We start from the raw sequence: 101,731 nt of genomic DNA, 5'->3' as shown, positions 1-101,731 counted from the left end.
CGGCGTCGGCTGGGCCGGCGGGTACGGCCAGCATGCCCGCGACCAGCGCGAGGACGCACAACCGGGACTTCCACAGGTTCATCGGGTGGCTCCTGGGGGGTGAGCGGCTTTTCATCGTGTTCCCACAGGGAGTCACACCCGTCAACAGGTTATCGATCTTGGAACGATCCAAGTTTAGGAAACTTTCCTAACTCGGACCTCCGGAGACATCGGAGGTGCGACCGGCTGTGGACAGACATCTGCCGGAGATGTATGCCTGGAGAAGGTGTGAGGTCGGACCTGTGATCGTCGCCGTTCGGCGGGAGGTTGAGATCGTGCCGCTCAGAAACCGACATCAGCGGTCGCCGCCCGCCGCCGCTGGACAGGCGGCCGACGGGCGCGACCGGGTCAAGGCGATCACCTCGCCGGTCAACAGCGCGTCCGTCGCCTTCCACGCCACGACGGGCTTCACCGTCACCGGGCCCGTCCCGGACCACGACGGTCCCGGCGTGGACCGCGTCGTCTTCGAGCTCCGGCTACCGCCCCGATGACCCGCCGTTCATGAGATCGCGCATGCGAAGGCCGATGGCGGGGCAGGAGGGACGGTCTCCCCGACCGGAGAGGACCGGATGCGCGACACAGCGGCGGAATGCGAGCGGGTGGCCAGGAAGGCGCTCGGCCTGACCGACCTGCGGCCCGGCCAGCTACGAGCGATGACGGCCCTGGCCGAGGGCCGGGACACACTGGTGGTGATGCCGACCGGAAGCGGCAAGTCGGCCGTCTACCAGGTGCCGGCGCTGCTCCTGAGCGGCCCGACCCTGGTGGTCTCGCCGCTCGTCGCCCTGCAACGCGACCAGGTCGAGGCCCTGCGCGACCGCGACGAGGAGGCCGTCAGTCTCAACGCGGGGACGCGCGCGAGCGAGCGGTCGGAGCTGTTCCAGGCGCTGCGGGCAGGGGAGACGGAGTTCCTGTTCTGCGCGCCGGAGCAGCTCGCCCGTCCCGACGTCCTGAGCGAGCTGGCCGCCGCCGCCCCTTCGCTCATGGTGGTGGACGAGGCCCACTGCGTCTCGGCCTGGGGGCACGACTTCCGCCCCGACTATCTGCGGCTCGGCTCGGTGGCCGACGCGCTCGGCCGTCCGGTCGTCGCGGCCCTGACGGCGACCGCCGCGCCGCCGGTACGGGCGGAGATCGCCGAGCGGCTGGGCATGCGCGCGCCGGTGGAGATCGTCCAGGGGTTCGACCGGCCCGGCATCTCGCTGGAGGTGCGCCGGGCGCTGGACGACCCGGCGGACGACATCGTCGCGACCGTCGTGGCGGCGCAGAAGCCCGGCATCGTCTACACGACCTCGCGCAGGCAGACCGGCCGCCTGAGCGGGCTGCTGGCCGAGGCCGGCGTCCGGGCCGCCGCCTACCACGCCGGCCTGCGCAGGGCCGAGCGGGACGAGGTGCACGGCCGGTTCATGGCCGGTGACCTGGACGTCGTGGTCGCGACCAACGCCTTCGGCATGGGCATCGACAAACCGGACGTACGTTTCGTCCTGCACGCCGAGATCCCCGGCTCGCCGGACGCGTACTACCAGGAGATCGGCCGGGCGGGCAGGGACGGCGAGCCGGCCGCGGCCGTGCTCTTCTACCGGCCCGAGGACCTGGGGGTGCAGCGGTTCTTCACCGGCGGCGTGCCCGACGAGGAGAAGCTGGCGCGGGTCGCCGAGGCGGTCGCGGAGTCCGGCCCCGGCAGTGAACGCAAGGCGCTGGCGGAACGCGCCGGGCTGTCGGCGCGCCGCCTGACGGCCCTGCTGGACCTGCTGGAGAGAGCGGGCGCGGTACGGCTCGGCACCCGCAGGGTCGATCCCGTGCCCGGCCTCGACCCGCGGGCGGCGGCGAGCCGCGCCAGGGAACTGGCCGAGCGCCGCCGGGACGTCGACCGCAGCCGCCTGGAGATGATGCGCCGCTACGCCGAGACCACCGACTGCCGCCGGCGTTTCCTGCTCGGCTACTTCGGCGAGGAGCTCGCCGAGAACTGCGGCAACTGCGACAACTGCCGCGCCGGGACCGCCGGGCAGGCGCCCCAGGAGACCGGCCCCTTCCCGCTGCACGCCCGGGTGGAACACCGCGCGTGGGGGCCGGGCCAGGTCATCCAGCGCGGCGAGGACCGCCTGACGGTCCTGTTCGAGGACGCCGGATACCGGGAACTCCAGCTCGACCTGGTCCTCGAAGAGGGCCTCCTGACGGACTCCCCGCCGACGAAGGGACGCTGAGGCCATCCCCCGGCGCCCCGGACCGCCGGGTCAGCGGTGCGGCGCGGGCCCCCGGTCGCCCGGCTCCGGGCGGACGGGCCGGGGGAAACGCTGGATCCAGCGGCGCTGCCACGGGGTCTCCACCGCCCGGGGGTGGTGGTGCTCGCGCGTCCAGGCGACGGCGTCGGCCGGATCGATGCCGGCCAGGACGGCGAGGCAGGCGACGACCGTGCCGGTGCGGCCCACGCCGCCCCCGCACGCCACCTCCACCGCCGTGCCCTCCCGCGCCCGCCGGTGCAGGCCGCGGATCGCCTCCACGGCGGCGTCCCGGTCGCGGGGCAGGAGGAAGTCGGGCCACTCGATCCACGCGTGCGGCCAGCGCAGCCCGTCCTCATGACGGCGGGCCAGCCGCGCCGACCCGAGGTAGAGGCCGAAGCCGGGCGCCGGGCCCTCGGGCAGCGGGTGGCGCAGGCCCCGGCCGCGGACCCAGGAGCCGTCCGGGAGCCGGAAGGAGCCCAGGAGCGGCGGCTCGCCGGCCACGCTCTCCGTCGGACCTGCCAAGGGAACCTCCTCGTGATCTCGGGGGCCGCCCTGATCTCAGCCCGCGGTCCCGCAGAATACCTTGACGGCCATGCCCATGATCTCCTCCGTGGACGGGTTCCTGGTCGAGGGGTTGAGCGACAGGGTCAGCGACTTGCCCGAGTCCGAGCGGAACGCGAACGTCAGGTACCCGATCAGCTCCCCGCTGTGCCCCCACACCGTGCCGCACGGCAGCGCGTACGCCTGGAGCCCGAGCCCGTAGCCGAACCCGGCGCCCGTCTCGACGGTCGTGCGCATGGCCTTCAGCGACGCGGCGCTGGTCAACTTGCCGCCCAGCAGGGCGGACATGAACCGCTCCAGGTCCGCGGCGGTCGAGATCATCTCTCCCGCGGCCCAGTCCAGCGAGGGGTTCATGCGGGTGGCGTCCACGAGGGCGGGCATCGGCTCGTACCCCTTGGCGTGCGGGGACGGCACCCCCGCCCGGTCGCCGGGGACCAGCGTGTGGCGCAGCCCCAGCGGGCGCAGGATCCGGCGGGTGACCTCCTCGCCGTACGGGCGGCCGGTCAGCTTCTCCACCAGCAGGCCGAGCACCACGTAGTTGGTGTTGGAGTAGTGCCACTTGCCGTCGTCGGGGAGCTTCTTGGCGAAGGCCACCTTGAGCAGCTCGGCCGGCCGGTAGGAGCGGAAGCGGGCCTCGCCGCGCCAGCGGTTGGTGGAGTAGCCGGGCTCGCTCATGTAGTCGTACAGGTGGCTGGTGTGGTCGAGGAGGCTGCGGACCGTGATCCGGCCGCCGCCGGGGACCAGGCCGGGCAGGTGGGCGTCGATCGGGTCGTCCAGCTTCAGCTTGCCCTCGTCCACGAGCTGGAGCACCACCGTGGCGACGAAGGTCTTGGTCACGCTGCCGATCCGGAAGTAGCCGTTGGGCGAGGGGCGTCCGCCGCGCTCGACGTCGCGGACGCCCGCCGAGCCCGACCAGGTGCGGCCGCCGTCGGTGACCCGCGCCAGGGCGGCCGTCGCGCCCTGTCCCGTCACGATCCTCTCCAGCTCGGGGCCCACTCCGGCGCCCTGGCTCCCCGCCGCCATCGTCGCCGCCACCAGCACGTTCATCATCGTCTGCATCATGCGGTCAACGTTAGGAAGATCGGCTCCACGGCGGAATGCGGTGCTCCGCCCAGTCCCCCTGCGGAAAACCACAGCCCCGCGCCGCGCAGGGGGTTGTCCCTACCACCGGTTGGCGTGCTGGCGTACTGACCCGGCCGGATTCTTCGCAGATAGCGTCATTTCATACGAATCGCCCACTGAAATGGATATATCTGTTGTTCGGTAATAAATCCCTGCGTCGTGTCGTGACCCGTTCCGCTGTCGTCGTCGTGGCGGGCGCCGCCTGTCTCGCCGCCACCGCCGGCAGCGCCGGAGCGATCATCAACGGGACGAAGGCCACGGAGGCGTACCCGTTCATGGCCTCGATCCCGATCTCGGCCCCGGCCATGGGGCTCACGGACGGCGTGTGCGGAGCGGCGCTGATCGCCCCGCAGTGGGTGGTGACCGCGGCCCACTGCCTGGACATGGAGATCGGGTCGATCCCGAAGGGGACCGTCCGCGTCGGGAGCGACCGGCGGACGTCCGGCGGAGAGGTGCGCGGGATCGCCCAGGCCGTGCTCCACCCCCGCTACTCCCAGCACACGCCCAACAGGAACGACATCGCCCTGGTCCGCCTGGACCGCCCGGTCGGCCGGCGGCCCGTCCCGATCGCCGCGCAGCCGGGACGGCCCGGCACCCCGACCCGGATCATCGGCTTCGGTGTCACCGTGGCCGAGCGCGATCCGGCCCGCTGGAAGATGTCCCCGCGGCTCAACGAGCTGGACACGCGCAGGGGCGCGAAGTCCGAGTGCGGGCCCGGGTTCGCGGGCGGCACCCGGTTGTGCACGGTAAGCCGGGTGCCCAAGGCCATGGCGTGCAACGGCGACTCCGGCTCCCCGCAGCTGCGCCGGGGCCGGGGAGACCGGTGGGAGCTCATCGGCGTCACCTCGGGCCCCGGCGCCAAGAGCCCGTCCTGCGCGGAAGGTCCTGGTCTGTACACCAACGTGCCGGCGTACGCGGAGTGGATCAGCAGGACGATGCGCACGTACAGCTGACGCGACGGGTTCGCCCGGCGGTTGAGGGTTGCCCGCCCGCCCGTCCAGCGTCGTCCGCGGCGCTCGGGCGAAAGCTTCCGGGAACGGTTCAACGACAGCCTTGAAGTCATGAGTGCTGACCACGACGAACAGCCCGGCGGCCGCCGGCCCGCCACCGCCCCTCCGACAGGGCACGTCGCCGCCGGCTGGGGGGAGTTGCTGGGACGGGAGCATCTGGGGGCCGCGGTCGTGCTGGCCGGGGGCGTGCTCGCCGGGGCGATCAACATCTACCTGGCGGCGAGCCTGCTGCCGACCGCGGTGGCCGAGCTCGGCGGGGCGAGCTTCTACGCCTGGAACATGACGGTCTACCTGGTCGCCATGGTAATCGCGACGATGCTCACCGCCCGGTCGCTGTCGACGTGGGGGAACGTCGGCTCCTACCTCGCCGGGTTCGCCACGTTCACCGTGGGCTCGCTGGCCTGCGCGGTGAGCCCGGCGATGGCGGTGCTGCTGGTGTCCAGGGGGGTCCAGGGGCTCGGCGCCGGGCTGCTGTCGGGGCTCGGGTTCGCCGTCATCCGGTCGGCGCTGCCGTCCCGGCTCTGGACGCGCGGCACCGCCCTCATGTCGGCGATGTACGGCGTCGGCAACTTCGCCGGCCCGGCGCTCGGCGGGCTGTTCGCCCAGTTCGGGGCGTGGCGGCCGGCGTTCGCGGCGATGGCGGTGATCGGGGTCGGCTGCGGCGCGATCGTCCCCCGCGCCCTGCCGCGCGACGGGCGCGGGGAGCGCGGCGAGCGCGGGGCGCCGGGTGCGGTGCCGGTGGCGTCGTTGGTGCTGGTGACGGCGGCCGCCGGGGCGGTCAGCGTGGCGGCGGTCGTGGCCGGGACGCCCGCCAAGGCCGCCGTCCTCGCCCTGGCGCTGCTGTTCGCGGGCGGGTTCGTCGTCCATGAGCGGCGCAGCGGGCGCCGGGTCTTCCCGGAGGCGACGTACCGGCGGGGATCGTCGCTGAAGTGGGCCTACCTGACGATCGGGGTGCTGACCTTCGGGGTCGCGGTCGAGTCGTTCCTGCCGCTGTTCGGGCAGCGGCTGGCCGGGCTGCCGCCGCTGGTGGCCGGGTTCTTCGCCGCGGCCGTCTCGCTCGGCTGGTCGACGACCCAGATCGGCAGCTCGTCCGTGACCGGGCGGCGCGCCGTGCGGCGGCTGCGGGTGCTCGGCCCGATGCTGCTCGCGGCCGGACTCCTCGTCCAGGGGCTGGTGCAGCGTGCGGACACGCCGGGATGGCTGGTGCTGGTCTGGGTGCCGGTGCTGTTCGCCGCCGGGGCTGGGATCGGCCTCGCCTACCCGCACCTGTCCGTGGCCGTGATGACCAGCACGCGGGATCCGGAGGAGGGCGGGCGGGCCGCCGCGGCGATCGCCACCGTGACCAGCCTGTCGATCGCGTTCGGCACGGCGGTCGCCGGGATCCTGGTCAACCTCGGCGGCGCCTCGATGCTCGACTCCGCCCGGTACGTGCTGTTCGGCTTCGCGGCCGTCTGCGCCACCGGCGCCCTCACCGCCCGCGCGGCCGGCCGTACGGACCGGGCGCAGCCGTAGGACGGGGCCACGCGGCCGGGACGGTGGACTCTCCCCCCGTGGGAGGCGTCATGCTGCTCGCGGGGCACGGACCGGCCGGCGGCCCCGCGCACGCTGATCGACCCGGCCATCGAGGAGAGCGACGCATGACCATCGTGGAAGGCATCGAGGCTCGCGGCCTGGAGCACTGCGAGACGACGGCACTGGGAGTGCTGCTGCGGCACCAGGGGCTCGACCTGTCCGAGCCCATGCTGTTCGGGCTCGGCTCGGGCCTGTCCTTCGTCTACTGGGACGCCAAGGGCATGGACTTCCCGTTCATGGGCGGCCGGGTCAAGCCGTTCGAGCTCACCAGGAACCTGGCCGGCAGGCTCGGGCTGACCCTGCGCGTGGAGGAGACCGGCTCGGCCCGCAAGGCATGGGAGAACGTGGCCGCCCGCATCGACGACGGCCTGCCGGTCGGCCTCCAGCTCGACTGCCACCACCTGGAGTACTTCGGTACGAAGGTGCACTTCGGCGGCCACGTCGTCGCCATGTACGGCTACGACGAGCGGCAGGCGTACCTGGTGGACACCGCGCAGCAGGGCGGCGCCGTGCGTACGAGCCGGGACAGCCTGGCGGCGGCGCGGTCCGAACGCGGCCCGATGACCGCCAGGAACCGTTCCTTCACCCTCGCCCTGCCGGACGGCCCGCCCGCCTGGCGGGAGCGGGCCGTCCCGGCGATCAGGACGTGCGCCGAGGCGTTCCTCGCCGCGCCCATCGCCAACCTGGGCCACCGCGGCATCGACAAGGCCGCCCGCCTGGTGCCCACCTGGCTGTCCCGCGCCGGCGAGCCCGCGCGGGACCTGCCGCAGGCCGCGCTCCTCATGGAGAAGGGCGGCACCGGCGGCGGCCTGTTCCGCGCCCTGTACCGGGACTTCCTCGCCGAGTGCGCCACGTTCGTCGACGACGACCGCCTGCGCGCCGGCCACCGCCTGTACGCCGAGGCCGCCGCCCTGTGGACGGACGTGTCCGCCCTGGTCGCCAAGGCCGGGGAGGGGCGCGACGCGGCGTACCTGGAGCAGGCCGGGGCCGTCCTGCGCGACCTCGCGCGCATCGAGCGGGACGCCATGCTGGCACTGCGCGAGCTGTGACCCCGGGCCGCTAGAGCGTCGCGCGATCGACGGCGGTGAAACGGTCGGCGCCCAGCGACAGATCCAGGGACGCGAGGTCGGTGAGCACGGCGTCGGCCGCGCGCCGGCCGGAGACCAGCGCCCCCTGGAGGGAGCCGGTGTCGCGGTGGTCGCCGCACACGTACAGCCCGGCGCGCAGCCGTACCGGCTTGCGCAGCGGGTACGGCGGCCGCATCGCCGGCAGCGCCGCAGGCACCTGGTACGTCGCCACGTGCTCCCAGCCGGAGGTGTCGCCGTAGATCTCGGTCAGGCGCCGGCGCACCGGACGTTCGTCGTCGGCCACCCCCAGGACCGACGTGGACACCAGCGCCCGCCCGTCCGCGGAGTACCCGGGGGCCGCGTCCGTGAGGACCAGGGTGTCGGCGACGGCCCCGGTGGCGTCGATGACCTGGATCGGCTCGCGCATGGGGGAGCGGGGCGCGGCGTGGTAGAAGGTGGTCACCGCACGCATCTCCGGCGTGTCGATCTCCCTCAGCAGGCGGCCCGCGGCCGGCGGGTCGGCGGCCACCACCACCGCGCGGCCCCCGACCGTGGAGCCGTCCGCGAGCCGCACGCCGCCGGAGGTGACCTCGGTGACGCGCGCGCCGAACGTGACGGCGCCCGGCGGCAGCCGGAGGGCGAGCTGGCGCGGGATCTGCCCCATGCCGAGGGCGGGCAGCGCGATGGTCCCGCGCGCGAACGACCGCCAGAACAGGTGGAAGATCCGGCTGGAGGTCTCCAGATCGCGTTCCAGGAGCACCCCGGCCAGGAAGGGACGCATCAGGCAGTCGATCATCCGCTCGGACATGCCCCAGGCACGCAGCTCGTCGTCGGTACGCCGGTCCGGCCCGCCGCGCAGCCTGGACGCCGGCAGGACCAGGTCGCGGGCCGTGATCGCGGCGAGCACGGCGTCGTCGCGCGGCGTGCCGAGGCCGGTCAGCAGCCCGCTCAGCGCGTGCAGCGGGTGCCGCCACGGCAGCATCACCCTGGCCCGCGCCCTCGTCCCCTGGACGATCAGGCCTGAGGCGAACGGGCGCAGGTCGAGCGCGTCCAGGTCGAGCACCTGGCGGGCCTCGGGATAGGCGGTGTTGAACACCTGGAAGCCGCGGTCCAGCCGGAAGCCGTCCACGACGTCGGTGCGCACCCGGCCGCCCACCCCGTCGGACGCCTCCAGCACCCGTACCGGCACGCCCGCCTCGTGCAGCCGCACCGCGCAGGCCAGCCCTGCCATCCCGGCCCCCACGACGATGACGGCCCCCGACGTTCCCCGTTCGTTGTCCATGTCAGGACCCCTACCCACGACTCCGCAGGTCAGACGACCGGCCGCCGGTCAGGGCGGGGAAGGCCCTACGCCCAGCCGTAGACCGACCTGACGGCCGCGGCGACCTCGTTGACCAGCGCCGTGTCGTTGCCGTTGGACAGGACGGCGTAGCCCGCGCCCAGCTCCGGATAGCCCTTGAAGACCGACTTGAAGCCGTAGTTCGAGCCGTCGTGGGTGTAGGAGAAGTTCTGGGTGCCGGAGCCGGCGATGAACAGCCCGCGTCCCATCCCGGGCTGCGGGCCCTGGGTGAGCAGCGTACGCACGGACGCGCGGCTGAGCGGGCCGGCGATGTCGCCGGTGGCGGTCCAGGCCCGGTTGAGGTACGACATCAGGCGGCACAGGTCGAGCACGTTCGTGTACAGGCCGGCGGCGGCCGACTCGGGGTAGCGGTTGTGGCCGCCCGGGATCACCGTCCCGGTGGAGGTGTGGCCGGAGGCGAGCTCGAAGGCGGGGGAGAGCGCGTACGAGCTGCCCGCCATCCCCAGCGGGGCGAACACCTCCTGGCTCATGTAGTCGGCCAGCGACGTGCCGGTCAGCTCCTCCACCATGCGCTGCAGCAGCACGTACCCGGCTCCGGAGTAGTGGTACTCGGCGCCCGGTTCCGTGGACAGCTCGATCTTGGGGGAGTTGCCCTCGCCGTTCATGACCTGGAGCAGCGACGGGACCGTGGCGGAGGCGCCGTACCCGGCGAAGCCGCCGCCGGAGGAGTCGAAGCCGGAGCAGGCCCCGGCGGGCGAGGTGGAGCCGCGCCCGACGATCCCGGCCCGGTGCGTCAGGAGCTGCTCGACGGTCGGCTCCGCCGTCGGCGAGACGCAGGAGCGGGCCGGCAGCGTCCAGCCGAGATGCGGGCGGACGTCGGCGGTCAGCGCGATCTTGCGGACCTGGAGCAGCCGCAGCACGCCCACCGCGGTCACGGCCTTGCTGATGGAGGCGGCCTGGAACGCGCTCTCCGGATGCGCGGCCGCGGCGCCGCCGGCCGCGAGCCGCCCGTAGCCGGCGGACCAGGCGATCTTGTTGCCGACGACCACCGCGACCGCCAGGCCCGGCGTCTTGTACGCGCTCATCCGCTGCCAGACGGTCGAGCCGCCGACCGCGTTCTCGAACTGCCGCACCCGGTCGGCGGGCAGCGCGGGCGCCTTGCCCCGGGAGCACAGCGCCCATCCGCCGCCGGGCGCGAAGGCCAGGTTGTGCAGCTGCCAGCCGCCGCCGGCCACGGTCTTCATCTGCTTGAAGCAGGCGTCGGGGATGCTGCGGGCGTAGAACTCGTCCTGCGCGACCAGGGCCCAGCCGCCCGCCTTCGGGAAGGCGACGCGGGTCAGCCGGCGGCCGCCCTGGGTCAGGTTGCGCATCATCTGGTAGCACTCGTCGTCGACGCCGTTGGCCTGGAAGGCGTTCGCGGCGACGACCACCCAGCGGTCGCCGCCGGCGGGCGGGAAGGCCACGTCCACGACCTGCTGCCCGGCGGTGTAGAACGCCTTGATCCGGCTGAGGCAGGCCGCGGGCAGGCCGCGCGCCGACACGCCCTTGTCGGTGGTGATCACCCAGCGGTCGCCGCCCTCCGGGGGGAAGGCGACGGCGTTGACCTTCCGGCCCGCCTTGAGCAGCGCCCCCAGCTCCGTGAAGCAGGCGTCGGGGATGCCGCGGGCGAAGTACCGCCCGTCCTGCGTGACCATGACCCACCCGCCGGACGGGGTGAAGGCGAGCGCCGTGACGCCGTAGGGAGCCAGCTCGGCCAGCTTGGCGTGCGCCTCGGCGGTCAGGCCCGCGTCCGCGGACGGGTAGGCCGCCGCCAGGGCGGGCGTGGCCGGCACCGCGACCGGCACTGTGGCGGCCGCCAGTCCGGCGACACCGGTCAGGGTGAGAAAACGTCTCCTGTCCACAGGGCTCCTCGGTCAAGGCGGGGGAATCACGGCGATCTTGGCAGAGATGACCGGCCAGGGCCAACCGCGACCGGTCCTGGCGCGGGCCGGGGGTGTATCCAGGTCCACCCCGGCTCGGGGGCCAGATGCAGTGAACGGGTTCGTGCCGGGCGACATCGTGGTCCCGTATCTACCGATTCGACGAAAATGTGAGCACACATGCTGAGGACAGAACGCGGGACGGCCCGTGGCATCGCGGCGCCGGCCGGGGTGTTCGCCGCGGTCGCCTTCGTGGCGGCGGGTCTGCTGGGCGCGGCGCAGGCGGGCACGCCGATCCCGCCCGAGGTCATCCAGCTGACCCAGTTCGGCCCGGCCCTGGCCGTGGCGGTCGTCGCCCTGCTGTGGCCGCGCACCGCCCGTGAGACCCTGGCCGGGGCCGTGGGCTGGGTCGACCGGACGGCCCTGTCCGGGGCGCAGGGCACGTCCGGGGCCGCCGGGCGCGGCGGGTGGGGTGCTGCCACCGGGGTGGCGTTGCTGGTCACGGCGCCGCTGATCATCGCGGCGGCCGTCGGCGCGCACGGCCTGCTGACCGGCGACCCGCGGTTCACCGCTCCTGGGGCGCTGAACAACCCGTTCGCGCTGATCGTGGTCGCGCAGCTCGTCGGGGCGTGCGCCGAGGAGATCGGCTGGCGGTGCCTGCTGCAGCCGCTGCTGCGCCGCCGGACCGGCCCGCTGACGGCGTCGGTCGTGGTGGGCCTGTTGTGGGGGGCGTGGCACGTCCCGGTGTTCGGCCAGGCGCCGGCGTACGCGGCCGCGTTCCTGGTGGCGACGGTGGCGATGTCGGTCGTGATGGGGCTGGCCGTCGAGCGGGTGCGCGCCCACCGGCTGCTGCTGACCGGCGGCTTCCACACGCTGATCAACCTCGGCCTGCTGCTGTTCATGGACGAGGAGGCGGGCGCGGTCACGCCGATCAGGTTGTTCGCCGCGTCGTGCCTGCTGGCGGCGGTGCTCTGGGTGTGGAGGGCACCGGCTAGAATCCACGTCCGATGAGGGCGAAGGAGAGGCTGGTCGCCGTGGCGCGCTGCCAGCTCGCGGGGCTGCTCGCCGTGGCGGGGTCGGCGGTGGGGTCGCTCGTCGTCCTGGCCCTCCTTCTGCTGCCGGTCGGCGTCGGCTTCTGGCTGCTCGTCCCCGGGGCGACGACGCTGCGGTCGCTGTCGGACCGCTCGCGCGAGCGCGCCACCCGGTGGACGGGCACCCGCATCACCCCGCCCGAGCCCTACTCCGGCGACCACTCATGGAGCAGGCGCAGGCGGGCGGGGGCGATCCTGGCCGCCGAGGGTTTCTGGCGGGACCTGGCCTGGGCCTGGCTGGAGCCGTGGGTCGGCGGCTTCCTCGTCGGCGTCCCGCTGGGCTTCCTCTGGTACGGCGGGTTCGGCGCGCTGGTGCAGCCGTTCGTGTGGCCGCTGCTCGGCCCCGACAACTGGTACGCGTTCGTCCCGGTGGAGGACACGCCGACCATGCTGGCGGCCCTCGTGCTGGGGGTCGTCTTCATGGCCGCCGGGCTGCTGCTGGCCCCGCCGATCCTGCGCCTGCACGGCCGCTGGACCCGGCGGCTGCTGTCGGTGCCCCGCCGTACGGAGATGGTCCGGCGGATCGCCCACCTGACCGACACCCGGGCCGAGGTGCTCGACGTGCAGGCGGCCGAGCTGCGCCGCATCGAGCGCGACCTGCACGACGGCGCCCAGGCCCGGCTGGTGTCCCTCGGCCTGACCCTCGACAGCGCCACCCGGCTCCTCGACAGCGACCCGGCCGCCGCCCGCAAGCTGCTGCTGGAGGTGGCCGAGACCTCCGCCCGCGCCCTGGAGGACCTGCGCAACCTGGTGCACGGCATCCACCCGCCGGTCCTCGCCGACCGGGGGCTCGGCGACGCCGTCAGGTCGCTGGCGCTGGACAGCTTCCTCGACGTCGGCGTGGACGTCCGGCTGAGCGGCCGGCTGCCCTCGCCGGTGGAGTCGGCGGCCTACTTCGCGGTCGGCGAACTGCTCGCCAACGCGGCCAAGCACGCCGCCGCGCGGGAGGTCGCCATCGTCCTCGACCACGACGGCGGGCGCCTGCGCGTCACCGTCACCGACGACGGCCGGGGCGGCGCCGACCCCGCGAAGGGCACCGGGTTGCGCGGGCTCCGCCGCCGTCTGGAATCCTTCGACGGCGTCCTCACCCTGCACAGCCCGCCCGGCGGGCCGACCACTGCCACCCTGGAGATCCCGTGCGCGTTGTCCTCGCCGAAGACCTCTTCCTGCTGAGGGACGGGCTGACCAGGACTCTGCGCGAACACGGCTGCGATGTGGTGGCGTCGGTCGACAACGGCCCGTCCCTGCTGCGGGCGCTGCTGGAGGACGAGCCGGACGTCGCCGTGGTGGACGTACGGCTCCCGCCCACCTACACCGACGAGGGCCTGCAGGCCGCCCTGGAGGCGCGCCGCCGGCGTCCCGGCCTGCCCGTCCTGGTCCTGTCCCAGTACGTCGACCAGCTCTACGCCAACGAGCTGCTGGCGACCGGCGACGGCGCCGTGGGCTACCTGCTCAAGGACCGGGTCACCGACACCGCCCAGTTCGTCGACGCGGTCCGCCGGGTCGCGGCGGGCGGGACGGTGATGGACCCGCAGGTCATCACCAAGCTGCTGACCCGCAGCCAGGCGCGCGGCATGATCGACAGCCTGACCCCGCGCGAGCTGGACGTGCTGGAGATGATGGCCGAGGGCCGGTCCAACGTCGCCATCGCCGCGACCCTGCACTTCAGCGAGAGCGCGGTCGCCAAGCACACCGCGAACATCTTCGCCAAGCTCCGCATCGCCCCCTCGGCCGACGACAACCGCCGCGTCCTGGCCGTCCTCGCCTACCTCAAACGCTGACTTTGACTTCGAGCGCGCTCGAATTCCTAGCGTCGCGTCCATGACGACGACACTGATCACAGGGGCCAACAAGGGGCTCGGGTTCGAGACCGCCCGGCGGCTCGTCGCGGCGGGGCACACCGTCTACGTCGCGAGCCGGGACGCCGGACGCGGACGGACGGCCGCCGAACGGCTGGGCGCGCGGGCGGTGCCGCTGGACGTCACCGACGACGCGTCCGTGACGGCGGCGGCACGGGCCGTCGAGGCGGACGGCGGGCTGGACGTGCTGGTCAACAACGCCGGCATCCAGGTGGAGATGGAGGACGGCCACGTGGTGGCCGGCGCGGCGGAGCTGACCGCCGAGATGATGCGGCGCACGTTCGAGACGAACGTCTTCGGCATGGTCCGGGTGCTGCACGCGTTCCTGCCGTTGTTGCGGCGATCCGGCGCGCCGGTCGTCGTCAACGTCAGCAGCGGCCTGGCCTCCCTGTCCCGGATGGCCGACCCCGGCAGGGTCGGCCACGACTACCGGGGCGTGGCGTACCCGGCGTCGAAGGCGGCCGTCAACATGATCACCGTTCAGTACGCGAAGGCGTTCCCCGAGATGCGGATCAACGCGGTCGAACCCGGCTTCACCCGGACCGACCTGAACGGCAACAGCGGCCACCAGACCGTCGGGCAGGGCGCCGAGATCATCGTCCGCATGGCCCAGGTGGGACCCGACGGCCCCACCGGCGGCTACTTCGACGCCGAGGGCCCCCTCACCTGGTGACCGACGCCCTCCGCGCCTCGGGGGGTGATCCCGGCAGGCGCGGAGGGGACGGCGGTCAGTCCTTGATGACCGCGTCGCGGGGGCCGCCGTAGTAGGGGTTCTTGTCCAGGCGCTCCTCCGTCACGAGCAGCTGGATCACCCCCTTGGCGTTCTGCTCCGCCTCCCAGACGACCCAGTGGTCGCCGACGGGCGTGCTCTGGGTGTGGTCGATGGCGAACCCTCCCGGGTTGCCGGGCGGGACGGTGATGACCGCGAAGATCACCTTCCGGCCGAGCTTCCTCAGCTCGGGCAGCACCTCGCCGACGGTCTTCTCGTCCACCCGCAGACCGCCCAGCTCGCGGGTGCTCACGCCGCGGAACTCCGGCTCCTCCTGCTTCACCGTGGGGAGGGGCACGGGCTCGCAGGGCGCGACCGGGCCCTCCATCAGATACGTGCTGGTCAGGCCGCCCTTTCCGCTGAGGGTCCAGACGAACGTCTGCCCCGGGCCGAACAGCTTGGTGTTGATGCGCATCTGCACGCCCTCGGACTCGCCCGGGATGTTCTCCGGCAGGCTGTAGATGCCGCGCGGGATGTTCTCCACGTCCTTGCCGCGCGGCCGGCGGCACGTCATGCCCTTGGGCACGTAGTCCACCAGCGCGGGCACGCCCAGCTCCCTCAGCCGCTTCTCCAGCCCGGGAGCGTCGTCGAAGTCGCGGATCTGGATCGTCACCATCCCCTCGTCCAGGTTGACGGCCCACGAGCTGGGCGCGCCGTCCTCCAGCACGATCGGGACCGTCACCACACCCGCGGCCAGCGCGACCGCGGCGACCAGCCCGAACGCCAAGCGCCCGGGCCGGCCGCCGCGCCGCGCCCGCCGGGCCGAGCCCGGCGCTGTTCCCGGTGCCGTTCCTGGTGCTGTGCCCGGCTCTTCGGCGGTGATCGCGGCCAGCAGCGCCCGCGCCCCCGCGCCGGACGGCTCGCCTCCCCGCTCACCGGGCGCGACCCGGGCCAGCCTCCCGATCGCCTCGATCCCGTCCAGGTTCCGCTCGGTGTTCTCAGCGTTCTCGGCGTTTTTCACAGCGCTCCTCCCAACGGCCTCTCCGCCGGGACCAGCCGGCTCTCTGCGGTGACGTGCACGCCCGCCGACGCCAGGGCGCGCGACAGGCGCTTGCGGGCGCGGTGCAGCCTGATGCGTACGGCGTTGCGCGACAGGCCCAGCGCCTTCGCGATCTCTTCGCGCTCCAGCCCCTCCCACGCGACCAGGGACAACAACTCCCGGTCGTCGTCGGACAGGCTCCTGAACGCCCGGCCGATCGCGTCCAGCTCGACCTGGCTGTCGGGCGAGTGGCCGTACAGGTCGGCCAGTTCGGCGTCGAGCTCGGCCGTGCGCTCCCTGCGGCGGTTGTCGCCCCGGAAATGGTTGGCCAGGACCTTGCGCGCCACGCCGTACAGCCAGAGGGTGGCCTCAGGGCCCTCGGGCAGCTCGTCCACCCGGCGCCAGGCGACGGTGAAGGTCTCCGCCACCACGTCGGCGGCGTCCTGAGGCGAGTCGCACCGGCGTACGGCGTAGGCGGTGATCTGGCCGTAGGCCCGGTTGTAGGCGGCCTCGAACTTGGCCGGCCGCTCGTCATCCACGGGCGGTTCCCATGGCGAATCTCCTCATCGAATCATTTGCTCGGACACCTCTGCCTATGTGCGCGCATGCGCCATCATTTCGCCCTGAAACGCGGCGAACTTCGAGGGTCCCGAGCAAGGAGACGTGAGGTCAGTCGCCGGTCACCGGGTTCTTCGGCACGCGCTTCTCGGACACCAGCAGCCGTACCGCGCCCTGCCGGTACGGCTCGGCGGCCCAGACCACCCAGTGGCCGCCCACCTTCGCCGACTGCCCGCGCGGGTCCACCGAGAAGCCGTCCCCGCCGGGAGCGGGTTCGATGATCTGGAACGTCACCTCCAGGCCCCGCCTGCGCGTCTCGGCCAGCACCTCGGCGACCGGGCGGCCGTCCACGACGTAACCCTCCAGGGCCTCGCCCTTCCGGCCGGCGTCCGCGTTGTTCTGGTACAGCTCGCCGGGCCTGGCGGGGCGGCCCAGGTAGAGCACGCCCTTGCCGCCGAAGTCCTTGGAGACGGTGACGGTGAGCGCGCAGCCGGGCCGTCCGGGGGTGCAGCCCTCCGGGCGCAGGGTGCCGCCGATGCGGTCGCTCTCGGTCGTGCCGCTGAAGCCGAGCCGGAAGACCTCGCCGACCGCCGTGGGGGAGGCGGGCCGCAGGTCGAGGGCGACGTCCAGGCCCATCGCCCGGAACGCCTCGCTGTAGAGGGCGTGGTCGGCGAACGGGTCCTTGATCGTGGCCACGTACTCGTCGCCGCGCAGTTCGATGCCGATGGCGGAGTTGGCGTACGCGGTGGGGCGGGCGCCGGGGCCGGCCAGCACCGGACCCAGGACGGCCGCGGCGGCGAGCGCGGCGGCGGCGAGCAGCCCGCCGAACAGGAGCCGCCCCCGACGCCCGCGCCGGGAAGCGGGGAAGGCGCCGTGACGGCGGTCCTCCTGCTCGGCCGGCGTGGCCGGCGTGGCCGGCGCGGCCAGCGCGGCCAGGAAGCGGTCCTCCTGCGCGGCCAGGGCCTCCGCGGTGGGCGCGGGCACCTCCGAGCGGAGGCGTCCGAGCTCGGTCATCTCATTCATGGACGGGCTCCTCGCTGACGACGGCCATCGGGTTGACTCCTCCGAGCTCTCCGCGCAACTTCTCCCTGGCCCGGTTGATGCGAGAACGCACGGTTCCGACCCGTACGTGCAGCGCCTCGGCGACCTCGGGGTACGTCAGCCCGGCCCACGCCACCAGCAGCAGCGCGTCACGGTGACCTCCGGGCAGCGTCGCCAGCGCCCCGGCCAGGCGGCGGCGGGCCGCCTCGGCGCTCACCCGGTCGTCGCTGCGGTCGGTGAAGGAGGCCGTCACCGGGTCCGTGCCGGTGCGTTCGAGCACGCGCAACTGGTGCACTTCGGTACGCACATGGCGGCTCATCAGATTGGTGGCGATCCCGTACAACCAGGGACGGGCGTGCGGACGGGACAGGTCGTAGCGGCCACGCTGCCTGAACGCCGTCAGGAACGTCTCCGCCACCACGTCGTCCGCGGCGTCCGCCCCCAGCCTTCTGGTGACGTACCGGGTGATGCCGGAGGCGTGCCGGCGGAACAGCTCCGCGAAGGCCTCCGGCTCGTGCAGGGAGCGTTGGACATGGGAGGCGTCATCACCTTCCGGATGGTTCGGGGCGCTCACTTTGTGGCCTTTCGGCGATGAATCAGGACAACAGTTGTTGCCTGGCCGGCCGCGAGCGGTTCCCGGCGACCGCGTACGGAACGCCCCTCATCCTCCCGGGAGGCGGTCAGCCGCCGTCGAGGGCCTGGTGGTCGACCTTGCCGTTGGGCAGGCGCGGCAGGGAGTCCAGCCGCTGGAACACCGTCGGGACGGCCACGATCGGCAACCGGTCCAGCAGGTGCGCGCGCAGCGCCCGGCGGTCGATCCGGTCCTGGTCGGTGACGAGGTAGCCCTTGAGCCGCACGGGGTCGGAGCCGGTCCGCGCGACCCCGACGGCGGCGGCCAGCACGCCGGGGAAGCCCGCCATGGCGTGCTCGATCTCCGCGCGTTCCACCCGCGCGCCGCCCAGCTTGAGCTGGTGGTCGGCGCGGCCGTGGAACAGCAGCTCCCCGTCCGGACGCCGGGAGACCAGGTCGCCGGTGCGGTAGGCGTCCCCGAGGCCCTCGGCCAGGCCGGGGCCGGAGATCAGCAGCTCGCCGACGCCGTCCGGGCCGGGGGCGGCGATGGTCACGCGCGCCCCCGGGACCGGGCGGCCGATCGGCACCCGGGCCGCCTGCGCGTCCTCGGGGACGCAGCGGTGGACCGTGCTCCAGACCGTGCACTCGGTGGGGCCGTACTCGTTGTGCAGGGCCGTGCCGGGCAGCGCGGCGTAGTGCTCCCCGACCAGCGCGGGCGGGCACGTCTCGCCCGCGACGATCACCGTGCCGAGCGACCCGAACGCGTCTGCCAGGCCGTTGCGGAGCGCCAGCCCGTAGAACGACGGCACCATGAGCAGGTGCGACGGCCGGTGCTCGACGGCGAAGCGCGCGGCGGCGGCCAGGTCGGACGGGCGCTGGCTCGGGATGACCAGCCTGCCGCCGCAGGCCAGCGTCCAGTAGATCCCGGCGACCGAGCTGTCGAACGAGATGGACGAGCAGAGCAGGAACCCGGTGACCGGCGACGCGTAGTGGGCCAGCCGGGCCGAGGTCGACCAGGCCAAGGCGGCGCGCGAGACGGTGACGGGCTTCGGCGTGCCCGTCGAGCCGCTGGTGAAGCAGGTGTAGGCGAGCCGCGCCGAGGTGGCGGGCACCGGCCCGTCCGGCAGGTCCGTACGGGCCATCTCGACGCGGAGGGCCGGGCCGGTCAGCGGGACGATCATGTCCGGCTCGATGAGCGCGATCCGCGCCCCGCACGCCTGCGCGACGTCCTGCTGCCGCTGGAAGGGGAAGGCGGCGTCGATGGCCACGTAACGGCCGCCGGCCCGCAGGACGGCGAGCATGCCGATGACCGCCCACCGGGACAGGTGCGCATGGATCACCACCGGCTCGTCGGGCCGCAGGCCCGCCTCCAGCAGCACCCGCGCGAGCCCGGCGCTGCGCCGGTCCAGGTCCCGGTAGGACAGCTCGCCCTCGCGGTCGGCGATCGCGGTGTGCTCGCGGCCCAGGTGGGGTTCGATGAGCTCAAGCATCGGCCAGCCGCTCCAGCACGCGCAGGAACCCGGCGACCTTCTCCTCCACCCAGTCCAGGCCGAACATCCCGGCCTCGTAGGCGACGACGCCGACCACCTCCTCGTCCACCCGCATCGACCACAGCAGGTGCACGGGCATCACGGGAGCGGGCTGCCGCTCCTCCGGCACCGGCGTCAGCAGCAGCGCCGGGTCCTCGGCGGTGGGGGCGAACGGCGTCCTCGGGATGAGCTGGAACACCGGGAAGGTGCGCTCGACGACCTCCGACGGGTCGAACACCACGGCCGCCAGCTCCGGCGCCTCGGGCAGCACCCGCAGCAGCGGCACGTCGTGCCGGTAGGCCGCCCGGCACGCCTCGTCGGCCCGGCGGCTCAGCTCGTCCAGGTCGGCGGGGTCGTCGGTGGTGATCCGCAGCCACAACAGGTTGAGCATGAACCCGGCCGTGTACCACTCCGACGGCTTGCGCCCGGCGGTGATGACCGGCACGACGGCGTCGCCGTGCCCCGCCCAGACCGACGCGGTGAACGCCGTCAGCAGGAGGGTGAACGGCGTGGTCCGGCGGCGGCGGGCCGCCCGGCCCAGGCGCAGCCACAGCGGGCCGGGCACGGTGAAGCGGCACGTCCGCTGGTCGCCGCGCCTGCCGGGCGTCGGCACCGGCATGGCGAGCTCCGCCACGCCGTCCAGCCGGTCCCTCCAGTACGGCAGCGCGTCGGCGATCGTCCTCTCCCAGGACGGCGAGAAATCGTCGGCGGCGACCTCGGCGTACCCCAGGACCCCGGAACCCGGCGGCGGGCCGCCGCGCAGGCGGGCGGTGTAGGCGTCGGACAGGTCGCGCGCCAGCAGCGGCAGCGACCAGGCGTCGGAGGTGAGGTGGTGGGCGACGATCACCAGCAGGCTCGTGCCGTCCTCGCACCGGCCCAGGTGCACCCACAGCAACGGCGGCTCCTCCGGCGGGTACGCCGAGCCGGTGGCCATCGCGAGGAAGGCGTCCTCGTCGTCCACGTCGTGCACCAGCAGGCGCCCCGGGACGCTTTCGTGCACCCGCGCCCGGACGCCGCCGTCCGGATCGCGCGACACGGTTGTGCGCAGGGCGTCGTGCCTGGCCACGACGTCGTCCACGGCCCGGCGCAGCACATCGGCGTCCACCTCGTGCGCCACGCGGTAGGCCGCCCGGACGATGAACGTCGAGTTGACCACGCTCCCCGGCACGGCCTCCTCCAGCCCGAGCAGCAACCGCTGGGCGTAGGTGAACGGGATCTCTGTCGTCATTGGCCTCTCCTGGGCGTCCCCGAGATGATCAGCTTCTTGAAGCCGGTGAGGAAGGTCGATCGCACCCGGACCGGTTCGCCGACCACCTCGACGTCGGCGAAGGTCGCGAACAGCGTCGCGAAGAACAGCCGCAGCGTCAGCCGGGCCAGGTGGGATCCGATGCAGTAGTGATGTCCGCTGCCGAAGGCGAGGTGGCGGTTGGGCGTACGGGCCGGGTCGAAGGTGTCCGGGTCGGCGAAGACGGCGGGGTCGCGGTTGGCCGAGCCGATCCAGGCGACCACGGGCTCGCCCGCCGGGAGGTCCACGCCGGACAGCCGCACCGGCCGGGTCGTGTGCCGCATGAAGTGGCTGCCGGGCGACGCCCAGCGCAGCGCCTCCTCGACCCCGTCGCGCAGCAGCTCAGGACGGCCGGCCCAGGCGCGGTAGCCGCCGCCGCGGGCCAGCTCGAACACCGTGGAGCTGACCACGTTCGGCAGGGTGACGCTCGCCCCGAGCAGCAGGCTGTAGCAGTTGGAGACGGCCGTGCCGGGGTTCATCCGGCCGCCGTCCGGCGACAACATCAGGCTGATCAGGTCCTCGCCGGGGGTGCGGGCGCGTTCCCGTACCAGGTGCAGGAAGTAGGCGAACAGCTCGCGGTGCGCCCGGCGCAGCGTCCCGGACGCGTCGCCGGCGACCTGGTAGTCGGGGTCGTCCTCGGCGCTGGCCGCCATGACCAGGGTGAGCAGGCGTGGCCGGTCCTCGTCCGGCAGCCCCAGCAGCGGCCCGGCCAGCGCCAGCGGCAGTCCCCGGACGGCGGCGGCCAGGTCGAACTCCGGCCCGTCCAGGCCGGGCGCGAGCAGCCCGGTGATCGCGGTGATGACGGACGGCTCGTAGGCCGCGGCCGAGCGCAGGTCCATGACCTTCCGCAGCGGGGCGCGCATCCGGTCGTGCTCGGGCGGGTCGGTGGCGGCGAGCTGCCGTCCGGCCGCCGGGTCGTCGCGGCCCAGCAGGTTGAGCAGGGTGCCGCGCTCGCTGGTGAAGCACGTGTGGTCGCGCAGGACGCGGTCCACGTCGGCGTACCGGGTGACCGACCAGAAGCCCCGGTCGTGCCGGTGCACCGGGTCGTTCTCGCGCAACCACCGCCAGGTCCGGTGCTGCCCGCCCGCCTCGAACAGGGCGGGGTCGGCGAGGTCACGCATGGTCGAGGGGGGCCGGCGAGCCGATCACCTCGGCGAGCTCGGCGATGGTCGGCGACAGGAACAGCGTCCAGGCGGGCACCTCGAACCCGAACTCGCGGTCGATCGCGAACTGCACGTCGGCCGCCAGCAGGGAGTCGCCGCCCAGCTCGAAGAAGTCGTCCTCGATGCCGACGGGCGCGACGCGCAGTTTGGCCGACCACAGGCCGGCCAGCCGCCGTTCGATGTCGGTGCGCGGAGCCTCGTACGCCGATTCCAGTTCGAGGTCGTCCCGTGACGTGACAGTGGTCATCCCAACTCCGTGGTGAGGTGAACGCGAGGGCCCGGCCAGCCTGCCCCGCCGCTGTTGAGTCCTCGTTGAGGATGTGTTGATCACCCTCGCCCAGGTTCGGGAGATCGGCCGGACGGTGCGGCGACGGGCCGAATCTCCTCCTGATGAGGTCGCCGACGTGGAAGCAGGCGTCCCTCACCCTCGGCTCCCTGTGGAGCGCCGGCACCCACCAGATGCAGGCGGACGCCTACGCCGGTCGGCCGCGGGCCGGCGCGCTCGTGGTGGCGCGCCTGTGTGAAACGGCGTGAGCGGCACGCGATTGACGCAACCTGCGGAACTTGACGGCGCCCGCAATTTCGTTTCATAGTGAGCCGGTCACCTATTTACGTATTCCCGGAGGTTCGCAGCGGCAATAATGTTAGCGATAACAGAGCAACTTCCTTTCCGTCCCTGACGGTTCGTCGCAGGTCAATGGGCATAGGGCTGTGCGCGTCCGCGCAGCGGCCGATCGCCTGTTTCCGTGCGTCGAATTACCTCGGCACCCCCTGAAAGGCAGCGGTTCATTGATGATGTCCCGGTCCGGATCAAGCATTCTCAAAAAGGCGGGAGCGGCCGTCGCGCTCGTCGCCGGGCTGCTCGCCGTCGCCCCCGCGGCGTCGCAGGCCGCCACCCAGCAGTCGTGCGACATCTACGCCGCCGGCGGCACCCCCTGCGTCGCGGCGCACAGCACCACCCGCGCCCTGTACGCCGCCTACAACGGCCCCCTCTACCAGGTGCGCCGCTCCTCCGACAACGCCACCCGCGACGTCGGCCTCCTCGGCGCGGGCGGCTACGCCGACGCCGCCGCCCAGGACGCCTTCTGCGCCGGCACGACCTGCCTCATCACCGTCCTCTACGACCAGTCCGGACGGGGCAACCACCTCACCCAGGCGCCCCCCGGCGGGTTCCCCGGCCCGGCGCCCGGCGGGTACGACAACCTCGCGATCGCCACCGCCGCCCCGACCATGATCAACGGCCACAAGGCGTACGGCGTCCGGGTCACCCCCGGCACCGGCTACCGGAACAACACCACCAACGGCGTCGCCAAGGGCGACCAGCCCGAAGGCATGTACGCCGTCTTCGACGGCACCCACCACAACGGCGGCTGCTGCTTCGACTACGGCAACGCCGAGACCAACAGCCGCGACAACGGCAACGGCACGATGGAGGCCATCTACTTCGGCGACATCAAGGTCTGGGGCTACGGCACCGGCAACGGCCCCTGGGTCATGGCCGACCTGGAGAACGGCCTGTTCTCCGGCGTGAACCCGGGCTACAACGCGAACGACCCCAGCGTCAGCCACCGCTACCTGACCGCCGTCGTCAAGGGCGAGCCGAACCACTGGGCGATCCGCGCCGGGAACGCCCAGTCCGGCGGCCTGTCCACCTACTACGACGGCCCGCGCCCCAACGCCCCCGGCTACAACCCCATGAAGAAGGAGGGCGCGATCATCCTCGGCATCGGCGGCGACAACAGCAACGGCTCCGCCGGCACCTTCTACGAGGGCGTGATGACCTCCGGCTACCCCTCGAACGCCACCGAGAACGCCGTGCAGGCGGCCATCGTCGCCGCCGGTTACACCACGACGGGCGGCGGCGCGGACGGGACGCTCACCCCCGGCGCGTCCGTCTCGCTGCGCGCGACCACGGCCTGCTGCACCACCCGCTACCTGCGCCACCAGAACGACCAGGTCGTCACGTCGGTGATCGGCTCCGGCAGCTCGTCGCTGGACAGGAGCGACGCCACGTGGATCGTCCGCGCCGGGCTGGCCGGGAGCTCGTGCCTGTCGTTCGAGTCGCGCAACTACCCGGGCGACTACCTGCGGCACCAGAACTACCAGCTCCACCGGCAGCACAACGACGGCAGCGCGCTGTTCGCCGCCGACGCCACCTTCTGCCCGCAGGCGGGGAAGAGCGGCCAGGGCACGTCGTTCGCCTCCGCCAACTTCCCCGACCGGTTCCTGCGCCACTACGACAACACCGTCTACATCGCGAGCAACGGCGGCTCGCACGCCTTCGACAGCGCCACCTCCTGGGCGGCCGACGTGAGCTGGGCCGTCAGCCCGCCCTGGGCGTGACGGGCCCCGAGCCGTCCCCGGCCCGCGACCGGGGGCGGCTCACCGCATGTCGGCCGGCCGGGCCCGCCCGTCGAAGGGGAAACGGGCGCGGAAGTCGATCTCGGCCTCGGCCATCGACATGAACGTGACGCCCTTGTGCCCGCGCATGTGCGCGATGAGCCGCTCCAGCATCAGCAGCACCTGGGGACGCCCGCTGACGTCGGGGTGCAGCGTGATGGGGAAGACCGCGTAGTCCAGCTCGCGATAGACCCAGTCGAACTGGTCGCGCCACTGCTGTTCGAGGTCGCGCGGGTTGACGAAGCCGTGGCTGTTCGGCGAGCTCTTGATGAACATCATCGGCGGCAGGTCGTCCAGGTACCAGTTCGCCGAGAACTCCACCAGGTCCACCTCCTCGCCGGGCACCAGCGGCTTCATCCAGGTCGAGGCGGCCTGCTCGTAGTCGATGCGCGTCCAGCGCTCGCCCTTGCGGGCGTAGAAGGGCTGGAAGTCGCGGTAGGACTGCGAGTGGTCGTAGCCGAAGCCGTAGCGCAGCAGCAACTCGGCGGTCCGCGCGGACATCTCCCACCACGGCGCCACATAGCCGCGGGGCCGGACGCCGAGCACCTGGTCCAGCACCTCTAGGCTGCGCGCCAGGACGTCCTCCTCCTGCTGGGCGGACATCGAGACCGGGTTCTCGTGCATGTAGCCGTGCGCGCCGACGTCGTGCCCGGCCTCGACGATCCGCCGCATCTGGTCGGGGAACGACTCCGCCGAATGTCCAGGGACGAACCAGCTCGTCCGGATTCCCTCGCGGGCGAACAGGCGCAGCAGCCTCGGGGTCCCGACCTCGGCGGCGAACACGCCCCGCTGGATGTCGTTCGGTGAGTCCTGGCCGCCGTACGAGCCGATCCAGCCCGCCACGGCGTCCACGTCCACGCCGAAGCACACGTTGATGGCTTTCTTCATGGACCAGGACGTACCCCCGGCGTGACGGCCGGGCAACCGGGTTCGTCGGATCTTGGGTAGATCCTTCATAGGTGCCCTGACCTGGTCTGGTTCGCCTACAGTTACGGCGTGAACATCTGCGTCTTCTGCTCCGCCGCCGACCTCGACGAGCGTTACACCCGTCCCGCCCGCGAGTTCGCCGAGCTCATCGGCAAGGGCGGCCACACCCTGGTGTGGGGCGGCTCCGACACCGGCCTGATGAAGGTCATGGCCGACGGCGTGCAGGAGGCCGGCGGTCGCCTGGTGGGCGTCTCGGTCGAGTTCCTGGCGCACAAGGCCCGGCCGGGCGCCGACGAGATGCTGGTCACCCGCGACCTGGCCGAGCGCAAGGCGCAACTGCTGTCCCGCGCCGACGGCTTCGTGATCATGGTGGGCGGCAGCGGGACGCTCGACGAGGCCACCGAGATCCTGGAGCTGCGCAAGCACGGCCTGCACGCCAAGCCGGTCGTGTTGCTGAACACCGCGGGCTTCTACGACGGGCTGAAGCAGCAGTTCCAGCGCATGGAGGCGGAGGGCTTCCTGCCGCTGCCCCTCACCGAGCTGGTGTTCTTCGCCGAGGAGGGCGTCGGGGCCATCGCCTACCTGGAGGAACAGTCGGGCCTGATCCCGCCGGGCGACCGGGGCTGACCGGCCCGGCGGGGGGCGTTCAGGGACGATCGCGCGCGGGTAGGGGGGGAGGAGGCTGTGGCCGTCGGGGGAGGTCACGATGGGGGCTGACGGCGAGCCCGCAGGCAGCGGGCTGGCGTTCGAAGTGCTGGACCCGGCGCCGGTGGGCGTGGCGGTCGCGCGCGGCCCCGACCACCGCCTGGTCTACACCAACGCCGCCTACCGCTCCCTGTTCGCCGACAGCCGCACTGGGATGCCGATCGAGGAGGCGTTCGCGGAGTTCGTCGAGGTGCACTTCCGCGCCCAGTTCGACCGGGTCTACGCCACCGGCGAGCCGTTCGTCACCACGGCCGAGCCGGAGTACGTCGTCGGCGGGCTGGAAGGCACCGAGAAGCGGTTCTTCACCTCCAGCCTGTCGCGCGTCGTCTTCGGCCCCGGCGACTACGGTGTGCTGGAAGTGGTGATGGAGGTGACCGACCAGGTCACCGCCGCGCGGCGGATCGAGGCCATCGCCGAGGAACGCCGCCGCATCCTGCGCCGCTACGAGAGCCTGATGAAGGTCAGCGCGCAGATCATCTGGGTGACCACCCGCGACGGCTACGTGCACGAGCCCAGCCCGACCTGGGAGCGGGTCACCGGGCAGCCGTGGGAGGAGCACCGCGGCCAGGGTTGGCTCAAGATGGTCCATCCCGACGACCGCCAGGACACGATCAGGTCGTGGGTCCGGGCGGTCAGCAGGGCCATCGACACCTGGGAGCACGTCTACCGGCTGCACACCGCCGACGGCTCCTACCGGCACTTCCAGATGCGCGCCGTGCCCATCTGCGAGAACGGCCAGATCGTGGAGTGGGTGGGGTCGTGCACCGACATCGAGGAGCAGTGGCAGGAGCAGCGCCGGCAGCGCCTGCTCGACAACGCCGCGGCGGCCACGGCCCAGGCCACCAGCCTGGAGGAGATGCTCGGCGCGCTGTCCGACGTCATCGTGCCCGAGCTGGCCGACGGCTGCGGCGTCTACCTCGTCACCGACCTCACCGGCGAGCGGCACGGCGGGGCGCCGTTCGTCGTCGAGCGGCTGGTCACCGCGGTCCGTCGCGGCCTGGTGCCGCTGTCGCCGTACAGCGAGGAGCAGCTCGACGACGACAACGCCTTCGTGACGGCCGTACGCCGGCGGCGGCCCATGCTGCAGACGTTCCCGGCCGGGTCGCCGCCGCCCGGCCTGGCCCCCGCGAGCACGCGCGAGTGGCTGGCGGCCAGCGACGCCAACAGCCTGCTGATCCTGCCGGTCGTGGTCGACGGCACGGTCCCCGCCGTGGTCGGGGTGGTGACGTGCGGCGAACGCGCCGCGATCAGCCGGGCCGACATCTCGCTGCTGACCAACATGTTCGGCCACGCCCACGACGCCCTGAGCCGGGCCATCCGCTTCCAGCGCACCCAGCAGGTCGCGCTGGCCCTGCAGTACAGCCTGCTCGCCGAGCCGCCGCGGCTGCCGGGCCTGCGGATCGTGGCCCGCTACCGGGCCAGCCCGAGCGCCGCCGAGGTGGGCGGCGACTGGTACGACTGCTTCGTCCTGCCCGACGGCGTCCCGGCGCTGGTCATCGGCGACGTGGCGGGGCACGACCTGTCGGCGGCCGTCCTGATGAGCCAGTTGCGCAACATGCTGCGGGCGCTGGCGATGGACCGCTGCGAGCCGCCCGGCGAGATCCTGACCCGGCTCAACGTCGCGATGGAGTCGTTGTCCTCCGACGTCACGGCCACGTGCGTGTTCGCCCGCGTGGAGGAGTGCGAGGGCGGCCACCGGCTGCGGTTCGCGGTGGCCGGCCATCCGCCGCCCCTGCTGGTCACCGCCCAGGGCCACGGACGCTTCCTGGAGGGCGCGGTCAGCCCGCTGCTCGGCTTCCCCGACGACGAGACCCGCGCCTCCCAGACGGAACCGCTCCCGCCGGGCGGCACGGTGCTGTTCTACACCGACGGCCTCATCGAGCGGTCGGGCGAGCATCTCGACCTCGGCCTGGAGCGGCTGCGCCGGGTGGCGGAGTCGCTCGCCGCCGAACCGCTGGACAGCTTCTGCGACCAGGTGCTCAGCGGCCTGCCCAGCACCGGGCTCGACGACATCGCCATCATCGCCCTCCGGCTCCCGCCCGCCTCGCAGGAGTGATCAGCCGGGCAGCAGGCCCGTGACCGTGCACAGGCTGCGCAGCGCGGCGTGGGTGTTGAGGGCCCGCCCGTAGTCCCCGGCCAGCAGGGCGGCGGCGGCCTCGCGTCCCATGGCCTGGACGGCGGGGTCGCGCGCGGCCACGGCATACCGGGCGCTCCGGGCCACGCCGACGACGATGCCGGTGGAGTCCAGGACGCGGAACACCGGCTCGGCGCCGGCCCGGTCGGCGGCCGCGCAGGCGCGTACGGGCGGCACCGGACCCTCGGAGGCCACGCTCAGCTCGCGGACCACGGCCGCCCGGTCGACCGGCAGTGGCTTGTCGCCGGCGGTGGACAACGCGGTGATGGCCAGCTGGCCGAACAGCAGCGCGCCGAGCACGGTGGGGACGAGCGAGAGCACGGCGCCGACCGGCCGCCCGGCGGCGCCGTTCCACGGACGCGCACCCCAGGGACGTGCCTTCCGGGGAAGGGGACCCGCGTCGGACAGCGCCTGCACGCCGCCGCGCAGCACACTGCCCAGCCACGCCACGGCGGGGCCCACCAGCATCAGCACGGCGAACCCGATCGTGAAGAACGGCCCGTTCCGGGACAGTAGACGCGGCAGCGGGGCCATGCAGGACGAGAGCTGCCCGGGACCGCACGCCGCGATGACCAGGTGGACCAGGACCAGCGGTACGAGGCCGAGCACGATCAGCAGCATGAGGACCCCGGCGCCCGCCACGACCGGCGCCGTGCCGCCGCGCCCTCCGGCGGCCACGCCGAAGCAGAACGACCCGGCCAGGACCACGGCCGTCGCCACGATGAGCAGCGGGGCGAAGAGAGCCGCCGCGCTCGCCATGGGCACGTCCCCGGTGAGCGGCACGCCGCCGAAGGTCGAGCGCAGCCGGCCGTAGAAGGGGACCATCACCCCCGAGTACGCCAGGACGATCGCCAGCGCGGTGACGTTGACCGCAGGCAGCGGCATGCGCGGCGCCGCCAGGCGGCTGGGCGGCGCGTCCCGCCAGACGGCCGCGAGAGGCCTGGGCGGCAGCCCGCGGCGCGCCGCCCAGCCGGTCACCGCGACGGCGCAGGCCAGCACGACGCAGAGCTGCAACGTCGGGTTGACCGCGGTGGTGAACAGGCTGAACCAGAGGATGTTCCAGTCGGCCGAGCTGCCGGTCATCCACGTGATGACGTCGAACCAGAAGCTCAACCACGTCCCGAAGATCAACGCCGACAGCGCCGAGCCGGCCAACGCGGCCGTGCGGACCCGCCGGGCCAGCGGCAGCCACACGGACGCGCACAGCAGCGCCCACCTGAGCATGAGCTGGAACAGGACGGCGAGCAGCAATGCCAGCACGGCCGCGATCACGGGCGACCTGGCGAGGATCGCGGCCCACGAGCCGTGGCCGGTCGCCAGCGGCGGCGCGACGAGCTGGCCGGCCAGCACCCCCGCCGTCAGGGCCGTCGCGGCGAGCAGCGTGGACGGCGGCCGCGTGTGCGTGGCCTGCGCCAGCAGCCCGGCCCGCCACACGGTGCCCGCGACCGCGCCGGTGGCCAGCGCCCCGAACAGCACCCCGACCGCCAGGCGCTCCGGAGTGAACAGGGAGACCCCGGACGCCGGGAACAGCAGGCTCATCAGGTGGACGCACGGCGTGTAGCCGAGCCCGAGCAGCACGCCGACGGCCGCCGACTCCACCACGCCGACCCGGAAGAGCAGCGGCGCGCCGCGGATGACGCCCGCCCGCTCGTCGTCGCCGGGATGGAACGACAACGGCTCCCACCGGCGCCGCCCGCTCGTCGGCCGCGACGGGCGCAGCGTGTCCAGGAGCAGCCGCTCGCCGCCCGGCGTGGCGCTGCCGCGCAGGTCGGCGTAGTACTCCCTGGTCCTGAGCACCGCGGTGCGGGTGAACCACAGAAGAGCGAGCACCGCCGCCACCCGCCACGGCAGGACGGCGCGCAGGCCGGGCTCGACGGCCGAGAGCAGCAGCAGGGGCAGGGCGACGACCAGCACGTACGCCCACCAGATCGCGAAGGCGAACGTGGTCAGGCCGACGTCCTTGTTGCGCAGATGGGCCAGCTCGTGGGCGAGGACGGCGTCGAGCTGCCCGGAGTCGGCGTCGGCCGCGCGCAGCAGCCCGAGGTCGAGGATGATCCGGTACCGGGGGCGACGGCCGAAGGCCCGGCCGCTCGCGCTCGCGCGCAGGGTCGCCACGTACACCTCGGTCCCCGGGGCCAGGGCCCGTACGGTGTCCTCGACGCGGCGCACCACGGCGGCCATGCCCTCGTCCACGGCGAGCCGGGCCAGCGGCCGTGGGCGGGAGCGCATGACCAGGCGCGGGTGGAGGAGGTGGATCACGACGGTCACGGCGAGCAGCACGGCCACCATGCCGATCACCGTCCACCCGGCACGGACCGACTCGTGCTGGAGGCACCCGAGGTAGTCCCGGACCAGGTCGCCGTCCGGCACGCGTCCCGCGCCGGAGTTCGCGGCCAGGGCGCAGGCGCGCGGGCCGAGGTCGGTCCTGGCGGTGACGTACCGGTCGAGCAGCACCAGGTACAGGTGGACGGCGCTGGTGACGGCGACCACGATCATGAGCAGGAAACGCGCCGTGGTCGCCGCGGGGAGCGCGAACGGGTCCAGTCTCGGCGGCGACGGCGGCACCGGCGGACCGGCCGGCGCCGCGCCGCCCTGGCGCGGCCCGCTGGTGGTGGGCACGGTCAGGGCCGCGGGTCGATGAGGGCCGCGGCGAGCAGCGTGCTCACCCGCTGGGCGGCCTCCTCGGACATCCCCGCCGCCCGGACGATCTCCGCCGCCTGGGCGCCGATGGCCGCCGCGTCCACCGCGCTGACCCTGGGCAACGGCGTGCGCTCGGCCTGCGGGGCGACGGCCGAGGTCAGAGCCCTGCGTCGGCGGCGCTCCCGCCACCGGCCGCGCAGCCGGTCGACCCGCTCGGTCGCCATGCCCGTCAGCACCTCGCAGGCCACGCCGTTGAGCAGGGTCAGGACCACGCCGAGGACGAGTTGCATGCCCTCGCCCGCGTCGAAGCCGGTTGGCTGGTCGCGTTCGCGTCCTCGCAGCACGGCGCGGACCGCGCGTCTGCGCGCGATCGGGTTGCCGAAGAAGTCCGCGCAGGCCAGAGGCAGGAACCGCGCGTCCTCGGGGGCCACGTCGAGCAGGATCGTCCGGGCGGCCTCCTCGATGGTCGGCGCTGTGGGACCTGAGCCGCCGGTTTCCAGGGGGCCGGTTTCTGGGGAGCCTGGTTCGGGCATGTCTCCTCGCCTGACTTGAACTGAGTCCCCGAATCACCCCTATGAGAGCATGTCCGCCGCTCTGCTGATACCTGACTGCGGAATGCGATCGACCTCTTTCGCAGAGGCGTCTCATCGCGGCCGCCGGGGGCCTTTTGCGCTGCGAGTGAAGGGCGGGGGCCCGGCCGGGGCGGGTGCGCCAGGATGGTGGGCATGCGGACACTTGTTCTGGGTGGCACGAGATTTCTGTCCAGGGAGATCGCGCGACAGGCACGCGATCGCGGGCACGAGGTGGTGTGCGCGGCGCGCGGCCTGGCCGGTGATCCGCCGCCGGGGGTGGAGTTCGTCCGGGTCGACCGGGCCGAGGACGGCGGGCTCGCGCCCGTGAAGGGCGCGTTCGACCTGGTCGTCGACGTCGCCAGGCATCCGAGCCAGGTCCGGCGCGCGGTCACGGAGCTGGCGGGCCGGGCCGGTCACTGGACGTTCGTGTCGACGTGCAGCGTCTACGCCGACGCGACCCGGGTCACCCAGGTCCTCCACCACCCGCTGCCCGGCGACGCCGACGAGGGCGACCCGGAGAACTACGGCCCGGCCAAGGTGGCGTGCGAGCAGATCGTCGGTGCCGACGCGCTGCACGTGCGGGCCGGGCTGATCGTCGGCCCCGAGGACCTGTCCGACCGGTTCACCTACTGGGTCGAGCGGCTGGCGCGCGGCGGGCCCGTGCTGGCCCCCGGCTCGCCCGGCGACCTGGTCCAGTTCGTCGACGTGCGCGATCTCGCCGCCTGGACGCTCGACGCGGCCCAGGCCGGGCTCACCGGGCCGTACGACGGGATCTCCATGCCGTTCGGCAGGGGGGAGATGCTGGCGCGGATCGCCGAGGGGCTGGAGGTCGAGCCGGAGCTCGTCTGGGCCGGTCAGGAGTTCCTCACCGAGCACAAGGTCGAGCCGTGGATGGGGCCGCGTTCGCTGCCGCTGTGGTTGCCGCTGCCGGAGTACGCCGGGTTCATGACCCGGGACACCTCCGCCACGGTGGCCGCCGGGCTGCGCATCCGTCCGGTGGCCGACACGGCCCGCGACACGCTCGCCTGGCTGCGCGACTCCGGCCACACGGTGACCCGCTCCGGCCTCACGGCCGAGGAGGAGGCCGGCCTGCTCCGCCTGCTCGCCTGAGCCCATCCGTCCCCGCCGCCCGCCCGGACGTCGGGGACGGGGCGTCAGACGGTGGCCTCCTGGTGGTAGACCGAGTGCCAGACCTCGTTCCTGATGCGGGCGAACTCCGGCGACAGCCGGATCTCCTCCGTGCGCGGATAGGGCAGATCCACCTCGATGACGCGGTGGATCCGGCCCGGCCGGGCGGCCATGACGACGACCTTGTTGGCGAGGTAGACCGCCTCGTCCACGTCGTGGGTGATGAACATGACCGTGCGCCGTTCCCTGCTCCAGGTGTCGAGGAGCTGGTCCTGCAACTGCACCCGGGTGAGGGCGTCGAGCGCGCCGAACGGCTCGTCCATGAGCAGGACCTGCGGGCCCACCGCGTACGCGCGGGCGATGGCGCAGCGCTGCTTCATGCCGCCGGACAACGTCTTGGGCAGGGCGTCGGCGAAGTCCGTCAGGCCCACCAGCTCGATGGCGTGCTCGGCCCGCCGCCTGCGCTCGTCGGCGGGCAGGCCGGCCAGCTTCAGGCCGAACTCGACGTTCTTGCGCACGGTCAGCCACGGGAACAGCGCGTACTGCTGGAAGATCACGCCGCGCTCGGGGCCGGGGCCGGTCACCGGGACGCCGTCGAGCAGGATGCGCCCGGCGCCCGGCTCGGTCAGGCCCGCGGCCATGCTCATCAGCGTGCTCTTGCCGCATCCCGACGGGCCCACGACGGTGACGAACTCGCGGTCGGCGATGTCGAGGTCGACCCGGTCGAGGGCGACGAACTCGGTGTCCTTGAGCGGGAAGGTCTTCGAGACGGCCTCGAAGGAGATCTTGGGGGTCATCGGCGCTCCTGCCATCCGGTCAAACGGCGCTCGGCGAGCAGCAGCAGCCGGTCCATGACCAGGCCGAGCACGCCGATGCTGATCAGCCCGACGAAGATCGTGGGCAGGTCGTAGTAGAGCTGCGCCTGCTGCATGCGGTAGCCCAGGCCCTCCTGGGCGGCGATCAGCTCGGCGGCGACCAGGGTGCCCCAGGCCGCGCCCAGCCCGATCCGCATGCCGACGATGATGAACGGCGTGGACGCCGGGACGATCACCTTCAGGAAGATCGTCCGGTCGCCCGCGCCCAGCACCCTGGCCGCGTTGATCAGGGTGCGGTCGACGTCCAGGACGCCCTGGAAGGTGGAGACCACGCTCGACAGGAACGCCGCCAGGAAGATCACGAAGATCTTCGGCGTCTCGCCGATGCCCATCAGCACGATGGCCAGCGGGATGATCGCCAGCGGCGGGATCGTCCGGAAGAACTGCACGTACGGTTCGATCAGCGCGCGGGCGGTGGCGTACCAGCCCATGAGGAAGCCGATCGGGACGGCCAGCGCCGTGCCGAGCGCGAAGCCGGTGAACACGCGGCGCAGGCTGGCCAGCAGGTCGGTGGGGAGAGTGCCGTCGGAGACGAGCTCGGCGGCGCGGGCCGCCACGTCGGCCGGGCTGGACAGGCCCTGGATGCCGGCCAGCGACAGCCCGCTCCAGACGGCCAGGCCCGCCACGACGGCGGCCGCGTTGAGCACGAGCGTGCGACGGGGTCGCGCCAGGCGCCGCCTGCGGGCCGGGGGAGGATCGGTCACGGTCACGGCGGTCATGGTTCGGGGCTCGTCATCGTCGGGGGTCCTTCCGGGTGGTGCATGCGTGTCTGCGGCTTCCGTGGAAAAGCAGGTGCGGGCGGGGTGAAGGGGCGGGTGAGGTGAGCGGCGGGTGGGGTGAGGTGGGGTGACGGTCAGGGGGCCAGGGGGCGGAGGTGGGCGGGGATCGAGGGTTCCTCGTGGACGAGGAGGGCGATCGCTCCCATGGCGGAGGCGTTCACCCCCAGGTCCGCCTGCGCGACCGCGATCTCCCGAGGGGCGCGCGGCAGCGCCAGCCGCGAGACCGCGTCCCGGATCGGGTCGAGGACGAGGCTGCCCAGCCCGGCCAGCTCACCCCCCACCACGATCAGCGCGGGGTCGAGCTGGGCGACGGTGCCGGCCAGCACGCGGCCCAGGTCGGCCGCCGCCGAGACGATGACCTCGCACACCGCCGGCACGCGGTCCTGGGCGGCCGCGACCAGCGCGTCCAGGCCGGACAGCCGCACCCCGCGGGCGGCGCACGCCCTGAGCAGGCCCTGCCCGCCGATACCGCCCTCCAGGCAGCCGCGGCTGCCGCAGTGGCAGGGCTCGCCGCCGGGGTCGAGGGAGACGTGGCCGATCTCGCCGCTGGCCCCGTGCGCGCCGCGCAGCAGCCGGCCGGCGACGATGAATCCGCCGCCGACGCCGACCGACCAGCGTACGTAGACCATGTCGCGCACCGAGCGGCCGACGCCCCACGTGGCCTCGGCCAGCGCGGCGAGCCTGGCGTTGTTGTCCACGGCCACCCGCACGCCGAACTCCTCGGCGACCCGCCGGGCCACCGGCAGGTAGGAGGCCGGGAGCGTCGGCGGGATGCCCGGGACGTCGACCGGCGCCGGCGCGGGGCTCTCGTCCACGACGCCGACCAGGCCGAGGCCGACGGCCTCCAGCGCGCCCAGGCCGATGCCGCGCTCGGCGGCGATCTCCCGGGTCAGCCGGATCGCCGCCTCGGCCTCCTCCAGCGGGGCCGCGTCCTCCGGCAGGGACGCGGAGGCGGTGGCCACCACCTGGTGGGCGGCGTTGGCCACGGCCAGCCGGACCCGTCCGCGGCCGAGGTCGAGGCCGAGGAGCAGGCCGGCGGCCGGGTTGAGCGAGACGAAGGCGGCGGGCCTGCCGCGTCCGCGCGGCTCGGCGGGCACCGAGTCCGTCTCGATCACCGCACCGCGGTCCATCAGGTCGGAGATGATCGCGAACAGCGTGCTGCGGGACAGGCCGGTGCGCTCGGTGAGCTGGGCCCGGCTCAGCGCGCCCGCCGCGCGCAGCGTGGCGAGCACGGCGTCCTCGTGCACCAGCCGCAGCCGCTGCAGCGCGTCAGTGGGTGACGACATGGGACCATGATGGTGGGCAAGGCATTGCGGTCAACTCTCCGTCCGGATCATCCGGCGGCGGCCGACGCGTACAGGTCGGCGGTGAAGTACGTGGACGGTTCGGGCGACTCGGTCAGCTTGCCCATGGTGACGAACAGGTCGGCCAGGCCCTTGTACCAGCCGGCCGCGGTGCCGTCCTTGGCCAGCTTGACCAGTTCGGCGGTCGGCAGGATCTTCGTCACCGCCGAGGCGCCCTTGAACTGCTGCGGCGGCGCCTTGAGGAAGGCGGCGGTCAGCGTCTCGGCCTCGGCCGCGTGCCCGGCGACCCAGTCGTTGGCCTCCTGGAGCACCTTCAGCACCTTGGTGACGGTGGCCGCGTCGCCGGAGACCAGCTCGTTGCGGGCGACGAACGAGCTGGGGAAGCTCAGCTTGGGGTAGAAGTCCTCGCTCTTGGTCAGCTCGACCAGCTCCGGCACGTTCTTCTTGATGGTGTCGATCAGCGGGTACCAGATGGCCGCCGCGTCGATCTGCTTGGCGCTGAACGCGGTCACGACCGTGCTCGGGTCCATGTTGACCTTCTGCACGTCCTTGCCGGACAGGCCGGCCTCCTTCAGGGCCAGCTCAAGGATCATGTCGCCGGACGTGCCCTCGGGCACGCCCACCTTCTTGCCCATCAGGTCCTTGACGGAGGTGATGCCCGACTCCGGGTAGGTGATCACCCGGTCGGCCATGCCGAGCATGTTCGGCGCGATGATCTTGGCCTTGCCGCTGGCCGGGAGCCAGGTCGCGCCGGAGCCGATGTAGCCGAAGTCGATGTCGCCGGAGCCGAGCGCCTGGATCTGCAGCGGGCCGTTGGTGAACACCTTCAGGTCGGGCTCCAGCCCCTGCTTGGCCCACAGGCCCTGCTTGTCGGCCGCGGCGAGCGCGGCGGCGCCGGAGAAGTCGGCGATGTAGCCGAAGCGCACGCTCTTGGCTTCGGGGCCGTCGCCGGAGGAGGAGCCGCAGGCGGCGGCGGGGAGGAGGACGGCCAGCGCCGCGAGGGCGCTGACCAGGGTGCGAGGACGCCTCATCGGGGGGTCCTTTCTCGTCTCACGGAGGGATCGGGGGGTGACGGCGGCCTCATGCGACCTCGTCGGCGACGCCGTCCACGTCGGGGGCGCGGCCCTCGCCGATGTCGGCCATGTAGCTCATCCAGGTGTAGGCCGGGTCGCCGCGGCGCAGCAGTTCCCGGTACAGGCGTACGGTCAGCTCGCGCCGGACCGCCGCGTAGGCGGGCGCGGGGTAGACGTTGTGCAGTTCGTGCGGGTCGGCGTCCAGGTCGTAGAGCTCGTGCACGCCTTCCGGGTTGAAGACCAGCTTGTGGCGGCGGTCCCGGATCATGCGCTGGGAGTAGGGGAAGTGGTGGCCGTGGAACTCGGCGACCACCGAGTCCCGGCCCTCGGCGGGCTCGCCGCGCAGCAGCGGGAGCAGGCTCTCGCCGTCGCAGGGCTCCTGCGGCGGCAGCCCGGCCAGGTCCAGGATGGTGGGGTTGAGGTCGATCAGGGTGGCGAACGCGTCCACGGTCTTCGCGGGCGCGCCGGGCACCCGGACGATGCCGGGGATGCGGTAGATGTCCTCGTACATGGCCGGGCCCTTGTCGTTCAGCCGGTGGGCGCCGGTGAACTCGCCGTGGTCGGCGGTGAAGACGACCGCGGTGTCGTCCCAGAGGGACAGCTCGCGCAGCGCCGTCAGGAGCCGGCCGATCTGGTCGTCGATCATCGTCACGTAGCCCCAGTAGACGGCGATCAGCTTGCGCCAGGCGTCGGCGTCGAAGCTGTCGGCCGACCAGTACTCGGAGTAGCGTCGCTGCACCTCGGGCTTGCCGGCGAAGGTCTCGGCCATGGAGGCGGGCAGCGGCACGAGGTCCGGGTCGTACATGTCGTAGTAGCGGTCGGGGATGAGGTACGGCAGGTGGGGGCCGTACCAGTGGCAGGACAGCAGGAACGGGCGGCCGGTGCGGCGGAAGTCCGCGGCGTAGCGTTCCAGCAGCTCCAGAGTGCGGTCGGCGAGGAACGCCTCGATCGTGGCCTCGGCCGGCTGCCGGAGCCTGCCGGCGATGAGATGGCCGCGGCCGGTGCCGTTGGGGGCCTTGCCGAAGATCGGGCTGTCCACCGCGAAGGGGGGATGGCCGTGCTCCTTCAGCCAGCTTTCGTAGGAGGGGTGGTCGAAGGGGTTCAGCGCCCCGGGCAGGTGCTCGCCGTCCATGCCGTGGAACTCGGGCCCGCGTTCGCGGCCGATGTGCCACTTGCCGACGTGGCCCAGGTTGTAGCCGGCGGCCCGCAGCGGCGCGGCGAGGGTCGGCTGGTCGTCGGCGACCTCGTCCCGGCCGCCGCCGTTGCGCTCGGGGTTGACCAGCAGGCCGTGCCGGAACGGGTGCAGCCCCGTGAACAGCGACGCGCGGGCCGGGGTGCAGATCGCGGTCGGCGTGTAGAACCGGTCGAAGCGCGTGCCCTCCGCCGCCAGGCCGTCGAGCGCGGGGGTGCGGACGACGGGGTTGCCGTAGCAGCCGAGCGTGTCCACCCGATGCTGGTCGGTCATCAGGAACAGGACGTTGCGGGGACTGGTCACTCGCTCTCCGATCGCTAATTTTTCTTGAGGGTTTACGTTAAAGAAGGATCATGAGCTTCGCAAGGGGGTGATAGGGGAGAGATGTCGGTTTTTATTTCCGGTCTCTTGACGTAAATCGGTGAGGGTGATCACACTTTGCGATATCCCCCGCCTCCCGAAGGAGTCCGATGCGTCGACATCTCCTGACCGCCGCGCTCGCGGCAGCGCTCGTGGTCCCGGCTCTTGGGCCCGCTCCGAGCGCCTACGCCGCCGACGAGCCCGTCAACCTGGCCCTCGCGGGCACCGCTACCGCCTCCAGCGTCGAACTGGACCGCGCCGACTTCGCCGCCGCGCACGTCAACGACGGCGACACCGCCACCCGCTGGTCCTCCAAGTACGCCGACGACAACTGGGTCCAGGTACGCCTGGACGCGCCGGCCAAGGTCGACCACGTGACGTTGCGCTGGCCGAACGCCTGTGCCCGCGACTTCGTCCTGCAGACCTCCGCCGACGGCGTGACCTGGACCGACGTGGCCTCGCTGCAACGCGACACCTGTCCGCGCACCGACGTCATCGACGTGGCCTCGCAGACCCCGGTGTCCTATGTCCGGATGCAGGGCAGGAAGCGCTGGGCCGCCTTCGGCTACTCGATCTCGGAGTTCGAGATCTGGGACCGGCCGCCCGCGCCGCCCCGGCCCGTCCTGGGCCTGCTGCCGAAGCCGGTGGCGCTCCAGGAGCAGGGCGGGACGCCGTACACGCTGCACAGGAACACCAGGGTCGTCGCGGCCGGGCAGGACGCGCGGGCGCCCGCCGAATACCTGGCCAGGGCGCTGCGCCCGGCCACCGGCTACCGCCTGCCGGTCGTCGCCGCAGGGGACGGCCCCGCGCCGATCGTCGTCGAGGTCGGCCCCGGCAAGGGCCCGGCCGGGCACGAGGACGAGGGCTACCGGCTCACCGTCGCCCCCGGCCGGATCGCCCTGACCGCGAGCACGGCCGCCGGCGCGCTCAACGGCGTCCAGACGCTGCGCCAGCTCTTCCCGCAGTGGGTCGAGTCCGACTCCGTCGTGCCCGCCTCGTGGACGGCGCCCGCGGTGACGATCACCGACTACCCGCGCTTCGCGCACCGGGGCATGATGCTCGACGTCGCGCGCAGCTTCTACCCGGTGGCGGAGGTGAAGTCCGCGATCGACGCCGCCGCCCAGTTCAAGATCAACCGGCTGCACCTGCACCTCACCGACGACCAGGGGTGGCGCATCGCCGTCGGCGACCCGGCCACCAACCCCTCGGGCATCGACTACGGCCTGCTCACCCGGGTCGGCGGCGCCACCGCGATGACCGACCGGGGCACCGAACCGGGCATCACCGGCTTCTACACCAAGGCCGACTACACCGAGATCGTGCGGTACGCGGGCGAGAACGGCATGACCGTCATCCCCGAGATCGACCTGCCCGGTCACGTCAACTCGGCGCTGCACTCCGTCCCGCAGCTCAACACGGCGGGCGCGCAGCCGCGGCTCCAGCCGGGGGAGACCACCGTCCCGCACAACGGCACCGGCGCGGTCGGCTACTCCTCGCTGGACGCCGCCGCCCCCGTCACCTACGAGTTCGCCCGGCACGTGCTCGCCGAGATCGCCGCGATGACGCCGGGCCCGTACCTGCACATCGGCGGGGACGAGGCGCACGTCACCCCGCACGCCGACTACGTCAAGATGGTGGACGCGTTCACCGCCGCGGTGAAGGGCCTCGGCAAGACCGTCGTCGGCTGGAACGAGTACGCCGGAACCGCCCTGCCCCAGGGCGATGCCGTCGTGCAGTTCTGGAACGGCAACCTGGCCGCCGTCGCCAAGGCGGTCAACGAGCGCGGGGCCAAGGCGATCCTGTCCCCGGCGGCCAACACGTACGTCCCGCAGAAGCAGGACCCCCGTCAGCCGCAGGGCGGCACGTGGGCGTGCGGCGGGGTCTGCGGGCTGGACCGCCACTACAACTGGGACCCCGGCACGTACGTGCCCGGCGTCGCCGAGTCGTCCGTGCTGGGCGTGGAGTCGGCGATGTGGGGCGAGTTCATCAGGCGGCTCGGCCAGGCGCAGTACTACTCCTTCCCGCGCCTGATCGCGACGGCCGAGGTCGGCTGGACCCCGCAGGACCAGCGTGACTACGCCGGATTCAGCACCAGGTTGTCGGCGGTCGGCGGCCGGCTGACGGTCGCGGGGACCAACTTCTTCCCCACCGCCGACGTCCCGTGGCGGCTGCAGGTCCTCGGCCGGCCCGTCACCGTCCGTGCCGGACGTCCGGCGGGGGCCACCTGGACGGTCACCGCGCCGGGCCACGCCGCGGACGGGCTCAAGGCGTCGATCGCCTGGAGCGACGGGGTGACGGAGGAGGTCGCGCTGACCACGCCACGGGTGGCGAGCATCCCGGACATGCGGGTCAACGACGCCTTCACGGCCCGGTCGGACCGGTCGTTCGCCGGGCCCGGCACGTACAGCGGCACCTTGACCGTGCGCCCGAGCGGTCTCGCGCCGGTGCAGGGTGCTCTGACGGTCACCGTGAAGGACTGACCCGCGCCCTGGTCGATCGGCTCCCGTCCGGCCTTCAGCGGGACGGGAGCCGGCGGCCGGTGAAGGCCAGGAGGCGGCGGTGGTCGGGGTCGCCGGGGTCGGCCGGGACTTCGGGGCCGAACATGCCGGGCCGCCGGAAGGCGCCGAAATCCATGGCGAGCATGACCGTGAGCAGTTCGCCGCACGCGTCGTCGTCCACGAGCGTCTCCTGACCGGTGGCCAGGGCAAGGTCGGCGCCGTGGACGAGCACTTCGGTGAGGTGCACGAGCGCGGCCATCCGCGCGGGCAGCTCGCCGAAGCCCAGGCGGACCGTCCCGTCCAGGGCGCCGGGGCGGTGCCAGGCGTCGCGGTCGAGGCGGGCGGCGAGGGCGAAGGCCGCCCGCGGGTCGCCGCCGAGCCAGTCGTCCTCGTGTGCCGCGCCGGCGTCGGTGCCGGTGAGCTCGGCGGCGAAGATGCGCATGCCGCCGACCAGGTGGTTCAGCTCGGTCCGCACGTCCCAGGCCGGGCAGAGGGCGGGGGCGGCGAGCCGGTCGCCGGTGAGGCCCGCGACGATGACGCCGGTCATGTCGAGGGCGCGGTCGATCTGCTCGATCACGGAGGTCATCGTGCTCTCCTTCAGGTGCCTCGTCCCACTGCTAAAGCAGGATGTGGCTGCGTTTACGGCGAGGACTCTAGGGCGCGAGAAGCCGCAAACGCAAGTCATGGCTGCGTTAAGGTGAGGGCATGGAAGAGCGACAGCCCGCCAGGCGTCCCGGCGGGCGCAGCGCCCGGGTCCGCGCCGCGGTGCACCAGGCCGTCACCGACCTGATCGCCGAACGCGGCTACGGCAACTACACCGTCGGCGACGTCGCGGCGCGCGCGGGCGTGGCCGACACCAGCGTCTACCGGCGCTGGGGCACGATCGAGGCCCTGACCATCGACGTCGCGATCACCTGGCTCACCACCACCTCGCCCGTCCCCGACACCGGCAGCCTGGACGGCGACCTGCGCGCCTACGCGGCCAACGTGGCCAGGGACGTCACCGGCCCCGACGGCCTGGCCCTGCTGCGCCTGGTCATCGCCCTGTCGTCGGCGGGCGACGACGGCCTGCGGGCCCGCGCGGCGTTCCTCGCCGAGCGTTCCCGCCAGCTCCAGGTCATGCTCGACCGGGCCCGCGACCGGGGCGAGCACCCTCCGGAGGTCCTCGACGTGGTCGACCACATCCTGGCCCCGATGTACCTCCGCGTCCTGTTCGGAGCCGCCCCGCTGACCCCCGAGTACGTCGACGGCCTGGCCGATCGCCTGCTCGCACGCACGGCGTACGGTCCTTGACCGTGTCGACGAGGCCGAGCACGGCACCGCGCGGTGGAGGCACTGCTTCCCCCGGCCGGCGGCGACCGGCGAGGGCGAGGCGGTCGTGGGCGCGGTGCACCGACGGGCCTCGGACTTGTGGCGGGGGTGTGAAGGTCGGGGGCGGGTACCGTGCAGACCGCCCTACGGGAGGGGGAACCCGCCTAACGTCCCGAAATATGAGGACAGTGGATGTTCTGGTGGTGGGTGCCGGGCTTGCCGGGTTGAGCACGGCCCGGCTGCTCGCCCTGCGAGGGCTGGACGTCATGGTCGTCGACCGCCGCAGGTCGCTGTCGGCCGGCATCCGCACCACCGGGATCTTCGTCCGCCGCACGCTCGACGACTTCGACCTGCCGGACCACCTCCTCGGGCCCGGCGTCCGGGACGTGCTGCTGCACCCGCCGTCGCGGCGCTCGCCGATCCACCTCACCAGCGACAGGGACGAGTTCCGGGTGGCCGACATGGCGGCCGTCCACGAGCACGCCCGCCGCGCGGCCGAGTCGGCCGGGGCACGGGTCCTGCTGGGCACGCGGTACGCGGGCACGTCGGCGGGCCTCGTCCGCCTGGAAGCCTCGGGGCAGGGGGTGCGCGAGGTGAGGGCCAGGTTCGTGGTGGGGGCGGACGGTGCGCGGTCGCGGGTGGCCCGTGATCTCGGCCTGGACGTCAACCGGCGCTTCCTCGTCGGCGCGGAGATCGTCCATCCGGTCGCGCCGGGCCCGGCGGTCCCGGTGTTCCACTGCGTGCTGGACCCCCGGGTGGCTCCGGGTTACCTCGGATGGGTGGTGGACGACGGGCGGCACGCGCACGTGGGCGTCGCCGGGGAACCGGGGGCGATGCGGGCCGGCGTCCGGCGTCTGCTGGACGCCTTCGCCGCCGGCGCGCCCGGCCGCGACGCGCCGCCCACCGGGCCGGTCGAGCGGCGGGGCGGCCCGATCCCGGTCGGAGGCGTGCTGCGGCGGCTGGCCTGCCCGGCCGGGCTGCTGGTCGGGGACGCGGCGGGCGCGGTGTCGCCGCTGACGGCCGGCGGGCTGGACCCCTGCCTGCGGATGTCCGAGCCGGCCGCGGCGGTGATCGCCGAGTATCTGCGCACCGGCGATCAAGGGGTGCTCAGGCAGTACGACGGGGCCGCGCTGCGGGCCCGGTTCCGTGGGCGGTTGCTGCTGCGGCGGGTGTTCGCGGGCATCCGGTCGCCGCTCGCGGCGGAGGCGGCGGTGGCCGCCCTGCGCAGCCGCGCCGGCCGCGCGCTGGCGGCGCGGATCCTGTTCGGCGACGGGTCCTTCCCCGAGATCGAGCCCCGGTTCACGGCGAGAACGGCCGCGCGCGAGTGACCGCGAAGTGGCGCGCCGGGAGCGGGAACGGGAGCGGCAACGGGGGCGGGAACGGGGGGCGACCCCGTGCGGAGGCACGGGGTCGCGGAGATCGAACGGCTACGGCTTGGTGTAGCCGCCCGTGTAGGCGCCGGATCCGCTGTACGCGTACACGCGGACGCGGTAGGTGCCCGCCGTCCCGTTGTAGGTCAGGGTCTCGTCGGGCCCGCTGCTGGTGCTGCTGGCCACCGTGGTCCAGCCGAGGATGCCCTGCTTCTGCAGGTACAGGTCGAAGTCCACGCCGGCGGGCCCGTCGAGGCACGCGCGCTGCGTCCCGGCGGCGGCCGTGTACCCGGAGCTGTTCGGGTAGTACACGTTCTGCCCGCTGGTCAGGTTGCCGGAGAACGGCGTCTGGTAGCCGGTGCAGTTCCCGGGCGTGGTCCCGACCGTGATGCTCTTGCTGGTGGCGTTCGTGGCCCCGCCGTTGTCGGTCACGGTGAGGGTCACGTTGTACGTGCCCGCGGCGGCGTAGGTGTGCGACACGGTCGCGCCGCTGCCGGTGGCGCCGTCGCCGAAGCTCCACGCGTAGGAGGCGACGGTCCCGTCCGGGTCGCTGGAGCCGGAGCCGTTGAACGAGCACGCCCGCGTGGTGTTGTCGCACGACTGGGTGAAGCTCGCCACCGGAGGCTGGTTGCCACCGGTCGTCGGCGGGTACTGGCTGGAGTCGTGCACGTCGAGCAGGGGCTCCTTGACCCCGTCGGTGGCGTCGTCGGTCCAGTTCAGGTTGCCGGTGTTCTTGAGCTTGTCCCGTACGGCCAGCGCCCCGGCCCGGGTGGTGGGCTTGTTCGCGCCGCTGGTCAGCACGGCCGCCGCGCCCGCGACGTGCGGGCTGGCCATGGAGGTGCCGCTGATGGTGTTGTAGCCGCCGTTCATCCACGTGGAGTAGATGCAGGTGCCCGGGGCCGCGACCTCGACGGTGGTGCCGTAGTTGGAGTACCAGGCGAGCGTGTCGTCGGTGTCGGTGGCGCCGTCGGTGCGGCACGGCACGGTGATCGTCCCGACGAGGCCGCCGGGCTGGCCGTCGAAGTCGGTCACGGCCGAGACGGTGACGACGTCGGGGTGGTTGGCCGGGAAGAAGCCGGAGGCGTCGGCCGTGCTGTTGCCCGCGGCCACGACGACGACGATGCCCGCGTTGGTGGCGTTCGTGATCGCGTTGCTGATCGCGGAGCTGCTGCAGCCCTGGCAGCCGAGGCTCAGGTTGATGACCTCGATCGTGCTCGCCCTGGCCACGACCCAGTCGAGGCCCGCGGCGATGCCGGCCAGCGTGCCGGAGCCCGCCGAGTTGAGCACCTTGACGGCGTGGATGCGGGCGCCGGGGGCGACGCCGACCGCGCCGATCGCGTTGTCGATGGCGCCGATCGTGCCGGCCACGTGGCTGCCGTGCCCGTTGTCGTCGTCGCCGGTGCCCGAGCAGACGCCGCTGGTGCAGTTGGTGCTGGCCACCACGTTCAGGTCGGGGTGGTCGAGGTCGACGCCGGTGTCCACGACCGCCGCGTCCACGTCCACGCGGGCGTCGTCGGTGCCGTCGATGTCGAGGTTGATGTTCTGGTCGGCGTAGATGCGCTTGATGCCGCTGGGTACGGTCTGCGCGAAGGCGTGCACCTCCTGGTCGGGCTCGACGGTGAGCACGCCGGGCTCGCTCTTCAGCTTGGCGGCCTCGTCGGGGGTGAGAAGGGCCGTGTAGCCGTGGAAGGCGTACCGGTAGGTTCCCACCAGTACGCCCTTGTGCGCCGTGACCTGCTGCTGCGCCTCGTTCGCCACCTGCGCGCGCGACACGCCCGAGAGCTGGACGATGTAGCGCTGCTGGTCGGCGGCGGCCGGGGAGTTGGCCTCGGCGGCGGTGGCCCAGCCGGACAGTGCCAGGCAGACGCCGGAGGCCAGGGCTAACAGGGTTGAGATTCGACGCATGGAAAACGCCTTTCTCCGGGGGTGACATGAGCTGTGCTCATGCGGCTTGTGAGCGGAACATCGCATATGACAGTGAGTCAGGCAATACTGAAATATCTGTCATAGATCACATCGGTCTGGGTCGTTCCGACGAAGAATCGGGCCAGGCATAGTGGCAGTGGACGAACCGGGTTGTTCCCGTCGGCTCTAGGGTCGGGCGGAGTCGAGCCAGGGGGGACACCGGTGCCGGAGCTGGAGGAGATCGGTGCGTGGCTGCGTCACCGGCTGGCGGGGCTGCTCGCCGAGAACGAGGTGCCCGGGGCCGCCGTGGCGGTCGCCGCGGACGGGGAGACGGTCGAGGTCGCGGCCGGGACGCTGAGCACGGCCACGGGCGTCGAGGCCACCACCGGCTCCCTGTTCCAGATCGGCTCGATCACCAAGGTGCTGACCGCGACGCTGGCCATGCAACTGGCCGACGAGGGGCGGCTCGACCTCGACGCGCCCGTGCGCGCCCACCTCCCGGAGTTCCGGATCGGCGACGAGCGGGCCGCGCGGCGGATCACCACCCGGCAGCTCATGTGCCACGTCTCCGGCTTCGAGGGGGACGTCTTCACCGACACCGGCAAGGGCGACGACTGCGTCGAACGCTTCCTGGACGCCCTGCACGAGGTGCCGCAGCTGTTCGAGCCCGGCGAGATGTTCTCCTACAACAACGCCGGCTACTGCGTGCTGGGCCGGATCATCGAGGTCGTCCGGGGCAAGCCGTTCGACGCGTGCCTGCGGGACCACCTGTTCACGCCCCTCGGCATGACCCACGCCGCCAACGACCCCTACGAGGCGATCGTCCACCGTACGGCGGTGGGACACGTCCAGCGCACGCCGGACGGCCCGTACGAGCCGACCCCGGTGTGGGCGCTGGCCCGCTCGAACGCGCCCGCCGGGTCGATGCTGGCGATGCGCCCGCGCGACCTGCTGGCCTTCGCCCGCATGCACCTGGCCGGCGGCACCGGCCCGGACGGCGTCCGCCTGCTGAGCGCGGAGAGCGTCAGGGCGATGCGCCGGCCGCAGGTCACGCTGCCCGACATCGGCCAGGGCACGGCCTGGGGCCTGGGGTGGGAGCTGTTCGATCTGCCCGGCGGCACGGTCTTCGGCCATGACGGCAGCACCGTCGGCCAGTCGGCGTGCCTGCGCGTCGTGCCGGGCCGCGACGTCGCCGTGGTGATCGTCGCCAACGGCGGCCGGTCGCGGCCGGTGTTCGCCGAGATCGCCGGGCGCGTGCTGGACGAGCTGGGCGGGGTCGGGCTGCCCGCGCCCCCGGCGCCCCGCGCGGTCTCCGTGCCGCCCGCCGACGCCGCCCGCTATGTCGGCACGTACACGTCGAGCACCTGCGAGACCGAGGTGAGCCTCGACGAGACCGGGCGGCTGTGGCTGCGGCGGACGCCCGTCGGGATCACCGCCGAGCTGGACGAGGTGCCGTACCGCACCGAGCTGGCCGCCTGGCGCGGGGACGTCGTGCTCCCGCTCGAACCCGAGCGCGGCGTGCACGCGCCGATCGCCTTCCTCGGCGACGACGGCACCGGCCGCGCCCTGTACCTGCACGACGGCCGCGCCGACCGCCGCGCGTCCGCCTGAACCACCCGAACCGGAAGGGCCTGCCCGCGCCACCCGCGCCGGGCGGGCCCTTCCCATGCCCGCCACCCGCCGATCAGTTGGTACGCCCGGACGAACCCGGTCCCCAACGTTCGATGACCGCGACGAACACCGCCGGGGGCGCGGGTCCCACTATCGTCGGATGGATTTGGAGAGCGATCGCGTGCTGGCGATCCGGGACCTGTCGGTCGAGATCCGGCGCGGCGACAGGGTCGTCCGCCCGGTCTCGGACGTCAGTCTGGCGCTGAACCGCGGCGAGACCCTGGGGATCGTCGGCGAGACCGGGTCCGGCAAGTCCATGACCGGTCTCGCGATCATGGGCATGCTGCCGGCCGGCGGCCGGGTGACCGGCGGCTCGATCGACTTCGGCGGCGAGGAGCTGGTCGGCCTGCCCGCCGCGCGCTACCGGGCGCTGCGCGGCAACGAGATCGCGATGGTGTTCCAGGACTCGCTGACCGCGCTGAACCCGACCCGGCGCGTCGGCGAACAGGTCGCCGAGCCGGTACGGCTGCACCAGGGCGCCTCCAGGCGGGCCGCCCGCGAACGCGCCGCCGAGGTGCTCGCCCTGGTCGGCCTGCCCCGCCCGGCCGAGCGCATGGACGACTACCCGCACCAGCTCTCGGGCGGCATGCGGCAGCGCGTGATGATCGCGATGGCGCTGGCGTGCGAGCCGCGGGTCGTCATCGCCGACGAGCCGACCACGGCCCTGGACGTCACCATCCAGGCCGAGATCCTCGACCTCCTGGACGACCTGCGCTCCCGGCTCGGCATGTCGATGATCCTCATCACCCACGACATGGGCGTCATCGCCCGGCACGCCGACCGCGTCGGCGTCATGTACGCCGGCCGCCTGGCCGAGACCGCCCCCACCCCCGTGCTCTTCGGCCGGACCCGGCACCGCTACACGCACGCGCTGCTGTCCTCGATCCCCTCGCTCACCCACGACAGGGACGAGCGGCTGTTCAGCATCCCCGGCGCGCCGCCCGACCTGACCGCGGCCGGGCCCGGCTGCCCGTTCGCGCCGCGCTGCGACGCCGCCACCGACCGGTGCCGCGAGGAGCGTCCGGCCCCCTCGGCGGAGGACGGCGGGCACGTCCACGCCTGCCACCACCCGGCCTCCGGACCGGCCGAGCGGGTCCAGGCCCGGTTCGTCACCCGCCCGGCGGGGTCGCAGGGGCGGGCGGAGGACCCGCGGTTGCGCGTCGTCGACCTCAGGCGCGAGTACCCGGTCGGCGGCAGGGGCCTGTTCGGCGGGCGCCGCACCCTGAAGGCGGTCTCGGGCGTCAGCTTCGAGGTGGCGGCGGGGGAGACGTTCGGGCTGGTCGGCGAGTCGGGCTGCGGGAAGTCCACCCTCGGCAGGATGCTCGTCGCCCTCGACCGGCCCACCTCCGGCGAAGTGATCTTCGACGGCGAGCCGGTCAGCCGGATGAGCGCGCGGGCGCTCGGGCCGCGCCGCGGCCGGCTGCAGATGATGTTCCAGGACTCCGGCGCCGCCCTCGACCCCCGCATGCGCATCGGCACGATCCTGCGCGAGCCGATGGCGATCCAGGGCTCGGGCGACCGCGCCCACCGCACGGCCCGCGCCCGCGAGCTGCTGCGGGACGTCGGGCTGCCCGGCAGCGTCATGGACCGCTACCCCCACGAGCTGTCCGGCGGGCAGCGGCAGCGGGTGAACCTGGCCCGCGCCCTGGCCCTCGACCCGGCGGTGCTGGTCGCCGACGAGCCGGTCAGCGCCCTCGACGTCTCCATCCGCTCCCAGGTGCTCAACCTCATGCGCGGCATCCAGATCGAGCGCGGCCTCAGCAGCGTGGTGATCTCGCACGACCTGGCCGTCGTGCGCTACCTGGCCGACCGGGTCGGCGTCATGTACCTGGGCAAACTGGTCGAGACCGGTACCACCGAAGAGGTGTACGGCGCTCCCGCCCACCCCTACACCGCCGGCCTGCTCGCCGCCGTCCCCGACGCGGACCCCGAGGCCCCGCAGCCGCGCGGCGCCCGCGTACGCGGCGAGCTGCCGAGCCCGATCGACCCGCCCAGCGGCTGCCGCTTCCGCACCCGCTGCGCCCTGGCCGACGACGTGTGCGCGCAGGCCGAACCCCTCCCACGGCAGGTCACCGGCACCCACCAGGTCGCCTGCCACCACCCGCTCCAGCCGCTCGAACCCGCGGCCACCTCGCTGAAGGGAGCCTCCCGGTCATGACCTGGTACGTCGTCCGGCGGCTGGCGATCTCGGTCGTCGTCCTGCTCGGGATCTCCGCGGTGGTCTTCCTGCTGCTGCACCTCGTCTCCGACAGCCCCGGCCGGGTCGTCCTCGGGCAGCGCGCCTCGCCCGAGGCGGTCGTCGACTTCAACCGGCAGCACGGGTTCGACCGCCCGGTCCTCGCCCAGTACGTCAGTTACCTGGGCCAGCTGGCCCACGGCGACCTGGGCAGGTCGTACAAGCTGAACGAGAACGTGGCGACCCTGCTCGGGCAGAACGCCGGCCGCAGCGCGATGCTGTCGGCGGCCGGGCTGGCGCTGGCGCTGGTGATCGCCGTGCCGCTCGGCGTGCTCCAGGCGGTCAGGCGCAACAGCGTCGCCGACCGGCTCCTCACGGCCGCCTCGTACGTGCTCTACGCGACGCCGTCGTTCCTGCTCGGGCTGATCCTGATCGCCGTGTTCAGCCAGGCGCTCCCGTTCTTCCCGGCCGAGGCGTCCCAGTCGCACTCGCCGTGGGTCGTCTTCACCGATCCGCGGGCCATGGCGCTGCCGGTCATCACGCTCGCCGCGGCCAGCGTGGCGGTGTTCGCGCAGTACCAGCGCTCCTCGGCGCTGGACCAGCTCGGTCTGGACTACATCAGGGTGGCGCGCGCCAAGGGCCTGCCGGAGCGGCTGGTCCTGCTCCGCCACCTGCTGCGCAACGCCTGCCTGCCGCTGGTCACGCTGGTCGGCACGCTGATCCCCACGCTGCTGGCGGGCAACCTGATCGTCGAGTCGCTGTTCAACTATCCCGGCCTCGGCCTGCTGTTCCTCAACAGCCTGCAACGCGAGGACTATCCGGTGCTGCTCGCCTACACCCTCGTCGGCGGCGTCCTGACCGTGGCCGGCAACTTCGTCGCCGACCTCGTGGTCGCCGCCGCCGACCGCCGAATCGAGCTGAGCAAATGACCACCCAGAACGTGGACGCGCGGCCCGAGGCCGAGACACCCTCCGCGCGGCGCCGGCTCCCGGTGCTGCGCGGGCTCCGGCGCAGCCCGCTCGGCCTGGCCGGCGGCCTGCTCCTGCTGCTGATCGCCGGGTTCTGCTTCCTGGGCCCGCTGATCTACCGCACCAACCAGATCGACGTGGACCTGGTCAACGCCGCCCTGCCCCCCGGCCCCGGGCATCCGCTCGGCACGGACGCCAACGGCTTCGACGTGCTCGGCCGGCTGATGGCCGGCGGCCGCCTGTCGCTCCAGATCGGCCTGCTCGCCGCCCTGTTCGCCACCGCGATCGGCACCCTGTACGGCGCGGTCGCCGGGCTGGCCGGAGGCGTGGTGGACGGCTTCCTGATGCGGCTGGTCGACGTCATGCTGTCGGTGCCGTTCCTGTTCTTCGTGCTGATCCTGTCGGCCCGCTTCCACGCCGACGCCCTGTCGCTGAGCCTGGTCATCGGCGGGTTCTCCTGGCTGGTCTCCGCCCGGCTGGTCCGCGGCGAGGTGCTGACGCTGCGGGTGCGGGAGTTCGTGCTGGCCGCGCGGGTGATGGGCGCCTCCCGCCGGCGGCTCATCCTCACCCACCTGATCCCGAACGCGCTCGGCGTGATCATCGTCAACATCACGTTCCAGGTCGCCGACGCGATCCTCGTCGTGGCGGCGCTGGGCTTCCTTGGGTTCGGCCTGACGTACCCGACCGAGGACTGGGGCAGCCAGCTCGCCGGCGGCGTCGCCTACATCTCGGCCGACTACTGGTGGCTGATCTACCCGGTCGGGGGCTGCATCATCCTGACCGTGCTGGCGCTCAACCTGCTCGCCGACGCCCTGCGCGACGCCGTCGGGCGGCGGGCCGACTGATGCGTTTCGTCCCCCGCGAGGCCGCGGCCCCTACGGCCCCTTCGCTCTTCTCCACCCCCACATGTAGGAGCCCGCAATGACGCACGTGTCCGGAAAGCCGCGAGCACGCCTGGCGGTGGCGCTCGCCGCCGCGGTGGCGGTGCTGGCCACAGCGTGCACCGGCGGCGGAGGCGCCGCCAAGGACGCCGCCGCCGGCTACGCCAGCCAGCCGGCGCAGTCGGGCAAGCCCAAGGACGGCGGCACGGTCACGGTCGCGCTGACCCCCGGCCTCAGCCCGAACTACATCTACCCCTACCCGCCGGCCGCCGCCAACGGGACCGTCATCGCCCGCGGCCTGATGTGGCGCTCCCTCTACCGGCCCAGCGGCGAGGGCGACCAGGTGGCCGACGCCGAGCTGAGCCTGGCCGAGCCGCCCGACTACAGCCCCGACCGCAAGACCGTGACCATCAGGATGAAGGACTACAAGTGGTCCGACGGCACCCCGGTCACCGCCGATGACGTCGTGTTCTCCCTGACGCTGCTCAAGGCGGCGCTCGCGGAGAGCCCGGCCAACTGGAGCTTCTACACCCCGGGCCAGTTCCCCGACGGGGTCACCGCCAAGGCCGCCGCGCCCGGCACACTGACCCTCGACCTGGAGACGGCCTACAACCCGTCGTACCTGATGTCGATGCTGACGCTGCTGTACGTGATGCCGTCCAAGGCGTGGGACATCGACCGCGCCGGCGGACCGCACCTCGACTACACCGAGCCGAAGAACGCCAAGGCGATCTACAAGTACCTGACGAAGGAGTCGGAGTCGCAGTCCACGTTCGCCACGAACCCGCTGTGGCAGGTGGTCAACGGCCCGTTCCGGCTCAAGAGCTTCGACCCGACGACCGGCTCGTTCTCGCTGGCGCCGAACGAGTCCTACAGCGGGCCGGGTGAGTCGCGGCTGGACCAGGTCGACTTCAAGGCCTTCACCTCGGCCGCCGCGGTGCTCAACCAGTTCAAGGCGGGCAACCTGACCGTCGGCACGCTGGACTCCAGCTTCATCACCCAGATCGGCGCGCTGAAGGCCAAGGGGTTCAACGTCTACGGCGCGCCCGCGCCCGCCCGGTTCGACTCGCTGACCATCAACTTCGGCAACACGGCGAACGGCTTCGACAAGATCATCGCCCAGCCGTACGTCCGGCAGGCGTTCCAGCGCCTGATCGACCAGCCGGGCTACATCGCCGGCCGGGGCATCTACAACGGCGCCGGCTCGCCCAACTACAGCACGGCGGGCAGCGGCTCGCCGTACCCGCCGGCGTTCGGGGACGCGCCGCCGTACCCGCACGACCCGGCGGCGGCGGCCAAGCTGCTCACCGACAACGGCTGGCAGGTGGTCCCGAACGGCTCCACCACCTGCGTGCGGCCCGGCACCGGGACGGGCGAGTGCGGCGCCGGCATCCCGCGCGGCCAGAAGATCAGCTTCACCCTGGCCTCGGCGAACACCCCCGCCTACGTCGGCGCCCGGGACGTCGCCTTCGCCTCGGCGGCCAAGAAGCTCGGCATCGAGGTCAAGATCGTCACCAAGTCCCTCACCTACATGTACGCCAACTACGGCAACACCTTCGCCCCCGCCACCAAGAACGAATGGGCGATGCAGGACTACGGTCCGCTCTACCTGGCGGCCGGCTACCCCAGCAGCAACACGGTGTTCAACGCCAAGGGCAGCTTCAACCTGGGCAGCTACCGCGACGACGAGGTGGACCGGCTCATCGACGCCTCGACCTTCGGGGCCGACGCCAAGGCCCTGTCGGCCGAGGTGACCAGGATCGCCGAGGAGCTTCCCGTGCTGTTCTTCCCGACCCCGCACACCCTGGTGGTGTGGAAGGACACGCTGTCCGGCCCGCAGTCGTCGTTCCGCGCCCTGCTCAGCTACCTGTACACGCCCGAGCTCTGGTACTACCACGCATGATCCAGGACGCCTTCGCCCGGCCGCTGCGCCACCTCGACCCGGCCGCCGCCTCCCTCGCGGACGACCGTACGCTGCGCGAGCTGGTCGGCGACGCCAGGGTGGTGGCCGTCGGCGAGGGGGCGCACAACGTCACCGAGTTCCACCGACTCAAGGACCGGCTGTTCCGCGTCCTCGTGCGCGAGCTGGGGTTCTCGGCGTTCGTGATGGAGTCCGGCTTCGCCGAGGGCCTGACCGTGGACGCCTGGGTCCACGGCGGGCCGGGGGAGGCCGCGGCGGTCGCCCGCGACGGCATCACCTACCGGTTCGGCGAGTGCGAGCCGGTGCGCCGGCACCTGCGCTGGATGCGGCGCCGCAACTCCGGCGGCCCGGCGAAGGTCTCCTTCTACGGCATGGACCTGCCCGGCTCGTCCACCTCGCCCGGCCCGGCGGTGCGCGTGTGCCTGGACCGCATGCCGGCCGGGCCGGGCGACGAGGAGCTGCTGCTCCTGAGCGACCTGGGCGGCCGTACCGAGGCGGCGGTCCGGTACGCGGCCATGCCCGCCGCCGGTCGCGCCCGGCTCCTGGCGGGGCTGCGCGAGCTGGCCGGGCGCGCGCTCCTGCTGGACGACCCGGTGCTGCGCCGGTGCGCGGCCTCCCTCCAGGCGTTCGCCGACGAGGCCGAGGGCGACGTGCGGCCGGACGCGCCCTGGCCCCGGGACCGGTTCATGGCCGAGACCGTGGAATGGGTGCTCGAACGGGAGGAGCGGATCGTCGTCAGCGCGCACAACTCCCACGTCCGGCGCTCGCCCTTCCACGGCCGGCCGACGCTGGGCGGCCTGCTCGCCGAGTCCCTGGGAACCGGCCTGGTCGTCGTCGGCGCCACCTACGGCCGCGGCCCGGAGGTCCGTTTCACGCAGCGCTCCGCGCGCCCGTTCGACTGCGACGTCTCGCTGCAGACCCGGACGACTCTGCCGCCGAACTGCGTCGAGGCGTCGCTGGACCGTCTCGGGCCGCCGGTGACCGTGGTCGACCTGCGCCGCGCGCCGGCCGAGCTGTTCGACGGGATCGACGGCACGCTCGCGAGCGGCGGCCTCGACCCCGTGGACGACTTCCCGGCCGCCTACGACGCCCTCGTCCACGTCCGCCGGGTCACCCGGGTCCCCGGCGCGTTCGAACGGCTCCGGGCCGAGTTCGCCGCCGCCCCGCCGGCCGCCGCGCCCGCTCCTCCGGAACAGCCCGCCTCTCCACCACAGCAGCCCGTCCGTTCCCGACCGTCGGAGGCACCGTGACTCTTCCCTACCCGCCCGCGCGCACCGTCGAGGTCGTCGAGGACGTCGCGGGCGTCCGCGTGCCCGATCCGTACCGGTGGCTGGAGGAGGAGACGCCCGAGGTGCGGCGGTGGCAGCGGCGGCAGGCCGACCTGGCCGCCGCCGTCGCCCACGACGGCCAGGACCCGGCCGCCGTCCGGGACCTGATCCGGGCCTACGACAGCGGCTCCCGTCCCATCCTGCCCAGGTACGCGGCCGGCCGCTGGTTCCGCCCGGTCACCCCGCCGGGTGGGACGGCGTCCGCCGTGGTCGTCGCCGACCGGCCCTACGGCCCCGGGCGGACGGTGGCCGACCTGGCCGGGTTCGGCGGCCAGGAGGGCCCGGCGGTGCTGTCCTGGCTGGCGCCCTCCCCGGACGGCCGCGTCCTGGCCCTCGGCGTGTGCGTCGACGGCAGCGAGCACAACACCGTCCGGCTCGTCGAGGTGGACACCGGCCGGCTGCTCGACGCGCCCGGTCAGCTCCTGCACAGCGCCTGGGCCGGCGGCGTCTCCTGGACGCCCGACAGCGGCGGCTTCACCTTCTTCGCGCTCACCGGCCCGCCCGAGGAGTTCCGGCAGGCGGTCTTCTCCCACCGGCTCGGGACGCCGGGGGAGACCGTCGTGGAGCCGGTCCCGGTCCCGGCGGGCTCGCGCGAGTACACGCTCGTCCAGTACTCGCCGGACGGCAGGTGGGCGGTGGCCGCGCACCGGGTGGGCAGTCCGATCCCGTGCGCGGTCCGCGACCTGTCCGAGCCCGGCGCGGCCTGGCGTCCCTTCGTCACCCGCTGCGCCGGCACGGTCGCCGGCCACATCGTCGGCGACCGCTACGTGGCCGTCACCGACGTCGGCGCGCCGCGCGGACGGGTCGTCGCCATCCCGCTCGACGCCGCCGACCCGGACGACCCCTCGGGATGGGCCGAGCTGGTCCCCGAGGGCGACACCGTGCTGCGCTCCCTCACACCGGTCGGCGAGCACCTGTACCTCAGCGAGTTCGACCGGACGTTCGCCCGCGTCCGGATCATCGACCGCGCGGGCCGCGTCGCCGGGGAGGTGCCCCTGCCCGGCCGGGGCGCGCTCGCCGCCCCCTTCTTCGCGCTGACCGCCCTGGCCACCGGCGTCCCCGCGGCCGACTTCGTCTTCGCCTTCTCCACCCTGACCAGCTCCTGGGGCGTCTACCGGCACCGCCCCGGCGAGAGCGCGCCGGAGACCCTGTCGGCCCCGGCGGTCGTCCTCGACGCCGAGGTGACGGCCGGGCAGGCGGTGGCGGCCGACGGGGTCGCGGTGCCGTACCACGTGGTTCGCCCGGCGGGCCTGGACCCGGCGCGGCCCGCGCCGACGCTCGTCTCGGCGTACGGGGCGGCCAACGTGCCCCTGCTTCCCCAGTACCAGCCCGACCTGGCCGCGTTCGTCGCCGCCGGGGGCGTGCTGGTGCAGGCGTACCTGCGCGGGGGCGGCGAGTTCGGCGGGGACTGGTACCTGGCCGCGCACCGGGAACGGCGGCACGTCCGCGACTCCGACCTCGTGGCGGTCGCCGAGCACCTGATCGCGGACGGGGTGAGCGCCGCCGACCGGCTCGCGCTGACCGGTGGCTCCGACGGCGGGCTCATGTGCGGGATCGCCGTCACCACCCGGCCCGAGCTGTGGCGGGCCGTCCTGCCGCGGGCGCCGTTGCTGGACCTGATCGGCGGCGTCCGCGACCCGTACCTCGACTTCGTCATCCGCAAGGCGTGGGCCGACCCGGACGACCCCGAGCAGGTCCGGCGGCTGCTGCGGATGTCGCCGTACGAGCTGGTGCGCCCCGGCGTCTTCCCCGCGGTCTACATCCAGGCGGGGGCGGCCGACCCGCGCTGCCGGCCCTGGCACGCGCGCAAGTTCGCCGCCCGCCTCCAGGCGGCCCAGCAGGGGGACGAGCCGATCCTGCTGCACGTCTTCGACGACGCCGGGCACGGCGCGGCCACCCCTCACGACGTTGCGGTCGCGCAGGACGCCGAGTGGCTGGCCTTCCTCATCGGGACGCTCGGCCTGCGCGGCGGCGGGGTCAGTCGTCCGGGGCCGACCTGATCGACATCAGGCGCAGTTGCAGCATGGCCGACAGGCGCGCGTCCGGGGAGCTGAGGTCGAGGCGGCCGACCTCGGCGGCGCGCCGCAGCCGGTAGCGGAACGTGTTGGGATGCACGAACATCGCGGCGGCGGCCACCGAGACGTCGCCGAAGGCGTCGAGCCAGGCGCCCAGCGTCTCGACCAGGCTCGTCTGGTGCTCCTTGTCGTAGGCGACGATCCGGGCGATCGCCCCGCTGGGCACGTCGCCGCGCGGCACGAGGTCGGCCAGCTCCAGCAGCAGCGCGTCCACGTGCACGTCGTCCAGGCGGGCCGCCTGCCGGCCGCCGACGCCCGACCGCAGCACGCGCAGCGCCCGGTCCGCGCCCGAACGTGAGCGGGCCAGCGCCGAGCCGTCCCCGGCCAGCCGCCCGACGCCGACCAGCGGGCGCAGGCGGGAGCCGACCCGGGCCAGGAACTCGGTGGCCACCAGGACCGCGCGCTCCTCGGCGTCCTGCCGGTTCTGCGGCAGCGGCAGGATGCCGTAGGCGACGTCGCCGACCAGCGCGGCGGCGGCCCGCGGGTGTACGGCGGACAGGTGCATGGCGAAGGCGTCGGCCAGCCGCCTGCGCTCGGCGGCGAGCTGCGCGGGCAGCGGGCTCTCGCCCGCCGGGCCCACGACGGTGAGCGCCAGGACGACCGCCGGCTCGTCCTTCAGGCCGAGGCGGCGCGCGGCCTCCAGGGAGCCGGGCCCGCTCTCCAGCGCGGTGCCCAGCAGCTCGGCCCGCAGCCGCCGTTCCATGTCGGCGTCGGCGCGCTGCCACACCATGTGCATCGCGACCAGCTTGGACGCCTCGTAGAGCGCCTGGCTGCGCTCCTCACCCAGCGGCCCGGGGACGATGACCCAGATCGTGCCGAGGATCTCGTCGCCGGCGCGCACCGCGATCGCCGTCCGGGGCAGCGCGGGCGGTTGGAGCGTTCCGCCGGGGTCGGGCAGGGGGGCCACGAAGACGGGCCGGTCGCTGCGGTAGATCGCCTGGAACACGCCGCGTTCCTCCAGGATGCGGGTGTACTGCTCGGGGACCTGGCGGCCCAGGATCGTGCGCACGCGGGAGGTGTCGGTGTCCTCCTGGCGGCTGGAGAAGGCCAGCAGCCGCGAGTTGCGGTCCTCGATGGTGACCGGCGCGTCGAGCAGCGCGGCGATGGCGTTGGCGACGGCGAACAGGTCGCCGGACCGGATCGGTCCCGAGGCGTGCGCGTCGGGGTCGAGCCGGCCCCCCTCGGACGTCAGCTCGCGCAGCATGCCCGCCAGATGCGTCCAGGACGCGCCGCGGGCGAAGGCCAGCACGGTCACGCCCGCCCGGGCCGCCGCCGCGACGAGCCGTTCGTCGGCGACGACGGGCGCGCGGACCACCAGCGCGGCGGCGCCGTGCCGGCCGAGCCGGGTCACGACCCGCTCGACGTCGGCCGGGTCGTGCAGGCCGACGCCGAGGACCAGGGCGTTTGCGGGCAGCTCGGGTTCGTCGAGCGGGTCGTGGATGACGACGCCGCCGATGTCCTGGCCGAGCGCGGCGTCGCCGCAGACGACGTGGAGCAGGGTGGTACCGAGTTCCTCCAGGACGCGGCCCAGGCTGGCACGCGGGAGGCCGGTCATGGGGACGAGCACGCTCCCGAAGCTAGCGCCGCCCCGGTGGCACGTCGTTCGTCCGGCATGACGAAATGCTACCGGCTGATCCGTCGAAACGGACGAACCGGTCAGGACGGCATCGGCACCCAGGTCTTCGCGACGGTGACCTCCTCCAGGACCTCCGGGATGGGGGCGACGCCGATCCCCGGGCCGGTCGGCACCGCGAGGTGCCCGTCCACCAGGCGGAACGGCGGCGTCAGGTCGGTCCGGTAGTAGCGGTCGGACGCCGAGGTGTCGCCCGGCAGCAGGAACCCGGGCAGCGCGGCGAGCGCCACGTTGGCGGCCCGCCCCACGCCGGTCTCCAGCATGCCGCCGCACCACACCGGGACGTCGTGCGCGGCGCAGACGTCGTGGATCCGCCTGGCCTCCAGATGGCCGCCGACCCGGCCCGGCTTGATGTTCACCACCTGGCAGGCCCCGAGCGCGATCGCGTCGGCGGCGGCGCGGGCCGAGACGATCGACTCGTCCAGGCAGATCGGCGTCGTGATGCGCTCGGCCAGCCGGGCGTGCCCGATCAGGTCGTCCTGCGCGAACGGCTGCTCGATCAGCAGCAGGCCGAACGGGTCCAGCCCGGCCAGGTGCCGCAGGTCGCCGCGCCCGTACGCGGTGTTGGCGTCCACCTGGAGCGGGACGTCGCCGAACCGCTCGCGCACGGCCCGGACCGGCTCGACGTCCCAGCCCGGTTCGATCTTCAGCTTGATCCGCAGGTAGCCCGCGTCCAGGTATTCGGCGACGGCGTCGAGCAGCGCCGGGATCGACCCGGTGATGCCCACCGACACCCCGCACGGCACGCTGTCGCGCACCGCCCCGAGCGCGTGGGCCAGCGGGACGCCGCGGGCGCGCAGGTCGGCGTCGAGGACGGCGGTCTCCAGCGCGGCCTTGGCCATCCGGTGCCCCTTGAACGCGGCCAGCGCCGGGGCGACTTTGTGCGCGTCCAGGTCCGCCACGCCGCCCAGCGCCGGGACCAGGAAGCGGGTCAGCACGTCGGCCGCGGCGTGGGTGTACTCCGAGGAGTACAGGGGGGCCGTGCCCGCGCCGCACTCGCCCCAGCCCTCGGCCTCGTCGGTGACGACGCGCACCAGCACCGCCTGCCGTACCGTCTCGGTGCCGAACGACGTGCGGAACGGCGTCACGAGCGGCATCTCCACCGTGCGGACCTCGACTGCGGTGATCTTCATTCCGTCTCCTGCCTGTCCACGATGTACCAGCCTGTACGGTCGAAGCCGCGCACCCGGGCGCCCCCGTCGAGCAGCTCGCCCAGCACGTCCCGCAGCGCCCTGCGCCAGTCGGCGGCGCGGGCCGGGTCGCTCTCGCGCATCGCCTCGACGTCGCCGGGCACGCCGACCAGGACGGTGGGCGTGCCGGCGTACCGGGTCAGCGGCCCGCCCGCCGCGGACGCCTCCAGCGCCACGGCCGCGCCCGCCGTCCGGGCCGCCGCCGCGTCCGTCCGGGCCGGACGGCCCGCGCAGGCCGCCTCGACGGCGGGCGTCTCCAGTCGCCAGCTGACCAGGACGCGGTCGGTGTCGTCGGCGCGGTTGATGTCGTCGTCCATGGGGCCGTAGAAGTTCGGCAGGTACTCGGACGGGGTGGCGCCCAGCTTGGCCAGGTTGAAGTAGGCGTTGCGGCGTACCAGGGGGTCGTAGGTCCAGCAGATCTCGCCGACGCCGCGCCGCATCGCCCAGGCGCGCTGGTGCAGCTTCAGCGCGAAGCCGACGTTGCGGCCCTGCATGCCCGCCAGCACGCCGGCGATGTGACTGTGCAGGGCGGCGCGGGCCGGCGGGGAGAAGAAGCCGAAGCAGGCGCCCACCAGCCGGCCGCCGTCGAACGCGCCGCTCACGTAGCTGCCCGCCTTCGACATCGCGCGCAGCAGGTCGGCCGTCACCGGCGGGTTGTTCTCGCCGGTGCGCCAGATGTGCTCGTACAGGCGGCGGACGGCTTCCAGCTCGCCGACGCTGTCCAGGGGGCGGATGTCGATGCCCGCGCCGTCGGCGGCGGCCTGCGCCGCGGCGCACGCGGCCTCGACGGGCCGGGAGTCGCGACGGTCGCGGATGAGATCAGTCACGCCGGTCATGGTCGCAGCCGCTCTCGTCCCGTAGCTGGTCGGCGAGCACCGGGCGGCGGCGCCGGATTCGTCCGGCCGGACAAGGGGGGGTCACCGCTACGCGGTCAGCAGATCGGCGACCAGGGCGGTCAGCAGGCGGGTGCGGCCCGGCAGTTCGGCGACCAGCACGTGTTCGTCGTCGGCGTGGGCGCCGCCGCCGACCGCGCCCAGGCCGTCCAGGGTGGGTGTGCCGGCCCCGGCGGTGAAGTTGCCGTCGGAGGCCCCGCCGACGGCGACCGAGGCCGGCGGCCCGATCCCGAGGGCCTCGGCGAGCCGGCACGCCCGCTCGAACAGGTCCTTCGACGCCGACGCCGGGAGCGGCGGCCGGTTCGGCCCGCCGCCGACCGTGACGCCCGCGCCGGGCAGCACCGGCCGCAGCCCCCGCATCGCCGCGTCCACCCGGTCCTGCTCGGCGGCGTCCCTGACCCGTACGTCCACGTCGAACCGGGCCCGCGCCGGCACGGTGTTCACCGTGGTGCCCGACTCCAGGCGGGTCGGGGTGACGGTCGTGCCCAGCGCGGGATCGGCCAGCGCCGCCACGGCCGTGATCTGGTGGGTCACCTCGACCGTCGCGTTCACGCCGCGTTCGGGATCCAGCCCGGCGTGCGCGGCCCGGCCCCGCACCAGCACCTCGTACCGGGAGACGCCCTTGCGCTCGGTCTTCAGCGCCCCGCCCGGCCCGGCGGCCTCCAGCACCAGCGCCGCCGCGCACCCGCGCGCCTCCTCCTCGACCAGCTCCCGCGAGGTGGGGGAGCCGGGCTCCTCGTCGCCGGTGACGAGCAGGGTCACGCCGTCCAGGTCGTCCAGCGCGGCCAGCGCGTGGAAGGCCATCACCAGCCCCGCCTTCATGTCGAAGCACCCCGGCCCGCGCAGCACGCCGTCGCGCACCTCGAACGGGTGCCGCTCCAGCGAGCCGACCGGCCACACCGTGTCGTGGTGGCCGAGCAGCAGCACCCGCGGCTCGCCGCCGAACCGCCAGCGCAGGTGGGTGCGCCCGCCGATGACGACGCGCTCGGCCGCGGCCCCCAGGCGGGCGGCGCCGACGTCGGCGACGGTCGTGGCGCTGCGGGCGACCGCGGCCAGGTCGCCCGACGGGGACTCGCAGCGTACGAGCCGCTCGATGTCGTCGATCATCGCGGCCTCGCGGGCCCGGTCGGACGTGGTACGGCGTGGTGTCATGATGGCAGCCTCCGGTCGGACGGACCGCCCATCATCGTGAACCACGACGCGGACGGGCCTGTCGCACCGGCCAACATCGGCCCGCCCCGTTGGGCCCCGCCGACGACCGCCCCCCGACGACCGCCCGGCTACGTGAGGTCGGCGAAGCGCTCGACGTCCTCCGTACGGCCGGAGACGATGATCACGTCGCCGTAGCCCAGCTCGGTGTCGGAACCGGCGTAGGTGAACTCCTCCTCCGCGCTCTTGACCGCCACCACGGTGACGCCGTGCTTGCGGCGCAGGTTGGAACGGCCGAGCGGCACCCCGATGTACTCCTTGGGCGGCCGGGTCTTGGCCATCGCGAAGTTCTCGTCCACCTGCATGAAGTCCAGCATGCGGCCGGTCACCATGTGGGCCACCCGCTCGCCCATGTCGTGCTCGGGGAAGACGACGTGATGGGCGCCGATCCGCGCCAGGATCCGGCCGTGCTGGCGGCTGACGGCCTTGGCCCAGATGTCGTCGATCTCCAGCTCGATCAGCAGCGACGTGGTCAGGACGCTGGCCTCCAGGTCGCTGCCGATGGCCACGACCGCCCGGTAGAAGTCGGGCACGCCGAGCTGGCGCAACGTCTCCAGGTCGGTGGAGTCGGCGGTGGCGATGTGGGTGATCTGCCCGGCCAGGCTCTGGGCGACCTTGGGCCGGTTGTCGATGGCCAGGACCTCGGTGCCGCGCCGGGTGAGCTCCAGGGCGAGCGAGGTGCCGAACCGGCCCAGGCCGATGACCACGACGGGGTCTGTCTTCTTGTCAGCCAACGATGACACGTTCCTCGGGTAGTTCGTACCGACGGGTGCGCTCCTTCAGGGCGAGCGCGGAACCCAGTGTGAGCGGGCCGATGCGCCCGATGAACATCAGCGCGACCAGCAGCACCTGTCCGGCCGGCGTGGCCTGGGAGGTGATGCCGGTGGACAGCCCGTTCGTGCCGAACGCCGAGACGACCTCGAACAGCACCTGGTCCAGGCTGTGGGGAGTGATGGCGAGCAGCAGGTAGGTCGAGACGGCGACCAGGACGACGCCGATCATCGTGATCGAGATGACCTGACGCTGCGCGGACTCGGCCAGGCGCCGGTGGCCGATGTTCACCCGAGGCTCTCCCCGCAGTTCGGCCCAGATGATGAACACCAGCAGCCCGAACGTGGTGACCTTGATGCCGCCCGCCGTGCCGGCGCTGCCGCCGCCGATGAACATCAGCAGGTCGGTGGCGAGCAGGCTGCTCGGGTAGAGCTGGCCGATGTCCAGGCTGTTGAACCCGCCCGAACGCGGCATGACCCCGGTGAAGAACGCGGCCAGCAGCTTGCCGGAGTCGTCGAGCCCGCCGAGCGTCCTGGGGTTGCGCCACTCGGTCACCAGGAAGATCAGTGTGCCCACCGCGAGCAGGACGAGCGTCACCCCGACGGTCACCCGGGTGAGCACCGACCAGCGGCTGGGCCGGCGCCAGGCGCGGGCCAGCTCGAACACCACCGGGAAGCCCAGCCCTCCCACGATCACCGCCAGCGCGATCGGCAGGCAGATCCACGCGTCGCTGACGAAGCGCATCATGTTGTCCGGCCACAGCGCGAACCCGGCGTTGTTGAACGCCGACACCGCGTGGAACCAGCCCAGGTACATGGCGCGGCCCAGCGGCTCGCCGTAGCCCGTGACGAAGCGCGCGGTGAGCAGCGCGGCGACGATCAGCTCGGACACGAGGCTGAAGATGACCACGTTGCGCACCACGCGCCGCACGTCGGACATGCTCAGCGTCTTCGTCTCGGCCTGGGCGAACATGCGGGCGCGCAGCCCCAGCCGGCCCGCCACCAGGACGGTGAACAGCGTGGCCATCGTCATGATGCCCAGGCCGCCCACCTGGACCAGCCCGGCGATCACCACCTCCCCGGCCACCGACCAGTGCGTGGCGGTGTCCACCACGACCAGGCCCGTCACGCAGACCGCGGACGTCGCGGTGAACAGCGCGGTCAGCCAGCCGGCCGGTTCGCCGTCGGCCGTGGCCATCGGCGAGGTCAGCAGGGCCGTGCCGGTCAGGATGAAGGCGGCGAACCCGGTGGCGATGACCTGTGCCGGGTGGTGGAACCGGGACAGGAAGACGCCCGTCAGCCGCTGATGTCTCATGACGCGTTCCCTCCGGCCGCGGCCGCGCGGGGGGCATGATGTGAGGCGAGCACGATCAGACCGTAGACCACCCGGCCACTGCTGCCGCAAACGCGTCCGGAGCCGGGACGGGAATCGTGTCGCGCCGGGGCGCTGCGGCTAAAAATGCGACAAAAACGATTCGGCATCGGGAAAGCCGTGCAGGTCACGTCAGTAGAGTGACAGTCACGTAGGTGATCACGAACGGGGCGCGATCGGCATGCTGGGGGAGGACACGCCGTACCCGATGCTGGTCGCCGACGCCTCGGGCGCCGTCGAGCGGGCGAACGCCGCCGCCCGGTCGCTGCTGGGCGGCGCGGCGCGGATCGGGCCGGAATGGCTCGCCCGCGCCCACCACGAACTCTGCGCCCGCCTGGCCGCCCCGCCCGGCACCGGAAGCACGCCCGACGCCGAGGGCGAGCCCCGGCCCGTCCGGGGGCCGGTCGGGGAGCGGGTGTTCGAAGCTCATCCCGTGCACGCCGGCCGCGACCGCGTCACCTGGTGGCTGGTCGACGTCACCGAACGGGAGCACGCCATGGAGGTGCTGCGGGCCGAGCAGGACTCGGCCGCGTCCATGGTGGCGGCCGCCACCGAGCTGCTGTCCTCGCTCAACCTCGACCGCTGCCTGGAGGCGGTCGCCCGCCTGGCCGTGACGCACCTCGCCGAGGCCGCCCGGGTCGTCGTGCCGCTGGGCCGCCGGTACGAGGTCGCCTACCACGACGCCGGCGGCGAGGCCGTGCGCAGGAACCTGGACCTCGATCCGCGGGACCTGCCGGGCCTGGCCGAGGCGCTGCGGGCCTTCCCGCCGGTGCCCGCCCGCTGGGTCGACCCCGAGCGGGCGCCCGGCTGGGTGCTGGGCGAGGGGCACGACGGGATCCGTTCGGTGGTGGTGATCTCGCTGCCCGGCTACGGCCTGCCCGCCGGCGCGCTGATCCTGCTGCGCGGCTCGACCGGCTTCTCCCCGGCCGAGGAGGTGTTCGCGCGGCTGTTCGTGGCCCGCGCCGGCACGGCGATCTCCATCGCCCGCGTGTACGCCGAGCAGGGGGCCGTCACCGAGACGCTGATGGCCGACCTGCTGCCGCCGATGACGCCGTACCTGGACGTCGCCGACGTGGCGGCCCGCTACCGGGCGGCGGGCCACGGCGCGCTGGTCGGCGGCGACTTCTACGACGTGCACCCGGTCGCCGGTTCCGGCGGGACGGCGCTGGTGGTCCTCGGCGACGTCTCCGGCAAGGGGCTGGAGGCCGCCGTGCTCACCGGCAAGATCCGCAACACGCTGCGCGCCCTGCTGCCGCTGGCCGACGACCACCAGCGCGTGCTGGAACGGCTCAACGAGGTGCTGCTCGCCGAGTCCAGCCCGCGGTACGTCACGCTCGTGCTGGCCGGGGTCGGGCGCCGCGGCCCGCGGCTGGAGCTGCGGCTGACCAGCGCCGGGCATCCGCCGCCGATGATCGTGCGCAACGACGGCCGGGTCGAGGACGCCCTCACCCGCGGCACCCTGATCGGCCTGCTGGAGGAGATCACCAGCGTGACCGAGACGGTGCTCCTGGACCCCGGCGAGACCTGCCTGCTCTACAGCGACGGCGTCATCGAGGCCAGGGGCGGCCCGCTGGGCGACGAGCTGTTCGGCGACGACCGGCTGCGGGAGGAGCTGCGGCAGTGCGCCGGCATGCCGGCCGCGGCCCTGGCCGAACGCGTCCAGATGCTCGCCTCGCAGTGGGCCGGCGAGCGGGAGCGCGACGACATCGCCATCGTCGCCATCGGCGCGCCGCGCGAGGCGCCCGACGGCCCGCCCGACGGCCAGGACGGCGGTCCTCCGGCGTGAAGAACGAGATCGAGCGCTGCGTCGAGACGCTGCGGGCGGCGGCGACGGCCGGCGACGAGTACGCCGCGATCGACGCCGCGCGGGCCGCCCTCGACGCCGGCGTGCCCCTGGAGACCCTGCTCATCGACGTCGTCGCCGTCGCGCAGGCCCGCGTGGGCCTGGACTGGGCGGCCAACCGGCTCACCGTCGCCCAGGAGCACACGGCGACCGCGGTCCACGAGCGGGTGCTCGCCGTGCTGGCCCACGAGCCGGCCGTGCGCGGCCACCGTTCCGGGCCGGACAAGGGGCGGTTGAGCGTGGCGTGCGTGGACGGCGAGTGGCACACCTTCCCGGCCCGGCTGCTGGCCGAGGTGCTGCGGCTGCGCGGCTGGCAGGTGGACTACCTGGGCGCGCACGTCCCCACCGCGCACCTGGTCGTGCACGTGCACAGGACCGCGCCGGTCGCGGTCGCGCTGTCGGGCTCGATCGCCACCCGGCTGCCCGCCGCGCACGCCACCATCAGCGCCTGCCAGGCGGCGGGCACGCCCGTGCTCGCCGGTGGCGCCGCCTTCGGGCCCGACGGCCGCTACGCCCGCCTGCTCGGGGCCGACGCCTGGGCGCCGGACGCGCGGGCCGCCGCCGACCTGCTCGACGCCGGGCCGCCGCCGCGCCGGGCCATGACGGGGCTGGGCGCCGGACGGCGGCCGCACCTGGCCGGCCCCGAGTACACCGCGCTCACCGAACGGGCGCAGGAGCTGGTCAGAGGCGTCATGGACGAGCTGGACGAGCACGCGCCCGTCGCCGAGGGCCAGGAACCGACCGGGCACACCGCCGAGGACGTCGCGTACGTCGTCGACTACCTCAAGGCCGCCGCGTACGTCAACGACCCCGGCCTGTTCACGTCCTTCACCGGCTGGATGGCGCACGTGCTGACCGCGCGCGGCGTGCCGGTGCGCGTCCTGGCCGTCACCCTGGACGCGCTGGACGTCCGTCTGAGGGACCTGCCGCTCACCCGCGAGCTCATCGTCCGGGCCCGCGCCGCGCTGCCGGACGGGCCCCGCTGACCGTTCCCGCCGGTCAGTCGCGCTCCTGCCACGTGCACAGGCAGGCGTGGTTGCCCTCGGGGTCGGCCAGCACCCAGAACTGCGGCGCCTCCTCCTCGTGGACCAGCCGGCCGCCCGCCGCCACCGCCGCGTCGATCCGGGGACGGACCTGCGCGGGTTCCACCCACACGTCGAGGTGCCAGCGCTGACGGGGCTCCTCGTCACCGGACTGCTGGAACCACACGGTGGGCAGCGCGCCGGCCGGGTCGCGCAGGCCGCCCCCCGCGTCGGGCTCCATCGCCAGCACCGCCGCCCAGAACGGCCGGATCGAGTCCCGGGCGGGGGTGTCGAGGCCGAGGTCGAGCACGGAGACGGCCGCGGAGTCCAGGCCGACCCCCGCCTCGGCCGCCAGGGCCGAGACCGCGCGCGCCAGCCGCACGTCGCGGCCGGTGACCCCGCCCGTGTCGTGGCTGGTCAGCCGGACGTCGACATGGGTGTACCGCAGGTCGAGGTCGGGATGGTGGTCCATCTCCTCGGCCACCGCCCCGATGGCGTCGACGAGCGCGAGCCCGGCCGCGAACGTCCCGGTGCGGAGGCGGGTGTGCAGGGCGCCGAGCAGGTACGCCCACCCGGCCAGCCCCTCCTGTGCGATCTGCGGTCCGGTCAGCTTGGTCATGAGGTCATCTTCGCAGGCGCCGGCGAAGGCTTTCCGCGTCCCGTTCCGCGAGGACGGCAGGCGGCGCGACCGTCTCCGTCAAGCGACAGACAGCCCGCGCACGCTCGGCTACCGTCCGGAGTATGGCGAACGACGGCGAGCAGGAAGAGCTCCCGATCTGCGGCACCTGCATGGGCGCGGGCGGCGAGTGGATCGACCGGAACGGCGAGTCGGAGCAGCAGTCCACCTGGAGGTCGTGCAGGTCGTGCAGCGGGACGGGCCGTAGGTGACGGACCCGATCACCTGCCCCGAATGCGAGGGCACCCGCGGCATACTGCTCGGGGACCTGTTCCTCACCTGCACGTTCTGCGGCGGCCTCGGCCGGGTGGGCGGCGCCGACGAGCCCGCCGAGCGCGGCGGCAGGCCCCCCGGCGGGCCGCCGCCGGCCTGGGAGCACAGGGTGTGGTCCGACCCCTGGATCGCCGAGCAGCTCGGCTGCCGCTTCTGCCTCGGCTCGAAGACGGTGACCCACATCAAGGCGGGCATGCTGGTGACCCTGCCGTGCAGGTGCGCCGACGACTGACCCCACCTCGTCCCACGAGGACGAGCGGCGGCGCTAGTCGAGGCAGAACTCGTTGCCCTCGGGGTCGGTCATCACGATGTGACCGCCGCCGAACGGGGGCTCCGGCTCGTGCCGCCGCACCCGCGTCGCGCCCAGCCCGACCAGCCGCTCGCACTCTGCCTCCAGCGCCGCCATGCGCTCCTCGCCGCGCAGCCCGGGAGCCGCCCGGACGTCGAGGTGCACGCGGTTCTTGGCGGCCTTGCCCTCCGGCACCCGCTGGAAGAACACCCGGGGGCCGTGCCCGTCGGGGTCCTCGATGGCCGACCTGGTGTCACGCTCCTCCTCGGGGACGCCGACCCGGGCGAGGAAGTCGTCCCACGCGGCCAGCGGGTCGGCGCCCTCGGGCAGCTCGACCCCGGGCGGGCCGGGATGGACGTAGCCCAGCGCGTCGCGCCAGAACGTGGACAGCGCCTTGGGATCGTGGGCGTCGAAGGTGACCTGGATGTGGCGGCTCATGTGACATCACTCCGTTCGGTGCGGCAAGCTTTTCCGGGAACACTGTGCCAGCACCGGCCGACAGAACCGGTCCGCTGTCAGCCCAGCGTCGCGGCCTCTTCGCGCAGCCACTCGACCAGGGTCGGCACCAGCGGGTGGTCGCGCCGCCGGGCGGTGGCGACCCCGATGTAGCGCACGGGACGCGGCGGGTTCAGCGGCACGACGGCCAGGCCGGGCGTCCCGCGCGCCAGGCAGATGGACGGCACCAGGCTGACGCCGAGCCCGGCCGCCGTGAGCGCCTGCGCCAGGTGGTAGTCGCTGGTGGAGCCGCTGACCCGCAGCTCGAACCCGGCCGCCGCCGCGTAGCCGCGCAGGAACGCCTCCGTCTTGGAGCAGCCGATCACCCACGGCTGCTCGGCCAGCTCGGTCAGGTCCAGCGACGCCCGCCCGGCCAGCGGGTGGGCGGTCGGCAGCGCGACCGACAGCGGGTCCTCGGCCAGCGGCGTCCAGCTCAGGCCCGTACGGTCGCCGGGCAGCACCGGCAGCGGCCCGGCGAAGTGGTAGGCGACGGCCAGGTCCGCCTCGCCCCGCCGGACCAGCGGCAGGCTGTCCTCCGGCTCCCGCTCGACCACGTTCGTCTCGACCTGCGGATGGGCGGCGACGAACCGCGCCAGCACGCCGGGCAGCAGCGCGCGGCCCCCGCTGGTGAACGTGGCCACGGTCAGCCGTCCGCGCCCGGAGGCCAGCTCGTCGATCCGCTCCCGGGCGTGCCGCAGCTCGGCCGCGATCGTCTCGGCCGTATCCACCAGCAGCCGGCCCGGCTCGGTGAGGGCCACGCCACGGGTGCTGCGGGTGACGACGGCGGTGCCGAGCTGCCGTTCCAGCGCGGCGATCTGCTGCGAGACGGCGGACGGCGTGAGCAGCAGCGCGGCCGCCGCCCGGTTGAAGCTGCCGTGCGCGGCCACCTCCCGCAGCACCCTGAGCCGATGGGCGTCGATCAACAGTTCTCCTTAACACGAGGCCAGCAAGTCACCACTACCACTGCTGACCCCGTCCGGGCCAGTCTTGGCGGCATGCGACAGATCTGCGTCATCGGCGGCAACCGCTACTTCGGCCGCCGCCTGATCCGCCTGCTGCTCGACGGCGGCGACCACGTGACCGTGGTCAACCGGGGCTCGGCCGCGCCGCCGTCCGGCGCCGAGCACGTCGTCGCCGACCGGGCGGACGCGGCGGCCCTCGCCCGCGCCCTGGCCGGGCGGACCTTCGACGCCGTCGTGGACCAGGTCTGCTACACGCCGCTGCACGCCGACGTCGCCCGCCACGTGTTCGCCGGGCGCGCCGCCCGGTACGTGATGACCTCCACCATGGAGGTCTACGACCCGGCCACCTCGCCGTCCCTCCGGTCGCCGGCCGTGGCGCCGGTCGTCGAGGAGGTCGTCGAGGCCGCGTCCTGGCCGGTGGACCCGGGCCTGCCGTGGGGGTCGCCGGACGAGCTGTCCCGGCTGCTCGGCGAGGCGGGCGCGTACGCGGAGGGCAAGCGGCAGGCCGAGGCGGTGTTCGCCCGGGACCCGGCCTTCCCGTTCGTCGCCGTGCGCAGCGCCCACGTCCTGGGCGGCGGGGACGCCGACTTCACCGGGCGCCTGCGCCACTACGTGGACCGCGTACGCGCCGGGCTGCCGGTCGCCGTGCACCGCGACCCGGCGCCGACGTCGTTCGTCCACCACGCGGAGATCGCCGCGTTCCTGCACTGGACGGCCACGGGGACCGACGTCACCGGCGCGCTCAACGCCGCCTCCCACGGTTCGCCGACCGTCACCGGCCTGTGCGCGGAGATCGCCGCCGTCACCGGCTCGCCGGTCCCCGCCTACCGCGTCGTGGACGGCGGCGAACCGGCCTCGCCGTTCTCCTTCGACCGCTCCTACGCCCTCGACAACGGCCGGGCCGCCGCGCTCGGCTTCCCGTTCACCGACGTCACGACGTGGCTGCCGGAAGCCGTCACCGCCCTCCTCCCGCTACCGCCCTCCTCCTGAAGCCGCCCTCCTCCCGGAAAGCCGAACAACCATGATCACCCGCCGCATCGGAACCGCCGAGGTCAGCGCCGTCGGCCTCGGCGCCATGCCACTGTCCATCGAGGACCGCCCCGACCGCGCCCGCGCGATCGCCACCGTGCACGCCGCCCTGGACGCGGGCGTCACCCTGATCGACACGGCCGACTCCTACCACTGGCACGCCGGCGAACGCGGCCACAACGAGGAGCTCATCGCCGAGGCCCTGGCCGCCCGGCCCGGCGACGCCTCCGGCGTGCTGGTCGCCACCAAGGGCGGGCGCGGCCGTCCCGGCGACGGCGCCTGGACGGTCGACGGCCGTCCCGACCACCTCAGGGCCGCCTGCGAGGGCTCCCTGCGCCGCCTGGGCGTCGAGGCGATCGGCCTCTACCAGCTGCACAAGCCGGACCCGGCCGTCCCGTGGACGGAGTCGGTGGGCGCGCTGCGCGACCTCCTCGACGCGGGGCTCATCCGCGCGGCCGGCGTCTCCAACGTGACCTGCGAGCAGATCCACGAGGCCAGGGCCGTCCTCGGCGACTCCCTCGTCTCGGTCCAGAACCGCTACAGCCCCCGGCACCGCGACAGCCTGCCCGAACTGCGGCTGTGCGACCGCCTCGGCATCGCCTTCCTGCCGTGGAGCCCCCTCGGCGGCATCGCCCGCAGCTCCCTGGACGGCCCCGGCGCCGCCCCGCCGCGCACCCCCTTCCACGAGGTGGCCGAGGAACGCGGCGTCACCCCGCAACAGGTCTGCCTGGCCTGGCACCTGGCCCACTCCGAGCACGTCGTCCCCATTCCGGGCGCCAGCCGTCCGGAGTCGGTCCGGGCGTCGGCGCGGGCGGCGGCCCTGACCCTGACGCGGGACGAGCTGCGACGGCTCGGACCGGCCGGCGATGCGGCGGATGCGTAGCCGCCTGACTACCCTGCGCTTGCATGGCGGCGCCGTGGTGTGCTGACCTGGCCGCGTGAGCTCATGCCAGGACCGCGTGGTCCACGAGGTGCGCACCCTGATGGACCGTGGCATCGCCGCCGAGCACCTCGGCGCCGCCGTGTCCGCCGCCATCGCCCCGCTGCTCCGGCACGACGCGCTGCGCCTGGTCGGCACCAGCCCGGCGACCGGGCTCGGACAGGGCTCGTTCAGCTTCTGGCATCAGTACGAACGCGAGCTCGCCGTCTCCCTGCTCGCCCACCGCCGCGCCCACGGCGACCCCTGCCGGCCCGCGTCCCTGGCCCGGCTGCGGGTGCCGGTCGCGGTGGCAGGGGCCGAGGAGGGGGCGCGGCGGGCGTTCGCGGCCTGCGGCGCCTCCTGCGAGCTGCGGCTGCTGTTGCGTGACGCGCGCGGCGGCGTCTGGGGCCTGCTCGGGCTGGTACGCGCCTGCGACGCCCCGCCGTTCACCGAGGACGACCTGCGCCGGGCGACGCTGCTCGCCCCCGCCCTGATGACCGTGCTGCGCGGGTACGTCACCGCCGCCCCGCTCGCCCCCACCGTGCCCGCCCTGCCCGCCGGGGTGATCGTCGTCGGCCCCGACCGCGAGATCCGCGCCGTGACGCCGCAGGCCCAGGTGTGGCTCGACCGGCTGCGCCGCCCCGACCGGCACGGCGTGCACGCGTGGCTCGCCGACACGTTCGTCACCGCCCTGGCCGCCGACGCCGCCGAGCACGCGCGCGGCGCGGACGCCGCCCGGCCGATCATCTGCGCCCCCGCCGCCCGCTACGGCCGCTGGCTCGCGGTCGAGGCCCAGGCCCTGGACGCGGAGGGCACGGGCGACGTGGCCGTGGTGATCCAGTCGGCCGTGGGCGGGTTGATGCTGCCCTCGTTCTGCGACTGGTACGCCCTCACCCCACGCGAGCGCGGCGTCCTGGACCTGCTGTGCGGGGGAGCGGCGCCGAAGCAGATCGCCCGGCTGCTCGACCTGTCCGGACACACCGTGCACGACCACCTCAAAGCGGTCTTCCGCAAGACCGGTGCGAGCGGCCGCGACGAGCTCATGGCCGCCTTCACCACCTGAACGCCATCCCCAACACTGGGGGGCTGTCCGGGCCGCCGCCCCACCCGACCATGAAGGAGTACGCAGCACTATCAGGGGAGGCACCCGTGACCCAGATCTCAACCCCCGCCCGCCGCCAGGTCGAGCGCTTCCTGGAGTTCTCCGACCACGTCGGAGGCCTGGAGGAGGCCGACGTGCTGGCGCTCCTCCGCGACCACGGCATCACCACGCTGGAGGCGCTCGTCGCCAAGGCGGTCAGGGCGCCGCGCTCGGCCCAGCCCGTGCCGATGGACCCGGCCCGGGCGCTGACCCGGCCCAAGCCCGCGCCCGCGCGGCCGGTCACCCACCCCGCGCCCGCCATGGCGGTGGTCGTGGACGGCGTCGAACATGACCCGGCCGACCTGACGCGCTTCGACGGCCGCCCGCTGACCTACCTCTACCACCCCGAGCGCCTGACCGCGCTCACCGACGACACCGCGCTCAACGGCGCCCTGTGGGCCTCGGCGCAGCTGCGGGACCCGCGCCCGGCCACGCAGGGCGAGGTGCAGATGTTCGAGCACGTGGAGTACGCCGGCGACTGGCTCTGGTGCCCCGCCCGCCGGGGCCTGAACGACCTGACCGACGTCTACCACGGCCCGCTGCACCTGCACGACTGGAACGACGTCATCAGCTCCATGGGCGGCACGAACTGCACGGTCCGCTACTACGAGCACATCAACTTCGGCGGCAGCTCCATCCTCGTCGCCCCCTTCTCCGACATCCCGACCCTCGTCCCCAGCGGCTGGAACGACCGGATCTCCTCGGTCTGGAACCACGGCTGACCTCTTCCTCCACCGGTTCGTCCACCGGCCCTCCCCGGTGGACGGTGACGCCGCGCACCCGTCTCGTCGGCGGGTGCGCGGCGCCGTCGCGGGTCAGGCGGCCCGGGTGCGGTGCGAGCGGAGCGCGGCCAGGACGCCGGCGGGGTTGACGATGCCGTAGCCGTAGTCATGGTCGAAGCCGACCGTGCTGCGGTCCTCGGCGGTGCGGTTGAGCAGCGTGCGAAGCTGCGCGGGCGAGATCTTGGTCGACGGGTGGCGGGTGCGCAGGGCGGCGATGACGCCGGCGACGACGGGACAGGAGGTGGACGTGCCGGTGTCGGGGGTGCCGGGCCCACTGGCCTCGGAGCCGGTGTAGTGGGTGTAGGCGGCCAGGTCGGGCTTGTGGTCGCCGAGCCGGGCAGGCCCCTGTGAGGAGTAGCCGACGCGCTCGCCGTGGGTGTCGACCCCGGCCACCGTGACCACCTTCGGATGGCCGTTGCCGCCCACGATGTCGGTGTACCCGCAGCTCGCCGCCGGGCAGTCGCGTCCGCAGTTGCCCGCCGCGAACACGATGTCGGCCCCGGCGTGCTCCAGGCTGGAGATCATGACGTTGAACGGGTGCGACGGGTTGTCGGAGTAGTTGCCGGGGTGGCCGGGCGGGAAGTCCTGCTCCGGGTTGTACAGGCCCCAGCTGTTGCTGACGACCAGCGAGCGCGACTCGGCCGGCATCGCCTCCAGGAGCCCGCGCAGATGGGCGTAGGCGGCCACGGCGTCGGACAGCATGCCCTCGACCGTGCCCTTCCTGCTCTGCAGGACGGCGACGTCGAGCAGCGTCGAGCGCGGGGCGGCGATCTGGGTGTTGAACGCGCACAGGCTGCCGTGCTCCACCGGGTAGCGCCCCGGCGTGGGCGTGACGCCCGGCGGGGCCCAGCTGCGCCCGGCGTCGAGGGTGACCTGACGGCCGAGCTTGGTGCTCACGTGGTCGGCGTTGACGCCGCCGTCCACGACCGCCAGGGTGACGCCGTGGCCGTCGTAGCCGGCCGCGCGCAGGTCGGAGGCGTGCAGCAGCCGTTCGACGTCGTGCCAGTCGCCGACCGGGCCGGTGTCGGCGCAGGTGAGGTTGGGGTGGATGGCGGGGTCGGCGAACACGCCGACGATCTCACGTACGGACGACGACAGCAGCGCCAGCCTGGACGTGAGGTCGTCGTCGGAGAGCTCGCCGCGCACGAGCACGCTGGCGTGCTCGGCCGACAGGGAGAAGCCCAGCGGCCGGCTGAGCGACGTCAGGCCGCCTGAGGGCGAGGCGGGCAGCGGACGCGGCAGGGCCAGCGGGGCGAACGCCTGGTCCAGGACGATTCCCGGCAGGTCACCTGCCACGTCGGCGACCGTGGCGGTGACGCCGGGGTCGAGGACGGCTTCGACGGTTTCACGGGCGGGGCGGAGCTGGATCAGGACACGCAACGCTCCACCTCCTCTCCGGGGACGGGGATGGGATACTCGTTGCTTCCCCTTGTAAATACCCGCTGTAGTGAATTAACTACTTACAGTAGTGTCAGCACTTCATTGCCCCGGAGGTCACCTCTTTGTCGCCGTCCTGGGCCGTCGTCGGGGTCCGGCGGGTCGCGGTCTGGGCGAGGAGCGCGCCGGACAGCACGATCGCGCCGCCGGCGATCTGGAAGCCGTCCAGGCCCTCGCCGAGCAGCCCCCAGGCCGCCACCGCCCCGCCGATGACCTCCAGCGACGCCACCGTGGCGCCCACCGCGGCCGACAGCCGCCGCACCGCGTTCACCCCCAGGATGTAGGCGACCACGCTGGCGACCACCACCATCCACAGGAAGGCCAGCGGGACGGGCAGCGTCAGGGCCCCGGGCGCGGGCGTGGCCGACTCCGTGAACGCCGCCCATCGCAGCTCCCACGGGCGGGCGACCGGGACGAGCACCAGGGCCGCGCCCGCCATGCCCCAGGCGACGAGCCCGAGCGGATCGACGTCGTCCCCGAAGCTGTCGTTCATCAGGAAATATCCGGCGGAGCACGCCGCGGCCAGCAGGCCCAGGGCCAGGCCGAGCGCGTCCAGCCGGAGGTCGTGCCACACCTCGGCGACGATCCCGAGGCCGGCCAGGGCGACGAGCGCCCCGGCGTAGGCCGCCCGTGGGAGCCGGATCTTGCGTACCAGCCGCACCCAGGCCGCCACCATCACCGGGGCCACGTAGACCAGCAGCAGGGCGACCCCCACCGGCAGACGGGTGATCGCGGCGAAGTACAGCGACTGCACCCCGGCCACCGCCATGACCGCGTACAGGGCGAAGAACGGCCACCTGGACCGCGGGATGCGCAACGCGCCCGGCCTGACCACGGCCAGCACGGCCAGCAGCAGGAGCCCCGCCGCCGTCATCCGCGCCCACACGGCCTCGATCGGCGTCAGCCCCGCCGCGACGAGGTACCTGGCCATCGGCCCCGAGAACGCGAAACACGCCGAGGACCCGAACGCGAGGGCCGGCCCCGCATACCTCATGCCGCACCACCAAGATCGTCACGACCGCCAGGAAGTCACGACCCTGACACGTCCCGCGGCGCGGGGGCAACGCGATTACCCGCCCCCCGGACGCCCTCTAGCATTCCCCTGTGACCACCTACGACGACCACGACGCGTTCGAGTACCTGAACTTCTCGGCCCTGCCGCAACGCCAGCAGCGCATCCTGGCCACGATCCGCGACTGGGTGGTCAGGCACGGATACCCGCCGAGCACCCGCGAGCTCGGCCAGGCGGTCGGGCTGCGCTCGCCCTCGTCGGTCTCCAGACACCTGAGGAGCCTGGAGGAGAAGGGCTTCCTCAGCCGCGGCACGACGATGACCCGCCCGATCGACGTGCGGCTGTTCCTGCGGCCGCCGTCGCCGGAGCCGTCCGGCGAGCTGGTGAGCGTCCCCGTGGTCGGCGACATCGCCGCGGGCGCCCCCATCCTCGCCGACGAGCACCTCGACGACACCCTGACCCTGCCCCGCGACCTCACCGGCCGCGGCACCGTGTTCGGCCTGCGGGTGCGGGGCGACTCGATGGTCGACGCGGCCATCTGCGACGGCGACATCGTCGTGGTCCGGCAGCAGCCCGAGGCGCACTCCGGGCAGATCGTCGCCGCGATGATCGACGGCGAGGCCACCGTGAAGGTCTACCGGCGGCGCGGCGGGCACGTCCGGCTCGAACCGCGCAACCCCCGCTACGACGTCATCGACGGCGACCGGGCCGTGGTGCTGGGGATCGTGGTCTCGGTGATCCGCAGCGTGTGACCCCCGCCTCGGGCGTCAGGGTCTGGGGGCCCAGAAACGCTCGTGGTTGGCGGTGGTGGAGATCGTGCGGGTGTCGGCGCGGTCGAGGTAGAGGGCGCCGTTCAGGTGGTCGGTCTCGTGCTGGGCGATGCGCGCCGGCCAGCCGGACAGCTCCGTCTCGTACGGGCGGCCGTCCCCGTCCAGGGCCGACAGCCGCACCCGCGCGTGCCGGGGGACGACGGCGGTCAGCCCCTCCACGCTGAGGCACCCCTCGTGGAACGCCCGGTAACCGGATCCGACGGGCGTGACGACCGGGTTGACCAGCTCCAGAGGCGGCTGCGGGGCACGCTCGCGCTCGGCGGCGAGGTCGGGCGGCAGCTCGGCGGGGTCCTCGATGACCGCCAGCGCGAGCGGGATGCCGACCTGCGGCGCGGCCAGGCCCACGCCGACGCCCGGCAGGTGCCGGAACATCGCGTCCAGCAGCTCGCGCAGGAGGGCGTCGGAGAGCTGGCCGTCGTACGGCTCGGCCGTCCGGCGCAGCACGGGGTCGCCGACCTGGGTGACCGACCAGGGCCTGGGGGCGGCGAGGAGGGCGTGCACCCGCTCGGTCAGCTCCTCGGTGCCCACGCCGTTCAGGTGTCTCATAGGGGTCCTTCCGCTCGACGGTCGTTCGCTCAGCAGACGGTAGAGCATGGGCGGTGACCCGGTTTCGGCGGGTAAAGAGGGCTAGAAGCAATCATAGAGTAGTTGATCCACTGCTATGGGTAATGATCGTTGCGGATGATCACGTAACGTCGCCGGGAGGCACCCATGTGCATGAGAACGATCGCCGTCTTCGGCCTGACCACGGTGGGGCTGCTGACAGCGGTGGCACCGGCGACGGCCGAGGACGGCAGCGCCGCCGCCGCGCCGTGCGTCGCCGCCCGGATCGAGGTCGCCAGTGGCTCCCCGGCCGGGGCGAGCGCCCTGCTCGACACCTCGGCGGTGCGGACGTTCCTGCAAGGGCTCGTCCGTCCGGCGGACCGGCCGGGGGCGCAGCCGCTCCCGGAGGACACGTCGTTCGCCGCGGCCGCCGAGTTCCCGGGCCTCCTCGACGCGCTCCTGCTGGACGTGGATGACTACGTGTTCCTGCTGGACGCGCAGGAGGACGTCCAACCGGCCAGGACGGGCGGCGACCCGGGCGACGTCGGCCCGGCGGGGACGGGCGGCGACCCGGGCGACGTCGCGCCGGCCACGAGCGGCGCGGACAGTGACGCGCTGGCCAGGCGGATCCTGGAGGCGCTCGTCGCCGACGCCCTGAGATGCACCCCGCCCGCCGCCCCACCGGCCACCGACCCCGCAGCCACCTCCGCAGCCACTTCCTCGGTCGCCACCTCCTCTGCCGCAGACTCCGCCGACGCCGGCTCGTCGGACATCGGCTTCTCGGACGTCGGCTGGTCGGCCGATCCGGAGGCGACGTCCCTCCTGGACTCCGAGGGAGCCACGGCGGTGCTCGAAGCGCTGATGAACCGGCCCGAGTCCTGCGTCACCGACGGCACCTCGACCATCCGCTCCTCCGACACCGGCAGGTCGATCGCGGCCGACTCGTCCCAGGTGTCGCTGCTCGACGCGCTCGGCGTCCGAAGGATGCTGGACGTCCTGGTGGGCAGGCCGTCGGCGTGCGCCACCGAGGACGTGCCCCTGTCTGCGGCGACCACCGAGCAGGACCGGCCGAAGTCGCTCCTGGACGGCTTCGGCCTCGGCGCCCTGTTCTCCAAACTCCTCGGCTGACAGTCCCCTGAGGGCTGACCCACCACTGCGGCGGGCCGGTCCTCGGGTGGGCGTGTCGGTGACGTCCCGGGATTTTCCGGTTGTTCGCGGGAGGGGCCGGGCGGGTGATCGCGTGGTAGGTTGCGGGCGAGCCTTGATCCTTTGGGGAGAAGGGGGCTGCGGCCGTGACAGGCACCAGCGACGAGACCGTCCGACCGACGGCGTGGGAAGCGGCGTGGGAGGTGCTGGCCCCCGTCACGGACATGGTCACCCCGATGGCCGTACGCGTCGCGGCCACCCTGCGCCTGACCGATCTGATGGGCGGCGACGAGCTGCCCGTCGAGGAGCTGGCCCGCCGTACCGGCACCGACGCCGACGCGCTGGGGCGGCTGCTGCGCCACCTCGCCTGCCGCGGCGTCTACGCCGAACGAGAACCCGGCGTGTTCGCGGTCAACGAGCCCGCCGCGCTGCTGGCCTCCGGCCACCCCTCCATGATGCGGGACCGGCTCGACCTGGACGGCTTCGGCGGGCAGATGGACGTCGCGTTCACCGGCCTGCTGCACACCGTCCGCACCGGGGAACCGGCGTGGGAGACCGTGTTCGGCGTCCCGATCTGGAACCATCTCGCCGCCCATCGGGAGGTGGGCGAGTCGTTCGACGCCCTCATGGCTGCCGGGGCCGGCGACCTCACCGACGTGGCCGAGGGGTACGACTGGTCCGGCGTACGGCACGTCATCGACGTCGGCGGCGGCACCGGTGCCCTGATCGCCGAGCTCCTGAAGGCCCACTCCGGGCTCCGGGCCACGCTCGTCGACCTGCCGGACACGCTGGAACGCGGCCGGCGGTCCCTGACCGGGCTCGGGCTGGACGAGCGGTGCGCGTTCGCCCCGCAGAGCTTCTTCGAGCCGCTGCCCGAGGGCGGCGACGTCTACGTGCTCAGGCGCGTGATCCACGACTGGAGCGACGACGAGGCCGTACGCGTCCTGCGGCGCTGCGCCGACGCGGCCGGGCCGCACGGGCGGATCGTGGTGATCGAGTCCCGGGGCGGCTCCGGCGACGATCCGGCCATGTTCGCCGAGATGAACCTGCGCATGCTGGTCCTCAGCGGCGGCCGGGAACGAACGGTCGACGACTACGCCGCGCTCGCCGAGAGGGCGGGGCTCGACGTGGCGGAGGTGCGTCACACCCCGCTCGGCAACGTCATCCTCGACTGCGTCCCCGGGCCCGGCTGACCGGGCGCACCCACCTGGGCTCTCCGTCACCTCCGGCGCGATGGGACACTTGATCATCTGTATGCGAAGGAGACCGCAGTGACCACCATCGAATGGGCCGAGCTGTCCGCCGCGCACCTGCCGGCGATCACCGCCCTGGCCGGCAGGTGCGCGGCGCGCGACGGTGGGCTCCCGGCGACCGCGTCGCCGTCCTTCCTGGAACGCAGGTACACCGGGGGCCCGGCGGTGGGCGCGTTCGCGGAAGGCGAGCTGGTGGCCTGCGGGGCGGTGCGGCCGGTGGGCGAGACGACGGCGGCGACCGGCCTGGTCGACCCCGGCCACCGCGGCCGCGGGCTCGGGTCCGGCCTGCTCGACCGGCTGGCCGTGAAACCGGGGGCCGGGCGGCTGGAGACCGAGTCGCTGACCCCGCAGGCGCACGCGCTGTTCCTGGCGCGCGGGTTCCGTCAGGCGTTCGCCGAGGACGTCTGCCGGCGCGACCTGACCGTGCCGTTGCCGTCCGTGCCGATGCCGCCGGAGGTGGCGGTCGAGGAGTGGTCCCCGGACAGCGAAGGGGCCTTCTACCAGGCGTACGCGGCGTCCTTCGCGGATCGTCCCGGTTTTCCCGGGTGGTCGCGGGTGCAGTGGGTCGACTGGCTGGTGGACGACGGGTTCCTGCCGGGATGCTCGCTGGTGGCGCGTGAAGCGGGCGTCGCCGTCGGCTTCGTGACGTGCGCGGACGAGTTCCTGGTCCAGGTGGGCGCCGTGCCCGGGTGGCGGCGGCGCGGGCTGGCGCGGGCACTGGCCGTCGCGGCGCTTGGCCGTATGCGTGACGGCGGGGCCGTCCAGGTCTTCCTGGACGTCAACGTCAACAACCCGGCCTCTGCCGCCCTCTTCCAAGGTCTCGGGTTCGAGAAGATCGCTCGCCGCGCCCGCTACGAGTAGGCCCCCCTCAGCCGGGCGTGGCGGTCGTGAGGCTCCGATGCGGGCCTTAACCGGACGTTAGGGTTCTCGCAGTTCGTCGCTATCGTGCCGGCGGCCACTGTGGGAGGCGTCAGGACGACGACCACGCAACGGAGGGTTTTCCGCATGCGCAAGCCTATGATCATCGCTGGACTGGCCACGGCCACCGTGCTCGCCGCGGGCGCCGGCACGGCCTTCGCCACCGCCTCCACCCCCACATCCGGCCCCACATCCGGCCCCACGTCCGCCGCCACGTCGGCCCCGGCTCCGGCGGTCCCCCAGGAGCAGGCCGAGAAGACGGCGCTGGAGAAGGTGCCGGGCGGCAAGGTCACCTCGGCCGAGCTGGAGAACGAGGACGAGGGCCAGGTCTGGGAGATCGACATCGACGCCGCCGACGGCATCGAGCACGAGATCACGGTGGACGCCACCAAGGGCACCGTCCTCGCCGAGGAAACGGACGACGACGCCGACGACCACGCCGACGATCGCACGGACGCCCAGCAGGGCGACCAGAAGAACGCCCAGACCGCCGACAGCGACGACGAGGCCGAGGACGACCAGGCGGACGACCAGGCGGAGGACCAGGCGGGCGACCAGAACGACGACCACGGCGGCGACAAGGCCGGCGCCAAGAGCGACGACCAGGGCGACGACCAGGGCAGCGACCAGGGCGACGACCACGGCGACGACGACTGAGGGACACCCGCCTGGCGGTAGCCCCCGACCGGGGTGCCGTCAGGGGGCGCGCGAGTCTGGAGGCGGCATCGACACCGGTGCCGCCTCCAGGCGCGTCGGGGGCCGGTCAGATGGTGGCGCTGACGCCGATGTCGTGAAAGCGGCCCAGGCGGCCCGCACCAGCGAGCGCGGCGGCCATCACACCGGCGAACACGGGCTCTCCGGGGGGCGACGGGCTGAGCGGGGCAAGGTCTCGGGCGACGGCCCGGGTGCGAGGCGAGGGTCAGGTGCGAGGGGCGTACATGATGACGAGGACGCCGACCAGGCAGATCAGGGCGCCGATGACGTCCCAGCGGTCGGGACGGAAGCCGTCGGCGACCATGCCCCACACCAGGGACCCGGCGACGAAGACGCCGCCGTACGCGGCCAGGATGCGGCCGAAGTTGGCGTCCGGCTGGAGGGTGGCGACGAAGCCGTAGAGGCCGAGGGCGACGACGCCGCCGCCGATCCACAGCAGGCCGCGTTGCTCGCGCAAACCCTGCCAGATCAGCCACGCGCCGCCGATCTCGGCGAGCGCGGCCAAGGCGAACAGCAGCAGTGAGCGGATCATCGTCATGACGGTCAGTACATCGTATCCGCGAGGGCGGCGGCGGGGAGGGGGCAGTCGGGGCAGGTGCAGCCGGTCAGGCTGTCGCAGCCGGCGGCGACCACCTGGGTCAGCGACTCCCGGACGGTGGTCAGGTCCGCGATCTTCGCGTCGATCTCGTCGATCTTTGCCTGGGCCTGGGCGCGCAGGTCGGGCGTGGGGTGGCGGCGGCCGGTGTCGATCAGGGCGGCGACCTCGTCCAGGGTGAAGCCGAGCCGCTGGGCGGCCTTGATCACGGTGAGCAGGGCGACGGTCCCGGGCGGGTACGCGCGGTGCCCGCCCGGGCTGCGCCGCGGCTCGGCGAGCAGGCCGCGGCGCTCGTAGTACCGCAGGGTCTGGATGTTGACCCCGGCCTGCTCGGCGACCTGCCCGCTGCGCAGGTACGGCTCCTCCGGCTCGGGGCTCACGCGTGCCGCCCGGCGGCTCTGGGCTGGAGAGCGTCCAGGACGTCGGTGTGCCGCGTGCATGTGGACGGCGTCCGGTCCTGGGAACCCTGGTGAAGGGGGAGGCCTGTGGTCATGTCGTGACGGTAACCCCGTACCTGGGTACCGGATTCAAGGGGCGGCGGGAACTTGTAAGGTGGTAGGGGGATAGGGCCGGACAAATGGGAGGCAAGGGTGCGCGAGTTCCGCTCCTGCCTTCACCTCGCCCGCGAGTGGCACGCCCGCCCGCTGCGTCCGCTGGAGTTCCGTCCGGTCGGCACGAACGGCTATGTCAGCACGTGGGGCGTGATCCCGGGCATCCGCCCGCCGCAGGCCCACTGAGAGCCCTCCGCCAGGCGGCGGCCCGCACAGCCGGAGACCGCTGAAAGCCGCGCACCACGCAAAGGCCTGCGCGGCGCCCTGCAAGCCCTCCATCAAGCGAAACGCCGCACAGCGGCCGGAAGTGCTGCGCCGTGCGGAGGCTTCGCCGTGCGGCTGAAGGTTGTGTGAAGGTTCCGCATGGCTGGGGGCGGTGTAGTCGTTGGCCCGAATTGTTCTTATTGTTCTGGAGTTCTTCCTTCATGTCGCGGATCATCACCGCCCTCCGCTCCGACGCGGTCGGCGGCGTGCTGCTCATCGTCGCCGCCCTGGCCGCGCTGGCCTGGGCCAACTCGCCTCTCGCTGACTCCTACGAGGCCCTGCGCACGTGGTCGTTCGGCCCGTCCGGGCTGGACCTGCGGCTGAGCGCGCAGGCGTGGGCCGCCGACGGGCTGCTGGCGGTGTTCTTCTTCATTGTCGGCAACGAGCTCAAGCAGGAGCTCGTGCACGGCGAGCTGCGCGACCCGCGCCGCGCCGCGCTGCCCGTCGTGGCCGCGCTCGGCGGTGTGGTGATCCCCGCGCTGTTGTTCCTGGCGGTGAACGTCGCCGCGCCGGGAGAGGCGGTCAACGGCTGGGGGGTGCCGATGGCCACCGACATCGCCTTCGCGCTCGCCGTCCTGGCCGTCGTGGGCCGCGGCCTGCCCACGCCGCTGCGGACGTTCCTGCTGACGCTGGCGACCGTGGACGACGTGTGCGCGGTCGTCGTCATCGCCGTCGGCTACACCTCGGGCCTCAATCTCGCCGCCCTGGCCGGGGCCGCCGCCGGGCTGTGCGTGTGGGCGTACCTGCAGCACGGGCGGGGCCGCGCGGTCACCGCCGTGCGCCGCGCGCTGCCCGCGTGGCTGCTGTACGGGCCGCTCGCCGTGCTGATCTGGGCGCTGACGCACGCCTGCGGGGTGCACGCGACCATCGCCGGCGTGGCGATGGGCCTGCTGATGCGCACCCGGCCGCGCGCCGGCGAGCAGGAGCCGCCCTCCCAGCGCGCCGAGCACGCGCTGCGGCCGTTCTGCGCCGGGGTGGTGCTGCCGGTGTTCGCGCTGCTGTCGGCCGGGATCTCCCTGTCGGGGGCGGACGGCTTCTGGGCGGGGACCGTGACCTGGGGCGTGCTGGCCGGGCTGGTGGCGGGGAAGCCGCTGGGCATCGTCGGCGCGGCGTGGCTCACCGCGCGCCTCACCAGCGCCCACCTCAACCCGCGGCTGAGCTGGAGCGACATCGCCGGTGTGGGCGTCCTGGGCGGGATCGGGTTCACCGTCTCGCTGCTGATCGCCGAGCTCTCCTACACCGGCCCGGCGCACCTGACCCAGGCCAAGGGCGCGATCCTGCTGGCCTCGGCGGCGGCGTCCGTGCTGGCCGCCCTGATCCTCGGCGCCCGCGGCCGCCGACGCCGGGCGGCCGCAGGCGGGCTGACCGGACAGGCCGGAGGCGCGTTGACCGGATAGGCCGGAGGCGGGCTGACCCGGGCAGGACGGAACGGGTTAACCGGACAGCGCGGCGGTGAGGCGGGCCGCCAGGGTCGCGACCGCCGCGCGCAGCTCGGGCCCGCCCTCGACGCGGAAGGCGAACGGCACGGCCGGCAACCACTCCTGGGCGTACATGGCCGGGTTGCCCGTGCTCCCGACCAGCACGCAGCCCTCCCCGTACGGTTCGAGCCGCCCCATGGGCGGGCGGACCCAGGGCGCGACCTCGGCCAGGGGCGCGTCGAAGACCACGCGGGTGGAGTACGCCCATCCGGTGCCCAGGTTCTCCTCCAGCGCCGCCACCGGGTCGAGGCCGTCGGGCGGCCGGAAGCCGAGGGTGCCCTGACGTACGGTTCGGACGCGGTCCACCCGGTAGGTGCGGATCGCGCCGGCGCGGTGGGAGTGGCACAGCAGGTACCAGCGCCCGTACCGGACGACGACCGCCCAGGGATCGACCTCGGCCTCCCACTCCTTGCCCGACCCGCTGCGATAGGTGATGTGCACCCGCCGCCGGGCCGCGGACGCGGCGACGAGCGCGCTGGTCACGGCGATGCCGGGACGGGCCGCGTACCGGTCGGGGGCGGCGCAGGCGTGCTCGCGCAGCGCGGCGGCCTGCCGTCCGACGCCTTCCGGCAGGGCCCGGATGACCTTGGACAGGGCGGCGCCCACCAGGTCGTCGGCGTCGTCGGCGTCGGCGGCGGCCGGCTGGCCGTCGAGCACCGCCATGACCAGGCCGAGCGCCTCGGGCTCGGTGAAGGCGACCGGCGGCAGTCTGGTGCCGCGCCCGAGCCGGTAGCCGCCGTAGGGGCCTCTGGCCGACTCGACGGGGATGCCCGCCTCCCGCAGGATCCCGACGTACCGGCGGGCGGCGCGTTCGGTCACGCCCAGGGACGCGGCCAGCTCGCCGGCCGTCACGCCTGGACGCCGCTGAAGGACCTCCAGGGCGCGCAGGGCCCGCGCGGTGGGGCTGAGTTCGGCCGGCATCCGAGCAGACTAGAACGGTCAGGGCGAGATCCGGAAGTAGAACGTCCGGAACACCCCCTAACGTGGGCCGCCATGACCGACTTCCAGGAAGACGTGCACGTCGAAGGCGTGCACCTGCGGAAGGCCACCTTCGCGCGGGTGGGCCTCCATGACGCCCGCGTACGCGCGGCCGACCTGTCCGGCCTGCGGCTGAGCGGCGTCGAGCTCGTCGACGTGGAGATCAGCGGCGAGCTGCGGAACGTCGTGGTGAACGGCGTGGACATCGTCCCCCTCGTCGAGGCCGAGCTGAACCGCCGCATGCCCGAGCGCGCCCGGATGCGCCCCGAGGACCCCGAGGGGTTCGCCGAGGCGTGGGCGATCCTGCGACGGCTGTGGGCGGGCACCCTCGCCCGCGCCGCGACGTTCCCGGAGGCGCGGCTGCACCGGAGCGTCGACGGCGAATGGTCCTTCATCCAGACGCTGCGGCACCTCAACTTCGCCTCGGCCGCCTGGGTCGGCCGGATGATCGTGGGCGACGTCTCGCCGTGGCACCCGCTCGACCTGCCCTGGGACGAGGCGCCCGGCTGGGACGGCGTCCCGTGGGACCGCGAGGCACAGCCCTCGCTGGAGGAGGTGCTGGCGGTCCGCCGCGCCCGTCAGGCGATGGTCGGCCAGGTCGTCGCCTCGCTCACGGCCGAGCGGCTCGCCGCGGACGTCACCCGCGACGAGCCCGGCTGGCCGCGGCTGACCGGATTCCCCCTCAAGGAGTGCCTGTACATCGTCCTGCACGAGGAATGGGAACACCGGCTCTACGCGGAACGCGACCTGAACGCACTACAGAAAGAGGACTGACATGGACATCCTGCTCATCGGCGGCCTGTGGCTCGACGCCTCCGCCTGGGACGAGGTGGCGTCCGCGATCGAGGCGCTCGGCCACCGTCCCGTGCCGGTCGCGCTCCCCGGCCAGGGGGACGGAGCCGCCTCGGCCACGCTCGCCGACCAGGTGGCCGCGGTGCTCACCGCCGTGGACGCGGCGCACGGCAGGCCCCTGGTGGCCGGTCATTCCGCGGCCTGCACCCTGGCCTGGCTGGCCGCCGACGCGCGGCCGGACAAGGTGGGCAAGGTCGCCTTCATCGGTGGTTTCCCCGCCGCCGACGGCGCCGCCTACGCCGACTTCTTCGAGATCGCGGACGGCGTCATGCCGTTCCCCGGGTGGGAGCCGTTCGAGGGGCCGGACGCGGCCGACCTCGACGAGGAGGCTCGGCGGAGCTTCGCCGCCGCCGCGGTCCCCGTCCCGGAGGGGGTGGCCAAGGGCGTGGTGCGGCTGACGGACGAGCGGCGGTTCGAGGTGCCGGCCGTTGTCGTGTGCCCGGAGTTCACCCCCGCCCAGGCGCGGGAGTGGATCGACGGGGGCGACGTCCCCGAGCTGGCCCGGGTCAAGCACCTCGACCTCGTCGATCTCGACTCGGGGCACTGGCCCATGATCACCGAGCCGGCCGCCCTGGCCCGGCTCCTGACCGAGGCGGCCGGCTGAACTCTCGCCGAGGGTCAGTGGCGTGAGGTGAGGATCTGGGAGAGGACCTCGTGCACGTGGGTGTTGGGGTGCTTGCCGGTGAACTGCTCGGCCAGCGGGCCCACGGCGGTCACGGGGACGTCGGCGCCGGTGTGGCCGCCGGTGGTCCAGTCCATGACGAACTGCAGCTTGCTGCCCTTGACGGGGAACGGGCCGTCCTCGGTCGAGGGGGCGGTGCCGCTCTCGTCGCCGGTGGAGGTGTCCTCGACGGTCAGGCCGCCGCACTCGTGGTCGCCGGTGATGACCAGCAGCGTGTCGGGGTTGGCGTCCACGTAGGCGCGGGCGACCTTGACGGCGTTCTCCAGCGACTCCAGCGCCTGAAGGGTGCGCGGGGCGTTGTTCTCGTGCGCGAACTCGTCGATGCCCTCCTCCTCGACCAGCAGGAAGAAGCCCTTCTTGTTGGTGGAGAGGGTGTCGAGCGCCTTCTTGGTCATGGTGGCCAGGTCGACGGCGGGGGAGTAGACGTCGCCCTCGCCCTCGGCGCGCTGCTGGAACATCTCCTCGTTGCCGAACAGGCCGAGCAGCTTGCCGCGGCGGGCGGAGTCGAGCTGCTGGGCGTTGGAGACGTACTGGTAGCCGTCGGCCTTGGCCTGGTCGACGAGGTTGCCCTTGGTGCCCTTGCTGGCCTCGGTCGGGTCCTCGGCGGGCTTGTCGGGCCAGGCGCCGGGGGTGCCGGCGGGCAGCCACCAGTCCTCGCCGCCGCCCAGGATGACGTCCGGCTTGCTCACGGCCAGGTACTGGCGGGCGATCTCGTCCTGGGCCGAGCGGTTGGCGGTCTGGGCGAAGAACGCGGCGGGGCTGGCGTCGGTGACCTGGGCGGTGGTGACCAGCCCGGTGGACTTGCCGGCCTGCTTGGCCTGCTGCCCCAGGGTGGGCAGCGGCTTGCCGTCCACGTCGACGCTGATGGCGCCGTTGTAGGTCTTGACGCCGGTGGCCCAGGCGGTGGCGGCCGCGGCGGAGTCGGTGATGGCCGTCTTGGGGTCGTGCGGGCTGGTGGTGAGCTGGCCGGAGACCGGGAGCTGGTCCATGTTGAGCTGGCCGTCGAGGCCGGCCAGGTAGAGGCGGGCGGCCTCGCGATGGGCGGCCGCCATCCCGTCGCCGTTGATGAAGATCACGCTACGGGCGCGGCCCTTGCCACTGCTGGACGCGTCGGCGGACAGGACCGGGCTGACGGCGACGACCGCGAGAGCGGCGGCGAGCGCGGTGGTGGCCGAGGCGGTCAGGCGCCGCTTGGACGAGGAATGCATGACGCCCCCATATGGAACGAATCGGGCAGAGAAGTACTTTGCGGGACACGATCCTGTACTTCTCGCCGGACATCTTTCCGTCCAAGTGATGTCCATGCGGTGAACATGTCCGAGCCGTACGGGACGGCCGGCCGGCTTGGCGACACGGTAACCGTTCATGTCCGAGGGCTTGACCCCGGGATGACGCGTCCGGACGCGACCAGTTCATAGCCTGGTGCAATGGCAAGGCTGACATGGACGGCCAAGTCGGTCCTGGTCACCGTGCTCGTGCTGGTCGCCGGGGCCGCCGCCGCGGCCGGGGCCGTGTTCCTGAGCATGAGCAGCGAGGACGGTTCCGCCCCCGAGCCGGTCGTCGCGTGGCTGCGGGGCTCGGGCTCGACCTCGCAGAAGGGCGCCATGGACGCCTGGATCGGCGAGTTCCACCGCGTCCACCCCGAACTGCGCGTCACCTACGAACCCAACGGCTCCGACCGCGGCATCGAGGACTTCATCGCGGGACGCAGCGCGTTCGCCGGCTCGGACGTGCCGATGACCCCGTGGGAGCAGGCGCGCGCCGACCGGCGGTGCGGCGGCCCGGCCGAGCACCTGCCGATGGTCGTCTCCCCGGTCGCGGTGGCCTACAACGTGGCCGCCGTGCCCGCCCTGCGCCTGTCGCCCGCGACCCTGACCGGAATCTTCACCGGGCGCATCACCAAGTGGAACGCACGCGAGATCGCCGCCGACAACCCCGGCGAGGGCCTGCCGGGCACCCGCATCCACGTCTTCCACCGCTCCGGCCAGTCCGGCACCACGCAGAACCTGACCGAGTTCCTGCGGGCGACCGGCGGCTGGCCGCACCAGCCGTCCAGGACGTGGACCGGCGTCGGCCAGGGCGTGACCAGCTCCAGCGGGATGACGCAGGTCCTCCAGCACACCGGGGACTCGATCGGGTACGTCGAGTACGGCTTCGCCAGCAGCGCCCTGCTGAACACCGCGGACGTGCGCAACGCCGCCGGCCAGTTCGTCACCCTGTCGCCCGAGAGCGCCAGCAAGGCCCTTCAAGGCGCCACGGTCGCGAACCTCCCGAACGGGCTGGTGCTGTCCTTCGACCACCTGCGGGCGGTCCCCGGCGCCTACCCGATCGTCCAGGTCACGTACGAGATCATCTGCGCGGGCCGGGCGGACCCGCTGGTGCGCACCTTCCTCGACTACACCGCCGGCGACGCCGGCCAGTCCTACCTGGCCCTGTACGGCTACGCCCCCCTGCCGCACGACCTGCTCGCCCAGGTGCGCGGACGCCTGGGGGCCACGAGCTGAACGGGCCGCCGCCTCGGGGCGAATTCCAGGAGTGGCGGGCGCCGGCACGATTAGCCCGCCCGCGTCCGGTGAAGAGAGGATGCCATGAACGCGAACATCCGGTCGCGGGCCGCATGACCGGTCCGGACGACGAGCATCCCACGGTCCTCGCCCCCCTGGCGGCCGCGGAGCACAGCGAACTGCTCGACACCACCCCCGGGTTGTGGGTGGACGACAGCGACGACGACGATCCGGTGCTGGTGCGCGCCGACGGCCGTCCGGTCGACACCTGGCGGCAGCACTATCCCTACGACGAGCGCCTGTCCCGGGAGACGTACGAGCGGGACAAGCGGCTGCTGCAGATCGAGCTGCTCAAGCTCCAGTACTGGATCAAGGGCACCGGCCGCCGGCTGGTGGTGCTGTTCGAGGGGCGTGACGCGGCCGGCAAGGGCGGCACGATCAAACGTTTCATGGAGCACCTCAACCCGCGCGGGGCCACGGTGGTCGCGCTGGAGAAGCCGAGCGAGCGCGAGCGCGGCCAGTGGTACTTCCAGCGGTACATCGCCCACCTGCCGGCCAACGGGGAGATCGTGCTGTTCGACCGCTCCTGGTACAACCGGGCGGGGGTCGAGCGGGTCATGGGCTTCTGCGACGTGCACGAGTACCTGGAGTTCATGGAACAGGTGCCCCGGCTGGAGAACCTGCTGGTGGACTCGGGGCTGCACCTGGTCAAGCTCTGGTTCTCGGTCTCGCGGGCCGAGCAGCGCACCCGGTTCATCATCCGTCAGGTGGACCCCGTACGGCAGTGGAAGTTGTCGCCGATGGACCTGGCCTCTCTCCGCAAATGGGACGAGTACACCCAGGCCAAGGAGGACATGTTCCTGCACACCGACACCGAGTCGGCGCCCTGGACGGTCATCAAGAGCAACGACAAGAAACGCGCCCGGCTGGAGGCGATGCGCCACGTGCTCAGTCTCTTCGACTACGACGAGAAGGACGCCGAGGTCGTCGGCGTGCCCGACCCGCGCATCGTGATCTCGGCGGGGGACATCTTCGACGAGGATCACGTCGCCTACCAGGGCACCGACCCGTGACCGCCGGCCGCCCGCCGCGGCCGGCGGCCCGTGGTCAGGGGGCCCTCGCCGCCCCCTGACCGGTTGGGGGCGCGTCGTCAGGCGGGCAGGACGTTCTGGGGGAACTCGCCCTCGTAGTTGCCCGGGTTCTCGAAGACGAACACGATGTAGGTCTCGAACCCGTCGGGGCCCTGGCCCGCGACGCGGGCCGCGCCGACCCTCCTGGTGTCCTTCCAGACGAGCTGGCTGAAGTGGCCGGTCCTGGCCGGGTCGCCGGGCGGGTTGGCCCAGTTGTAGTCCGCGATCTCGTCGTACCAGGCGGTCACGGCGTCGGCGGCGGTCTTCGGCGTGGTGCCGGAGGTCATGCCCCAGAAGATGTTCTCGCCCGTGGTGTCGCGCAGGCCGTCGTGGCCGGCCGACAGCTTCGCGTACTCGGAGCGGGAGGACGCGCGCTCCTTGGCGTACGCGACGAGCTTGGCGTCCATCTCCATGGGGGGCGCGTGGTGCTTGGCGCGGTAGGCGTTGGCCTCGTTCAGTGCCTCGGCCAGGAAGCTGTCGCTGGTCGCGTCCGGAAGGGCGGGACGGGTTCCGGCCATCTCGATCACCTCGTCGTGAACGGGAGAAGTGGGGACCACCGAAGCCTGCGCCCGCGCCGGGCGCCGGTCAACGTCCGGATGCGGCCACGGGCCCGGGGGGAAAGGGCCCTCGCATTTGCCGCATGAATTCCTGCCATTGATTCGTGAATCATTTCCGACGTGCTAGATTCGGGAGGCTTAAATGCTCGGGTAAGCATGAATTCCTGCCCATTGGAGAATGATGAAATCGCTGGTCGTCGAACGTATCGATATATTCGTCGTGGAATTGCCGTCCATCCGTTCGTTCAGCATTTCAGGAGGAAACGTCACCACCGAGGGGCGGCCCGCCGAGCGGGTTCTCGTCAAGGTGACGGCGGGCGGGGTGACCGGCTGGGGCGAGGCCACCCCGACGCCCGCCTGGACGTACGAGACCGTGGAGACGATCTCGACGACGATCGCCGGCTACCTGGCCCCCGCCCTTCTCGGCCGCCCCGCCTGGGACCTGGACGGCGCCTGCGCGGCCTACGAGAAGGTGATCAACCGCGGGCTGACGATCGGGTCGCCCATCGCCAAGTCCGCGCTCGACATCGCACTGCACGACCTGCTCGGCCGGGCCCTCGGCGTGCCCGTCGGCGTGCTGTGGGGCCAGCGCCGTCTCGACCGGATCACGCTGGGCTGGATCGTGGCCGGTCAGACGCCCGGTGAGGTGCGGCAGGCGGTCGAGGAGGGGCGGGCGGAGGGCTACCGGGCGTTCAAGGTCAAAGTCGGCCTGCATGACGAGGCGACGGACCTGGCCGTCGTCGCGGCCGTCAGGGAGGCGGCCCCCGACGCGCCCCTGTGGGTCGACGCCAACCAGGGCTACACCGTGGACGGCGCGCTGCGCATGGCACGACGGCTCGCCGACTTCGACGTGACGGCTTTCGAGCAGCCGTTGCCCGCCAACGACGTCACCGGGCTGCGCCGCCTGCGCGACCACAGCCCGCTCCCGGTCGCGCTGGACGAGAGCCTGCGCCACCCCTCCGACCTGGCCACGTTCGTCAAGCTCGACGCCGTCGACATCGCCATCGCCAAGGTGCAGCGGTCGGGCGGGCTGACGTTGTCGCGCCGGCTCTGCCAGTTCGCCGAGGACGCCGGGCTGCGCATCATGGGCTCGGGGCTGACGGACACCGACCTGGGGTTCGCCGCCTCGCTGCACCTGTTCGCGGCCTTCGGCGTGGACACCCCGGTAGACCTCAACGGCCGTCAGTTCGTCCGCTCGGCGTACGTCGGCGGCCGGACGGTGGAGGTCTCGGACGGGACGGCCCTGGTGCCCACCGGCCCCGGCCTCGGCGTCGAGGTGGACGAGGACGCCGTCCGCGCCCTGTCCACGGCTCACTGGTCCGTCTGACGCGCGGAATCCGGGGCCGGGACGCGTGTCCCGGCCCCGGACGGCGTCTCAGCGCAGCCAGTCGTCCAGGTGCGCGGCGACGAACTCGTCGTCCACCAGCCACGGATAGGCCGCGCTCACCCGCGCGATCTCCGCCGCCTGCCCCGGCGACAGCCCCTCACCCGGGTCCAGGCACCAGGTCCCGGCCAACAGGCCCTGGCGGCGCAGCACCTCGTGCACCCCGGCGATGCAGCCGTGGAACCCGCCCGCCACGTCGAACACCGCGCCGTTGGCGTCGGTGAGGTCGCCGGCGCGGGCCAGCAGGGAACGCAGGACCTCGTCGTCCCCCGCCCACGCCCGGCGGACCTCCTCGAACATGAGCACCGCCGCCCGCGTCCACACCGCCCACTGGCCGAGCAGCCCGCCGACGATCCGGCGGCCCGCGACGGGGGCGAGCAGGTCGGCCAGGATGTTGTCGTCGTTGCCGGTGTAGAGCGCGAGGTCGTCGCGGCCCGACGCCGCCACCGCCCTGACCACGTCCACCGTGCGATACCGGTCGAAGGGCGCCATCTTGATCGCCACCACCGACTCCTGCTCGCTCAGCGACCTCCAGAACGACGGGCCGAGCCGCCGCCCGCCCACCGCCTCCTGCAGGTAGAAGCCGATCACCGGCAGCACCTCGCCGACCGCTCTGGCCCGCGCCAGCAGCTCCGGCTCGCCCGCCCCGGGCACCTGGGGCGACAGCAGCACGGCGTGGTAGCCCAGCGAGGCCGCGAGCTCCGCCTCCGCCACGGCCTGGGCGGTGTCGCCGCACGCGCCCGCGACCATGACGAACGGCCGCCCCGCCTCCTTGCCCACGACCTCGGCGGCGAGCTCCAGCACCGGCCGCAGCAGCCCGGCCCGGCGGATCTCGAACTGCGTCGTGTGCACCGCCACGGCCGCGCCGCCCGCGCCCGAGGCCAGGTAGTAGCGGGTGAGCGCGCGCTGGCGGCGCTCGTCCAGGGCGCGCCCGGCGGTCAGCGCCAGCGGATGGGCGGGGATGACCGTCCCCTCCCGCAGCAGGCCGATCGACATCTCAGAACCTCCCGTCGCGTACCGCGAACTTGGTCGGCTTGCCCGACAGGGGCAGCCCGCGCGACAGCCAGGCGGCCTGCCACGCGATCAGGGTGTCCAGCGGCACGTCCGGGTAGCCGAACAGGCCGTGGCAGCGCGAGGCGTCGTTGAGCAGCGCGGTGCCGCTCTCGACGCCGGTGAAGGACGCCCGCGTCCCCATCGCGGCGGCCAGCCGGGCCGCCGTGCGGCGCACCGAGGCGGTCTCCGGGCCGGTCAGGTTCAGGACGAACGCCTCCGGGGCGCGTGCGTGGCGCAACGACCGCAGCGCGACCTCGTTCGCGTACCCCTGCCACACGACGTTGACGTGCCCGGTGGTGAGGTCGACCGGCTCGTCCGCCGCCACGGTGGCCGCGAGGTCGGCCAGCACGCCGTAGCGCAGGTCCACGGCGTAGTTCAGGCGCAGGATCGCGACCCTGGCGCCGTATGCGGCGGCGGCGTGCTCGAAGACGCGTTCCCGGCCGAGGCAGCTCATCGCGTACTCGCCCACCGGGTCCGGCCGGTCCTCCTCCGCGCTGCCGCCGCCGGCCACGTCCACCAGCGGGTACACGTTGCCGGTGGAGAACACCGCGATCGCGGAGTCGCGGTAGCGCCGGGCCACGGCGGCCGGCAGCGCCGCGTTGACCGCCCACGCCTGGTACGGCGCCGCCGACGTGCCGAACTTGGCGCCCGCCATGAACACGACGTTGGCCGCGTCGGGCAGCCCGGCCAGGTCGCCGCCCGACATCAGGTCGTGGGCCACCACCTCGACCCCCTCGTCGGCCAGCGCGCGCGCCGTCCGGGCGTCCGACCAGCGGGACACCGCGTACACACGGGCCGAGCCGCGGCCCGCCGCCTCCAGGGCGCGCCGGGCCAGCCGGACCAGGCTCGGCCCCATCTTGCCGCCCGCGCCGAGCACGACGAGGTCGCCGTCCAGCCCGGCGACGTCGGCGGTCAGCGCGGCCGACGGGGTGGACAGCCGGTCCTCCAGCTCCTGCTCAGAGGTGAACACGGGCGGCTCCTTCGGGTCGCCGGTAGGCCACGCCCAGCCGGTCCAGCAGAGGTAGGTGGTCGGCCAGCCGCCGGGTGAAGCCGTCCAGGTCGCGGCCCGCCGACCAGGCCGCCTCGGCCACGGCGCACAGGCGCGGGAAGGCGTTGTAGTCGAAGCGTTCCCTGGTGGGCAGGTACTCGCCCCACAGCTGGGCCTGCATGCCGAGGACGGACTCGCCGGCGTCGTAGCCGTAGACCGTCTCCAGGGGGAGCGGCCCGGCGATGCTGACCGGCTCGCCCGGGGCGTCGGACTCGGCGTAGTCGAGGTAGGTGTGCGTGTGCGGCGCGGCGACCACGTCGTGCCCGGCGCGCAGGGCCGCCTCGACCCGGTCCACGCCCCGCCAGGCCATGATCACCATGTCCTCGGGCGGGTCGTGGTCGAGCATGTCGTCCCAGGCCACCGCGCGGCGGCCGAGCCCGCGCAGGTGATCGGCGAGCAGCCGGCCCCACCAGCCGAGCAGGGCCCGCGGCCCGTCGAGCCCGGCCTCGGCGACCCGCCGCGCGGCCTCGGGGTCGGCCGCCCACTCCTCGCCGCGCACCTCGTCCCCGCCGATGTGCACGTACCTGGACGGGAACACGTCGCACAGCTCGTCGAGCACGTCGCGGGCGAACCCGGCGGCCCGGTCGCCCACGTTGAGCACGTGCGAGGAGATGCCCCACTCCGTACGCACCCGGACGGGCGTCCCGGAGGAGTGGCCCAGCCACGGGAGGGCGGCGATGGCGGCCTGCGAGTGGCCGGGGAACTCGATCTCGGGGACCACGGTCACCCCGCGCGCCGCCGCGTACTCCACCAGGTCGCGCAGCTCCCGCTGGGTGTAGAAGCCGCCGTGCGGGGTGCCGTCGGACCGGCCCTCGCGGGCGTGCCCGGCGGGCGACCCGGCGCGGCGGGACCCGACCTCGGTCAGCCGCGGGTGCCCGCGCACCTCGAACCGCCAGCCCTGGTCGTCGGTCAGGTGCAGGTGCAGCACGTTGAACTTGTGCAGCGCCAGCAGGTCGACGTACGAGCGCAGGAAGGACACCGGGCGCCACCAGCGGGCCACGTCGATCATCACGCCGCGCCAGGCGTACCTGGGCACGTCGCGCACGGTCCCGCAGGGCACGCCGTCCGGGCCGTCGAGCTGGCGCAACGTCTGCACGCCCCAGCGCAGCCCGGCGACGTCCGCCGCGGAGATCACGGCCCGTTCCGGGGTGACGGCCAGGGTGTAGCCCTCCGCGCCGAGCGACGGGTCGGACACCAGGCGCAGCTCGATCCCGCCGGAGGCGTCGCCGCCCGCGGCCGGGCCGAGCAGCTCCCTGGCCAGGGCGGCGTGCGGCCCGCGTACGGGCGCGCGCACGCCCGGCTGGAACGTTCCCTCCTCCGGACGCGCCGAGGCGGCCAGGGGGATCATCGTCCCAGCACCGTTCGGAAGGCGGCCAGGGCCTCGCCGACGGGCGCCGCGTCGGGGTACCAGGCGCGTTCCCACTCCAGCGCCAGGAAGCCCGCGTACCCGATCCGGTCCAGCTCGGCCAGCACGGCGGGCACGCCCACCGCGCCCTTGCCCGGCAGCACGGGCGCGAGGTCGGCGGGCGAGGCGGCGTCCTTGATCTGCACGTGCCGCAGGTACGGCGCCAGCGCGTCCGCCGTGGCCGCGGCGCTCTCGCCCGCCCGCCACGGGTTGACCACGTCCCACAGCGCGCCGACGCGCGGCGAGCCGACCCCGGCCAGCACCCCGGCGATCGCCTCGCCCGTCAGGAACACGTCGTGCGTCTCCAGCAGCACGTCCACGCCGTTGTCGGGGAGCCGCCCGGCCACGTCCGCGAGCCTCCGAGTCGCGGTGGCGGCCGGGTCGTCCTGCCCCTCGACGCCGCCGAAGACCCGCACGTACGGCGAGCCGAGCGCCTCGGCGATCTCGACGTGGCGCAGCACCTCGGCCACCGGGTCGCCGTCCGGCCGGGCCACGCGGGTGTAGGAGCACACGGCGACGATCCCGATCCCGGCCGCGGCGAACGTCCGGGCGATCGAGCGCAGCTCGGCGTCGGGGGTGTCCGGCGCGACGATCTCACCTTCGGCGCAGCGCAGCTCGACGGCGGCGCAGCCGTACCGGGCGGCGGTGGCGACGACCTCCTCGGCCGGTGCGCCCGGCATGCCGAGTGTGCTGAACGCGAGCGGGTTCATGGCTGTCCCTTCACTGTGACGGTGGAACCCCGGCGGGCGGACTCGTAGACGGCCAGGGCGACGTCGAGGACCGACAGGGCGTACTCGGGGGTGACCTCGGGGGCGGTCCTGCCGGCGCAGGCCCGCGCGAAGTCGGCGAGCTGCGCGGCGAACGCGGTGGCCATCTCGCCGATGCCGGGCGCGGCGACCTGGGTGGCGACGCCGCCCCGGAAGGACCAGACGCCCTCGCCGCGGCTGATGCGCACCGCGCCCTCGCCGCACACGATCTCCGCCTCGTCGGTGAACGGCAGGCCGGTGCCGGTGACGGAGATCGTCGAACGGGTGCCGTCGGCGTGCCGGGCCAGGGCGACCGCCTCGGTCTCCACCGACCCGCCGGCGGGCCCGGCGACGTGCGCGGTCACCTCGACGATCGGCGAGCCGACGAGCATCTGGAGCTTGTCGATGCTGTGCGTGCCGACGTTGAGCACGATGCCGCCGCCGGCCATGTCGGCGTCGAGGAACCAGCGGGGGCGCGAGGGGTCGGCGTAGTCGGCGGTGCGCCGTTCGGCGGCCACCACGACCTGGCCGAGCTCGCCGGAGGAGAGGAAGCCGGCCGCCGCGCGCAGCATCGGCACGAAGCGCAGGACGTGCCCGACCGCGAACACGACGCCGGCCGCCCGGCACGCCTCGATCATGCGGACGGCGTCCTCGCGCGTGGTGGCGATCGGCTTCTCCACGAGCACGTGCAGCCCGGCCGCGGCGGCGTCGAGGGTGATCGGGGCGTGCAGGGCGTGCGGCACGGTGATCACGACCGCGTCGAGGCCGCCCGCGTCGAGCATCGCCCGGTGGTCGGTGAAGACGCGGGCGCCGGCTTCGGCGGCCAGCTTCTCGGCCGCCTCGGCCCGCACGTCGCACACCGCGGCGACCTTCACCTGCCCGGCGCTCTGGCGGGCGGCGGCCACGTGGAACTCCGCGATGGTGCCCGCGCCGATGACGCCCAGGCGCAGCCCGGATGTTGTGGTCACGATTTCCTTTCCGAATCGGACGAAGGGCCTGATCTCAGCCCTTGAGACCCGCGGACATGGTTCCGCGGACGAAGTAACGCTGGGCCAGCACGAACACGATCAGCATCGGCAGCAGGCTCATCATCGCCGCGGCCGTCACGAGCTGGTCGTTGCCGACGAACTGCCCTTTCAGGCTCAGCACGCCGACCGGCAGCGTGTAGTTCTCCGGCGAGGTGAGGTAGATCGTGGGCTCCAGCACGGCCTTCCACGACGTGGTGAAGGTGAAGACCGCGAGCGTGGCCAGGGCGGGCTTGGCCAGCGGCAGGTGGATGCGCCAGAACACCTGCCAGGGGTTGGCGCCGTCGAGGCCGGCCGCCTCCTCGAAGTCCTTGGGGATGCCGAGGAACGTCTGCCGCATCAGGAAGATCCCGATCGGCGTGGCCAGCCAGTACGGCACGATGAGCGGCAACATCGAGTCCAGCCAGCCCAGCGAGCGGAACAGCAGGAAGTTCGGGACGATCGTGATGACCGTCGGCAACATCATCGTGCCCAGGGCCATCGTCAGCAGCGCCTGCTTGCCCGGCAGCCGCATCCTGGCCAGCGAGTGCCCGACCATGGCGCTGGTCAGCACGTTCCCGGCGACCGCGAGCACCGCGATCACCAGGCTGTTGACCAGGTAGAGCCCGAACGGCGTGCGCCGCCACACCTCGGCGTAGTTGTCCCACTGGACCGGGTCGGGGAGCCACGCGGGAGGCACCTGGATGTACTGGGCGAAGCTCTTGAGCGAGTTGCCGAGCGCCGCGACGAACGGCAGCAACATGACCGCCGCCCCCGCCAGCACCAGCACGTACGAGACGGTCTTACGCATAGTGCACCCACCTGCGCTGGAGCCGGAACTGCACCAGGGTCAGCGCGAGCACCAGCACGAACAGCACCCACGCCACGGCCGAGGCGTAGCCCATCTGGAAGAACTGGAAACCCTGCCGGTAGAGGTAGAGCACGGTCAGCTCGCTCGCGCCGTGCGGCCCGCCGTCCGTCATCACGAAGACCTGCTCGAACGACTGCAGCGTCTCGATGGAGGTGAGCACCAGCACCAGGAACGTGGTGCCGGAGATGCCCGGCAGGGTGATGTACCGGAACCGGTTCCAGGCCGACGCGCCGTCGATCTTCGCCGCCTCGTAGCGCTCCTCGGGGATGGCCTGCAGGCCCGCCAGGAAGAGCACCGCCATGTAGCCGACGCCCTTCCAGACGGCGACCGCCGCCAGCGTGGGGATCACCAGCGCGGGGTCTTGCAACCAGTTCTCGGCCGGCAGCCCGAGGAGGCCCAGCACCTGGTTGGCGATGCCGGTCTGCGGGTTGAAGACCGCGTCGGCCACGTAGGCGACGACCACCCACGAGGAGACGACCGGGACGAAGTAGGCCGCGCGGAACAGCGCCATGCCGCGCAGCCGCTGGTTGAGCGCGACCGCCAGGGCCAGGGCCAGCGCCGTCTGCGCCGGGACGAACAGCACCGCGAAGTAGGCGGTGTTGCCCAGGGTGCGCCAGAAGACCGGGTCGCCGAACAGGCGGGTGAAGTTGCCGAACCCGACGAACCTCGGCGGGGACATCAGGTCGTACTCGGTCATGCTGAAGAACAGCGAGGCCAGCAGCGGCCAGGCGGCCAGCGCGACCAGGTGGAGCAGGTAGGGCGAGGCGAACGCGAAGGCCCAGGCCCGCTCGCCCGAGCGCCGCCGCCGGGCGGGCGGCCGCGGTCCGGCGGCCACCTGCCCGGAGCGCCTGGTGAGCACCGTCACTGCGTCTTCCCGGCGTAGAAGCGGTCGATGACCTCCTGGGCCTCCTTCTGCCCGGTCTGGAGCGCGGTGGCGACCGGCGTGGCGTTCGACAGCGCCTCGTTCATGCGCTTGGCCAGGGCCTCGGTGTACTCCGACCACACGGCGTTGGTGCCGAGGTCGGTGGCCGCGTCGAGCGACTCCAGGAAGACCGGGCCGCGGTCGGCGGGCAGGGCCGTGGAGGCGACCTTCTTGTTGATCGGGATCGCCTCGCCGAGCTCGGCCCACTTGCGCTGCGGGCCCTCGCCGGAGAAGAAGGTGATCCACTTCCACGCCGCGTCGGCCTGCGCGGGGGAGGCGGCCTTGCTGACCACCCACGAGTTGACGATCGCGATGTTGCCGCGCCCGGCCGGGCCCTTCGGCAGCGGCGCCACGCCGAAGTCGACGCCGGCGCTCACCGCGGGCAGCGTACGGGCGTAGATGCCGTACGACATGGCCACCCGGCCGGTCGCGAACAGCGTGTGCACGACGCCCTTGCCCATGGCCTCGGTGGTCACGTAGTCGGGGGCGAAGCCGTCCTTGCCCATGGCGGCCAGCATCCAGTCGAGGCCGGCCGTGGACTGCGGGCTGTCGACGACGACCTTGCGGCCCCCGTCGGTGACGACGTCCCCGCCGAACGCCTTGACGATGGGCCACCAGCTCTCGGTGAACCCCGGCGAGTACGCGCGGAAGCCGTAGGTGTCGGGCTTGCCGTCGCCGTTGGCGTCCTTGGTGAGCTTCTTGGCCGCGGCGGCCAGGTCGTCGTAGGTCCACTCGGCCGTCGGCTCGGCGACCTTGGCCTCGGCGAACATCTTCTTGTTGTAGAAGAGCACCGGGGTCTGGGCGCCCTGCGGGAAGCCGAAGACCCGGCCCTCCGCGTCGCGGTTCAGGTCGATGCCGGAGTAGTCGGCGGCGTTGACGGTCTTGACCCGGTCGCTCAGGTCAGCCAGCGCGCCGCGGGCGGCGAACTCCTGCACGAGCACGCCGTCCGAGAGCCACAGCTGGGGCGCCTGGCCGCCGGCGATCTGCGTCCTGAGCCGTTCGAAGAACTTGACGTACGGCGCGACCTCCAGCTGCACCTTGATCGACGGGTTGGCGGCCGTGAACTCCTGGACGAGCTGCCGCATGGTCGTGTCGGCCGGGTCGCCCGCGGCGGCGTAGAAGCCGAGCTTCAGGGTGACGGCGCCGGAGTCGTCGGCCGAGCCGCCGCACGACGCCGTGCCGGCCACGGTGAGGACGGCCACCGCGGCAGCGGCGAGCACGCGCACTCTCATTGGGTCCTCCAACAGGAACGAAGAGGGGGGAAGGGGGGTGAGGGGGACGCCGGCGTCACGTCGGGACGCGGACCTCGACCAGGCTGCCGGAGGCGGCTCCGCAGGAGGCGCGGACGGCCAGGCGGGGCTGCAGCACGACCCGGCAGACCGGGGCGGCGGCGCCGAGCTCGATCCGGCGCAGCAGCAGCTCGGTCGCCATGCGGCCGACCTCCGCCTTGGGCGGCGAGACCGCGGTGAGCGGCACCTCTGACAGGTCGGCGACCTCGTCGTCGTAGGCGACGACGGCGATGTCGTCGGGCACGGTCAGGCCGACCCGGCGCAGGTAGGGCAGGAGCGCGGTGGCCTCGCGGTCGCCGAGGCACACCACCGCGCGCACCTTCTCGGTGACCAGCGTGTTGGCATAGGCCAGCATGTCGGGGCCGGTCCAGACGGGCTGCCTGGCCACGGCCTCCGGGATCTCCGGAAGCCCGAGGTCGGCGACGGCCTGGCGGTATCCCGCGAAGACCTGCTCGGAGCTGGCGGTGCCGAGCCGGCCGAGGTAGCCGATCCGGCTGCGGCCGAGCCCGTTCAGGTGCTGCACGGCGGCGTAGCCGCCGCCGTGCACGTCGGTGCAGACGTAGGAGGTCGGGTCGGCCGGGCGGGGGTCGGCCGGCCGGCGCTCCACCAGGACGTACGGCACCGGCAGCCCGCGCAGGCGGGCCAGGTGGGCGTCGGGGTCGGCGGTGAGGTGCAGGTTGGGCACCAGCAGCAGCCCGGCCACGCCGACGTCGACGAGCTGCTGGATCTGCCCGGCCTCGACGTCGGGGTCGTAGTTGGAGCAGGCCAGCACGAGCTGCACGCCGGCGGCGGTGGCCGCCCGCTCGATGCCCTGGACGACCTGCGGGAAGTAGTAGGTGTTCGACGGGACGAGCGCGCCGATGAGACGCGGCCTGGCCCCCGGGGTGACGGAGCTGGTGACGAAGGTGCCCGACCCCTGCCGGCGGCGGACGAGCCCCTCCTCGACCAGGAGGTCGACCGCGCGGCGCACGGTGTTGACCCCGACCGAGTAGGTCTGCGCCAGCTCGGACTCGGTCGGCAGCCTGCCGCCGACCGGCCAGCGGCCCTGCACGATCTCCTGCCGCAGGCGTGCCGCGAGGGTGCGGAATCGCCTTCCCCTGGGGAGGGAATTCATTCCTTCAGGTGGCTCCATAACGGGATTCTTCTCGTCATTCTGAAGTAATGTCAACCCTAAATTCACTCCGTTATCAGCGGCATATTAGGAATGAATTCCACCCTTTCGGGGGTCACCAGCGGGCCGTGGCGTCCTTGTCGCGGTCGTAGGCGGCGGCCCAGTAGTGGCCCGCGGCGGTCAGGCGGTGACCGGCGAAGCCGACCTCGCCGGTCGGCTGCTTCAGCGCCTCCGACGTCGCGGTGGCCCAGCCGTCGGCGCCCGCGGTGACCGTCACGTAGCGGCCGGCGGAGAAGGTGAACCGCCCGCGCACCGTGGCCGCCACCGGCTGCCCGCTCTCCTTGTCCACCACGCGCAGCCGTACGCGGGCCGCGCCGCCCTCCACGGTCACCGACATCGACTCCACGACCATGGGACGCAGGGCCGTCGCGCCGGTCGTCACGGTGACCGGGGCGGAGGGCGGCCCGCGGTGCCCGGCCACGTCCACCGGGACGATCCGGTAGTGGTAGGCGGTGCCGGGCAGCAGGCCGGTGTCGGTGTGGGTGAGGCCGCGCGCCTTCCCGGCGAGCGTGCCGGGGCCGGGAGTGAAGTCCGGCTCGGTCGAGCGGTGCACCTCGTAGTGGGCGACCTCGGTGTCGTCGCGCGCCCGCCCGTACGTCAGGTCCACCGTGGCGTGGTCGAACGCGACGGCCCGCGGCGGCGACGCCACGCCCGTGGGCGGCCCGGAGTCGGCGGGCGGGTCGGGCCACTCGGCCGAGGGGCCCCAGACCGTGGGCAGCTCCCGGTAGGAGTCGTAGTGGTGCAGCGCGATCCCGGCGTAGGCCGGGCTGCCCGCGAACGCCTGGGAGACCTTGGCCAGCTCGGCCTCCAGCGCGTTCCTGCCCTCCTCGCGGAAGGTGATGCTGGACGGGTCGCCGCTGGTCGCGATGTCCAGCGTCTCCACGCCGACCACGACCGACAGCGGCTTGCCGATGCGCTCGGCGTAGGCCAGCTCGCCGGCCGCCTGCGCGATGATGCCGGCGCCGCCGTCCGCCTGGTCGCGGTAGTCCATGATCGCGATGTAGTCGCTGAGGTCCTGGACGTGCTCGGCCAGGGTGCGGGTGTTCCCGCCGT

93 protein-coding genes (1 of these 93 running past the window's edge) are annotated in these 101,731 nt (G+C 73.4%); 44 read left to right on the top strand and 49 right to left on the bottom strand.

What is annotated here, in order from left to right; all coding sequences use genetic code 11:
- The first annotated feature begins 314 nt into the window (after positions 1 to 314).
- Positions 315 to 530 carry a hypothetical protein gene (locus AB0J97_RS35250; protein WP_364096956.1) on the top strand — a complete coding sequence of 72 codons (216 nt, stop codon included), beginning with the start codon at positions 315 to 317 and terminating at the stop codon, positions 528 to 530.
- Between the two features lie 78 nt (positions 531 to 608).
- Positions 609 to 2,237, top strand: coding sequence for a RecQ family ATP-dependent DNA helicase (locus tag AB0J97_RS35245; protein WP_364096953.1), 1,629 nt, complete (start codon positions 609 to 611; stop codon positions 2,235 to 2,237).
- 30 nt (positions 2,238 to 2,267) lie between these two features.
- On the opposite strand, the gene AB0J97_RS35240 is transcribed toward AB0J97_RS35245, so the two are convergent.
- Together AB0J97_RS35240 and AB0J97_RS35235 are read right to left on the bottom strand one after the other, a co-directional pair.
- Positions 2,268 to 2,777, bottom strand: a complete 510-nt coding sequence (locus AB0J97_RS35240) for a protein-tyrosine phosphatase family protein (protein WP_364096950.1) — start codon at positions 2,775 to 2,777, stop codon at positions 2,268 to 2,270.
- Positions 2,778 to 2,813: 36 nt separating this feature from the next.
- Positions 2,814 to 3,878: a serine hydrolase domain-containing protein gene (locus AB0J97_RS35235; protein ID WP_364096947.1), complete on the bottom strand. Its 1,065-nt coding sequence runs from the start codon at positions 3,876 to 3,878 to the stop codon at positions 2,814 to 2,816.
- Between the two features lie 224 nt (positions 3,879 to 4,102).
- Between AB0J97_RS35235 and AB0J97_RS35230 the strand changes: the two genes are divergently transcribed.
- From AB0J97_RS35230 to AB0J97_RS35220, 3 genes are all read left to right on the top strand, one after another.
- A complete protein-coding gene (locus AB0J97_RS35230) occupies positions 4,103 to 4,891 on the top strand; it encodes a serine protease (RefSeq protein ID WP_364096944.1) in 789 nt (262 codons plus the stop codon).
- A 108-nt stretch (positions 4,892 to 4,999) separates the two neighbouring features.
- Complete coding sequence (locus AB0J97_RS35225; RefSeq protein WP_364096941.1) at positions 5,000 to 6,460, top strand: MFS transporter; 1,461 nt, start codon at positions 5,000 to 5,002, stop codon at positions 6,458 to 6,460.
- Positions 6,461 to 6,585: 125 nt separating this feature from the next.
- The gene (locus AB0J97_RS35220) at positions 6,586 to 7,569 is read left to right on the top strand and encodes a BtrH N-terminal domain-containing protein (protein ID WP_364096938.1); all 984 of its coding nucleotides are present in this window, start codon (positions 6,586 to 6,588) and stop codon (positions 7,567 to 7,569) included.
- Positions 7,570 to 7,579: 10 nt separating this feature from the next.
- On the opposite strand, the gene AB0J97_RS35215 is transcribed toward AB0J97_RS35220, so the two are convergent.
- Both AB0J97_RS35215 and AB0J97_RS35210 read right to left on the bottom strand, forming a co-directional pair.
- Positions 7,580 to 8,869 (bottom strand): NAD(P)/FAD-dependent oxidoreductase, encoded by a 1,290-nt coding sequence (locus tag AB0J97_RS35215; RefSeq protein ID WP_364096935.1) that lies wholly within the window; start codon positions 8,867 to 8,869, stop codon positions 7,580 to 7,582.
- Positions 8,870 to 8,934: 65 nt separating this feature from the next.
- Positions 8,935 to 10,788, bottom strand: a complete 1,854-nt coding sequence (locus tag AB0J97_RS35210) for a serine hydrolase (RefSeq protein WP_364096932.1) — start codon at positions 10,786 to 10,788, stop codon at positions 8,935 to 8,937.
- A 198-nt stretch (positions 10,789 to 10,986) separates the two neighbouring features.
- On the opposite strand from AB0J97_RS35210, the gene AB0J97_RS35205 reads away from it, so the two are divergent.
- Genes AB0J97_RS35205 through AB0J97_RS35190 form a run of 4 tightly spaced genes read left to right on the top strand, consistent with a single transcriptional unit; the run spans position 10,987 to position 14,429 of the window.
- Positions 10,987 to 11,817, top strand: a complete 831-nt coding sequence (locus AB0J97_RS35205) for a CPBP family intramembrane glutamic endopeptidase (RefSeq protein WP_364096929.1) — start codon at positions 10,987 to 10,989, stop codon at positions 11,815 to 11,817.
- Positions 11,814 to 13,070, top strand: a complete 1,257-nt coding sequence (locus tag AB0J97_RS35200; protein ID WP_364096926.1) for a sensor domain-containing protein — start codon at positions 11,814 to 11,816, stop codon at positions 13,068 to 13,070. The genes AB0J97_RS35205 and AB0J97_RS35200 overlap by 4 nt, the downstream gene beginning before the upstream one ends.
- The gene (locus AB0J97_RS35195; RefSeq protein ID WP_357705684.1) at positions 13,034 to 13,678 is read left to right on the top strand and encodes a response regulator transcription factor; all 645 of its coding nucleotides are present in this window, start codon (positions 13,034 to 13,036) and stop codon (positions 13,676 to 13,678) included. The genes AB0J97_RS35200 and AB0J97_RS35195 overlap by 37 nt, the downstream gene beginning before the upstream one ends.
- 40 nt (positions 13,679 to 13,718) lie before the next feature.
- Positions 13,719 to 14,429 (top strand): SDR family NAD(P)-dependent oxidoreductase, encoded by a 711-nt coding sequence (locus AB0J97_RS35190; protein ID WP_357705685.1) that lies wholly within the window; start codon positions 13,719 to 13,721, stop codon positions 14,427 to 14,429.
- A gap of 55 nt (positions 14,430 to 14,484) precedes the next feature.
- On the opposite strand, the gene AB0J97_RS35185 is transcribed toward AB0J97_RS35190, so the two are convergent.
- The 8 genes from AB0J97_RS35185 to AB0J97_RS35150 form a co-directional block, all read right to left on the bottom strand.
- Positions 14,485 to 15,486, bottom strand: coding sequence for a hypothetical protein (locus AB0J97_RS35185; RefSeq protein WP_364096922.1), 1,002 nt, complete (start codon positions 15,484 to 15,486; stop codon positions 14,485 to 14,487).
- Positions 15,483 to 16,043 (bottom strand): RNA polymerase sigma factor, encoded by a 561-nt coding sequence (locus AB0J97_RS35180; RefSeq protein ID WP_364096919.1) that lies wholly within the window; start codon positions 16,041 to 16,043, stop codon positions 15,483 to 15,485. Before AB0J97_RS35180 ends, AB0J97_RS35185 begins: the two co-directional genes overlap by 4 nt.
- A 130-nt stretch (positions 16,044 to 16,173) precedes the next feature.
- Positions 16,174 to 17,085: a hypothetical protein gene (locus AB0J97_RS35175; RefSeq protein ID WP_364096916.1), complete on the bottom strand. Its 912-nt coding sequence runs from the start codon at positions 17,083 to 17,085 to the stop codon at positions 16,174 to 16,176.
- Positions 17,078 to 17,677, bottom strand: coding sequence for an RNA polymerase sigma factor (locus AB0J97_RS35170; RefSeq protein WP_364096914.1), 600 nt, complete (start codon positions 17,675 to 17,677; stop codon positions 17,078 to 17,080). The genes AB0J97_RS35175 and AB0J97_RS35170 overlap by 8 nt, the downstream gene beginning before the upstream one ends.
- Before the next feature lie 106 nt (positions 17,678 to 17,783).
- Entirely contained in the window at positions 17,784 to 19,163 is a 1,380-nt protein-coding gene (locus AB0J97_RS35165) for an amino acid adenylation domain-containing protein (protein ID WP_364096911.1), read from the bottom strand.
- A complete protein-coding gene (locus tag AB0J97_RS35160) occupies positions 19,156 to 20,430 on the bottom strand; it encodes a condensation domain-containing protein (protein ID WP_364096908.1) in 1,275 nt (424 codons plus the stop codon). The genes AB0J97_RS35165 and AB0J97_RS35160 overlap by 8 nt, the downstream gene beginning before the upstream one ends.
- Positions 20,427 to 21,608 (bottom strand): cytochrome P450, encoded by a 1,182-nt coding sequence (locus tag AB0J97_RS35155; RefSeq protein ID WP_364096905.1) that lies wholly within the window; start codon positions 21,606 to 21,608, stop codon positions 20,427 to 20,429. Before AB0J97_RS35155 ends, AB0J97_RS35160 begins: the two co-directional genes overlap by 4 nt.
- A complete protein-coding gene (locus AB0J97_RS35150; RefSeq protein ID WP_364096902.1) occupies positions 21,601 to 21,897 on the bottom strand; it encodes a phosphopantetheine-binding protein in 297 nt (98 codons plus the stop codon). Before AB0J97_RS35150 ends, AB0J97_RS35155 begins: the two co-directional genes overlap by 8 nt.
- 143 nt (positions 21,898 to 22,040) lie before the next feature.
- Here AB0J97_RS35150 and AB0J97_RS35145 point away from each other — a divergent pair, with 143 nt between their 5' ends.
- Together AB0J97_RS35145 and AB0J97_RS35140 are read left to right on the top strand one after the other, a co-directional pair.
- A complete protein-coding gene (locus tag AB0J97_RS35145) occupies positions 22,041 to 22,184 on the top strand; it encodes a hypothetical protein (RefSeq protein ID WP_364096899.1) in 144 nt (47 codons plus the stop codon).
- 258 nt (positions 22,185 to 22,442) lie between these two features.
- Positions 22,443 to 23,993 (top strand): alpha-L-arabinofuranosidase B, encoded by a 1,551-nt coding sequence (locus AB0J97_RS35140; protein WP_364096896.1) that lies wholly within the window; start codon positions 22,443 to 22,445, stop codon positions 23,991 to 23,993.
- Between the two features lie 39 nt (positions 23,994 to 24,032).
- Here the strand turns inward: AB0J97_RS35140 and AB0J97_RS35135 are convergent, their stop codons facing one another.
- Positions 24,033 to 24,938 (bottom strand): polysaccharide deacetylase, encoded by a 906-nt coding sequence (locus tag AB0J97_RS35135; protein ID WP_357705695.1) that lies wholly within the window; start codon positions 24,936 to 24,938, stop codon positions 24,033 to 24,035.
- A 108-nt stretch (positions 24,939 to 25,046) separates the two neighbouring features.
- Here AB0J97_RS35135 and AB0J97_RS35130 point away from each other — a divergent pair, with 108 nt between their 5' ends.
- Positions 25,047 to 25,604, top strand: coding sequence for a TIGR00730 family Rossman fold protein (locus AB0J97_RS35130; RefSeq protein WP_364096893.1), 558 nt, complete (start codon positions 25,047 to 25,049; stop codon positions 25,602 to 25,604).
- A gap of 79 nt (positions 25,605 to 25,683) precedes the next feature.
- Positions 25,684 to 27,738 (top strand): SpoIIE family protein phosphatase, encoded by a 2,055-nt coding sequence (locus AB0J97_RS35125; RefSeq protein WP_364096890.1) that lies wholly within the window; start codon positions 25,684 to 25,686, stop codon positions 27,736 to 27,738.
- Here the strand turns inward: AB0J97_RS35125 and AB0J97_RS35120 are convergent, their stop codons facing one another.
- Complete coding sequence (locus AB0J97_RS35120) at positions 27,739 to 30,435, bottom strand: M48 family metalloprotease (RefSeq protein WP_364096887.1); 2,697 nt, start codon at positions 30,433 to 30,435, stop codon at positions 27,739 to 27,741.
- A gap of 2 nt (positions 30,436 to 30,437) precedes the next feature.
- Entirely contained in the window at positions 30,438 to 30,989 is a 552-nt protein-coding gene (locus tag AB0J97_RS35115; protein WP_357705699.1) for a hypothetical protein, read from the bottom strand.
- 192 nt (positions 30,990 to 31,181) lie between these two features.
- Here AB0J97_RS35115 and AB0J97_RS35110 point away from each other — a divergent pair, with 192 nt between their 5' ends.
- The gene (locus AB0J97_RS35110; protein ID WP_364096883.1) at positions 31,182 to 32,138 is read left to right on the top strand and encodes an NAD-dependent epimerase/dehydratase family protein; all 957 of its coding nucleotides are present in this window, start codon (positions 31,182 to 31,184) and stop codon (positions 32,136 to 32,138) included.
- A gap of 44 nt (positions 32,139 to 32,182) precedes the next feature.
- Here AB0J97_RS35110 and AB0J97_RS35105 read toward each other — a convergent pair whose 3' ends face one another.
- The 5 genes from AB0J97_RS35105 to AB0J97_RS35085 all read right to left on the bottom strand — a co-directional run bounded on the left by AB0J97_RS35105 (position 32,183) and on the right by AB0J97_RS35085 (position 37,682).
- A complete protein-coding gene (locus AB0J97_RS35105; RefSeq protein ID WP_357705701.1) occupies positions 32,183 to 32,953 on the bottom strand; it encodes an ABC transporter ATP-binding protein in 771 nt (256 codons plus the stop codon).
- Complete coding sequence (locus AB0J97_RS35100) at positions 32,950 to 33,750, bottom strand: ABC transporter permease (RefSeq protein WP_357705702.1); 801 nt, start codon at positions 33,748 to 33,750, stop codon at positions 32,950 to 32,952. Before AB0J97_RS35100 ends, AB0J97_RS35105 begins: the two co-directional genes overlap by 4 nt.
- Before the next feature lie 134 nt (positions 33,751 to 33,884).
- Positions 33,885 to 35,096, bottom strand: a complete 1,212-nt coding sequence (locus AB0J97_RS35095) for an ROK family transcriptional regulator (protein WP_364096879.1) — start codon at positions 35,094 to 35,096, stop codon at positions 33,885 to 33,887.
- Positions 35,097 to 35,143: 47 nt separating this feature from the next.
- The gene (locus AB0J97_RS35090) at positions 35,144 to 36,145 is read right to left on the bottom strand and encodes an aliphatic sulfonate ABC transporter substrate-binding protein (protein WP_364096876.1); all 1,002 of its coding nucleotides are present in this window, start codon (positions 36,143 to 36,145) and stop codon (positions 35,144 to 35,146) included.
- 49 nt (positions 36,146 to 36,194) lie between these two features.
- Complete coding sequence (locus tag AB0J97_RS35085) at positions 36,195 to 37,682, bottom strand: sulfatase-like hydrolase/transferase (RefSeq protein WP_364096873.1); 1,488 nt, start codon at positions 37,680 to 37,682, stop codon at positions 36,195 to 36,197.
- A 167-nt stretch (positions 37,683 to 37,849) separates the two neighbouring features.
- Between AB0J97_RS35085 and AB0J97_RS35080 the strand changes: the two genes are divergently transcribed.
- Positions 37,850 to 40,219: a family 20 glycosylhydrolase gene (locus tag AB0J97_RS35080; protein ID WP_364096870.1), complete on the top strand. Its 2,370-nt coding sequence runs from the start codon at positions 37,850 to 37,852 to the stop codon at positions 40,217 to 40,219.
- A 34-nt stretch (positions 40,220 to 40,253) separates the two neighbouring features.
- Here the strand turns inward: AB0J97_RS35080 and AB0J97_RS35075 are convergent, their stop codons facing one another.
- Positions 40,254 to 40,823, bottom strand: coding sequence for a TIGR03086 family metal-binding protein (locus tag AB0J97_RS35075; protein ID WP_364096867.1), 570 nt, complete (start codon positions 40,821 to 40,823; stop codon positions 40,254 to 40,256).
- A gap of 119 nt (positions 40,824 to 40,942) precedes the next feature.
- Between AB0J97_RS35075 and AB0J97_RS35070 the strand changes: the two genes are divergently transcribed.
- Together AB0J97_RS35070 and AB0J97_RS35065 are read left to right on the top strand one after the other, a co-directional pair.
- The gene (locus AB0J97_RS35070; protein WP_364096864.1) at positions 40,943 to 41,530 is read left to right on the top strand and encodes a TetR/AcrR family transcriptional regulator; all 588 of its coding nucleotides are present in this window, start codon (positions 40,943 to 40,945) and stop codon (positions 41,528 to 41,530) included.
- Positions 41,531 to 41,727: 197 nt separating this feature from the next.
- Positions 41,728 to 42,876, top strand: a complete 1,149-nt coding sequence (locus AB0J97_RS35065; RefSeq protein ID WP_364096861.1) for an NAD(P)/FAD-dependent oxidoreductase — start codon at positions 41,728 to 41,730, stop codon at positions 42,874 to 42,876.
- Between the two features lie 99 nt (positions 42,877 to 42,975).
- Here the strand turns inward: AB0J97_RS35065 and AB0J97_RS35060 are convergent, their stop codons facing one another.
- A complete protein-coding gene (locus AB0J97_RS35060; protein WP_364096858.1) occupies positions 42,976 to 44,823 on the bottom strand; it encodes a S8 family serine peptidase in 1,848 nt (615 codons plus the stop codon).
- Between the two features lie 222 nt (positions 44,824 to 45,045).
- Here AB0J97_RS35060 and AB0J97_RS35055 point away from each other — a divergent pair, with 222 nt between their 5' ends.
- The 7 genes from AB0J97_RS35055 to AB0J97_RS35025 all read left to right on the top strand — a co-directional run bounded on the left by AB0J97_RS35055 (position 45,046) and on the right by AB0J97_RS35025 (position 55,768).
- Positions 45,046 to 46,434 (top strand): serine hydrolase, encoded by a 1,389-nt coding sequence (locus AB0J97_RS35055; RefSeq protein ID WP_364096855.1) that lies wholly within the window; start codon positions 45,046 to 45,048, stop codon positions 46,432 to 46,434.
- A 160-nt stretch (positions 46,435 to 46,594) separates the two neighbouring features.
- Positions 46,595 to 48,652, top strand: coding sequence for an ABC transporter ATP-binding protein (locus AB0J97_RS35050; protein ID WP_364096852.1), 2,058 nt, complete (start codon positions 46,595 to 46,597; stop codon positions 48,650 to 48,652).
- Positions 48,649 to 49,599 (top strand): ABC transporter permease, encoded by a 951-nt coding sequence (locus AB0J97_RS35045; RefSeq protein ID WP_364096849.1) that lies wholly within the window; start codon positions 48,649 to 48,651, stop codon positions 49,597 to 49,599. Before AB0J97_RS35050 ends, AB0J97_RS35045 begins: the two co-directional genes overlap by 4 nt.
- Positions 49,596 to 50,483 (top strand): ABC transporter permease, encoded by an 888-nt coding sequence (locus AB0J97_RS35040; RefSeq protein WP_364096846.1) that lies wholly within the window; start codon positions 49,596 to 49,598, stop codon positions 50,481 to 50,483. Before AB0J97_RS35045 ends, AB0J97_RS35040 begins: the two co-directional genes overlap by 4 nt.
- Positions 50,484 to 50,559: 76 nt before the next feature.
- Positions 50,560 to 52,422, top strand: coding sequence for an ABC transporter substrate-binding protein (locus AB0J97_RS35035; RefSeq protein WP_364096843.1), 1,863 nt, complete (start codon positions 50,560 to 50,562; stop codon positions 52,420 to 52,422).
- Positions 52,419 to 53,690: an erythromycin esterase family protein gene (locus AB0J97_RS35030; RefSeq protein ID WP_364096839.1), complete on the top strand. Its 1,272-nt coding sequence runs from the start codon at positions 52,419 to 52,421 to the stop codon at positions 53,688 to 53,690. The genes AB0J97_RS35035 and AB0J97_RS35030 overlap by 4 nt, the downstream gene beginning before the upstream one ends.
- Positions 53,687 to 55,768, top strand: coding sequence for a prolyl oligopeptidase family serine peptidase (locus tag AB0J97_RS35025; protein WP_364096836.1), 2,082 nt, complete (start codon positions 53,687 to 53,689; stop codon positions 55,766 to 55,768). Before AB0J97_RS35030 ends, AB0J97_RS35025 begins: the two co-directional genes overlap by 4 nt.
- Here the strand turns inward: AB0J97_RS35025 and AB0J97_RS35020 are convergent.
- The 6 genes from AB0J97_RS35020 to AB0J97_RS34995 form a co-directional block, all read right to left on the bottom strand.
- Positions 55,746 to 57,410, bottom strand: a complete 1,665-nt coding sequence (locus AB0J97_RS35020; protein ID WP_364096833.1) for a helix-turn-helix domain-containing protein — start codon at positions 57,408 to 57,410, stop codon at positions 55,746 to 55,748. The two genes, AB0J97_RS35025 and AB0J97_RS35020, sit on opposite strands and share 23 nt — an antisense overlap.
- Before the next feature lie 89 nt (positions 57,411 to 57,499).
- On the bottom strand, positions 57,500 to 58,609 hold the full coding sequence (gene menC, locus AB0J97_RS35015; RefSeq protein ID WP_357710672.1) for an o-succinylbenzoate synthase: 1,110 nt from the start codon (positions 58,607 to 58,609) through the stop codon (positions 57,500 to 57,502).
- Positions 58,606 to 59,493, bottom strand: coding sequence for a GNAT family N-acetyltransferase (locus AB0J97_RS35010; RefSeq protein ID WP_364096829.1), 888 nt, complete (start codon positions 59,491 to 59,493; stop codon positions 58,606 to 58,608). The genes menC and AB0J97_RS35010 overlap by 4 nt, the downstream gene beginning before the upstream one ends.
- Positions 59,494 to 59,589: 96 nt before the next feature.
- On the bottom strand, positions 59,590 to 60,711 hold the full coding sequence (locus AB0J97_RS35005) for a M20 family metallopeptidase (RefSeq protein ID WP_364096826.1): 1,122 nt from the start codon (positions 60,709 to 60,711) through the stop codon (positions 59,590 to 59,592).
- A gap of 128 nt (positions 60,712 to 60,839) precedes the next feature.
- Entirely contained in the window at positions 60,840 to 61,502 is a 663-nt protein-coding gene (locus tag AB0J97_RS35000) for a TrkA family potassium uptake protein (protein WP_364096823.1), read from the bottom strand.
- Positions 61,495 to 62,853, bottom strand: coding sequence for a potassium transporter TrkG (locus tag AB0J97_RS34995; protein ID WP_357695430.1), 1,359 nt, complete (start codon positions 62,851 to 62,853; stop codon positions 61,495 to 61,497). Before AB0J97_RS34995 ends, AB0J97_RS35000 begins: the two co-directional genes overlap by 8 nt.
- Before the next feature lie 238 nt (positions 62,854 to 63,091).
- Between AB0J97_RS34995 and AB0J97_RS34990 the strand changes: the two genes are divergently transcribed.
- Both AB0J97_RS34990 and AB0J97_RS34985 read left to right on the top strand, forming a co-directional pair.
- A complete protein-coding gene (locus AB0J97_RS34990; protein ID WP_364096819.1) occupies positions 63,092 to 64,696 on the top strand; it encodes a PP2C family protein-serine/threonine phosphatase in 1,605 nt (534 codons plus the stop codon).
- Complete coding sequence (locus AB0J97_RS34985) at positions 64,693 to 65,739, top strand: cobalamin B12-binding domain-containing protein (protein WP_364096816.1); 1,047 nt, start codon at positions 64,693 to 64,695, stop codon at positions 65,737 to 65,739. Before AB0J97_RS34990 ends, AB0J97_RS34985 begins: the two co-directional genes overlap by 4 nt.
- Before the next feature lie 13 nt (positions 65,740 to 65,752).
- On the opposite strand, the gene AB0J97_RS34980 is transcribed toward AB0J97_RS34985, so the two are convergent.
- Positions 65,753 to 66,394: a 4a-hydroxytetrahydrobiopterin dehydratase gene (locus AB0J97_RS34980; protein ID WP_364096813.1), complete on the bottom strand. Its 642-nt coding sequence runs from the start codon at positions 66,392 to 66,394 to the stop codon at positions 65,753 to 65,755.
- A gap of 122 nt (positions 66,395 to 66,516) precedes the next feature.
- On the opposite strand from AB0J97_RS34980, the gene AB0J97_RS34975 reads away from it, so the two are divergent.
- Together AB0J97_RS34975 and AB0J97_RS34970 are read left to right on the top strand one after the other, a co-directional pair.
- Positions 66,517 to 66,663, top strand: coding sequence for a hypothetical protein (locus AB0J97_RS34975; RefSeq protein ID WP_364096810.1), 147 nt, complete (start codon positions 66,517 to 66,519; stop codon positions 66,661 to 66,663).
- The gene (locus tag AB0J97_RS34970; RefSeq protein WP_357695440.1) at positions 66,660 to 66,956 is read left to right on the top strand and encodes a hypothetical protein; all 297 of its coding nucleotides are present in this window, start codon (positions 66,660 to 66,662) and stop codon (positions 66,954 to 66,956) included. Before AB0J97_RS34975 ends, AB0J97_RS34970 begins: the two co-directional genes overlap by 4 nt.
- Before the next feature lie 33 nt (positions 66,957 to 66,989).
- Here AB0J97_RS34970 and AB0J97_RS34965 read toward each other — a convergent pair whose 3' ends face one another.
- Positions 66,990 to 67,451, bottom strand: coding sequence for a VOC family protein (locus AB0J97_RS34965; RefSeq protein ID WP_364096807.1), 462 nt, complete (start codon positions 67,449 to 67,451; stop codon positions 66,990 to 66,992).
- Between the two features lie 77 nt (positions 67,452 to 67,528).
- Positions 67,529 to 68,431, bottom strand: a complete 903-nt coding sequence (locus AB0J97_RS34960) for a LysR family transcriptional regulator (protein WP_364096804.1) — start codon at positions 68,429 to 68,431, stop codon at positions 67,529 to 67,531.
- A gap of 72 nt (positions 68,432 to 68,503) precedes the next feature.
- Here AB0J97_RS34960 and AB0J97_RS34955 point away from each other — a divergent pair, with 72 nt between their 5' ends.
- From AB0J97_RS34955 to AB0J97_RS34940, 4 genes are all read left to right on the top strand, one after another.
- Positions 68,504 to 69,460, top strand: coding sequence for an NAD-dependent epimerase/dehydratase family protein (locus tag AB0J97_RS34955; RefSeq protein WP_364096801.1), 957 nt, complete (start codon positions 68,504 to 68,506; stop codon positions 69,458 to 69,460).
- A 31-nt stretch (positions 69,461 to 69,491) separates the two neighbouring features.
- On the top strand, positions 69,492 to 70,382 hold the full coding sequence (locus AB0J97_RS34950) for an aldo/keto reductase (protein WP_364096798.1): 891 nt from the start codon (positions 69,492 to 69,494) through the stop codon (positions 70,380 to 70,382).
- Positions 70,383 to 70,437: 55 nt separating this feature from the next.
- The gene (locus AB0J97_RS34945) at positions 70,438 to 71,481 is read left to right on the top strand and encodes a helix-turn-helix transcriptional regulator (protein WP_364096795.1); all 1,044 of its coding nucleotides are present in this window, start codon (positions 70,438 to 70,440) and stop codon (positions 71,479 to 71,481) included.
- Positions 71,482 to 71,567: 86 nt separating this feature from the next.
- Positions 71,568 to 72,281 (top strand): hypothetical protein, encoded by a 714-nt coding sequence (locus AB0J97_RS34940; RefSeq protein WP_357695452.1) that lies wholly within the window; start codon positions 71,568 to 71,570, stop codon positions 72,279 to 72,281.
- A 93-nt stretch (positions 72,282 to 72,374) separates the two neighbouring features.
- On the opposite strand, the gene AB0J97_RS34935 is transcribed toward AB0J97_RS34940, so the two are convergent.
- The gene (locus AB0J97_RS34935) at positions 72,375 to 73,721 is read right to left on the bottom strand and encodes a S8 family serine peptidase (RefSeq protein ID WP_364096791.1); all 1,347 of its coding nucleotides are present in this window, start codon (positions 73,719 to 73,721) and stop codon (positions 72,375 to 72,377) included.
- Between the two features lie 91 nt (positions 73,722 to 73,812).
- A complete protein-coding gene (locus tag AB0J97_RS34930) occupies positions 73,813 to 74,772 on the bottom strand; it encodes a DMT family transporter (protein ID WP_364096788.1) in 960 nt (319 codons plus the stop codon).
- A gap of 110 nt (positions 74,773 to 74,882) precedes the next feature.
- On the opposite strand from AB0J97_RS34930, the gene lexA reads away from it, so the two are divergent.
- Positions 74,883 to 75,542: a transcriptional repressor LexA gene (gene lexA / locus AB0J97_RS34925; RefSeq protein ID WP_357695458.1), complete on the top strand. Its 660-nt coding sequence runs from the start codon at positions 74,883 to 74,885 to the stop codon at positions 75,540 to 75,542.
- Between the two features lie 15 nt (positions 75,543 to 75,557).
- On the opposite strand, the gene AB0J97_RS34920 is transcribed toward lexA, so the two are convergent.
- Positions 75,558 to 76,166 carry a peptide deformylase gene (locus AB0J97_RS34920; RefSeq protein WP_364096785.1) on the bottom strand — a complete coding sequence of 203 codons (609 nt, stop codon included), beginning with the start codon at positions 76,164 to 76,166 and terminating at the stop codon, positions 75,558 to 75,560.
- Between the two features lie 171 nt (positions 76,167 to 76,337).
- Here AB0J97_RS34920 and AB0J97_RS34915 point away from each other — a divergent pair, with 171 nt between their 5' ends.
- The 4 genes from AB0J97_RS34915 to AB0J97_RS34900 all read left to right on the top strand — a co-directional run bounded on the left by AB0J97_RS34915 (position 76,338) and on the right by AB0J97_RS34900 (position 80,137).
- Entirely contained in the window at positions 76,338 to 77,291 is a 954-nt protein-coding gene (locus AB0J97_RS34915; protein ID WP_364096782.1) for a hypothetical protein, read from the top strand.
- 164 nt (positions 77,292 to 77,455) lie between these two features.
- Entirely contained in the window at positions 77,456 to 78,502 is a 1,047-nt protein-coding gene (locus AB0J97_RS34910; RefSeq protein WP_364096779.1) for a methyltransferase, read from the top strand.
- Positions 78,503 to 78,580: 78 nt separating this feature from the next.
- Complete coding sequence (locus AB0J97_RS34905; RefSeq protein WP_364096776.1) at positions 78,581 to 79,423, top strand: GNAT family N-acetyltransferase; 843 nt, start codon at positions 78,581 to 78,583, stop codon at positions 79,421 to 79,423.
- A gap of 144 nt (positions 79,424 to 79,567) precedes the next feature.
- Positions 79,568 to 80,137 carry a PepSY domain-containing protein gene (locus AB0J97_RS34900; RefSeq protein ID WP_364096773.1) on the top strand — a complete coding sequence of 190 codons (570 nt, stop codon included), beginning with the start codon at positions 79,568 to 79,570 and terminating at the stop codon, positions 80,135 to 80,137.
- A gap of 262 nt (positions 80,138 to 80,399) precedes the next feature.
- Here the strand turns inward: AB0J97_RS34900 and AB0J97_RS34895 are convergent, their stop codons facing one another.
- Both AB0J97_RS34895 and AB0J97_RS34890 read right to left on the bottom strand, forming a co-directional pair.
- Positions 80,400 to 80,732 (bottom strand): YnfA family protein, encoded by a 333-nt coding sequence (locus AB0J97_RS34895; RefSeq protein WP_364096770.1) that lies wholly within the window; start codon positions 80,730 to 80,732, stop codon positions 80,400 to 80,402.
- Between the two features lie 5 nt (positions 80,733 to 80,737).
- Positions 80,738 to 81,169 carry a MerR family transcriptional regulator gene (locus AB0J97_RS34890; RefSeq protein WP_364096767.1) on the bottom strand — a complete coding sequence of 144 codons (432 nt, stop codon included), beginning with the start codon at positions 81,167 to 81,169 and terminating at the stop codon, positions 80,738 to 80,740.
- Positions 81,170 to 81,379: 210 nt separating this feature from the next.
- On the opposite strand from AB0J97_RS34890, the gene AB0J97_RS34885 reads away from it, so the two are divergent.
- Together AB0J97_RS34885 and nhaA are read left to right on the top strand one after the other, a co-directional pair.
- Positions 81,380 to 81,526 carry a hypothetical protein gene (locus AB0J97_RS34885; protein WP_357695474.1) on the top strand — a complete coding sequence of 49 codons (147 nt, stop codon included), beginning with the start codon at positions 81,380 to 81,382 and terminating at the stop codon, positions 81,524 to 81,526.
- Positions 81,527 to 81,765: 239 nt separating this feature from the next.
- Positions 81,766 to 83,001, top strand: a complete 1,236-nt coding sequence (nhaA, locus tag AB0J97_RS34880) for a Na+/H+ antiporter NhaA (RefSeq protein WP_364096763.1) — start codon at positions 81,766 to 81,768, stop codon at positions 82,999 to 83,001.
- Between the two features lie 36 nt (positions 83,002 to 83,037).
- Here the strand turns inward: nhaA and AB0J97_RS34875 are convergent, their stop codons facing one another.
- The gene (locus AB0J97_RS34875; RefSeq protein WP_364096760.1) at positions 83,038 to 84,003 is read right to left on the bottom strand and encodes a WYL domain-containing protein; all 966 of its coding nucleotides are present in this window, start codon (positions 84,001 to 84,003) and stop codon (positions 83,038 to 83,040) included.
- A 72-nt stretch (positions 84,004 to 84,075) separates the two neighbouring features.
- Here AB0J97_RS34875 and AB0J97_RS34870 point away from each other — a divergent pair, with 72 nt between their 5' ends.
- Both AB0J97_RS34870 and AB0J97_RS34865 read left to right on the top strand, forming a co-directional pair.
- On the top strand, positions 84,076 to 84,834 hold the full coding sequence (locus AB0J97_RS34870) for a DinB family protein (protein WP_364096756.1): 759 nt from the start codon (positions 84,076 to 84,078) through the stop codon (positions 84,832 to 84,834).
- Position 84,835: 1 nt separating this feature from the next.
- A complete protein-coding gene (locus AB0J97_RS34865; protein WP_364096753.1) occupies positions 84,836 to 85,516 on the top strand; it encodes an alpha/beta hydrolase in 681 nt (226 codons plus the stop codon).
- A 14-nt stretch (positions 85,517 to 85,530) separates the two neighbouring features.
- Here the strand turns inward: AB0J97_RS34865 and AB0J97_RS34860 are convergent, their stop codons facing one another.
- Positions 85,531 to 86,802: an alkaline phosphatase gene (locus AB0J97_RS34860; RefSeq protein ID WP_364096750.1), complete on the bottom strand. Its 1,272-nt coding sequence runs from the start codon at positions 86,800 to 86,802 to the stop codon at positions 85,531 to 85,533.
- Between the two features lie 219 nt (positions 86,803 to 87,021).
- Between AB0J97_RS34860 and pstS the strand changes: the two genes are divergently transcribed.
- Positions 87,022 to 88,098 carry a phosphate ABC transporter substrate-binding protein PstS gene (gene pstS / locus AB0J97_RS34855; protein ID WP_364096747.1) on the top strand — a complete coding sequence of 359 codons (1,077 nt, stop codon included), beginning with the start codon at positions 87,022 to 87,024 and terminating at the stop codon, positions 88,096 to 88,098.
- Between the two features lie 113 nt (positions 88,099 to 88,211).
- Positions 88,212 to 89,171, top strand: a complete 960-nt coding sequence (ppk2, locus tag AB0J97_RS34850; protein ID WP_357695488.1) for a polyphosphate kinase 2 — start codon at positions 88,212 to 88,214, stop codon at positions 89,169 to 89,171.
- 77 nt (positions 89,172 to 89,248) lie between these two features.
- Here ppk2 and AB0J97_RS34845 read toward each other — a convergent pair whose 3' ends face one another.
- Positions 89,249 to 89,746, bottom strand: coding sequence for a CAP family protein (locus AB0J97_RS34845; RefSeq protein ID WP_357695490.1), 498 nt, complete (start codon positions 89,744 to 89,746; stop codon positions 89,249 to 89,251).
- A 217-nt stretch (positions 89,747 to 89,963) separates the two neighbouring features.
- On the opposite strand from AB0J97_RS34845, the gene AB0J97_RS34840 reads away from it, so the two are divergent.
- Entirely contained in the window at positions 89,964 to 91,112 is a 1,149-nt protein-coding gene (locus AB0J97_RS34840) for an enolase C-terminal domain-like protein (RefSeq protein ID WP_364096742.1), read from the top strand.
- A gap of 48 nt (positions 91,113 to 91,160) precedes the next feature.
- On the opposite strand, the gene AB0J97_RS34835 is transcribed toward AB0J97_RS34840, so the two are convergent.
- From AB0J97_RS34835 to AB0J97_RS34790, 10 genes are all read right to left on the bottom strand, one after another.
- The gene (locus AB0J97_RS34835; protein ID WP_364096739.1) at positions 91,161 to 92,165 is read right to left on the bottom strand and encodes a dihydrodipicolinate synthase family protein; all 1,005 of its coding nucleotides are present in this window, start codon (positions 92,163 to 92,165) and stop codon (positions 91,161 to 91,163) included.
- Position 92,166: 1 nt separating this feature from the next.
- Positions 92,167 to 93,192, bottom strand: coding sequence for an NAD-dependent epimerase/dehydratase family protein (locus AB0J97_RS34830; protein ID WP_364096736.1), 1,026 nt, complete (start codon positions 93,190 to 93,192; stop codon positions 92,167 to 92,169).
- Positions 93,179 to 94,618, bottom strand: coding sequence for a beta-N-acetylhexosaminidase (locus AB0J97_RS34825; protein WP_357695498.1), 1,440 nt, complete (start codon positions 94,616 to 94,618; stop codon positions 93,179 to 93,181). Before AB0J97_RS34825 ends, AB0J97_RS34830 begins: the two co-directional genes overlap by 14 nt.
- Positions 94,615 to 95,385: a sugar phosphate isomerase/epimerase family protein gene (locus AB0J97_RS34820; protein WP_357695500.1), complete on the bottom strand. Its 771-nt coding sequence runs from the start codon at positions 95,383 to 95,385 to the stop codon at positions 94,615 to 94,617. The genes AB0J97_RS34825 and AB0J97_RS34820 overlap by 4 nt, the downstream gene beginning before the upstream one ends.
- Positions 95,382 to 96,389, bottom strand: coding sequence for a Gfo/Idh/MocA family oxidoreductase (locus tag AB0J97_RS34815; RefSeq protein WP_357695502.1), 1,008 nt, complete (start codon positions 96,387 to 96,389; stop codon positions 95,382 to 95,384). Before AB0J97_RS34815 ends, AB0J97_RS34820 begins: the two co-directional genes overlap by 4 nt.
- A 34-nt stretch (positions 96,390 to 96,423) precedes the next feature.
- The gene (locus AB0J97_RS34810) at positions 96,424 to 97,236 is read right to left on the bottom strand and encodes a carbohydrate ABC transporter permease (protein WP_357695505.1); all 813 of its coding nucleotides are present in this window, start codon (positions 97,234 to 97,236) and stop codon (positions 96,424 to 96,426) included.
- Positions 97,229 to 98,161: a sugar ABC transporter permease gene (locus AB0J97_RS34805; protein ID WP_357695507.1), complete on the bottom strand. Its 933-nt coding sequence runs from the start codon at positions 98,159 to 98,161 to the stop codon at positions 97,229 to 97,231. The genes AB0J97_RS34810 and AB0J97_RS34805 overlap by 8 nt, the downstream gene beginning before the upstream one ends.
- Positions 98,158 to 99,450 (bottom strand): sugar ABC transporter substrate-binding protein, encoded by a 1,293-nt coding sequence (locus AB0J97_RS34800; RefSeq protein WP_364096729.1) that lies wholly within the window; start codon positions 99,448 to 99,450, stop codon positions 98,158 to 98,160. Before AB0J97_RS34800 ends, AB0J97_RS34805 begins: the two co-directional genes overlap by 4 nt.
- 55 nt (positions 99,451 to 99,505) lie before the next feature.
- Positions 99,506 to 100,621 carry a GntR family transcriptional regulator gene (locus AB0J97_RS34795; RefSeq protein ID WP_364096726.1) on the bottom strand — a complete coding sequence of 372 codons (1,116 nt, stop codon included), beginning with the start codon at positions 100,619 to 100,621 and terminating at the stop codon, positions 99,506 to 99,508.
- A 112-nt stretch (positions 100,622 to 100,733) separates the two neighbouring features.
- On the bottom strand, positions 100,734 to 101,731 hold the 3' portion of the coding sequence (locus AB0J97_RS34790) for a hypothetical protein (RefSeq protein ID WP_364096723.1). The gene runs 1,210 nt beyond the window's last position; 998 of the gene's 2,208 nt are visible here — the last part of the coding sequence; its start codon lies off the right edge, out of view; its stop codon occupies positions 100,734 to 100,736.

This window comes from Nonomuraea sp. NPDC049607, assembly GCF_040675375.1.
Classification (GTDB): Bacteria; Actinomycetota; Actinomycetes; order Streptosporangiales; family Streptosporangiaceae; genus Nonomuraea.
Note: the sequence above shows the minus strand (reverse complement) of the source record. Positions and strands in the feature narration are given on the sequence as shown.

Coding starts and splice junctions, on each gene's coding strand:
- AB0J97_RS35245 (WP_364096953.1), top strand. CDS start 609: ATGCGCGACACAGCGGCGGAATGCGAGCGGGTGGCCAGGAAGGCGCTC.
- AB0J97_RS35235 (WP_364096947.1), bottom strand. CDS start 3,878: ATGATGCAGACGATGATGAACGTGCTGGTGGCGGCGACGATGGCGGCG.
- AB0J97_RS35225 (WP_364096941.1), top strand. CDS start 5,000: ATGAGTGCTGACCACGACGAACAGCCCGGCGGCCGCCGGCCCGCCACC.
- AB0J97_RS35220 (WP_364096938.1), top strand. CDS start 6,586: ATGACCATCGTGGAAGGCATCGAGGCTCGCGGCCTGGAGCACTGCGAG.
- AB0J97_RS35215 (WP_364096935.1), bottom strand. CDS start 8,869: ATGGACAACGAACGGGGAACGTCGGGGGCCGTCATCGTCGTGGGGGCC.
- AB0J97_RS35205 (WP_364096929.1), top strand. CDS start 10,987: ATGCTGAGGACAGAACGCGGGACGGCCCGTGGCATCGCGGCGCCGGCC.
- AB0J97_RS35200 (WP_364096926.1), top strand. CDS start 11,814: ATGAGGGCGAAGGAGAGGCTGGTCGCCGTGGCGCGCTGCCAGCTCGCG.
- AB0J97_RS35190 (WP_357705685.1), top strand. CDS start 13,719: ATGACGACGACACTGATCACAGGGGCCAACAAGGGGCTCGGGTTCGAG.
- AB0J97_RS35175 (WP_364096916.1), bottom strand. CDS start 17,085: ATGAATGAGATGACCGAGCTCGGACGCCTCCGCTCGGAGGTGCCCGCG.
- AB0J97_RS35165 (WP_364096911.1), bottom strand. CDS start 19,163: ATGCTTGAGCTCATCGAACCCCACCTGGGCCGCGAGCACACCGCGATC.
- AB0J97_RS35160 (WP_364096908.1), bottom strand. CDS start 20,430: ATGACGACAGAGATCCCGTTCACCTACGCCCAGCGGTTGCTGCTCGGG.
- AB0J97_RS35155 (WP_364096905.1), bottom strand. CDS start 21,608: ATGCGTGACCTCGCCGACCCCGCCCTGTTCGAGGCGGGCGGGCAGCAC.
- AB0J97_RS35150 (WP_364096902.1), bottom strand. CDS start 21,897: ATGACCACTGTCACGTCACGGGACGACCTCGAACTGGAATCGGCGTAC.
- AB0J97_RS35145 (WP_364096899.1), top strand. CDS start 22,041: ATGAGGTCGCCGACGTGGAAGCAGGCGTCCCTCACCCTCGGCTCCCTG.
- AB0J97_RS35140 (WP_364096896.1), top strand. CDS start 22,443: ATGATGTCCCGGTCCGGATCAAGCATTCTCAAAAAGGCGGGAGCGGCC.
- AB0J97_RS35135 (WP_357705695.1), bottom strand. CDS start 24,938: ATGAAGAAAGCCATCAACGTGTGCTTCGGCGTGGACGTGGACGCCGTG.
- AB0J97_RS35125 (WP_364096890.1), top strand. CDS start 25,684: ATGGGGGCTGACGGCGAGCCCGCAGGCAGCGGGCTGGCGTTCGAAGTG.
- AB0J97_RS35115 (WP_357705699.1), bottom strand. CDS start 30,989: ATGCCCGAACCAGGCTCCCCAGAAACCGGCCCCCTGGAAACCGGCGGC.
- AB0J97_RS35110 (WP_364096883.1), top strand. CDS start 31,182: ATGCGGACACTTGTTCTGGGTGGCACGAGATTTCTGTCCAGGGAGATC.
- AB0J97_RS35105 (WP_357705701.1), bottom strand. CDS start 32,953: ATGACCCCCAAGATCTCCTTCGAGGCCGTCTCGAAGACCTTCCCGCTC.
- AB0J97_RS35100 (WP_357705702.1), bottom strand. CDS start 33,750: ATGACCGCCGTGACCGTGACCGATCCTCCCCCGGCCCGCAGGCGGCGC.
- AB0J97_RS35095 (WP_364096879.1), bottom strand. CDS start 35,096: ATGTCGTCACCCACTGACGCGCTGCAGCGGCTGCGGCTGGTGCACGAG.
- AB0J97_RS35090 (WP_364096876.1), bottom strand. CDS start 36,145: ATGAGGCGTCCTCGCACCCTGGTCAGCGCCCTCGCGGCGCTGGCCGTC.
- AB0J97_RS35080 (WP_364096870.1), top strand. CDS start 37,850: ATGCGTCGACATCTCCTGACCGCCGCGCTCGCGGCAGCGCTCGTGGTC.
- AB0J97_RS35075 (WP_364096867.1), bottom strand. CDS start 40,823: ATGACCTCCGTGATCGAGCAGATCGACCGCGCCCTCGACATGACCGGC.
- AB0J97_RS35070 (WP_364096864.1), top strand. CDS start 40,943: ATGGAAGAGCGACAGCCCGCCAGGCGTCCCGGCGGGCGCAGCGCCCGG.
- AB0J97_RS35065 (WP_364096861.1), top strand. CDS start 41,728: ATGAGGACAGTGGATGTTCTGGTGGTGGGTGCCGGGCTTGCCGGGTTG.
- AB0J97_RS35060 (WP_364096858.1), bottom strand. CDS start 44,823: ATGCGTCGAATCTCAACCCTGTTAGCCCTGGCCTCCGGCGTCTGCCTG.
- AB0J97_RS35050 (WP_364096852.1), top strand. CDS start 46,595: ATGGATTTGGAGAGCGATCGCGTGCTGGCGATCCGGGACCTGTCGGTC.
- AB0J97_RS35045 (WP_364096849.1), top strand. CDS start 48,649: ATGACCTGGTACGTCGTCCGGCGGCTGGCGATCTCGGTCGTCGTCCTG.
- AB0J97_RS35040 (WP_364096846.1), top strand. CDS start 49,596: ATGACCACCCAGAACGTGGACGCGCGGCCCGAGGCCGAGACACCCTCC.
- AB0J97_RS35035 (WP_364096843.1), top strand. CDS start 50,560: ATGACGCACGTGTCCGGAAAGCCGCGAGCACGCCTGGCGGTGGCGCTC.
- AB0J97_RS35030 (WP_364096839.1), top strand. CDS start 52,419: ATGATCCAGGACGCCTTCGCCCGGCCGCTGCGCCACCTCGACCCGGCC.
- menC (WP_357710672.1), bottom strand. CDS start 58,609: ATGAAGATCACCGCAGTCGAGGTCCGCACGGTGGAGATGCCGCTCGTG.
- AB0J97_RS35005 (WP_364096826.1), bottom strand. CDS start 60,711: ATGACACCACGCCGTACCACGTCCGACCGGGCCCGCGAGGCCGCGATG.
- AB0J97_RS34995 (WP_357695430.1), bottom strand. CDS start 62,853: ATGAGACATCAGCGGCTGACGGGCGTCTTCCTGTCCCGGTTCCACCAC.
- AB0J97_RS34990 (WP_364096819.1), top strand. CDS start 63,092: ATGCTGGGGGAGGACACGCCGTACCCGATGCTGGTCGCCGACGCCTCG.
- AB0J97_RS34980 (WP_364096813.1), bottom strand. CDS start 66,394: ATGACCAAGCTGACCGGACCGCAGATCGCACAGGAGGGGCTGGCCGGG.
- AB0J97_RS34975 (WP_364096810.1), top strand. CDS start 66,517: ATGGCGAACGACGGCGAGCAGGAAGAGCTCCCGATCTGCGGCACCTGC.
- AB0J97_RS34965 (WP_364096807.1), bottom strand. CDS start 67,451: ATGAGCCGCCACATCCAGGTCACCTTCGACGCCCACGATCCCAAGGCG.
- AB0J97_RS34955 (WP_364096801.1), top strand. CDS start 68,504: ATGCGACAGATCTGCGTCATCGGCGGCAACCGCTACTTCGGCCGCCGC.
- AB0J97_RS34950 (WP_364096798.1), top strand. CDS start 69,492: ATGATCACCCGCCGCATCGGAACCGCCGAGGTCAGCGCCGTCGGCCTC.
- AB0J97_RS34930 (WP_364096788.1), bottom strand. CDS start 74,772: ATGAGGTATGCGGGGCCGGCCCTCGCGTTCGGGTCCTCGGCGTGTTTC.
- AB0J97_RS34920 (WP_364096785.1), bottom strand. CDS start 76,166: ATGAGACACCTGAACGGCGTGGGCACCGAGGAGCTGACCGAGCGGGTG.
- AB0J97_RS34915 (WP_364096782.1), top strand. CDS start 76,338: ATGAGAACGATCGCCGTCTTCGGCCTGACCACGGTGGGGCTGCTGACA.
- AB0J97_RS34900 (WP_364096773.1), top strand. CDS start 79,568: ATGCGCAAGCCTATGATCATCGCTGGACTGGCCACGGCCACCGTGCTC.
- AB0J97_RS34895 (WP_364096770.1), bottom strand. CDS start 80,732: ATGACGATGATCCGCTCACTGCTGCTGTTCGCCTTGGCCGCGCTCGCC.
- nhaA (WP_364096763.1), top strand. CDS start 81,766: ATGTCGCGGATCATCACCGCCCTCCGCTCCGACGCGGTCGGCGGCGTG.
- AB0J97_RS34875 (WP_364096760.1), bottom strand. CDS start 84,003: ATGCCGGCCGAACTCAGCCCCACCGCGCGGGCCCTGCGCGCCCTGGAG.
- AB0J97_RS34870 (WP_364096756.1), top strand. CDS start 84,076: ATGACCGACTTCCAGGAAGACGTGCACGTCGAAGGCGTGCACCTGCGG.
- AB0J97_RS34865 (WP_364096753.1), top strand. CDS start 84,836: ATGGACATCCTGCTCATCGGCGGCCTGTGGCTCGACGCCTCCGCCTGG.
- AB0J97_RS34860 (WP_364096750.1), bottom strand. CDS start 86,802: ATGCATTCCTCGTCCAAGCGGCGCCTGACCGCCTCGGCCACCACCGCG.
- pstS (WP_364096747.1), top strand. CDS start 87,022: ATGGCAAGGCTGACATGGACGGCCAAGTCGGTCCTGGTCACCGTGCTC.
- ppk2 (WP_357695488.1), top strand. CDS start 88,212: ATGACCGGTCCGGACGACGAGCATCCCACGGTCCTCGCCCCCCTGGCG.
- AB0J97_RS34845 (WP_357695490.1), bottom strand. CDS start 89,746: ATGGCCGGAACCCGTCCCGCCCTTCCGGACGCGACCAGCGACAGCTTC.
- AB0J97_RS34840 (WP_364096742.1), top strand. CDS start 89,964: ATGATGAAATCGCTGGTCGTCGAACGTATCGATATATTCGTCGTGGAA.
- AB0J97_RS34835 (WP_364096739.1), bottom strand. CDS start 92,165: ATGTCGATCGGCCTGCTGCGGGAGGGGACGGTCATCCCCGCCCATCCG.
- AB0J97_RS34825 (WP_357695498.1), bottom strand. CDS start 94,618: ATGATCCCCCTGGCCGCCTCGGCGCGTCCGGAGGAGGGAACGTTCCAG.
- AB0J97_RS34820 (WP_357695500.1), bottom strand. CDS start 95,385: ATGAACCCGCTCGCGTTCAGCACACTCGGCATGCCGGGCGCACCGGCC.
- AB0J97_RS34810 (WP_357695505.1), bottom strand. CDS start 97,236: ATGCGTAAGACCGTCTCGTACGTGCTGGTGCTGGCGGGGGCGGCGGTC.
- AB0J97_RS34800 (WP_364096729.1), bottom strand. CDS start 99,450: ATGAGAGTGCGCGTGCTCGCCGCTGCCGCGGTGGCCGTCCTCACCGTG.
- AB0J97_RS34795 (WP_364096726.1), bottom strand. CDS start 100,621: ATGAATTCCCTCCCCAGGGGAAGGCGATTCCGCACCCTCGCGGCACGC.